Here is a 101,005-nt window from a genome sequence, read left to right on the forward strand (position 1 = left end):
AAAAGCTGAGCCCTCCAGACCGAACGGCGGTGAGAGCGTGGCGACGATGTTGTCGCGCTCGGTGGTGTTGGTGGTGAAGAAGTGCGCGCCGGTGCTGCCGTTGTAGAAGCGGTAGACGGGAATGCGCGTGGCCAGCGCCTTACGCGCCACTGCACCCGAGGTGTAGGCGCTCTTGGCGGCGATCTCGCCGGCGGACAGCTCGTCCAGCGGAGTCGACGAACCCGAGGCATCGACCGCGACAGCCCCCTTCTCAGCGGCGGCCAACTCGGCCGTGTTCTGGGCTGCGTCGCCCGGGGTCGTGGCAGTGGTGCGGCTTTCGGTCACATCCGACGAAGCCCCCCCGCCGCAGGCAGTCAGCATGGCACTCAAGACACACGCTGCCAACGATCGGGTGCGGAACCAACGGGAAAAATGAAGGTGCTGAAGCATTGGTTCTTCCTGTTGTCATGCGCGGACGCAGGGCTCGACGACGGCCTCGTGGTCAGGGGAGGCTTTCGAGCAGGTAACGGTCAAAGGCGGTAGAGCTGAGGCTGTCGCAGGAACTCAAAGGAATGCGGGTGCGGGTGCGGGTGCGGGTGCGGGTGCGGGTGCGGGTGCGGGTGCTGGTGCGGGTGCCGCAGCCGGCGCCGGTGCTGGCGCCGGCGCTTGCGCCACGACCGGGGCCGGAGCTGGAGCCGGCGAGGGAGTGGGAGAAGCTTTTGACTTTGTGCTGGCCGCTCCCAGGCCCAGCTGGACCTGCCCGCTGAGCCAGTCGTAGCCGACAGTCAACGCGCCATGGCGGAAGGTGTAGCCCATGCTGGTATCGAGGCCCCAGGACTGCGCCGCGGCCCCAGGGAAATAGCTGACACCCACGGCAGCGGCGAGCTTGTTGCGGCGGTCTGTCGAGAGCAGTTTGACGGTGATGCCGGTGTCGCCGCCGAAGTTGTGACTGACGCCAACCATGGCACCAGGCTCTGCGTGGGCGGGCAAGACCAGCGCGCTTCCCAGAGATGCAACGACAGTGGCCATCAGGGTCTTATTCATGAACATCTCCGGAAGGATTGGGGTGGAACAGGAGCGCTTTGATGCTATGGACCCACCCGGCACCTCGATACCCCAGAACATGGGTGTCGCCCTCCGCAACGGGGGCGCTAAGATGAATCGACCCAAGACATCCGCCCAGTGAACGACACCACTTCCACCCGCTCCACCGACGACCGCTGGCGCATCGTGCTGCTGGAAGACGACGAGCGCCTGCGGGGGTTCTTCGAGCAGAGCATTCGCCAGCACCCGGCGCTGGAGCTGTGCGCATCGTTCAACCGGTTGCGGGAGGCCCAGGTCTGGCTGGAAGCAAACCCGGTCGATCTGTTGCTCACAGACCTGGCGCTGCCTGACGGCCACGGGCTGGAACTGATCTACCGCCTGCAAAAGATGCAGCCCAACTGCGAAACGCTGGTGATCTCGGTGCTGGGCGATGAAGACACGGTGCTGGCCTGCGTCGAAGCCGGCGCGGTGGGCTACATCCACAAGGACACGCAGCCCGACGACATGGGCCAGATCATCGTGGACGTCAAGCGCGGGGCCTCGCCGATCTCGCCCATGCTGGCGCGCAAGCTGCTCCAGCGGCTGCGCCAGGCCGACAGTGCAGAAGCTTCGCCAGCAGTCCCGGCAGTGGCTTCTGTTGAGGCGGTGAAGCTGACCGCCCGCGAGACCGATGTGCTGCGCCTGATTGCGCGCGGCTACACCTATGCCGAGATCGGCGAGATGGAAGGCATCTCCAAACACACGGTGCAGATGCACATCAAGAACCTCTACGGCAAGCTGGCCGTGAACTCGCGCGGCCAGGCGGTGTACCAGGCCGGTCTGATGGGTCTGGTGGGGCCGCCCGGATCGTGACAGCCACGGCACCAACCGAGCGTCCGCGCTGGCTCGCGCCGCTGGTGGTTCTGGTCCTGCTGCTGTCGCTGCTGTGGCTGCTCACGCCGGGACGGGTAGTGCCAGGTCCGGGCGCGCAGGTGCTGGACCACGCGCAAATCTTCACGCCACCAAACCAGCAAGCCATCGAGCAAGCCCTGCCCCTGCACTGGGACATCACGGCGCCTGGCCAGCAAGCCACCGCCGAGTTGCGGCTGCACTTCGACGCACCGGCCGCCGGTGACAGTCGGGCTCAGCCGTGGTCACTGCTGATCCCGCGCCTGGGCAATGCCTGGGCCATTGAGCTGAACGGCCAGGCGCTGGCCAGCGCCGGCCGCATGGACCAGCCCGGCGACGCCTGGGCCGCCAAGCGGCCGGTCTGGCTGACCCTGCCGTCGGTGCTGCTGCAGCCGCAGAACGAGCTGCGCATCCGCCTGCGCATGGACACCGGGCGGCGAGCGGGCCTGTCGCGCCTGTGGGTTGGGCCCACCGCCGCCCTGCTGCCGATGCGGGACCGCGAGGAGTGGCTGCGCTCCAGCCTGCCGCAGGCGGCTTCCGTGCTCAGCCTGGTCGTGGCCACGCTGTGCGTCCTGCTCTGGCTGCAGCAGCACGATCCGTTGTACGCCTGGGCCGCCCTGGGAGAACTGGCGTGGGCGCTGCGGGTCGCGGACTCCTGGTGGGAAGCCTCGCCCATGGATTGGCCCGCCTGGGGGCTGTTCGTTCTCGGCCTGATCTGGATCTGGTCGGGCGCGCTGTACCAGTTCATTGCCGCATTGCAGTTCAGTCCGAGACCGCGCTGGGAGCGCAACATCATCGTTCTGAGTCTGCTGGGTGGACCGCTGGCCTACGGTCTGAGCTGGGCCCTGCAGACGCTCGGTGGCCGCGATGAAATGGTGCAGCACCTCGGCCCGCTGGCCTACGGCCTGGGCTCCGGCGGGCAGACACCGATGATCCTGGTGGTGTGGATGCTGGGCACGCTGCTGTTCTGGGCGGTGTTGAATGTTCGCCTGGCGCTCGAGGTCTGGCGCAAGCCCGACCTGTCCAGGGCGCTGGTGGTGATGGCGCTGGCGTTGAGCCTGGTTGCCATCGGACGCGACATCTACGCCGGTCGGGCCAGCGCCCTGCACTACGAAGAATCGGCCTGGGCGAAATACGCCGCCGTGACGCTGGCGCTGTCGGTGCTGGTCATCGTCAGCCTGCGCTTCCAGCAGGCGCGCGATGAGCTGCTGCGCCTAAACAGCAGCATCGGCCAGAAACTGGCCCAGCGCGAAGCCGAGCTGACACAGCGGCATGAACAGGTCACGGCGCTCGAACGTGAGCGGGCAGCGGCCGAGGAACGCACCCGCATCCTTCGCGATATGCATGACGGTGCTGGCGCGCACCTGATCGCAGCCATCCACCAGGTGGAGAGCGGACAGGCGACGCGGGACGAGCTGCTTCAGACGCTGCGCGAGTCGCTCGACCAGTTGCGGCTGAACATCGACGCCATGCACCTGCCGCCCGGCGACATCAACGCCCTGCTCTCCAGCCTGCGCTTCCGGCTGGAGCGGCGCATCCAGGCCGCGGGTCTGCGGCTGGTCTGGCGGGCCGACGAACTGCCGCTGATTGCCCACTACCTCGGACCGCAACTGCGGCACGTGCAGTTCATCCTGCTGGAAGTCATTTCCAACGCCATCCAGCACGCCCAAGGCAGCCGGCTGGAGGTCACCGCCACCGCAGATACCACCCATGTGGTGCTGGAACTGCGCGACGATGGTGTCGGCTCGGGCCAGGGTGCGGGCCAAGGATTGCGCAGCATGCAGGAGCGCGCAACCCTCATCGGCGCAACACTGGAAAGGTCTGGAGGCGAACAGGGCACTCGCGTGGTGCTGCGCCTGCCGCTGCAGCAGACGGTTTAGCATCGGCCTCGCCCGGACCCGATCCGGGCGCGACACGGAGCCCCCTGCATGACCTCGCCCAACAAATTCCAGAGCTTTCGCACCTTCGCGCGCAAGGTGCTCGCGCTCGCCGTGCCCTACTTCAACTCGGAGGAAAAGTGGAAGGCGCGTGGCCTGCTGGCGGCGATCATCGTGCTGAATTTGGCCGCGGTGTACATGCTGGTGCTGCTCAACGAGTGGAACCGCGTGTTCTACGACGCGCTGCAGAACAAGGACCAGGTGACGTTCTGGCGCGAACTGGGCCGCTTCACCTACCTGGCCTTCGGCTTCATCATCATCGCGGTCTACCGCTTCTACCTGCGCCAGGTGCTGGAGATGCGCTGGCGCACCTGGATGACCAAGCACTACCTCGACCGCTGGCTGTCCAACAAGGCGTTCTACCAGCTCGAACTGCACCGCTTCGCCAAGGACACCGACGCGCCGCCCGACAACCCGGACCAGCGCATCGCCGAGGACCTGAACCTGTTCACCAGTTCGACGCTGGGCCTGTCCATGGGCCTGCTGAGTTCGGTGATCACGCTCGTGAGCTTCGTCGGCATCCTCTGGACGCTCTCGGGCAGCTTCTCGTTCGACTTCAACGGTGGTTCGTACACCATCCCCGGCTTCATGGTCTGGATGGCGGTGCTGTACTGCGTGGTCGGCAGCGTGCTGGCGCACTACATCGGCCGGCCGCAGATCAAGCTCAACTTCCAGCAGCAGCGGGTGGAGGCCGACTTCCGGGTGCACCTGGTGCGCGTGCGCGAGTACAGCGAGTCGATCGCGCTCGACCGCGGCGAGCCGGTGGAGCGCGGGTACCTGGGCGACCGCTTCGGTGCGGTGCTGGACAACTACTGGAAGCTCATCAAGGCGCAGAAGCGCCTGATCTGGTTCACCAACGGCTTCGGCCAGGCCGCCGTGGTGTTTCCCTTCATCGTGGCTGCGCCCCGCTTTTTCAGTGGGGCGATCCAGCTGGGCGAGCTGATGCAGATTTCCTCGGCTTTCGGCCGGGTGCAGGACTCGCTGTCCTGGTTCGTCGACAACTACGATGCCCTGGCCGCCTGGCGCGCCACCACCGACCGGATCACCAGCTTCGAGGAGAGCTTCCAGGCCCTGCAGGCGGCGCCACTGCAGTCGGTGCCGGCCATCGAGGCCGACACGCTGCAGATCGACGCACTCGATCTGGCGCTGCCGGGTGGTGTCGCGCTGATGTCGGCCGGCGGGCTGAGCCTGAAGGCCGGAGACAGTCTGCTGGTCAAGGGCCCGTCGGGCAGCGGCAAGTCGACCCTGTTCCGGACCCTGGCCGGCATCTGGCCCTGGGCGAAGGGCAAGCTGCAAAAACCGGCCGACTTCGAACAGCGAGTGATGTTCCTGCCGCAGCGGCCCTACTTCCCCGTGGGCAGCCTGCGCAAGGCGCTGGCCTACCCCGAACCGGCCGACCGCTACGGCGACGAGCAGCTGCGGCAGGCGCTGCACGACGCCCTGCTGCCGCACCTGGCCGACCGGCTGGACGAAGAGGACAGCTGGGGCCAGAAGCTCTCGGGTGGCGAGCAGCAGCGGCTGGCCGTCGCGCGCGCCCTGCTCAAGCAGCCGCGCTGGCTGTTCGTGGACGAAGCAACCAGCGCGCTGGACGAGACGGCCGAACACCAGGTGTACGAACGGCTGCAGGCGCTGGTCCGGGCCCAGAACGGTGCCCTGGTGTCCATCGCCCACCGGCCCACGGTCGCGGCCTTCCATACCCGGCGCTGGGAGCTGGAACCCGGCACCGCGGAAGGGGCCCGTTTCGCCCTGACCGCACGCTGAGCGACGCCTGGTAACACTCTCGGCCGGCAAGGCCTTGCGCGGCGGGTTGCGCCGCCGTAGGCTGGGCGTTTTCCGTGGTGGAGACACGCCGTGGGCACACACCTGCCGTCTGCGACCAGGCGCCCGTCGCCGGCCCGTCACCAGGCCCTGCAACAGTACAGGGCCCGGGCCGACCGGTACGACAGCGAACTGGAACCGTTCGAACCCCTGCGCCGGGAGGCGATACAGCGCCTGGACCTGCGGCCCGGCGAGACCGTGCTCGATGTGGGCTGTGGCACCGGCCTGAGCTTCGGGCCGCTGCTCGACCAGCTCGGCCCCACCGGCCACATCGTCGGCATCGAACAATGCCCCGAGATGATGGCCCGGGCACGCCTGCGCTTGATCGACCAGCGGGCACAACAGCTGCGGCTGGTGCAGGCCCCGGTGGAAGAGGCGCAGTGGCCGGGCCAGGCCCACGCCGCCCTGTTCCACTTCACCCACGACATCCTGCGCAACCCGCGCGCGCTTGACAACGTGCTGGCCCACCTCGCGCCCGGCGCGCGCGTGGTCGCCACCGGACTTCAGTGGGCGGCGCCCTGGGTCTGGCCGGTCAACCTCTTCGTGCTCGGCGCGGCGCTGTATTCGGTGAGTTCGCTGGACGGTCTGGCGCAGCCCTGGAGCGAACTGGCCCCGCGGCTCACCCGTTTCGAGGTGCAGCCCACCTGGATGGGCGGCATCTTCATGGCCTCCGGCGTCTGGCCGGGCCAGCAGCCCTGATTCCGTGGCCGCGGGCGAGAGGCCGGGTCAAGGCGCCTCGGGGTCGTGGCAGGCCACGCAGAGCTTGTTGCCCTCGGTGTCGCGGAAGTAGGCACCGTAGTAGTTCGCGTGGTACTCGGGCCGCAGCCCCGGCGGCCCTTCGCAGCGCCCACCATGGGCCAGCGCGGCCGCGTGGGCGCGGTCGACCACAGCGCGGCTGCTGGCCATGAAGGCCGTCATCGCCCCGTTGCCCGGTGTGTGAGGCTGGCCGTCGAATGGGGTGCCGATCAGCAGCAGCGGGCGCGGATCGGGCGACGACTGCCAGCCGGCCCAGGGGCGTTCGGGCTCGCAGAAGCGCTCCTGCACACCGAGCACGGGCATCAAGGCGCGGTAGAACGCCAGGGCCCGCGGGAAGTCCGACACGCCGATGAAGATGTGGGAAAACATGCGGTGCGCCCTCCTTGGAACCGGCCTCAGACCCGTGCCCGCAGTTCCTGCACCGTCGTCACGAGCAGGCGCAGCCCGAAGGCGCCGACCAGGCCGGCCGCCCCGCGGTTGAACACCGTGCGCCCGCGCTGGTAGACGGACTGGACGCGGCCATGCGAGAACGCGAGTGCGAGGAACACGTGCCAGACCACCGCGTTGAACCAGCACAGCAGCACCGCGCCGGCCAGCACGGCCGGCCCCGGCGAGGGCGGCAGCGCGGTGGCGAACACGCTGCCGAAGAACAGCGCCGTCTTGGGGTTGAAGACGTTGGTGATGAAGCCCATGCGGAACGCTGCCGCGCGGCTCGTCGTCACGGCCTTCACCTCGGTAGCCACCGCCGCCGGCGCGCGCCACAGCTTCCACGCGACGTAACACAGGTAGGCGCCACCGGCGATCTGGAACGCCTGGCGCAGCGCCGGGTGGGCAGAGAACGCCGCCCCCATGCCCAGGATCGCCAGCAGGGCCCAGAGAAAGGTCACGGTGGTGATGCCCGCCGCCGCCGACAGCGACACGCTGCGCGGACTGCCCGCCGCCAGCTGCAGGATCAGCACGAAGTTCACGCCCGGCGTGACCAGGGCGACCCAGTGCAGCACGGCGATGGTGAGGAAGGTGGTGAGCATGATGGGAATGTCCGAATTCAGTGGCCAGGAAGCAGGCCCGCCTGGTTTTCAGCCGCCTCGCGAAACAGCACCCAGGGGCACGAGGCGGCGAACGCCAGCAACACCTGAACCGCCTCTTCCGTCTGGCCTGCGAGCATCAGATCGTCGGCCCGGATGATCGCCGACATGGTGGCCCGGTTCCAGTCGCTCTCGTTGGCGCGCAGGTCGAGTACCGTTTCGACAAACTGCGCGGGCGTCCTGATTCCGGGCAGTTCGGCACCGTCCAGACAGAGCGCCACATGGGCCTGAAGCCGGGCCAGGTTTTCTGGCGAGAAATGGGCAGCGATCTGGTCTGATCCGAGTTCGGCCAGCTGGTGAAACCAGTCGATCGACGCCGTGCGAAGGGCATCGCCGTCCTCAGTGCTCACCACACCAGCTCCTCTGCCCCCACCACCCGGTTCCTGCGCCCCGGGTACGACAGCCAGGGCAGCACCGCGTTGAACTCGCGAACGATGGCATCGGCTTCGACCACGGCGCCCTCGCCGGTGTCGAGGCGTTTGGCGATGTGGCCGTCGCCGATCAGCGTGAGGTCGTAGCCGCGCTCCAGCGCGGCGTAGGCGGTGGCGCGGATGCACCAGCCGGTGACGGCCCCGCACAAAACGATGTGGGCGACGCCACGCTCTGCCAGCTCGGCCTCCAGCGTGGTCTGTTCGAACGAGGAGTTGTGCTGCTTGTAGACGCGGATGTCGTCCACCTGCGGCACCAGCGCCGGCACCCACTGCCAGTCGGCGCTGCCCCGGGGCAGCTCCTCGTCGTCGTGCTGCACCCAGATGACGGGCACACCCGCATCGCGGGCCTTGCGCACCGCGAGCGCGATGGCGTCGAGCTGGCCGGAAATGTCGCCCGCGGCGGCGACCACACCGACCTGCACGTCGACGATGAGCAATGCGGACCGGTTGCCTGTTCGGATGGTGGCCATGCGCTGGATCTCCCCAAGGTGGGCCACAGTCTAAAGGCGAACCGGCCCGCAGGCCGTCCGCGCCTCAACCCAGCGGGTTGATCACCCCGGCGGCCGGTATGTTGCCCTGTCCCTTCATGCTCTCGACGAACTTGAACAGGTCGGTCATGGTGAAGTGGGTTCCCGCCTTCGGCAGATCGCGCGGCGTTCCAGCGTTGAGCACGCTTTCCGGATCGTCCTTGATCAGGCCCACGATCACTTCGGCCACGATGGTGCCGCCGATCGGCCCCAGGTGCTGCCCCCCTTCGAGCACCTCGGCTTCCTTGAGGATGTAGAACCACAGCGGCGTCTGGTGGGTCAGATGGTGCTTCTTGACCACGGCCCCCGCGGTGCCGGACTGCAGCTGCGCCGCGGTCAGTGGCGCCAGGCCCATGCGCGCGGCCACCGCCTGGCCCGACGGCAGCTTGTAGTGCCTCGCGCCGCGCAGCAGGTTCAGCTGCGCCAGGAACGGCGAGTCGGGGGCGTTGCCGATGCGCAGCTTGTCGGTGAGCGCGGCGTCGAGGGCAAAGGCGCGCTGGGCGTTGGCGCCCAGGCCGTCGAACATCTGGCGCCAGTCGAGCAGCCAGTTGGTGGGGTAGCGGGTGCCGCCGAGGAAGCCGCCGTCGCCGGTGAAGGTGAAGGCCAGGCGGAAGTCCGAGAACTGCGGGCCCGCCGCGAAGTTGAACACCTTGTTGAAGTTGTAGGCCGGGCGCACCATGCTGTGGCCGAAGCGGTAGGCGGCGCCCGAGAACTCCAGCGGCATGTAGGGCGAGCTGGCAAGGTAGCCGGGACCGATCAGGTAGTACTTCAGCTCCTTGAGCGCGTTCTTCACGTTCTTGGCGCCCGCCACCGCCGGCAGGTATTCGTGCAGCACGATCTGCTGGTAGTGGTGGGTCACCACCTTGCGCACGTCGGCGAACGAGAGCTCGGGAAAGCGCAGGCTGACCGCGTTGTGGAAGTGCAGCATGGTGCGGTGCAGCTGCGCCACGATGAGGTTTTCGTCGTTGCGCTTGTCGCCCAGCACCGCCGTGCGTTCGGGCAGGCCGTCGGCCACGCGCGGCAGGTCGTACAGCGCGCCGTCCAGCGCCTGCACCTGCGCGTCACCCCCTCCTGGCGCGGCCGCGGGCACCGCCTGCGCCGGCCCCACCAACATTTGGGCCGAGGCGGTGGTGGTGTTGCGCTGGTAAAGGTAGGGCTGGTCGCGCGGGCCGGAGCCGTACACGCTGTCCAGGTCGAGCGCGGGTGTCCGGAAGTTGACCAGGTCGTCCACGTCCACCGCGTTCTCGCCCAGGCTGGTGGGGTCGAAGGTCATGTCGTGGTCGACGAACTGGCCGAAGTAGGTGAAGCCGGCGGGAATGACACCGTCCTTGCGTTCGGCCACGTGCATGGCCTCGCCCAGCTCGCGCAGGATGACCTCGTCCTGGGCCGGGTTGCCGGTGGTCCAGGGCACGGCGGCGAGTTCGGGGAAGAGCAGGCCGAAGCGGCCGGGCTTCTGCAGGTTGCTGCGGGTGGGGTTGGCGTTGTCGGTGCTGTACCCGTGGCTGCGGGCGTGGGGTTTCTGATCCATCGTGACACTCCTGAAAGGCGCGGACATGGTCCGCTCAGACATGGATGACAGATTCACGTGGGCGAAGGCTGCTCCCCAGAGCTTGTACTTCTGCAGCGCTGCTCTCGATGATCCGCCGCGGTGCCGGTCAGGCGCCATGGCGCGGCGCGTTTCCAGCGGCGGCGATGCTATGCCCGCCCTCTCGCGGGCGAATCCACCGCCGGAGGGATCAAGGGGCGCGGGTTGTTTCAGGCACGTAACAGCGCGACATGGCCACGTATAGAGACGCCCGCGCATCGGCGGTCAGCACCATTTGGGTGCCGATACAAACACACACAAAAAAGCCGGCCCGCGGGGCGGTGACGCCGGCCGTGGCCGTCACGCCGCGCGGTACCCCGACCACCCCCGCGCCCGCAGCTCGCACGCCGGGCATTGGCCGCAGCCGTAGCCCCAGTCGTGCCGGTGCTCGCGGTCGCCGAGGTAGCAGGTGTGGGTGTGTTCGACGATCAGGTCGACCAACGCGTTGCCGCCGCCCTCCACGCCCGAGTCTTCTCCGAGTTCGTGCGCGAGCTGCCAGGTCTGGGCCTTGTCGATCCACATCAGCGGTGTGTCGATGAGGAAGCGGTGGTCCATGCCGAGGGACAGCGCCACCTGCAGCGCCTTCATGGTGTCGTCGCGGCAGTCGGGGTAGCCGCTGAAGTCGGTTTCGCAGACGCCGGTGACGATGACCTGGATGTCGCGCCGGTAGGCCAGTGCCGCGGCGAGCGTGAGGAACAGCAGGTTGCGGCCGGGCACGAAGGTGTTGGGCAGGCCGCTGGCCTCCATCTTGAAGGCCATGTCGCGGGTCAGCGAGGTTTCGCTGACCTTGCCCAGCACGGCCAGATCGAGCAGGTGGTCTTCGCCCAGGCGCCCGGCCCAGGCCGGAAACTGCTCGCGCAGCTTCTGCAGCACCACGGTGCGCGCCTGCAGTTCCACGCTGTGGCGCTGGCCGTAGTCGAAGCCCAGCGTTTCGACGCGTGGGTAGCGTGCGAGGGCGTGGACGAGGCAGGTGGTGGAGTCCTGCCCACCGGAGAACAGGACGAGGGCGCTGGTGTGGTGGGCGGTGCGGGTCGGGGCGTTCATGCGCCGATGGTAGCGACCCGTGCAGCGTCGGAGCGTGGGGGCTACCCTCTGAGCGGCGCGGCTGGAGCCGGCGCCAGTCCGTGGTCGCGACTGGTGGCCAGCATGCGCAGCAGCCCTCGGTTGGCGTGTTCGAGCGAGACCTCGTGCTGCTCGCAGATGCCCTGCAGCCGGTCGATGCGGTCGGCGTCGCCCTGCGCCCGTGCGATGTCCAGCAGCGGATGGTAGGGCCCCATGTGGCTGAGCAAAGCATCGGCGACGCGCGGCGACAGCGGCAGGTGGCCGATCAGCTGGGCCAGCGGTTCGTGCAGCAGCCGGTCGAGCTGGCCGAAGATGGCGGTGGTGTAGACCTCGGCGCGCAGCGCCTCGTCGGACCCGGGGTCGAGCAGGTGCTGGGCCAGCCGCGCCTGCATCACACGGCCGTAGCGCACCGGGTGCAGGGCCATGTCCTCGTCGGCACCGGCCTGCTGCTCGGCCAGCCAGCGGTCCAGCGCCGAGAAGCCCAGCATCATGATGGCGTGGCGCAGCGCGCCGATCTCGTGGCGGCCGCCGTACAACGCGGAGTTCACGCGCAGCAGCAGGCGGTAGGCCAGCACCGGGTCCTGTCGGACGTAGCGCTCCACCCGTTCGATGGAGGCGTCATTTTCCAGCGCCTGCCGGATCAGGGCGATGGCCACCGGGTCGCAGCCGGGCGCGCGGTGGCGGGTGGCGTGCAGCACGTCGTCGTCGGGCCAGCCCAGCACACCCCAGGCGCCCGCCTCGTCGAGGCAGTGGTCGGCCAGCGCGCGGCTGCAGGCGTTGCGGTAGATCTGCCCCGACCGGATCGGGCTGGGCCGGGGCGGCACGGGCGCCGCCGCGGTGGGACGGCTCTGCAGGGCCTCCAGGGCGTCGGCCGCGTCCAGATGCAGCAGGCTGCGCACGTCCAGCGGCACGTTGTACTGGTGGCGCACCTCGGCGAAGTCCGCGCGGCGGATGAGCTGGTGGCCGTGCTGCACGGCCTGCGACAGCAGGGCCAGGCTTTCCGGGCGGCCGAACAGCGCCGACGGCACTTCCAGGCAGGTGTTGGGCACCGGCGCGCAGCGCAGCGCCTGGTGCAGCAGCGCGGGTGATTCCAGCGCGAGGATGAGCATGGGCGCGGCGACCGGCCAGTCGTCGCCCAGCACCTGCATCAGGTGGGCCGCGTCGACCGAGGTCGGGTCGGTCGGCAGCACCGTCAGGCGCACCGCCGCAAGCAGCCGGTGCCGGTTCCAGACCGGCTGGTAGGCCATCGCGACGCTGTCAAGGACGGTGTGGCTCATGCGGCGGGTCCGGTGTCGGCTACAGGTACTGGAACAGCGAGAGCTTCTGGATCGAAGCGTAGGACTGGAGCGCCGCCTGGGCCCCCACTTCCATGGTCTTGAACTCCGAATAGGCCTTGACCAGATCGATGTCCACGAGCCGGGAGTTCTCGATGGTGTGGTCGGCCTCGCGGTTGCCGAGCATGTTGTCCATCGAGTCGGCGCGGTTGAGCCACTCGCCAGCCTGCGCGCGGGCCATCAGCATGCGCTCGTGCCCGGCGTCGAGTTCGGTCAGGGCGCGGCCGAGGTTGTGGGTGCGCTGGGCGGCGTCGCCGCTGCTGCCGTTGTCCAGGCGCAGGGTGTCGATGGCGTCCTGCATCACCTTGAACATGTCGGTCGGCGCGTTGGACGGGGTGATGTCCAGCTGGTCACCGGCGCGCGGATCGCCAGTGAGCTTGAAGGACATGCCGTCGAACTCGATCTGCGATCCGCTGCTGTAGGGCATGCCGGTCTGGCCGGCCACGGGGGTGCCGGTGGTCACGTCGACCACGCTGTACTGCATGGCGCCGGCGGTGCCGCTGAAGTCGATGCGGTAGTCGTGGCCGGTGAGCGCCGAGGGGTCGCTCACCTGGCCGGTGTCGGCGCGCAGGCTGCCGGTATTGCCGGCGGCCAGGTCGATGGAGAAGGTGCCGTTGCCGGCGGGAATGCGCATCCAGATGGCCTCGCCGTCCATGGCGTTGGGCAGCTGGTTGTCGCCAGCGGCCTTCTGGCCACGCTGACCATCGAAGCGCACCTCGTTGCTGCCGCTGCCGAACTCCTGCACGAAGGGTGTGGGCGAACCGCCGAGACCGCCGAACAGGCTCTGCCCGGTGCTGTTCTGGCGGTTCGCCGCCGCGAACAGCTGCTCGCGCAGCCCTTCGATTTCCTTGGCCAGCGCCTGGCGTTCGGTGGGGCCGTAGCCGGCGTTGCCGCCCGCGATGATCAGTTCGCGCACCCGCTGCACCAGGTCGCCCGCTTCTCCCAGCGCGCTCTCGGCCTGCTGGATGCTGGTGCGCGAGGACTCCAGCGCGCGCTGGTCGGTCTGCACGCGCGAGAGCCGGGTCTGCACCGCTTCGGACAGGGCGGCGGCCACGGGGTCGTCGCTGGCGCGCAGCACCTGTTTGCCGCTGGAAATGCGCTCCTGTTGCGCAGCCATCTCCGCCTGGCGCTTGGTGAGCTGGGCGATGGTGGTGTCGTAGGCGTGGGCGGTGGCGACTCTCATGTCGGTGCTCCGGTGGATCAGCGCATGGTCTGAATCAGCGTGTCGAACGTGCCCTGGGCGATCTGCATGTACTTGGCAGCGGCCTGGTAGGCCTGCTGGTACTGCAGCAGGCGCGCGGCCTCCTCGTCCAGGTTGACGCCCGAGACCGCGGCGCGCGCGGCCTCGTTGCTGGCGGCCACCTGGCCGGAGTAGCTGGCGGCGAACTGCGCGCCCTGCACCCGCGTGCCGATGTCGGAGAGCACCGAGCTGTAGCCGTTGGCGAGCGAGACGCCGTCGAAGGTGGCGAGGTCGCGCAGCGCAAGCATGCCGCCGGCGTTGCCACCGTTCTGCGCGTAGTTGGTCGTGGGCGCTGCGGTGATGGCGAAGCTGTCGCCCGCAGACGGGTTGCCACGCAGCGTGAGACTCCAGCCGTTGAACTGCAGCGGCTGGCCGGGCGTGTAGTTGTAGCTCGGCGGCGGGCCCACGTTGTCGGGCGGCGGGTTGCCGGGGCCCAGGCCGGTGGCGGTGAAGCTGCCGTCGGCCAGGAAGGTCAGGGTCACCGGGTCGGTGAGGTTGGCCGACGGCTCCACGGGGTACAGGCTCACGACGCCCATGCCGCTGGTGTTGCCACTGCCGGGCGTGACCATCACCGGGCTGGCCGCGGCCAGGCGGTCGGCCGCGCTCACGGCCATCTGCATGTTGCGGGCAGCGGCCGCAAACGGCCGCACGAGGAAGCCGTCGCCCGTGGCGGTGGCGCCGCTGTCGATCTGGAAACTCAGGCCGTCGAGCTCGGCCGGCAGGCCGGCGAAGGAGCTGATCTGGCCGTCGGCGAGGCGCACGATGTCGACGCCGGTGGCCGTGAAATTGACCTGGTAGTCGGACGGCTTGAGGGCCGTGGGGTCGCTGACCTCGGCATGCATCGCCGCGTTGCCGGTGTTGGTGGACAAGGGCAGGCCGGCCACATCGGCCGGGGGCACGAAGAAGGGCTCGCCGGTGCCGCCCTGCAGGTTCACACCGAGCGCGTGCTGGGTGTTCACCGTCGTGGCCAGCGCCAGCGCCATGCGGCCGATCTGGTTGGTGACGTCCTTCAGGTCCTCGTCGATGAACTGCATGACGCCGCCCAGCTCGCCGCCCAGGGCGCTGCCGGAGAGTTCCATGGACGAGCCGCCCTGCTGGAACTGGATGCGCTGCTGCGAGCCGTCGGTGCTGTCGGGCACCACGGCCAGGCGGGCAGCGCCGCTGCCCAGCACCAGCGGCTGGCTGCCGGCGACGAACACGTTGATGCGGCCGTCGTCGGCGTTCACCGTGCTCACCTGCACCAGCTTGCTGAGCTCGCCGATGAGCTGGTCGCGCTGGTCCAGCAAGTCGTTGGGTTCTCCGGCGCTGCCCTGGTTCTCCATGATCTTCTGGTTGATCTTGGCGATGTCCTCGGCCAGCCGGTTGATGTTGTTCACCGTGTCGCCCACCTGCTGGCGGGCGCTGGTGGTCAGGATGTCCAGCTGGCCGGCGGTGTCGCGCAGGCGCGAGGCGATCTCCTCGCCGCGCCCGATCACCACCGAACGGGCCGCCATGTTGGTGGGCGACGAGGCCACGTCCGACCAGGCGTTGAGCAGGTCGTTCATTGCCGCACCCAGGCCGCTCTCACCGGTCGGGAAGATGTTTTCCAGCTGCGCCAGCCGCGCCAGGCGCTCGCTGTCGGCGGACGCCACCGAGCTGGAGAGCTGGGCCTCGCGGGTGAGGTAGGCGTCGTGCATGCGTGCCACGGTGCCCAGCTCGACGCCCTTGCCGAGGTAGAAGCCCCCCATCGCCTGATAGCCCGCGCTGCGCATCTCCACCGTCTGGCGCGAATAGCCGGCGGTGTTGACGTTGGCGATGTTGTGCCCGATGACCTGCAGCGCCGCCAGATTGGCGGTGAGGGCCTGGGAGCCGATGTTGAGTGCGGACGACATGGCGGTGTTCCTGCGCTCAGTTCAGGGCAGAGACCTGCGCGCGCTGCAGGTTGAGCGTCATGTTGATCGCCCGGCTGAGCTTGGCCGCGTACTGCGGGTCGGTGGCGTAGCCGGCGCGCTGCAGGCTGCTGGCAAAGCCGTTCACCGAGCCGATCTGGTCCATGGCCTTGTCGTAGCGCGGGCTGCGCGTGATCAGGCGCGCGTAGTCGCGGAAGGAGTCGGCGTAGGAGTCGTAGGCACGGAAGCGCGCCGTGGTCTTGCGCGGCACGCCGTCGACATATTCGGTGGTCGTCACCTCGGCCACCTTGCCCTTCCACGAGGACGTGGCCTTGATGCCGAACAGGTTGTGGGACGGCGTGCCGTCGCGCATGCGGATCTCGCTCTTGCCCCAGCCAGTCTCGTGGCCGGCCTGGCCGATCATGTAGCCGGCCGGAATGCCCGATTCGCGCGCCACGGTGGCCGCCGCCTGCTGATGCTCCTGCACGAAAGCAGCGTGGCGCTGGCTGGGCGACATGGCGCGCCGTGCGGCGGCCGAGGTCTGGTCGGTGGTGGTGGCGGCAGCAGCGGCTGCACCGGTGGCGCCCGCGGCCGGCGCGTACTTGAGCAGGTTGCGCAGGTCCGAGCGCTTGAGCGGCTTGAACTCTGTCGCGCTGCCGGCACCGGCCGTGCTGGCCGACGTGGTGCCGGCCGGGGCATCGCCCGACGCGTCGGTGCCCGTGCCGGCCTTGGCCTGCGCCGCGTTCATCTGGCGGCTGAGCTGGCGCTCGATCGACTCGCTCAGCCCGCCGGGCAGGCCCGAGAGCTGCACCGCCATCTGCTGGTCGAGCAGGTCGGTGCCCAGGTCGCTGCCCTGGCCTTCGAGCAGGCCGGACTTCTGGGTTGCGTCGCGCATGCTCTTGATGAGCTCGCGCATGAACAGCGACTCGAACTGCTTGGCCGCTTCCTTGAGCGCACCCTTGCCACCATCGCCCTCTTTGGCGGCGCTGTACTTCAGCGCATTGAGCGCGCCCGGGTCGGCGGCCAGGCCCTGGGTGGTGGGTTGAAGGGATGACATGGCGTCAGATCACTTCGAGTTCGGCGTTCATGGCGCCGGCGGCCTTGATCGCCTGCAGGATCGCGAGCAGGTCCTGCGGCGTGGCGCCCAGGCCGTTGAGCATGCGCACCAGGTCGGCCAGCTGCGGCGCGGCGTCCATCTTGATGAGCGCACCGCTGTCCTGGCTGATCTTGATGTCGGTCTTCTCGCCCACCACGGTCTGGCCCTGCGACAGCGGGTTGGGCTGGCTGACCACCGGGGTCGAGCTGATGCTGACCGAGAGGTTGCCGTGCGCGACCGCGCAGGGGCCGAGCGTGACGGCCTGGTTCATGACGATGGAGCCGGTGCGGGTGTTGATGATCACCTTCGCCACCGGGATCGTGGCCTCCAGCGGGATCTCCTCGATCTCGGCCATGAAGCTCACGCGCGAATCGGGGTTGGCCGGCGCGCGCAGGCGCACCAGGCGGCCGTCCAGCGCACTGGCCACGCCGGTGCCCATGCGGTCATTGATGGCCTGCGCCACGCGGCGCGCGGTCTGGAAGTCGGCCGAGTTCAGGCCCAGGTCGATGGTGTCGCCGAAGGCGAAAGCCGTCGGCACGGCGCGTTCGACCTGCGCCCCGGAAGGGATGCGGCCGGCGCTGAGGTGGTTGATCTGCACCTTGCTGCCGCCGCCCGAGGCGCCGGCACCGCCGACCAGCAGGTTGCCCTGGGCCAGCGCATAGATTTCGCCGTCCGCGCCCTTGAGCGGCGTGGTGATGAGCGTGCCGCCGCGCAGCGACTTGGCGCTGCCCATGGACGAGACGGTCACGTCGATCATCTGTCCCGGCTGGGCGAACGCGGGCAGTTGCGCAGTCACCAGCACCGCCGCCACGTTCTTCATCTGTACCTTGGCGTCGGCCGGCAGGGTCAGGCCCAGCTGCTGCAGGTAGTTGTTCATGCCCTGCGAGGTGTAGGGCATCTGGGTGGTCTGGTCGCCTGTGCCGTCCAGGCCCACCACCAGGCCGAAACCGGTGAGCTGGTTGGTGCGCACGCCCTGCACCGCCGCGATCTCCTTGATGCGCATGGCGCTGGCCGGCAGCGGCCAGCCCGTCCCGATCAGCAGGCCGATGGCCAGTGCGGACCAGGCCAGCAGGCGGCGCAGGCTGGCGTCGGAGGAAAGGGTGCGGTGCTGCGGGTTCATGAGGGCAATGCTAGGCAGGCTCAGAACGGGAAAACATTCAAAAAGAACCGTCCCAACCAGCCTATTGAGAGCGCTTCGTCCACGGCGCCTCGTCCTCGCGACTCGATGCGGGCGTTGGCGACCTGGGTCGAGGCGACCGTGTTGCCCGGGCGGATGTGGCGCGGATCGATGGTGCCGGAGAACTTGAGCACGTCGACGTTGCTGTTGATGCCGATCTGCTTCTCGCCGGCCACCAGCAGGTGGCCGTTGGGCAGCACCTCCTGCACGGTGACGGTGATGAAGCCCGAGAAGTCGTTTTCGTTGGCGTTGTCGCCCTTGCCGGCGAACTCGTTGCCCGACTCGCCGCCGAGGTTGAAGTTGCGGTCGCGCGTCAGCTCCTTGGCGACGATGCCCGGGATCGCCGAGACCGAGCCCGAGGCGCTGCCGGTGCGGTTGATGTTGGCCGAGGACGACTGGCTGGCGCTGACCTTCTCGGTGATCTGGATCGTCAGCGTGTCGCCGGGCATCCGCGCGCGCGGGTCCTCGAACGCGGGCCGGTAGCGGGCGGCCGAGAACAGGCTGCCGCCGGTCTGCGCAGGGGCGGCGGTTTGTGCGTAGTTGATGGGCCGCACCGGCACCACGTCGACCGGTTTGGTCATGCAGCCGGTGAGCGCGACCGCGGCGAGCAGCAGGAGGTGTTTCATGGTCTTGCTCAGAGTTGTCCCAGGCGCTGCAGCATCTGGTCGGACGTCTGGATCGCCTTGGAATTCATCTCGTAGGCGCGCTGGGTCTGGATCATGGTCACCAGTTCCTGCACCACGTTGACGTTGGAGGTCTCGACATAGCCCTGCATCAGCGTGCCCATGCCGGCGGTGCCGGGCGCGCCGGTCACCGGGTTGCCCGAGGCCACGGTCTCGGTGTAGAGGTTCTGGCCCCGCGGCTCCAGGCCGGCCGGGTTGATGAAGGTGGCCAGCTCGATGTTGCCCAGCTGCTGCGGCTGCGCGTTGCCCGGCACCTTGGCGGTGACGACGCCGTCGCTGCCGATGGTCACGCTCTGCGCTTCGGCGGGCACGGTGATGTCGCCCGCGATCGCCATGCCGTTGGACGTCACCAGCCGGCCCTGCGAATCGACCTGCAGGCTGCCGTCGCGGGTGTAGCCGGTGGTGCCGTCGGGCAGCGCCACCTGCAGGAAACCCTGGCCGTTGACGGCGATGTCCAACTGGTTGCCCGACTGCTGCAGGCTGCCCTGGCTGAACTGGCGCGACGTGGCCACGGTGCGCACGCCCAGGCCGACCTGCAGGCCGGTAGGCAGGTTGTTCTGCTCGGTGTCGGCCGCGCCGACCTGGCGCAGGTTCTGGTACATCAGGTCCTCGAACACGGCGCTGGCGCGCTTGAAGCCGTTCGTGGACACGTTGGCCATGTTGTTCGAGATCACGTCCAGCTGCGTCTGCTGGGCCTGCATGCCGGTCTTGGAAATCCAGAGGGAGTTGATCATGGTGTGCTCCTATCAGCCGTTCATGTTGAGCAGACGCGAAGCGGTCTGGTCGTTCTTTTCACCGTTCTGCAGCATGCGCATCTGCTGCTCGAACTGGCGCGAGACCGCGATCATTCCGACCATGGCCTCGATGGGGTTCACGTTGCTGCCTTCCAGCGCCCCGCCCTGCACGCGGGCGTTGGCGTCGGCGTCCAGCGCCTCGCCCACCACCGGACGGAACAGGCCGTCCTCGCTGCGCTTGAGGCGGTTGTCGTCGTTCGGCGTGACGAGCTTGAGCTTGGCCACGCGCTGCGGGGCCTGGTCGCCGACGCGCGCGGTCAGCGTGCCGTCGGCACCGAACGAAAGCTGGGCGTTGGCCGGCACGCTGATGGGCGAGCCGCCGTCGTCGAGCACCGGCAGGCCGTGGGCGTTGACCAGGGCGCCGTCGGCGCTGACTTCAAACGCGCCACCGCGGGTGTAGGCCTCGGTGCCGTCCAGGCCCTGCACCGCGAACCAGGCGTTGCCGCGCGCGGCCACGTCCAGGTTGCGGCCGGTCGGGTTGATCGGGCCGGACACCTCGGAATGGCCGGCGCTGGCTTCCAGCGCGAACACGCGCGAGCTGGTGCCGTCGCCGCGCACCGGCACCGCGCGGAAGGTGGCCAGCTCGGCGCGGAAGCCCGGCGTGGACGCATTGGCCAGGTTGTTCGCCAGCAGCTGCTGCCGGTGGGCAGCTGCGTTGGCGCCGGTCATGGCGGTGTAGATCATGCGGTCCATGCAGGGCTCCTAGAGAGGTCGCGTCAGACGATCAGCGCATGTTCAGCAGGGTCGACAGGACCTGGTCCTGCGTCTTGATGGTCTGCGCGTTGGCCTGGTAGGCGCGCTGCGCGGTCATCATGTTCACCAGTTCGGCGGTCAGGTCGACGTTGGAGTCTTCCACCGCGCCGGAGCGCAGCAGGCCCATGTTGCCTTCGCCCGGAGCGCCGCGCACCGGTTCGCCCGAGGCGAAGGTCTGCGTCCAGTTGCCGCCGCCGTTGGGCTGCAGGCCCTGCACGTTGCGGAAGTTGACCAGCGCGATCTGACCGGCCGCCTGCGACTGGCCGTTGGAATACTGGGCCATGATCACACCGGCGTCGCTGATGTTCAGGCTGGTGAGTTCGCCGGGGCGGTAGCCGTCCTGCGTGAGCTCGTTGACCGCGAAGTCGACACCGAACTGGGTGGTCTCGCCAAAACCGAGATCGACCATGAAGGTCTGCGCCGGGTCATTGGGCGAGGCCAGCTGCAGCTGCGGAATCACCGTGGCGGGGTCCAGGGTGCCATCGGCCATGAAGTTCAGCGCAAACGGCACCGACGCCGCCGGGTCGGCACCGTTGACACCGGTGTAGACGTTCCACTGGTTGTTGCCGATCTTTTCGAACACCAGGCTGACCGGAATCTCCAGGCCCTGCTGGTCATAGGCAATGACGGAGGTGCCGTAGGTGCCGAAGGGCGTGGGGGGCACGACGGCGGCTGCGATCGGCGCGCGGGCATCCAGGTTCACCTGGGTGTCGATGGCCGTGGTCGCCTGGGCCGGGATCGGGCCGCCCGTGGGCAGGGTCAGCGGTTGCGACTCGAAGCCCTGGCGCACGCCGTCGACATCGGTCGGATAGCCCATCAGCTGGCCACCGAGGTTGTTGATGATGTCGCCGTCGCGGTTGAGCTTGAACATGCCGGCGCGCGAGTAGGCCAGCGAACCGTCGGGCATGGTCAGCTCGAAGAAGCCGTTGCCGTTGATGGCCACGTCCAGCGAGTTGCCGGTGACGGAAATGTTGCCCTGCGTGAACTGCTGCGCCACGGCGGACACCTGCACGCCGATGCCGGCGTTGGCGCTGCCGGCGGCGTTGATCGAGCTGGCATAGATCTCGCCGAATTCGGCGCGGGAGGCCTTCATGCCGACGGTGTTGGCGTTGGCGATGTTGTGACCGATCACGTCCAGGTTGCGGCTGGCGGAGTTCAGGCCGGAGAGTCCTTGCTGGAATGCCATGGTGGTGTCCTTCGGGGGGTGGAAATCGGATGCGGATGGGTTACATGAAGCCGCGCACCTGGTCGTACGCCAGGGTGCGGCCGTTGCTCAGCTGGATGCTCATGGCGCCGTTGGACAGGCCCACGGAGGCGATGCGCACGCGCTGCAGTTCGGTGTCGGTGACGGGGGTGCTGCCGTTGTTGGCGCGCACAGTGAACTTGGCCACCTGGTTCGGGTCGATCGCGCCGGCGGGCCATTCGAAGCCGTGCTGGCCGGCTTCGCGCGCGCCCAGGTCGAGGGTCTGCAGGGTCTCGCCGTTCTTGCCGATGATGTCGACCTTGACGCTGGTGGCGGCGCCGTCGAGCGTGAAGGCGCCCTTGCCGGTGCTGCCGTCGAAGGCCAGTGCGTCGCCTTCGACCAGCGCGTCCTTGCCGATCAGCGTGGTGCCCTGCATCGCCTGCGAGGAGGCCATCTGGTCGGCCATGCCCTTGAGGGTCTGGTTGAGCTGCTGGATGCCGCTGACCGTGTTGATCTGCGCCATCTGCGTGGTCATCTGCGCGTTGTCCATCGGGTTCAGCGGGTCCTGGTTGTTGATCTGCGCGACCAGCAACTTGAGGAAACGGTCCTGCATGGCCTGCGGATCGTTGGTGGTGTTGCCACCGGCGCCGGTGGTGCTGCCCACGGTGGTGCCGAGGTTGCTCAGGTCCAGGGGGCTCATGAGGCTCATGGTGGGGTTCCCTTTATGACTGACCCATCTGCAGCGTCTTGAGCAGCAGCGACTTGGCCGTGTTCATGACCTCGACGTTGTTCTGGTAGGCGCGCGAGGCCGCGATCATGTTGACCATCTCCTCCACCGGGTTGACGTTGGAGTGGGTGACGTAGCCATCGGCGTCGGCGCTGGGGTGGTGCGGGTTGTGCACGCGGCGGCCCGGGGCCTCGCTCTCGGTGATGTTCTGCACCTTGACGCCGGCCGTGGCCTGGTCGCCCATGGGTACGGTCTGGAACACCACTTGGCGCGCCTTGTAGCTCTGGCCGTCGGGACCGGCCACGGCGTCGGCGTTGGCCAGGTTGCTGGCCACCACGTTGAGGCGCTGGGCCTGCGAGCTGATCGCACTGCCACTGACGCCGAAGATCGAGAACATGGACATGAGGCTCTCCTTACTGGCCGGTGATAGCGGACAGCATGGTCTTCACGTTGGAGTTGATGAAGCGCAGCGTCGACTCGTAGCGGATGCTGTTGTCGACGAAGTTGGCGCGCTCGCGGTCGAGATCGACCGAGTTGCCGTCCTGGCTGGGCTGGGTCTGCACGGCGTAGCCCATCTTGGGGTCACCGGGCTGCGGGCCCGACAGGCGCATGTGGCCCGCCGCGGTCTGGGCCAGGCCCTGGCGGTTCGAGCCACCGCTGGCGTCCTTGAGCGCGGCAGCGAAATCGAAATCGCGCGCGACGTAGCCCGGGGTGTCGGCGTTGGCAATGTTGCTGGCGATCACCTGCTGGCGGTGCGAACGCAGCATCAGCGACTGGCCGTAGGCGTCGAGCCGGGCGGTCATCTGTTCGAGCATGTCGTTCTCCTGCAGGGTTGAAGAAGGGCGGCGCCACAGGGGAAGGCACCGGGTTGCGGACAAGTGTGCGAAAACTTGAGGGTCGGCAGCGCCGAAAGAAAGCGCGGGTTTGACCCGCATTTCGGTCCTTTGCGGACATCTCTCCCGACCTACAGTGGCCCTATGCGAAATTGCCTTCAATCCCTTTCACGCGCCCTGGGCTGGCTGCTGGCCGGTCTGATGGTCACCGGCGTGGCGCGCGCGCAGGCGGTGGCCTCGCAAAGCGAATTTGCGCAGCTCGAACAGATGGCGCGCGAGTGGGTGCAGCCCGCGCTGGCCTCGGTCACCGGGCCGGACGGCGGCGGCGCGCTGCGCCCCGAGATCCTGTTCGGCTCGCTGGACTCGCGCCTGAAGCTGACGCCCTGCACCCATATAGAGCCCTACCTGCCGCCGGGCACCCGGCTCTGGGGGCGCAGCCGGATCGGCTTGCGCTGCCTGGATGGCCCGGTGCGCTGGAACGTCTTCATGCCGGTCACCGTCAAGGCCTGGGGCCCGGGCTGGGTGCTCAAGCGCCCGGTGCCGGCCGGCTCGGTGCTGGCTCAGGAAGACGCGGAAATGGCCGATATGGACTGGGCGGAACAGCCCTACGCGGTGCTGGCCAACCCGGAGCGCTGGGTCGGCCAGCAGGCGGCCTACGCGCTGCAGCCCGGCCAGGCCATCCGCCAGAACATGGTGCGGCCGGTGGCCGCCTTCGGGCCGGGCGCCCAGGTGCGGGTCAGCAGCATCGGCGCCGGCTTTCAGGTGGTGGTCAGCGGCGAGGCCCTGACCGCCGGGGTGCCGGGGCAGAGCGTGCGGGTCCGCCTGGCCGGCGGCCGCATCGTCACAGGCACCGTGCGCGACGGCCAGACGGTCGACGTGCGCTTGTGAAACCTTTTTTATCCAGATTTCGCGGGACTTTTGTGATGTACTCCACGAAAAAGGGCTCAAGTCCCCCCGCTTTTGAGCCGATAGTCATTCCACAACGCCCCAAATGCGGGGTCTGGAGAGTGAAATGAAAGTCGAATCTTCTGCACCGGATTCCTATATTGGCTCCGTGGCCGGCGGCCCCCAGAAGGCCGCCGAAAAGCCGAACGCAGGCGCTGAAGCCGCTGCGGCCGGCGGCCTCGCAGCGGCGCCGGCCCAGCCCCAGGCCGGCGTGACCGTGACCCTGTCCTCCTCCGCCTCGCAGGCCCTGTCCAGCGGCGGTGGCAGCGATGTGTTCAACACCGAGAAGGTGGAGGCCATGAAACAGGCCATCGCCGACGGCAGCTTCAAGGTCAACGCCGAGGCCATCGCCGACAAGATGTTGTCCAACGCCGCCGAAATGCTCAGCGCCAACACCGGCGCACCGCGCGGCTGATCCACCTCCCCCAGTAGCACGCCATGACCCAGCGCACCTCGCCCCACCCCTGGATCGCCGCCCTGCAGGTCGGTCTGGACGGGCTTGAGAAAGCGCTGCTGCAGGGCGACGCCCCGGCCGTCGAGCGTGCCAGCCAGCACGTGCAGACGGTGCTGAAAAAGGCCCCGCGCACCGCCGATTTCGCCGTGCCCGGCAGCCACCTGCGAGAAGACATGCTGCAGGCCGCCCACCGCTTCGGCCTGCTGCGCCAGGCCGTGCTGCGCGCCCAGGCCCAGAGCCAGCGCGCGGTGCAGAGCCTGCTGCCCCAGCAGGCCACCGGCACCTACGGCCGCCTCGCCGGCCAGAACTCCTCCACTGGTGGCGCAGGTCGCGCCTACCTGTCGGCCTGAAGTTCTTCGTCTCCAATGACACGACGGTCATCTCCGACCGTTAGCAGACTCGGCCAGATCACCGCATCGTCAACGCCCGTCAACAGCCGATAGATTGGCAGGTCATCGGGGGGGCCGTCTGGTCGTGTTGGAGCGATCTGCGTCGTTCACGGCGACTTGCAAGGGGAGATCGCCGTCACAAGATGGACAGACCCGCTCGACGATGGCTTCGATTTCGACCGCAAACCCCTTGCGCAAAGACCCTCCCCCCACAGCGGAGCGCGCATGTGCCCCCCTGTCCGCGCCCAGCACCTCCATGTCATGTCGCCGACCGCCCCTCGCCCGTTTCACGGTCAACGAAGTCGAGGCCATGAACCGTGCCCAGCCATCCGCCATCCCGCCGTTCAGCCACCACCAGGCAATCGCCAGAAACCGGTGCCTCTGCGAGCAACTTCCCGTCCGGCCCCCAGAGCGCACTTCGCCCGGCCGAAGCAAAACCGCCCGAGGGAGCACCATGGTTCGCGACCAGTGCCGCCATGCCATGCCCGCGGGCCCAACCCTGCACGATGGCGGCATCGGAGGCGTAGCCTGCGCCACTCCAGAGCACGCTCGCTGCGTAGACCGTCGCACCGGGGCCCCTGGCACGCTGTGGGTGTTCGGCGTGAACGGTGTCGGCGCAGATCGCCAGCGCCACCCGCTCATCGTCGAAGTCGAGACAGTGGGCACACCGCTCCCCGGGTGACGCGAACCGCTCCTCGCCTGCATGCAGGAACGCTTTTCGATAGACAGCACTGGAGCCATCGGAGCCAAGGCAGATGGCGCCGATCGCGGGCAGTGCGCCCGACATCACACCCGGCACCGGAGCTCCCACGACGACCGTGATACGGCGCAGCCGCGCCAGCCTGCGCAGCGGCTCTAGCACCGGAGCGTCCGCCGGCAGGACATGGCGGTTCAGAAGCGGCAACTCGTAGCCGGTGAGCGACAGCTCGGGAAACAGGATGAGCGACGCACCTTCTGCCGCAGCGGCTTCGACGAACGGCAGGTGTCGGCACAGGTTCCCACGCACATCACCGGGGAGGGACGAGGACTGCGCGGCGGCGATTCGGAGTGGGAGACTAGCGGCCATGGGCTGTGACGGGGTCGATGGGTCGGTTGATGGGTGTCAAGCCCGTTCGCCGAGGTTGAGCAGCGCAACACCCACCACGACACACACAAGGCCCATGGCCTTCGTGGCACCCATGGGCTCCTCGAAGACCAGGTATCCCAGGAGTGCCGTGGCCGCCGTTCCGCTGGCCGCCCAGACCGCGTAGGTGATGCCCATGTCGAGCTGCCGCATGGCCACCGCCATCAACCAGATGGCCAGCCCGTAACAGGCTGCGGCAGCGCCCGCTGCGAGAGGACGGGTCATCCCGTCCGAGTGCTTGAGCGCCACTGTTCCGGCCACCTCTGCGACGACGCTGACCGCGACGAACCACCACCCCGTGAGACTTACATTCATGAAATACCCCTGTCGAACCCACCCGCTGGTCACTTGTACCGAGTGACCAGCGGGCAGTGCGAAGAGCGGTACCTGCATGCCAGACAGTCTATCCGTCTGGTGTCTTCAGGAAGCCGCGATTCACCCCGGACCGCGACGCGCTTCTGCAGCCACGGGCGGCTCCCACCCGCCGCCCCCGGGCGTGCGCACAACAAACACATCCCCCGGCTGCATGGCCACCTCGCCAATGTGTGAGAGGTCGACCACCTTGCCATCGGCCCGCTCCACCCAGTTGGCCCCGGGCTTGCCCGCCTGACCACCCGCGCCGCCGAAAGCGCCGTAGCGCCGGCCGTTGCTGAGGATCGAGGCCGTCATCGGCGCGAGGAAGCGGATGCGCCGCTCGCCACCGTCGCCCCCCTTCCATCGCCCGGCCCCACCGGTGCCCCGGGCGATTGCGTATTCATCGACCCGCACCGGGAAGCGCCACTCCAGCACTTCGGGGTCGGTCATGCGCGAGTTGGTCATGTGGGTCTGCACGACCGAGGTGCCGTCGAACCCCGGGCCGGCGCCAGAGCCCCCGGCGATGGTCTCGTAGTACTGGCGCTCGTGGTCGCCGAAGGTGAAGTTGTTCATGGTGCACTGGCTGGCCGCCATCACCCCCAGGGCGCCGTAGAGCGCATTGGTCACGCAGGACGACACCTCGACGTTGCCGGCCACCACCGCTGCGGGGTGGCGCGGGTTGAGCAGGCAGCCCTCGGGCACGATGACCTCGATCGGCTTGAGGCAGCCGGCGTTGAGCGGAATCGCGTCGTCGACCAGGGTGCGGAACACGTAGAGCACGGCCGCCATGGTGATCGAGCGCGGCGCGTTGAAGTTGCTCGGCTGCTGTTCGCTGGTGCCGCTGAAGTCGATCACCGCCGACCGGCGGGCGCTGTCCACACGCACCGCCACCCGGATGCGGGCGCCGTTGTCCATCGGCAGTTCGAACTGGCCGTCGCGCAGGGCGGTGATGGCCCGGCGCACACACTCCTCAGCGTTGTCCTGCACGTGCTGCATGTAGGCCAGGACGGTTTCTTTTCCGTACTGCGCCACCATCGCTAGCAGCTCCTCCTGCCCCTTGCGGTTGGCCGCGATCTGCGCGCGCAGGTCGGCGATGTTCTGCTCGGGGTTGCGGCTGGGGTGCGGCCCCGAGCGCAGCAGCGCCAGCAGGGCCCCTTCCTGCAGACGGCCGGCGCGCACCAGCTTCATGTTGTCGATCAGCACCCCTTCGTCCTCGATCGAGGCCGAGAACGGCGGCATCGACCCGGGCGTGATGCCGCCGATGTCGGCGTGGTGCCCACGGCTGGCCACATAGAAGGCGGGGCTGCGCTCCCCGCTCGACAGGAACACCGGCGTCACCACCGTGATGTCGGGCAGGTGGGTGCCGCCGTGGTAGGGGTCGTTGAGCACGAACACGTCGTCGTGCCGCATGTCCGGGTTGCGCTCGATCACCGAGCGGATGGACTCGCTCATGGAGCCCAGGTGCACCGGCACGTGCGGCGCGTTGGCGATCAGCTGGCCCTGGCCGTCGAAGATCGCGCAGGAGAAATCCAGCCGTTCCTTGATGTTCACCGACTGCGCCGTGTTCTGCAGCCGCAGGCCCATCTGCTCGGCGATGTTCATGAACAGGTTGTTGAACACCTCCAGCATCACCGGGTCCACCTGCGTGCCCACCGCCACCGCCTGCACGCGCGGCCGTGTGCGCTGCAGCAGCAGGTTGCCGCGCCCGGTCATCACCGCCTGCCAGCCGGCGTCGACCACGGTGGTGGCGTTGCGCTCGGCCACCACGGCCGGCCCGTCGATGGTCGCCCCCACCCGCAGCGCCTCGCGCTGGAACAGCTGCGCATCGCGCCAGCCGGCGGGTTGTTCGTCGGCCAGGCAGTACATGCGGATGGTGGCCACAGGGTCGGGCCGGTGCGCGGAGCCCGCGGCCGTGGCGCCGCCGCCCTGCACCGCTTCCCCGGCGAGGCTGGCCTCCACGCTGACCGATTCGATCACCAGCGCGCGGTCCGCCATCAGGAAGGAAAAGCGCTGGCGGTAGGCGGTCTCGAACGCATCGCGCAAGGCCGCCATCTCATGGGCCGGCGCTTCGTTCAGACCCAGCGCGCAGGGCAGCGCTGTGTCGGTGCCCTCGTAGCGGACCAGGGCCTTGAAGCCGGTGGTCACCGCCTGCGTGTCGATGCCCTGGGAGCGCATCTCGTCCAGCGCATCTTCGCGCAGCGCGAGTGCGCGCCCGCGCGCCGCGGCCAGGCCGGCCTCGTCCAGCGTGCGCTCCACCGAGCCCTCCCGCATCACCGTGCGGTCGGCCAGGCCCATGCCGTAGGCGCTGAGCACACCGGCCAGCGGGTGGGCCAGGATGCGCCCCATGCCCAGCGCGTCCGCCACCAGGCAGGCGGCCTGGCCGCCGGCGCCGCCGAAGCACTGCAGCGCGTAGTCGGCCAGGTCGTAACCCCGCGCGACGGAGATCTTCTTGACCGCGTTGGCCATGCTGGCGACCGCGATCTGCAGCGCCCCGGCGGCCACCTCTTCGGCGGTCACGGCGAGCGTGGCGGGGTCGGTCCGCGCGGCGTTGATCGCCAGGGCCAGCTCCGCAAAGCGGTCCACCACCACCTCCCGGTCCAGCGGCTGGTCGGCACCGGGGCCGAACACCTTCGGGAAGTGCGCCGGCTGGATGCGGCCCAGCATCACGTTGGCGTCGGTGGTGGCGAGCGGGCCGCCTCGGCGGTAGCTGGCCGGCCCCGGGTTGGCGCCGGCCGATTCGGGGCCGACGCGCAGCCGGTGCCCGTCGAAGCGGATGACCGATCCGCCGCCGGCGGCCACGGTGTGGATGCTCATCATCGGCGCGCGCATGCGCACCCCCGCCACCTCGGTGTCGAAGGCGCGTTCGAACTCGCCCGCGAAGTGGCTCACGTCGGTCGACGTGCCGCCCATGTCGAAGCCGATCACCTTGTGCAGACCGGCGGCCTCGGCGGTGCGCACCATGCCGACGATGCCGCCCGCGGGGCCGCTGAGGATGGCGTCCTTGCCCTGGAAGTGGTCGGCCTGGGTGAGGCCGCCCGAGCTCTGCATGAACAGCAGCGGCACGCCGGGCATCTGCTCGGCCACCTGCTGCACATAGCGCCGCAGGATCGGGCTGAGGTAGGCGTCGACCACCGTCGTGTCGCCGCGCGGCACGAACTTCATCAGCGGGCTGACCTCGTGCGAGACCGAGACCTGGGTGAAACCGATCGCCCGCGCCAGGACCTGGGTCGCCATCTCGTGGTCGGGCGAACGCCAGCCGTGCAGGAAGACGATGGCGCAGGCGCGGATGCCTTCGTCGTAGGCCTTCTGCAGGTCCACGCGCAGCGCGGCCTCGTTGAGCGGGGTCACGCAGACGCCGTCGGCGCCCACCCGCTCCTCGGCCTCGATGACGCGCTCGTACAGCAGCTCGGGCAGCACGATGTGGCGGTCGAACAGGCGCGGCCGGGCCTGGGTCGCGATGCGCAGCGCGTCGCGGAAGCCGCGCGTGGTCACCAGCACGGTGCGGTCGCCCTTGCGTTCGAGCAGCGCGTTGGTGGCCACGGTGGTGCCCATCTTCACGCACTCCACCCAGTCGGGCGTGATGCGGGCGCCGGGCGCCAGGCCGAGCAGGCGGCGGATGCCTTCGACCGCCGCGTCCTTGTACTGCTCCGGGTTCTCGGACAGCAGCTTGAGCGTGTGCAGGCCGCCGTCGGGCGCGCGGCCGACGAGGTCGGTGAAGGTGCCGCCCCGGTCGATCCAGAACTGCCAGCGGAGCGAAGGGGGAACGTGTGTCGGGTTCATGTCGGTCATGTCGGAATTCACTGTTGACTGAAATATGGAATGAAGATCTGGTTGGCCTGGGGGCCCACCTCGCGCACCCATTCGCGCGCGAAGCGCTCGCCCATGCGGACCAGAGTGCCGCGCAGCTGCGTGGGTGTGGGTTCGACCTGGATGCCGTTGCCCGCCAGCGTCTCGGCGGACTGCAGGGCCGCTTTCTCGGCGGCGGCCCAGCCGCGCTGCTCGGCCTGCAGCGCCAGCTCGGCCAGCGCCTTGCGGACCGCGGGATCGAGCGCCTGGTGGGCGCCGTGGTGGACCATGACCAGGTTCTTGGGCATCCAGGCGTTGAGGTCGTAGAAGTGGCGCATCCAGCGCCAGACCTGCTGTTCCACACCGGTCACGGACGAGGTGATCATGCTGTCGATGCGCCCGCTCTCCAGCGCCTTGCCGACCTCGGCCATGGGCACGTCGACGGGCACCGCCTCCAGCATCTCGGCGATGCGCCGCGTGGTGGCGTTGTAGGTGCGCATGCGCCGGCCGCGGAAGTCCGAGGCGCTGCGCACGGGCTCGGTGCAGTACAGGCCCTGCCCCGGCCAGGGGGCGGTGTACAGGGGCACGAGCCCCGCCGGTGCGAGCGCCTTTTCAACCACCGGCCGCTGCACCTTCCACAGGCGGCGTGCGTCGTTCATGTGCCGGGTCATGAACGGGATGGCGTCGGCACCGCACACCGGCCAGGTGCCGGCCATGGTGGTCATGATGCATTCGCCCGCCTCGGGCTGGCCCGCCGCCACGGCCTCCGGAATCTTGGCCAGCGGCACCCGCCTGCCCTCGGCCGCCACGGTCCAGCGCAGAGCCCCAGCGGTGGCCTGCTCGACCGCAGCGCCCAGCCAGGCCAGCGTGGTGGCGTGGTAGCCGTCGGCCTTGTAACCGGTGGCCACGGTCCACGCCGCGGGCGTTGCGGCCAGGGCATGGCGGGCGGTGCTCCACCCTGCCAGGGCGGCCGCGAGGGCCACCGGCATGTTGCGTCGGCGCATGGGGGTCTCCTGGGTCGGGACGGACGGGAGGGTGGCGGGCAGCCGGGAGCTACTGCATCAGGCCGGGCAGCCAGGTCACGGTGCCGGGCACGAGGTACACGAAGAGCACGAAGGCACACATCAGCCAGAACAGCGGCATGGACACCCGGGCGATCCAGGTGATCTCGCGCTTGGTCAACCCCTGGATCACGAACAGGTTGAAGCCGACCGGTGGCGTGATCTGCGCCATCTCGACCACCAGCACGATGAAGATGCCGAACCAGATCAGGTCGAAGCCGGCGGCCTCCACGGTGGGCAGCAGCACCGCCATGGTCAGCACCACCATGGAGATGCCGTCGAGGAAGCAGCCCAGCACGATGAAGAACATCACCAGCATCACCATCAGCGCGAACGGCGAGAGCCCGAGACCACCGATGAACTCGGCCAGGTGCCGCGGCAGGCCGATGAAGCCCATCGAGAGCGTGAGGAACGAGGCGCCCGCCAGGATCAGGCCGATCATGCAGTAGACCCGCGCCGCCGAGGACAGACCGTCCAGCAGGCTCTGGCGCGAGAGCGACCCCTCGATGGCCGACAGCGCCAGCGAGCCCGCCACGCCCAGTGCGGCCGCTTCGGTGGCGGTGGCCAGGCCCGAATAGATCGAGCCCAGGACCAGCGCAATCAGGGCCACCACGGGCAGCAGGTGCCGCCCCTCGTAGAGCTTCTGCCGGAACGTCAGCTCCGCGTCGCCGGCCGGGATCTGTTCGGGGTTTCGCAGCGCCCAGAACACGATGTAGCCCATGAACAGCAGCGCCAGCAGGATGCCCGGGATCACGCCCGCCATGAACAGCTTGGCGATCGAGACATTGGCCGCGACCCCGTAGACGATCATGATGATGGACGGCGGAATCAGCAGGCCCAGGGTGGCCGCGCCCGAGAGCGTGCCCACGGACAGCCGCTCGGGGTAGCCGCGCTTGTCCAGCTCGGGCAGGGTGATCTTGCCGATGGTGGCGCAGGTGGCGGCCGACGAGCCCGAGACGGCCGCGAAGATGGTGCAGCCGATCACGTTGACGTGGAGCAGGCGCCCGGGCAGCCGGTTGAGCCAGGGGGCCAGGCCCCGGAACATGCCCTCGGCCAGCTTGGAGCGGAACAGGATCTCGCCCATCCACAGGAACAGCGGCAGGGCGGTCAGCGTCCAGCTGGTGGTGCTGCCCCAGATGGTCAGCACCATGGCGTCGCCCACCGGGCGTTCGGTGAAGAACTGCATCGCGACCACCGCGACACCGAGCAGGGACAGGCCGATCCACAGGCCGGAGCCCAGGACCACCAGCATGAAGACGATCAGGAGCAGCGCAATCAAGGCATCCATGGCGGCCTCCTCATTCGACCCGGGCCGCTTCGCCGGCCGGGCCCTGTTTGAAGAAAGAGCGCCCGGCCAGATGGCTGGCGGTGGCGTCGATGCAGGCCAGGGCCAGCCCCGCGGCACCGATGGCCATGCTCAGCTGCGGCAGCCACAGGGGCGTGGCGTCCATGGTCTGGGCGATGTCGTGCGTGGTGCGGGACATCCACACCAGCCGCACACAGGCCCAGGCCAGGAACAGGCTGAGCACGCTGGCCGCGACCAGGCTCCAGACCTGCAGCACACCCCGCCAGCGCTCGGAGACCTTCTCCATCAGCAGCGTGACGCGGATGTGCTCGTTGCGCTGGAAGGTGGCCGGCAGGGCCAGGAACAGCGCGGCGGCGATGGCGTACCCGGCGTAGCCGTCCAGCCCCTGCACGTCCCAGTGCAGCTGGCGCGCCAGCACCCCGAGCGCGATGATGCCGAAGGTGGCGGCCAGCCCGAGCATGGCCAGCCAGGCCAGCGCGGCGTAGACCGAATCCAGAAGGCGTCTCATGGCGGTTCAGGGCTTCTGGAAGCCGTCGATGATGGCCTTGCCGTCGGCACCCGCCGTGGCCAGCCAGTCGGCCGTCAGCTTGTCGCCGATGGCCTTGAAATCTTTCTTCAGCGCCGGGCTCGGATCGGCCACCTTCATGCCCTTGGCGGTCAGCGCCTTCTGGTACTCGGTGTCCTTGGCCTCGCTGAGTTTCCAGCCGCGCTCCTGGGCCTCGGCGGCGGCCTTGAGCAGCACCTCCTGCGTGGGCTTGTCCAGCGCGTCGAAGGACTTCTGCGACACCACCACCGCGTTCTTGGGCAGCCAGGCGTTGACCCGGTAGAAGTACTTGACGCTCTCGTAGAGTTTGCTTTCCACGCCGCTGGCGCTGCTGGTGAGGAAGTTCTCGACCGTGCCGGTGGCCAGCGCCTGCCCGAGTTCGGCGAGCTGGATGGTGGTGGGCTGGGCGCCGGCCAGCTGCGCGATGCGCGAGGTGGCCGGGTTGTAGGCACGCATCTTCGTGCCCTTGAGGTCGGCCACCGACTCCACCGGCTTGGTGCTGTAGAGGCTCTGGCCCGGCCATGGCACGGCGTACAGCAGCTTCAGGCCCTGGCTGGCCAGCAGCTTCTCCAGGTGGGGGCGCTCGATCTGCGCGAGCTTGCGGGCCTCGGCGTAGCTGTCGGCCAGGAAGGGCAGCGAGTCGGTGCCGAACAGCGGGTTCTCGTTGCTGTGGCCCGAGAGGATGAACTCGCCCGCCTGCGCCTGGCCGGTCTGCACCGCGCGCTTGATTTCGTTGGCCTTGTAGAGCGAGGCCCCCGGGTGCAGGGTGATCTTGAGCTTGCCGCCGGTGGCCTTGTCCACGTCGTTGACGAAGGTCTGCAGGTTCTCGGTCTGGAAGCTGCCCACCCCGTAGGCGGTGGGCAGGTCCCATTTCATCGGGGACTGGGCCAGGGCGTTCGGGCCCGAGGCCAGCAGCACCAGGGCGGCGCTGGCGCCGAGCAGGTTTCGTTTGGAGATGGTCATGTCGGTTCCTCGTGGGGGTGGGTTGAAAAGTGGCCCGGTCATCCCAGGCCGAGTTGGTCGTTGAGTCGGTCGGTCACCAACATGCAGCCAGGCGCATGGGTGATGCAGAACGCGGGCTTGGACGCCGCGATGGCGGCCTGGGGCGTGACACCGCAGGCCCAGAACACCGGCAGCTCGTCGGGCATCACCTCGACGGCGTCGCCGTAGTCCGGACGGGACAGGTCGCTGATGCCGATCAGGGCCGGGTCGCCGATGTGCACCGGCGCGCCGTGCACCTCCGGCACGCGGGAGGTGATCTGCACCGCGCGGATCGCGTCGGCCGCCTTGAGCGGGCGCATGGTCACCACCATCGGCCCCTGGAACGGGCCGGCGCGGCGGGTCGGGATGTTGGTCTTGAACATCGCCACGTTGCGCCCCTGTTCGACGTGGCGCAGGCGGATGCCGGCGGCCAGCAGGCCGTGCTCGAACGAGAACGAGCAGCCCAGGGCGAACACCACCATGTCGTCGCGCCACACGGCAGCGAGATCGGTGGGCTCGTCGACCAGCTCGCCGGCCTGCCACACGCGGTAGCAGGGCAGGTCGGTGCGGATGTCCAGGTCGTGGCCCAGCTCGGTCAGGCGGTACTGGCCCGGCTCGCCCACGGCCAGCAGCGGACAGGGCTTGGGGTTGCGCTGGCAGTAGCGCAGGAAAGTCGTCGGCCAGGGCCTTGGGCAGGATGGCGAGGTTGGCCTGCACGTGGTGGCGGGCGAGGCCGCTGGTGTGCCCGGTCAGTTGGCCGGACCGGGCGGCGAGGCGAACCTCCAGCGCGCTGGAGCTTTCATGCAGGTGATTCGGAACGGTGCTGTTCATGTTGGATGGTGTCGGCCATGGGTGAATGGCGCGGATTCTGGGCATTGCGCCCGGATTCATCCAACGAGAAATTTGCGCGCATCCTCATCGAAAAAATCGATGACCTGATCGAGTGCGCGTTAACCCTATCAAGGTTAACCCTAGGCACCGGCGCGGTGCACTCAGGGCTTCGATCGGGTGCGCGAGGACCTCAGCTGTGCGGTGGCCGAGGCCAGCAGCGACTCCGTCAGCGTGCTGGTGGGGTCTTCGCGGTAGCTGGCGTGGATGGGCAGCGGCGCCAGCGCCGGCGCGCCCGGCAGGGCCCGCAGGGGCGAGCGGTGGGCCAGCGCGGACACCACCTCGGAGGGCAGCGTGGCGACCCCGAAACCCGCCTCGACCAGCTGCACCATGGCGGAGATCGAGGAGATCGTGTGGATGCGGGGGGTGGGCGTTTCATCGCCCTGGAACAGCTCCAGCAGCGCCTGGTGCGGCTGCGATCCGCGCTGGAAGGTCAGCAGCTCCAGGCAGGCCAGGTCGTTGAGCCGGTAGCGCCGCGCCAGGTGCATGTCCTGGTGGCCGACAAAGGACATCTGCATGGCCGGCAGGGCCACCGAGCGCAGGCCCGCGTCGTTGGCGGGGATGGCGGCAAACACCAGGTCGAGCGCGCCACGGCGCACCTGGTCGACCAGCACCGGCGAGGTTTCCACCGTGAGCTCGAAGGCGAAGTCGGGCTGGTCGGCCCGCATCTGCACCAGCCAGCGCGGCAGCCAGCTGTGCACCACCGACTCGATGGCACCGATGCGCACCGTGACCATGTCGCCGCTGTTGTGGCCCATGGCCTCCTTGATCTGGCGCTGCATCGACAGCAGCTGCTGCGCCAGGGTGTGGAAGCGCTGTCCCGCAATCGTGAGGCGGAACTGTTTGTCCCGCCGGTCGACGAGCACCGTGCCCAGCTCCTCCTCCAGCGCGGAGATGCGGGCCGAGAGCGCGGACTGGGTGATGTGCAGCTTCTGGGCGGCCCGGGTCACACTGCCCAGGGAGACGGCCCAGTGAAAGGCTTCGACGAATCGCAGGTTCATGGCTGGGGCCTAAGTGGATGCAGGCTTCATCTCGTCCAGAAGCCACTGAAGAAACTGCCGGGTCTGTGGCGACGCGTTCGGAGCCACTCCGATGCAATGGCCGCTCAAAGGCATCCGCACATCGGGCAAGGGGCAGACCAGACGCCCCGACGCCACGTCGTGTGCGATCAGGGAGGTTGGCGCCAGGGCGAAGCCCAGCCCGTCCACGGCCGCCTGCAGCACAAAGTGCAGGTGCTCGAACTGCAGGCAGCCGGAGGGCATCAACCCGGGCGCGCGCACCAGCCGCTTCCAGTGCTCCCAGTCCTCGCTGCGCGATCGGGACAGCAGCAGCACATGGAACGCCAGGGCCGCCGGTTCGTGCACAGGGCATCGGGCGAACAGCGCGGGCGATCCCACCACAAGCGCCTCGTCGTCCAGGCACGGATGGATCTCCATCGCTGCCGGCCACCCCTGGGTGCCGCGCCGGATGGCCAGGTCGTAGGCGTCGAGCGCCTTGTCGGGCGGCAAGGTGGTGGTCATCACCTGCGGCTCGATGTCCGGATGCCGGGCCACGAACCCCGGCAGCCTCGGGATCAGCCACCGCACCGCGAACGAGGGCCTGACGTTGATCTTCACCGGGCGCAGCGGCGCAGTGCCCCTGAGCGACTCGGCGGCGGCGCCTATCTGCTCCAGGGCCGGTCCCACCTGGGCATGGAACTGGTGACCGGCGGCCGTGAGCAGCACCTGCCGGGTCCTGCGTTCGAACAGGACCACGCCCAGATGGGCCTCCAGCGCCTGGACCTGGCGACTGATCGCGCTGTGCGTCACGTGCAGTTCCAGTGCGGCCAGCGTGAAGCTCTGGTGGCGCGCAGCGGCCGCGAAAGCTCGGACAGCGTTCAACGGAGGCAGGCGGGGCGGCATGCGTGCAATTTTCTCACGCATGCCGCGCAGCAAAACCGTTTGTCGCGCGTGGCGGCGTTGCGCACCATGACCCCATGCCGACACCCGACACCACCCTCCTCACCGACCGCCACTCGCGCCGCGCCGCCTGGGTGCTGGGGCTGTCCCTGCCCGGGGACACAGCGCTCTACCTGCTCCTGCCCATGTTTGCACCGGCCTTTGGGGTTAGCCTGCCCGAGACCGGGATGCTGCTGGCGGCGAACCGACTGGTGCGCATCGCCGGGTACGGCGCGGTGGCGCGGTTCTACGCCCGACATGGCGAGCGGCGCACCTGCACGCTGGCCGCGCTGGCGGCGGCGGTGTGTGCGCTGGGCTACGCCACCCTCACCGGCTTCGTCGCCCTGTTGTGCCTTCGGCTGGTGTGGGGGCTGGCCTTCGCTGCTTTGAATCTGGCCACACAGGCCCTGGCCACGGCGGAACCGGCCGGCGCTGCGCGCCGGGCCGGCCGCTCGCGCGCGGTGACGGCCCTGGGGCCCATGCTGGCGCTGCCACTGGGGGGCGCGTCTGCGCTGTGGGCCGGTCCCAAAGCCATCTTCTTCCTGTTCGCGATCGCCGCGCTGGTGGTCGTGGCAGTGGCCCGCCAGTTGCCCGACGCGCCCCACGCCGAGCCACCGCCAGAAGAAAAGCCGTCAAGGCTCCCGGGCAGCCTCGACCGCTTTTCCTTTGTTGAAGGCCTGGTGCTGGACGGCCTGTTCATCATCGGCCTGTCCTACCTGGGTCGAGACCTGCTGCCGGGTCAACCGGTGCTCGTGGCGGGCCTGCTGCTGTCGGTCCGCTACCTGGCGGAAATCGTGCTGGCTTCCTCGGGCGGGCACCTGGCGGACAAGCACGACCCGGCCGTGCTGCTGGTGGTCTTCGCGGTGCTGACGTCGGTCGCCGTGGCGGGCTTCGGCTTCGGATGGTTGTGGAGCTGCGCACTGGCCATCGTGATCCTGCGCGCCCTGCTGCTGCCGCTGCTGCCCACACTGGTCGCGCTTCGCACACCGGGGCCAGGGCGCATACAAGCCCTGGTCACGCGGTCCGTCTGGCGCGACATGGGCGCCGGCGGCGGCCCGGTGCTGGCCGGGCTGTTGTTGCCCGCCGTGCCGGCCGCGTGGATCTATGGCGGCGCGGCGCTGCTGCTGGCCACCACGGCGATGGCCTGCCTCAAGCCGCACAAGCGCTGACTGCACGCTGCGCGGATTCCCTTCTTCCCCTGCTTTCTGGAGACATCGAAATGAACCTGCATCGCACCCTCGTGGTTTGCGCGGGCGGCACCGTGGATCTGCCTGCGCGGCCGATGAACCACCGCTGCGACGGCGGGCACCTGCTGGTCCACCCGCCGCGGCCGGTCTGGGAAAGAAGCGAGCTCACGCCCGATGAGCTGGCGCGGTGGGCCTGCCTGGTGGCTGCCACCGGGAAGGCCATGCTGGACACATTGCCGCCGCTCGACGGGGGATGCCTCAACTACTGGGAGGCCGGCAACAACGCGCTCAACGACAAGGCCCATCCGATGGGCCCCAAAACCCCCCGGCTACACCGCAGGATGCACCTGCATGTGTTTGGGCGAAGCCCGAAGGCGACGCATCCCGATTGGCAATGGGGCGAGCCGCCGCGGTTCCCGGCGTTCGCCGATTCGGACGCCTGGACTGCGCAGTTCAGCCCGCTGAATCCTGGCGAATGCGACGCCATCGCGGCAGCCATACGGATGCTGCTGAACACCCGCTATGGCATGAACGCCGGGGCTGCAGACCTGCCGACCTCAGGCCCCTGAGCCGCTCACGCCTTCTCGGAGGGCGCGTGCATGTGCGTGCCGAAGTAGTTGCTCATGCGGAACAGGGTCTCGGTGCGCTTGTAGAAGATGATGTACTTCTTGCGCGGGCCGCCCCGCGTGAGGCCGATTTCGGGCGTGCGGAAGTCGACGAAGCAGCCGTGGTCGGCCGCCACCTTGATCAGCGACAGCGGCGTCCAGTAGGCCACGTGACCCGGCACGAAGGGGTACTGGTGCGTGGCGATGTTGGTGCCGTCGTAGATGTTGGAGCTGCAGATCAGGACGCCATCGTCCTTGAGCAGGCGCAGCAGCGACTCGAAGTGCGCCACCGGCTCGGTGAAGTGCTCGATCACCTCGGAGGCGATTACCACGTCCGACGGCGTGGCCTCGGCGATGGTCTCGAAGTTCTCGGCCTCCTGCATGTTCTCCAGGTCGACCAGCTTGGTCTGCACCTCGGGGTAGGCGCGCTTGAGCCAGAGGTGGTCGGTGTTCAGGCCCGAGCCGAAGAAGCTCACGCTGGCGTTGTGCTTGCTCACGATCTCCATGCCCATCTCGGCCATGTAGAACTCGCGGCCCGGGCGCTCGTCGTTGGCGTTGCGCAGTTCGCGCAGTGCGGCCTCGGACGACTGGCGGGCAATGATCTTGACGTAGTTGCCCAGGTTCTCGGGGTAGCGGATCAGGCCGCAGGAGCGGCACTGGTGGCCGCGCATGGTCTTGCCCTGGTACGGCTTGACGCGGCAGGTGTGGGCGACGATGTCTTCTTCACCGCCACAGACGGGGCATTGGCTCATGGGGTTCTCCTCGGTACGGAATGAATGGTTGCGGTGTCAGACGCGGGCGATCACGCCCGTGTCGCTGGAACTGAGCAGCTTGGCCGAGGCCAGCGCCACTTCATAGGGGCTGAGCAGGGTGCGCTGGTCTTCGCCGGCGAAGTTGCTGCGGCGCATGCCGGTGTCGGTGCGGCCGGGCACGATGCAGTTGACGCGGATGCCATCGTCCTTCCACTCGTCCGACAGCGCCTGCGTCAGGTTGACGATGGCCGCCTTGCAGGCCGAATAGGCCGAGTAGTCGGCACGGCCACGGGTGAAAGAGGACGAGGAGAACTGCAGCAGCATGCCGTGCGACTCCTTGAGCGGCGCGTGCGCGCACTGCGCCACATTGAGCGAGCCCAGCAGGTTCACCGACACCTGCTGCGCCACGTCGGCGGGCGACTGCTGTTCCAGCGGGCTCTTGATCAGCAGGCCGGCGGCGTTGACCACGTGGTCGATGCGGCCCCATTCCTTCATCAGGCGCCCGAAGGTGTCCTCGACCTGGTCGTGGTCGGCGATGTCGCAGCCGGTGCGGCGCGAGACGCTGTGCACCGTGCTGCCGGCCTCTTCGAGGATCTGCACGATGGCCTTGCCGATGCCGGCGCTGCCGCCGAACACCACCGAGTGCTTGCCCTTGAGGTCCAGGCCGTTGAGGTTGGGCGCCAGCTGCTGCTGGCGGATGCGAAACAGCTCATCGGCCAGCACCAGGTCCACCGAGTCGGTGATCTTGATGTTCTCGGAGCTGCCCTTGACGATGCGCACCTGGCCCATCGGGTGGCAGGCCATGTAGATGCCGCAGTCGTCGGTGAACTCACCCATCTTCTCGGGGCCGATCTCTTCGTAGCTCTTGACGAGCGCGCCGTAGCGGAAGCCCTGCGGTGTCTGGCCGCGGTAGATGTGGTCGCGCTTGGGGATGCTCTGGATGAAGCCGTCGCGCTCGACGATGATGGTGTCGCTGGTCTTGATGGCCACGTCCACCGCCTCGTGCGACTGCAGCGCGTCGACCACGTCGTGGATGATCTGGTGGCTCAGGAAGGGCCGCGCCGAGTCGTGCAGGATGACGTTCCTCGGCGGGTCGGCGCGCAGGTACTTCAGCGCCGCCCAGGCCGAGGCCTGGCGCGAGGAACCGCCGACGATCACCTCGGCCTTCGTGTCCCGAAACAGCTTGCGCGCCATTTCCAGCGCGTCGGCCGGCACGGTGATCACGATGCGCGCGTCGGGCGCGTAGCTGTGCAGGGCGTCGAAGCTGTGCTCCACGATGGTCTTGCCGGCCACGCGGATGAACTGCTTGGGAATCGGGGAGTCGAGCCGGGTGCCGCTGCCACCGGCCAGCAGGACAAAAGCGAAATCGTTCATCACGCCACCTCTGCAACGGTTCGTTGGTCGTAGGCCGTCTGGAGCAGCTCCAGGATGTGCGGCGACATGCCGCCGGGGTGGTGCTGGTGCTCGGTCATGATCTGGATGACGCGCGAGAGCTTCTCAAGCTTGCCCGCGTTGATCGCCTCCAGCGCGCGGATGCGGCCGACGATCTGGAACACCTTGCCACCGACATCCACGGTCGAGGGCGACTGCAGGTGCGAGATGTAGTCGGGGTCCGACTGGCGCCAGTTGCCGAAGTTCTCGGCCAGGTTGCGCTCGATGTCGTCGGGCACGTAGAACTCGATGCCCAGGAAGCCGGTCTTCTCCAGGCCAAAGGGCGTGAAGGCGAACTTCTGCAGGTAGCCGAATTCGGACTGGACACCCGTCACCAGCTTGCCGCCCTCCTCGTGGTAGACGAAGATGTCGATGCTCACGCCGGTCCCGATGTGGCGCACCGGAACGTGGTACGTCTTGTGGCCATGCAGGCGCCGCAGGTCCATGCCGAAGCGGCCGCTCTGCAGCAGCGCGTTGACCACCTCGTACTGGTCTTCCCAGCCGATGATGCCGACGTCGATGTCCTTGTCGTGCGCCAGCAGACCGCCTTCGCGGTGGAAGCCCAGCAGCGTGCCCGAGACCAGGAAGGCCTTCTTGCCGATGGGCTCCAGCGCGTTCTGCAGGTCCAGCAAGGCCCCGGAGGCCTGCACCGGGTCGAAGATCTTCTTGGGCGGCCCCTTGTCCTGTTTGGGCGCCTGGCCAGCGTGGGCCTCGGTCGCTGGCTGCGGCGTCTGGACCGGACCGCGCGCGCACTGGAGTTCGAGCACCTGGTCCATCCACACCAGGGCCTGGTCCAGGTCGCCCGAGAAGCAGTGCGCGCGCGCCGTATCGAAGGCGGCGTGGATGCGGTGGTCCGCCGAGGTGGCGTGCCGCGCAGCCTCGATGGCGCCCGCGTAGTCGCCCGCCCTGAAGTGGCATTGGCTGATGTACAGCGCCAGACGGCTGCGCACCTTATCGACCGCGGGCAGGCGAGCGATCAGGTGGTCGCGGATGCAGCTGTAGGCGCGGCCCAGGGCGACGGTGTCGGCGGTCTGGGGAATGTGGTTGTGCCGTGCGATGAGCGCCTGGGTGAAGCGCAGCCAGTCCTGCACGCCGGGCTTGCGGCGCACCAGCTCGCGCACGATCTGTTCCAGCAGATCAAAGCGCTGCTGGTCGATGGCCAGTTCGGCGGCGTGGCACCAGTCGTCCAGCGGACCGTGGCCGTTCTTCAGCACGGCGGCATCGACCGCGGTCTTGCGGACCACGGCCTCGGCGATCAGGCGCAGCGGGTGGCGGCCGGGCAGCGCGCCGAGTTCGGCGGTGGGTGCACCGTTCGCGATGGACTGGTACACCGCCAGCCAGGCCTTGAAGCGGAAGGGCTTGGGCAGGTTCTCGGCCGCCAGCGAGGCCAGGAAAACGACGGTGGCGTTCTGGCGCAGCAGGCGGGCAGCGTCCAGCGTCTCCTCGCTCAGCAGCTGCCGGGGCATTTCCTTGACGACCAGGGTCTCCAGCGCGGCGTAGTCCTGGCGCTGGAGCAAGCGCTCGATGCGGACCAGGCGGGGGAATTCGGCTTCGAACATGGGGTTCCTTGGCGTGGGGGACCGGTCGGCTCAGTGCTCGCGCAGCTTGGTGCGCAGGCGGGCAATCGACTGGCTGTGCAGCTGGCAGATGCGCGACTCGGTCACGCCCAGCACGGCCGCGATCTCCTTGAGGTTCATGTCGTGCTCGTAGTACATGGACATGATGTGCTGCTCGCGCTCGGGCAGGTTCTTGATCGCCTCCACCAGGGCCATGCGCATGCGCTGGTCCTGCAGCAGGCTCGAAGGGTCGGCCTCGTCGTCGCCCATGTGGCGGTCCAGGAAGCCTTCTTCGTCGTCGTCGCGGCCGCTGATGTCTTCCAGGTAGACCAGCTGGGTGCCGCGCACCTTGGCCAGCATGTGCTGGTAGTCGGCCAGGCTCATGCCCAGCTCCGCGGCGATCTCGCTCTCCATCGGCGCGCGGTGCAGCTTCTGCTGCAGGCGGTGCACGGCCTGCTCGATGTCCTTCTGGCTCTTGCGCGAGCCGCGGCTCATCCAGTCGCCCTCGCGCAGCTCGTCGAGCATGGCGCCGCGGATGCGCTGGCTGGCAAAGGTCTCGAACTGCACGCCCTGCGAAGGCTCGAAGCGCGCGATGGCTTCGGTCAGGCCGATCATGCCGACCTGGATCAGGTCGTCGACCTCCACGCTCGGCGGCAGCTTGGCGATCATGTGGTGGGCCAGGCGGCGCACCAGCGGGCTGTACTTGCGCAACTGGTCGTCCCGGTTGAGGGTGCCTTTGGCGGTGTACATGTCGTTCAACTCCAGAGTGAGGGCATCGCGCCCACAGGGGACGGTCCGGTGGCGGCAAACCGGTTGTCGCGCAGACCGTGGAAGGTGTCCGGCCGCTGGGGCCGGGTCAGGGCGTGTTCCTGCGCGCAGGCGGCCCACACGGGCTCGCTCCAGCGCTCCAGGTCCAGGCCGAGGTGCCGGTCCGCGCAGTCACAGACCGTGGCCAGCACGGTGTCCAGCGACTGCTCGGGGTCGGCGCTGGTCACGGGCGCGAGCACCGGGCGGGCGCCGGCCATGTGCAGCAGCTTGACCGCGCCGTAGGCGTCGATGGCCGCCTGGGAATGGGGCAGCACCGGCACCACCACGCGCGCCTGCAGCTCGCTGCACAGCGGCGAGAGCTCGTGGGCAGGGGCGAAGAACAGCAGCAGGGTGCCGCTGGTGAAGGGGGCCAGCAGGCGCGAGAGAGCCACCGTCCCGCCGGCGGTCAGCGCGGTGCGCTGCAGCGCGCGCAGGCCCTGGGCCGCGGGCATCACCAGCCACTCGTGACCGTCGGCCGGATGGCCCAGACCGCAGATCGCGGAGTCGTTCAGGGCGTGCAGCAGGCCCAGGTGGTGGCCGTCACCGCTGCGGCGTTCGGCGGCTTCGGTGGCGGTGCCGTCCAGGATCACCGGCAGTCGGCCCTGGGCCTTGAGCTGCGCCGACAGGTGGCACAGCAGCTCGTAGGCACTGGCGGGCTGGGCCGGGCTGGCCACCGCCAGCAGGGCCGGGCCCTCGCGCAGCGGGTGGGCGCGCAGGCCGGCGGCCTGGTCGCAACCGGCTTCAAACATGGCCAGCCCCCAGCTGGATGCCGCGCGAGGAGGCCTGGGAGAAGTAGAAGCCCATGTCGGTGGCGACCGGGTCGTAGGCCGACTTGCCCTCGGTGCCCATGGCCACCCGCACCAGCGTGGCTGCGTCGGGGTTCTGCCAGTCTTCGGGCACGCGCTGGCCGTTGGCCACACCGCGCAGCACCACCTGGTGGCGCACCAGGGCGTCGATGGCGGGGCCGAGCTTGACGGCCTCGTCGACCTTGGAGAGCACCACACCGTGCAGCCCGCTGGACTTGAACGAGGTCAGCACATCGTCCAGCGTGTCGCCGTGGGAGCCGGCGTTGAGCACCAGCACCCTCTTGACCGAGGGCATGTCCAGCACGTCCAGCATCTCCTGGATGCGCTGGTCGCGCTGGCCCAGGCCGGCGGTGTCGATGATGACCATGCGCTTGCTCGACAGCAGGTCCAGCAGGTCCTTGAGCGCGGCGCGGTCGTGCGCCAGGTGGGCGACGACGCCGAGCATGCGGCCGTAGGCGCGCAGCTGTTCGTAGCCCGAGACGCGGTAGGTGTCCAGGGTGATCAGGCCGACGCTGGCGGCGCCGTGCTGGCGCACGCACTGGGCGGCGAGCTTGGCGGCGGTGGTGGTCTTGCCGACGCCGGTGGCGCCGATCAGGGCGACCACACCGCCCTCGTCGCACAGGCCGCTGCCCGGGGTGGCGGTGCGCAGGTTGCGGGTCAGCGTGTCCATCACCCAGCGAACGGCCTGGCTGGCACCGGTGTCCGCCGGCATGCGTTCGAGCACGGCGCGGGCGATGGCGGGCGAGTAGCCGGCGCGGATCAGCTTGAGCATCATCGTGGACTGGATCGGGTTCTGCTTGGAGGAACCGAGCCAGGCCAGGGTGTTGAAGCGCTCCTCGATCATGTCCTTGAGCGCCGAGAGTTCCACCGCCATGCGGCCTTCGCTGGCGGAGGCGGCGCGCGGGTCCAGGGCCTCGCTGTCGGACCAGGCCGGGGCCGGTGCGGCGGGACGGGTGCGGATCGGGGCCGGCTCGGGCGATGCCATCGGGGCCGGCGGCATGGCCAGGCGGACCGGTGCGGGGCGCTCGACCGGGGCCTGTGCGCGGGCGGAGGCGCGGGGCGCGGCGGTCTCGCGGGCGGGCGGTGCGTTGTCCTCGGCGCCCTCGCCTTCCATGGCGGCGCGGCGCTTGCGCAGCATGCGCTCACGCACGTACTCCTGGAACGAGAGCGTGCTCATGGCCATCTGCTCGGTGTCTTCCTGCACCGAGTCGCGGAAGGCGGGCGGATCGGCGCGGCGGGTGCGGATGGTCGGCATGCGCTCCTCGGCGCGGCTGGCCAGCGAGCTGGGCTGCTGGGCCACGGGCGCCAGGGTTTCCTCGGCGGCGGCCATCACTTCAAACCCCCCGTCGGTGGCGCGGCTGGAGAGGATGACGGCGCTGTCGCCAAAGGCCTGACGGGCCTTGGCCATGGCTTCGCGCGAGGTCGGGGCGGTGAATCGTTGGATGTTCATGCTGCAAGCTCCCCAAGAATCGGGCCGATACGGATAAGGTGGGTTTCAGGAATCTCGCTGTGGGCGAGCACCTGCAGGCGCGGCGCGGCGCGGCGCAGCAGGCGGGCCATCGCGGTGCGGATGGCATCGGGCACCAGCAGGCAGGCAGGCACGCCCCGCTCTTCCTGCCGGTTGGCGATTTCGGCGGCGGACTTCGAGAGCGTCTCGGCCACACCGGGGTCCAGCGCGCCGGCGCCGTTGCCGGTCAGGGCCTGCATAAGCAGGCGCTCCAGGCCGGGTTCGATCGCAATGACCTCAAGTTCCTTGACCGAACCGCCGTAAATCTGCTGGACGATGGCCGGCGACAGCGCGGTGCGCACACGGCGGGCCAGCTCGACCGGGTCGGAGGTGCTGCCGGCGTGTTCGGCCAGGGATTCGATGATGGTGCGGATGTCGCGCACGTGCACCGACTCTTCCAGCAGCAGCTGCAGCACTTTCTGGAAGGTGGCGACGGGGACCATTTTCGGCACGACCTCTTCGATCAGTTTCGGGGCCAGGCGGGTCACGTGTTCGACCAGGTCCTGGGTCTCTGTCCGGCTCAGCAACTTGGCGGCCTGGACTTGCATCAAGTGTGAAAGATGGGTCGCCAGCACGGTCTCGGAATCAACCACCGTAAAACCGGCCATTTGCGCGTTCTCTTTCTGCTTCTCGTCGATCCAGTGCGCGGGCAGGCCAAAAGCAGGGTCCTTGGTGGGGGTGCCGATCAGCGGTGTGCCCACGCCGCCCGGGTCGATGGCCAGGAACATGCCGGGGAAGACCTCGCCCTCGCCCACCACCACGCCGCGCAGGGTGATGCGGTAGCCGCTGGGCCGCAGCTCGAGGTTGTCGCGCACGTGCACGGCCGGCGGCAGGAAGCCCACCTCCTGTGCGAACTTCTTGCGCACACCCTTGATGCGGGTGAGCAGGTCGCCCTGGCGGTTCTTGTCGACCATGGCGATCAGGCGGTAGCCCAGCTCCAGGCCCAGCAGGTCGACCGGCTGCAGGTCGTCCCAGGTGGCCTCGCCGTCGCTGGGCGGCGCGGCCGGCTGCTCGGGGGCCTTGGGCTTGCGCTCTTCCTGCAGGCGCCACCAGGCCAGGCCACCGATGGCCGCGGCGAAGGCCAGAAACACCAGGTGCGGCATGCCGGGGATGACGCCCAGCAGGAACAGCACGCCGGCGGTGATGCCCAGCACGCGCGAGGACATGAACATCTGGTCGACGATCTGCACGCCCAGGTCCTGTTCCTTGCCCACGCGCGAGACCACCATGGCGGCGGCCACCGAGATCAGCAGGCCCGGGATCTGCGCCACCAGCGCGTCACCGACGGCCAGCAGGATGTAGCTGTCGGCGGCCTCGCCGGCCGACAGGCCGTGCTGGACCATGCCGATGATCAGGCCGCCGATGATGTTGATGAACAGGATCAGGATGCCGGCGATGGCGTCGCCGCGCACGAACTTGGAGGCACCGTCCATGGAGCCGAAGAACTCGGCCTCTTCGCCCACTTCGGCGCGGCGGCGCTTGGCTTCCTGCTCGTTGATCAGGCCGGCGCCCAGGTCGGCGTCGATGGCCATCTGCTTGCCGGGCATGGCGTCCAGGGTGAAGCGGGCCGAGACCTCGGCAATGCGCTCCGAGCCCTTGGTGATCACCACGAAGTTGATCACCACCAGGATGGCGAACACGATGAAACCGACCGCGAAGTTGCCGCCGATCAGGAAGTGGCCGAAGGCCTCGATCACCGCACCCGCGGCGCCTGGGCCGGTGTGGCCTTCCATCAGCACCACGCGGGTGGAGGCCACGTTCAGCGACAGGCGCAGCAGCGTGGTCAGCAGCAGCACGGTGGGGAAGACCGAGAAGTCCAGCGGCGCGCGCATGTAGGCCGCCACCATCATCACCACCAGCGCGATCGCGATGTTCAGGGTGAAGAAGGTGTCCAGCACCCAGGGCGCCAGCGGCAGCACCATCATGGCCAGCACCAGCACCACCAGCAGCGGCGCGGCCATTCCCTGGGCCAGCGCGGCGTGGCGGCCGAACCATTGCTGCAGGAATTTCAGTTGGGCGTTCATTCAGCGGCTCCCGGGGTCGGCGTGGGTTTCCAGTGCGGATCGAGTTCGGGCGGCACCTGCGGATCGGGCGCGGCGCCGGGCATGGCGCCACGACCGGCCAGCGCGGCCTTGAGCTGGTAGACATAGGCCAGCACCTGGGCCACCGCGGTGTAGAGGGCGGAAGGGATTTCCTGGTCGAGCTCGGCGTGGGCGTAGAGCGCACGCGCCAGCATGGGCGACTGCAGCACCGGCACCTTGTGTTCCTTGGCCACGTCGCGGATGCGCAGGGCCAGCAGGTCGGCACCCTTGGCGATCACGCGCGGCGCGCTCATGGTGGCGTCGTCGTACTGGATGGCCACGGCGTAGTGGGTCGGGTTCATCACCACCAGGTCGGCCTTGGGCACGGCACCGATGCTGATGCGGTGCGCCAGCTCGCGCTGGCGGCGGCGGCGCTGGCCCTTGACGTGCGGGTCGCCTTCGTTCTGCTTGTGTTCCTGCTTGACCTCCTCGCGCGACATGCGCAGGCGCTGGGCGTGCAGGAACTTCTGCATCGGGAAGTCGATGAGCGCGAACAGCATCACCACCCCCAGCAGGATGCCCACGCCGGTGCGCATCCACAGCGCCAGCTGTCCCAGCCCGCCTTCCAGCGGCTGCATCAGCAGGCTGGCGAAACCAGCGATGTGAGAAGAGAGGAACTTCCAGCCGACGAAGCCGACGATGGCGGTCATCACCGCCAGCTTGACGGTCTCGAACAGCTGCTGTTTGGAGAACATGCGCCCCAGCCCGGCGAGGGGACTGAGCCGGGTCAGGTCCGGGGCCATGGTGTGGGTGGTGATGGTCCAGCTGCCCGAGGCGAAGGCGGCGAACACGGCCAGCGCCAGGGTGGCCAGACCCAGGGGCATGAACACCACCAGACCCAGGCCCAGGCTGGCGTGCAGGCGTTCGATCAGCAGCTGGGGCTGCAGCAGCGCGCTGTGGTCAAAGCGCAGCTGCGAGGCCAGTGAGGTCTGCAGATGCGCAAACCCCATCGGCAGCAGCAGCATCAGCAGCACCGCGCCACCGCCCAGCACTGCGAGGTTGGACAGCTCCTTCGAACGCGGCAGCTGGCCCTCTTCGCGCGCCTTCTTCAGGCGGTGCGCAGTGGCCGGCAGGTTCTTGTCTTGGGAGGAGGACATCGGTCTGACTCAGGAAAACTTGAGTCAGATTGTGGAAGTCGGCCCCCGAAATGAAGGCGAGAAAAGGCGGGCACGAGGCCCGCTTTTCCCGAAGCGAAATGCCCGGATCTAGAAACCGAGACTGGCGAGCAGATCGTCCACGTCCTTCTGGTCGGCCACCACGTCGGTGCGGCCTTCGGTGTCGACCACCGGCCCTTCCAGGGCGTTCATGTCGTAGGCCTTGTCCTGGCCCGGGGCGCCGGTGGGCGCCGACTGCAGCAGCAGGGCCAGCAGCTGTTCCTCGATGGTGGCGGCCAGCTGCACCACCCGGTTGATCACCTGGCCGGTGAGGTCGTGGAAGTCCTGCGCCATCATGATCTCGGTCAGGCGCGAATTGCTCTTCTCGCTGAGCTCGACCACGTCCTTCGCCCAGTTCAGCAGCTCGGGCATGGCCTTGGCCAGACCCGGCACCGCGGCGATGGTGGAGGTCAGCTGGCGACCGCGCTCGGTGATGAGCTCCTGCTCGGGCTTGGCACCGTCCACGTGGTTGAGCACCTTCTCGGCCGCCTCACCGGTGAGGCGTGCGATGTAGGAGAGCCGGCTCTGCGCGTCGGGCAGCTGGTCGACCGTGCCCTTGAGTTTGTCGGCGTACCCCAGTTCCTTCAGGGCGTCGTGCAGCTGGCGCGTGATGGAGCCCAGTTGCTGGAACATTTCTGGATTGCCCGGGCTGTTGCTCTTTGACATGTGAACTCCCGCTGGGCTCAGAGGCCGAGTTTCTTGAAGATGTTGGCGAGCTTGTCTTCCAGCGTGGCCTTGGTGAACGGCTTGACGATGTAGCCTGCTGCGCCGCCCTGTGCGGCCATCACGATGTCTTCCTTGCGCGCCTCGGCCGTCACCATCAGGACCGGCAGGTGCTTGAGCGCCTCGTCCTTCTTGATCTCGGCCAGCAGCTGGAAGCCGTTCATGTTGGGCATGTTGATGTCGCTGACGACAAAGTTGAAGTTGCCGTTCTTGAGCTTGTTGAGCGCGATCACCCCGTCTTCCGCCTCATCGGCGTCGGCGTGACCGATCTCCTTGAGCAGGTTGCGCACGATGCGGCGCATGGTGGAGAAGTCGTCAACGATCAGGAATTTCATCGGGGTGGACATGGTGGGGTCTCCTGTCAGGAAACAGTGGCGGTTAGCGGGGCTTGACAGGCCCAGCCTCTTCTCGGGGTTTCGGCACTTCTGCCAGTTTCTGAAGATCGGGCAGGCCCATCGGCAGCTTGCGCACCGGCTCAACGGGCGATTCGACCTGGGGAACGGCCGTTTCTGCGCCGGCTTGCGGTGCCGGCATGGCCCCGGCAGCGGGCTCGGCGGGTTGGGTGGGCCCGGCGGGCACCTCGGGCGGGCGCAGCGCCGTGCCGTCGCCGGTGGGCGCCATGCGCTCCTCGGCCTCGCGGGTCATGACCAGGATGCTGATGCGCCGGTTCATCGGCGCGTCGGGCTGGTTCGCGTCCAGCAGCCGGCTGGAGGCCAGGCCCTCGACGCGCGCCAGCTTGTTGTCGGGCAGGCCGCCGGCCACCAGTTCGCGGCGCGAGGCGTTGGCGCGGTCGGACGAGAGCTCCCAGTTGCTGTAGCCGCGGTCGCCGCTGCCGTAGGGCGTGGCGTCGGTGTGGCCCGAGAGCGCAAGCCGGTTCTCCATGTCGCCGATGGCCCCGCCGATCTCGCGCAGGATCTGGCGCATATAGGGTTTGACCATCGCGCTGCCGACGTCGAACATGGGGCGGTTCTGGTCGTCGACGATCTGGATCTGCAAGCCGTCGGCGGTCTTCTCCATCCGGATCTGCGACTTGAACTCGGACAGCGCCGGGTTGCTTTCGATCAGATCGTTGAGCTTGACCTGCAGCGCGTCGATGCGCGCGGCGTCCCTGCGCGCGAGCTCGGCCCGCGCCATCTGCGCACCCATGAGCTTGGCCGCGCGTTCGGCGTCGCCGGTGTCGACCTGGCCTTGCCGGCGCGAGAGGTCCTGTCCGCCACCGGGCAGCACGGAGTCGCTGTTGCCGGTGCCGTTGCCCCCCATCAGCGTGACCTTGACCGGGTTGGAGAAATAGTCGGCGATGCCCTTGAGGTCGCCCGACGAGGTCGAGCCCAGCAGCCACATGAGCAGGAAGAAGGCCATCATGGCCGTCACGAAGTCGGCGTAGGCGATCTTCCACGCGCCGCCGTGCGCCGCATGCCCGCCCTTCTTGACGCGCTTGACGATGATGGGCTGGAGCTTCTTGCCGTCGGCCATCACTTCTTCCCTTTGACGTGGCCTTCCAGCTCGGAGAAGCTCGGGCGCACATCGGAGAACAGCACCTTGCGGCCAAACTCGATGGCGGTGGAGGGCGCGTAGCCCTGCATCGAGGCCAGCAGCGTGGTCTTGATGCAGAGGAATTCCTTGGACGCCTCTTCGGTCTTCTGTTCCAGCAGGCCACCCAGCGGTTCGAACACACCGTAGGCCAGCAGGATGCCCAGGAAGGTGCCGACCAGGGCCGATCCGATCATGCCGCCCAGCACCGCCGGCGGCTGGCCCACCGAGCCCATGGTGTTCACCACGCCGAGCACGGCGGCCACGATGCCGAACGCCGGCAGCGCGCCGGCCAGGCGGCCGATAGCCGCCACCGGGGCGTGTGCCTCCTGGTGGTGGGTCTCGATCTCGGCGTCCATCAGCGACTCGATCTCGTGGGCGTTGAGGTTGCCCGAGACCATCATGCGCAGGTAGTCGGTGATGAACTCCACCACGTGGTGGTCGGCCGAGATCACGGGGTACTTCTTGAACAGCGCCGACTGCTCGGGGTTCTCCACGTCCTGCTCGATGGCCATCAGGCCTTCCTTGCGCGCCTTCTGCAGGATGTCGAACTGCAGCGCCAGCAGCTCCATGTAGCGCGCCTTGGTGAAGCGGCTGCCCTTGAAGCACTGGCCGAATCCTGCGAGCGTGGCCTTGACCACCTTCATCTGGTTGTTGATGAGGAAGGCGCCAATGGCGGCGCCGAAGATGGTGGTCATCTCGAACGGCAGCGCCTTGAGGATCACGCCGATGTTGCCGCCGTGAAAGATGTAGACCCCGAAGATGCAGGCCATCGATATCAGGAAGCCGACGATGACAAACATGAAGTGAACCTTGAGTTGAAACGGAACCCGGAGCGCAATGCCCCAACGACTGTCTTTCCTATCGGTCCAACTCTAGGGGTGATTGAGGTCCGCCAGAAACGCAAAAAGGACCCTCGCAAGGGTCCTTTTCAGGGTTTGAACGGAGCAGGCGTTCAGTGCAGACGGAGGCCGCCGCTGGCGCTGCCCTTGCCGGCGCGGGCCGGCGGCTCACACAGGCCGCAGACGAAGCTCTTGGCGTTCTCGTAGGGCTCGGTGACGAAGTGGCCACCGCAGCAGGAGCACTTGGTCAGGGTCAGCATGCCGCTGTCGACGAACTTCACCAGGCGCCAGGCGCGGGTCACGGACAGCAGGGGCTCGATGGAGCTGGCGGTCATCTGTTCGCTGTACAGGCGGAAGGCCTTGATCACGGTGTCGATCTCTTCCAGCTCGCTGGTCTTGGAGAGGTACTCGTGGATGTTCAGGAACAGCGAGGCGTGGATGTTGGGCTGCCAGGTCAGGAACCAGTCGGTCGAGAAAGGCAGCTGACCCTTGGACGGGCTCTTGCCGGCCACTTCCTTGTACAGGCGCAGCAGGCGCTCATACGACAGGCTGGTTTCGTACTCCAGCACCTGCAGGCGGGCACCGAGCTGGATCAGGGCCACGGCACGGGCGATGTCGCGCGACTCGTTGAGGATGCTTTTTGCGGTGGCCATGGTGCGTGCTCCGTGCGGGGGTGGTGATCAGTGGGCCGTCGTGGTCATCGACTCGGCGAACTTGCCGGCCATCAGGATCGACGCGTGCAGCTGGGTCGTGGTGGCGTTGTCGACCTTCTTCACGTTGCGGCTGGTCAGCAGGTTCCACACCAGGTCGTCGTCCACACGGAAGCGGCACAGCAGCATGTTGGTCGAAGCGATCTTGAGCAGCTGGGCGGTCGAGAGCATGCCCAGCAGGTCGGCGGCCTCTTCGGTCAGACCCAGGCGGAACAGCGCTTCGGCGCGGTCCTTGCGGATCAGGTTCTGGGCCAGCATCAGGTAGGTCAGGTTGGCTTCGCGGATTTCGGCCAAGAGTTGTTCGCTGTCCATGGTGTTTCTCCTTCAGATCGGTCGGCGGTGCTGGCGGGTTGCTACATCTGCTGACTTGATGTGAGTAATTGTGTCGGGCCGTAAAAAATCTTGAATCGGGAAACGGCTGTTCGCACTGTCGGCGCGCACCCGACACCGTGTCAGATTTTTTCCTACAACCAAGGTACTCATCCGGGTGTCCACCGAGCACCCGACGGCGCGCACCCCTGTGGGCGGGGTGGCGGCACTAAGACCGGAACAGGGACGTGCATCCCTTGCTTATTTCACCGATCCGGTATAGGGCGGGGCTAAAGAATATGTCAGGGCCACCGAAAAGCATCTCAACGAACTTCTAAAAGGTTCGTCGTCCGGCAAGCAACGCGGCGAGACGGTCACCGGCCCGAGGGCCAACCGGCTTGCAGCGACGAGCACCGGTCATGGCGGTCCGTCGAAAGACGGACGTTGAGATTGGCAGCGATGCCGGATTACTTTGTCCAACTTTAGGAGTTAACGATGAGCACCATCAACACCAACGTACAGTCCCTCAATGCACAACGCAACCTGGCCCAGTCCACTGGCTCTCTGTCCACCTCGATGCAGCGCCTGTCTTCCGGCCTGCGTGTGAACACGGCCAAGGACGACGCCGCCGGCCTGGCCATTGCCGAGCGCATGAACGCGCAGGTCAAGGGCATGAACGTCGCGATCCGCAACGCCAACGACGGCATCTCCCTGGCGCAGACCGCTGAAGGCGCACTGGGCCGCGTCGGCGACGCGCTGCAGCGCATGCGCGAACTGGCCGTGCAGTCGGCCAACGGTTCGAACTCCGACGACGACCGCGCCAACCTCGACGAGGAATACCAGGAACTGGCACTGGAAGTGACCCGCGTGCTGGACGGCACCAAGTTCAACGGCACCAACCTGCTGAACACCTCGGCCTCCCTGACCTTCCAGGTCGGCGCCGACAACGTGACCACCGACCAGATCGACATCGACACGACCGATCTGACCGCCGGCTCGGGCGTGACGGCCGTCGTGGCCGGCGCCATCGCCACCAGCTCGGGTGCCCTGGCCGCCATGGACGACCTGGACGCCGCCATCGACGAGATCACGACCGCCCGCGCCACCTACGGTGCCAAGCAGAACCGCTTCGACTCGGTGATCGCCAACCTGCAGGTCGCGTCCGAGAACCTGGCTGCGTCCCGTGGTCGCATCGTGGACGCGAACTTCGCGGTGGAAACCTCGAACCTGTCGCGCGGCCAGATCCTGCAACAGGCCGGCACCGCCATGGTGGCCCAGGCCAACCAGCTGCCCCAGGGCGTGCTGTCCCTGCTGCGCTGATTCACGACACCGTTTCGTCACACCTTCGGGTGTGGCGACCGGCGACGGCGGCACCCCGGTGCCCCGTCGCGTCGTCTTTCGGGGCATGCACCGATCGCATGCAGCCCGCGTGCGATGGGTACATCCCGTCGGGGATGACAAGGAGCGCCCATGGCCACCATCTCGTCACCAGGCATCGCCAGCGGCCTGGACATCCAGAGCATCGTCTCGCAACTCGTCGCCCTGGAAAAGGCGCCCCTGACCCAGCTGAAGTCGCAGGCCTCCTCCCTGCAGACCAAGCTCTCGACCATGGGCACCATCAAGTCCCAGGTGTCGGCGCTCGGCGATGCCGCGGCCAAACTGTCCAAGGACACAGGCTGGAATGGGGTCAAGGCCACCTCGTCCAACCCGTCCGCCATCGGCGTGACGGTCAAGGCCGGCGCGCCCGCCACCTCGATCACCATGGAGGTGCAGAACCTGGCCAAGGCCCAGTCCACCGCCTCCGCCGCCGTGACCACGGGCACCGCCATGGGCACCGGCAGCATGACCATCGAACTCGGCCAGTGGAGCGGCAGCAGCTTCACCGCCGGCAGCGGCACACCGGTCACCATCGACATCGAAGCAGGTGACGACTCCTTGTCGGACATCGCCGCCAAGATCAACGAGTCCGACGCCGGCGTGAGCGCCACCGTGCTGCGCGACGCCTCGGGCGAGCGCCTGCTGGTGCGCTCCAAGGCCACGGGTGAAGAGAACGCCTTCCGCATCACGGTCGCCGACGACGACGGCGACGACACCGACGCCACCGGCCTCTCGCGCCTGGCCTTCAGCGTCGGCAATGCCAACGGCATGTCGCGCTCGCAGAGCGCCGAGAACGCGCAGGCCACCATCAACGGTGTGCCCGTCACCTCGGCCAGCAACACGCTCAGCGGCACCCTCACGGGCATGACGATCCAGCTCAGCCAGGAGACCACGGCGCCGGTGAACATCGATGTGACCAACGACACCGAGGCCATCCGCAGCAACGTCAAGGCCTTTGTCGATGCGTACAACACGCTCAACACGACGCTGACCAGCGCCCTGCGCTACGACGAGGCCACCAAGATCGCTGGCCCCTTGCAAGGCGACGCCACCACGGTGGGCCTGCAGAACGCCCTGCGCGGCATGATGCGATCGGTGTCCGCCAGCACGCCCTACAGCCGCCTCTCCGACGTCGGCATCGCGCTGAAGTCCGGCGGCAAGCTGGAGATCGACGCGACCAAGATGGACGCCGCGATGGAAAACCTGGACGACCTCAAGGCCCTGTTCACGTCCACCAGCAGCGACCCCACGGCGACCGGCTTCGGCTGGAAGATCAAGAAGTTCGCGGAGGGCCTCATCGACGCCGACGGCACGGTTTCCAACAAGACCGATGCCCTGAAGGCCTCGATCAAGCGCAACTCCCTGGACCAGGACCGCGTCAACGAAAAAGCCGCGCGCTCCGAGAAGCGCCTGCTGGCCCAGTACAACGCCATGGACGCTGCCGTGGGCTCGCTCAATGGCCTGAGCGCTTTCGTCAGCCAGCAGATCATCATGTGGAACAAGAGCTGACGCAAATGAACACTTCCGTGACTACAGTCCCTCTCGCGGATGCCGATAAAAAAAGGCATCAGCAACAAGGAACCGACACCATGTTCACTTCTGCCAGCCACCGCGCCGCCTCTGCCTACAAACGCGTTGCCGCCGAAACCAGCGTGCAGGGCGCCGACCCTCACACCCTGGTGGGTCTGCTGTTCGACGCACTGCTGCAGTCGATCTCCGAAGCCCGCGGCGCCATGGTGCGCGGCGACATCGCCGCCAAGGGTGCCGCGCTCGGCAAGGCCGTGCGCATCCTGGAGGAAGGACTCAAGGCCGGCCTGAACCTGCGCGAAGGGGGCGAGATCGCCGCCAACCTGCGCGATCTCTATGCCTACAGCACGCTGCGGCTGACCCAGGGCAACCTGCGCAACGATCCCGCGGCGCTGGAAGAGGTGAGCAAGCTCATCGAGCCCGTGGCGGCGTCGTGGAAGCTCATCGGGGGCCCGGGCCCCGCCTACCTGCAGCCCGTTGCGGGCCGTGGAGCCTGATCATGGAGCACAGCTTGCTGGACTACTACAAAGCCATCGAATCCGCCAGCCAGCGCATGCTGGAGGCCGCCCGCGTGGAAGACTGGGACCAGATCGTGCATCTGGAGGGCACCTGCGCAGTGCTGATCGCCCAGCTGCGCCACAAGTCGCGCAACATGAAGCTGGCGCCCGACGAGCGCAAGGAAAAGGCCAAGATCATGCAGCGCATCCTGCGCGCCGACGCCGAGATCCGCTGCCTGGCCGAACCCTGGCTGGGCGACCTCGAACAGCTGATGGACGCCAAGCAGGTGCACTGAACAAAGCCCGCCACGCGGGCTTTGTTCAAACAGACATATTCATGATGTCGGTGTAGGCCTGGACCATGCGGTTGCGCACATGCATGGTGGCCTGAAAGCCGATCTGGGCCTTCTGCATTGCGAGCATGGTCTCTTCCAGGCTCACGTTGGGGTTGCCCTTCTGCACTTCGTTCTGCAGCTGGGAGGCCTCGTTCTGGGCCTTGCTCACCGATTGAAGGGCGGTCTTGAAGTTGTCGGCAAAGCCGCTGCCGACACCGCCCACGCCGGCCGACGCGCCACCGCGCGCAGCCGCAGGGCGGCCGATGCCGTTGACGGCCTGGCTGTTCAGGGCATTGATTCGCAGGTCCATGGCGGTGTCCTTTCACTCTGACGGGTGCTGGACTCGATGCTAGTGAGAGGCCCCCTTCCGCGCGCCGGGAATAGGGGGTCAAAGGCGGCCTTTTTCATGGCTATGCCGGGGTGAGCGGGACCGGATACTCGGTCGCAACAGGGGAGATTCCCCCACTTGCCGACCCACTTCGAAGCCCCCGCCATGAGCACTGCCGTCGCCGAAATGGACCTTGCACCCGAGAACCGCAACGCGCTGAGCGCCGGACTCTCACGTCTGGACCGCGCGCAGAAGATCAAGATGGGCCTGGGCGCCTTCGGCCTGCTGGCGATCGCCATCGCCCTGTTCTTCATGGGCCGCCAGCCCGACTGGAAGGTGCTCTACAACAACCTGGGCGACAAGGACGGCGGGGCCATCATCGCGCAGCTGACGACGATGAACGTGCCCTACAAGTACACCGAGGGCGGCGGCGCCATCATGGTGCCGGCCGACAAGGTGCACGACACCCGCCTGCGCCTGGCCTCCCAGGGCCTGCCCAAGGGTTCGGTCAGCGGTTTCGAGCTGATGGAGGCCAACCGCTTCGGCATGACCCAGTTCCAGGAGCGCCTGACCTTCCAGCGCGGCCTCGAAGGCGAGCTCACCCGCTCGATCCAGTCGCTCTCCTCGGTGCAGGCCGCGCGCGTGCACCTGGCCCTGCCGAACCAGAACGGCTTCTTCCGTGAACAGCAGAAGCCCAGCGCCTCGGTGCTGCTGACCCTGCACCCCGGCCACACGCTGGACAAGGCGCAGATCGCCGGCATCGTGCACCTGGTCGCCTCCAGCGTGCCCGAACTCAACCCCAAGGCCGTCAGCGTCGTCGACGACGCCGGCACCCTGCTCTCGGCCACGCCCGACGGCATGGCCCAGGGCGCCGACACCCAGAAGCTGCAGTACACCCAGCAAATGGAGCAGCTCTACACCCGCCGCATCCTGGACATGATCGAGCCCCTGGTGGGCGCCGGCAACGTCAAGGCCCAGGTCAGCGCCGACATCGACTTCTCGCAGGCCGAGTCCACCTCCGAGCAGCACCGGCCCAACCAGGGCGGTGAGCCCGGCGCGGTGCGCAGCCAGCAGCTCGTCGAGGACGGCACCCCCGCCCAGGCCCAGCCCGCGGGCGTGCCCGGTGCCACCACCAACCAGCCCCCGGCCACCGGCACCGCCCCCATCAACGGCGCCGCCGCACCGCTGGGCGTGGCCAGCAACGCCGACAAGGCCGGCACGATGCGCAAGGAATCGGTCATCAACTACGAGATCGACAAGACCGTTCGTACCGTGCGCGAGGCCAGCGGCACCGTCAAGCGCCTGACCGCAGCCGTGGTGGTGAACCACCGCAGCGTCACCGACAAGACGGGCAAGGTCGTCACCACCGCCATCCCGCCCGAACAGCTGGAGCAGATGACCGCCCTGGTGCGCGAGACCATCGGCTTCAACAAGGATCGGGGCGACTCGGTCAACGTGGTCAACGCCGTGTTCAACGTGCCCGCGCCGGTCGAGGAAGTGCCCGTGGCCTGGTGGAAGCAGCCCGAGAACATGGAACTGGCCCGCAGCCTGGCCTGGCCGGTCGGCGCCCTGGGCGTGGCCCTGCTGATCCTCATGGGCATGGTGCGCCCGGGCATGAAGATGATGCGCCAGCCCGTGGTCACCAAGACCGAGGAAAAGGCCAAGGTGCAGCAGCTCGACGCCGTGCTCGACGAGGCGCCCGAGCGCCCGGGCCTGCCGATGCCGGAGGAAAACCAGCGCCTAGTCGACGCCAAGCGGCTGGCGCTGGAGAACCCGATGGCGGTGGCGAACATCGTCAAGAGCTGGGTCAACGGCGAAGCGCCCGCGTAAGCGAGCCAAGGAAAGACGATCATGGAAGAACAGGGAATCCAGGACGCCGCGATCTTCCTCATGACGCTGGGCGAGGAAGAGGCGGCCGAGGTCTTCAAGCACCTGAGCCCCAAGGAAGTGCAGAAGCTGGGCGAGGCCATCGCCAAGACCCGCGCCGTGTCCCACGAGCGGGTCGAGCAGGTGATGCAGAAGTTCACCTCCGTGGCCTCCTCGCAGAGCCTGCTGGTGTCCGACACCGACAACTACGTGCGTTCGGTGCTGCGCCGCGCCCTGGGCGACGACAAGGCCGCACTGCTGATCGACCGCATCCTGCAGGGCGGCGATGTATCGGGCATCGAGAGCCTGAAGTGGATGGACCCGCTCTCCATCGCCGAACTGCTGCGCAACGAGCATCCGCAGATCGTCGCAGCCATCCTGGTGCACCTCGAATCGGACCAGACCGCCGACGTGCTGAAGAACTTCACCGAGCGCACCCGCAACGACGTGATGCTGCGCATCGCCACGCTCGAAGGCATCCAGCCCACCGCGCTCAAGGACCTCAACGAGGTGCTCTACAAGGTGCTGGCTGGTGGCGACAAGATCCGCAAGACCTCGATGGGCGGCGTCAAGACCGCGGCCGAGATCATCAACATGATGGGCAACCAGATCGAGACCTCGGTGATCGAGTCGATCCGCAACTTCGACGCCGATCTGGCCCAGAAGATCATGGACAAGATGTTCACCTTCGAAGACCTGCTCAAACTCGACGGCAAGTCGATCCAGCTGGTGCTCAAGGAAGTGGCGTCCGAGTCGCTGGTGATCGCGCTCAAGGGTGCTTCCACGGAGCTGCGCGAACTGGTCTTCGCCAACATGTCGACGCGTGCCGCCGAAGGCCTGCGCGACGACCTCGAATCGCGCGGACCGGTCCGCCTGTCCGAGGTGGAAGCCCAGCAGAAAGAGATCCTGAAGATAGTCCGGCGCCTGTCCGAAGAAGGACAGATCGCGATCGGCGGAGGCGACGATGAAGGCTTCGTCTAAGCCCAGCGCGCACACCCGCTTCATCCCGCGGGAGGAAATCGACGGCGTTTCGGCCTGGCACTTCTCGTCCATGGACGGCAGCGACACGCTGCCGGTCTCGGCGGTGGCGGTGGCGGCCGAGTCCGAACCCGACAGGGCCCTGGAGGAAGCGCTGCACGAGGCCCGCCAGCAGGCCTATGCCGACGGCTTCGCCCACGGCCACGACACCGGCAGCAAAGAGGTGCGCGACGCGCTTGAAGCCGCGATGCGCCGCACCATCGAAGAGACCGGCGTGCGCATGGGCCAGATGCTGCACGGCATGGCCGAACAGCTGATCGCCGCCGAGCAGAAGATCGGCCGCCAGATCCTGGACCTGGCCTGCGACGTCGCGCGCCAGGTCGTGCGGCAGGAGCTGCAGGGCAACACCGGCCACCTGCGCGCCGTGATCGGCGAGGCGCTGGAGCAGATCGTCGAGGACGGCCTGCCCGCCACCGTGCGCATGCACCCCGACGACCTCGCGCTGATGCGCGGTGCGCTGGTGGAGACCCTTGGAGAGAACGCCCCCGATTTCGTGGCGGACGTGACCATCACCCCCGGCGGCTGCCTGCTGCAGACCCCGGGCGCGACGGTGGACGCCACCATCGAGAAGCGCTGGTCACGGGCCCTGGGCAACCTGGGCATGGACGAACCCTGGAACCCGGAGGCGGGCGATGTCTGAACCCGACGGCCGCTGGGCCCAGTACATGGACGACCTGCGCATCGGCGCCAACGTGCACACCCCGCTGGAGGTGCGCGGCACGCTGACCCGCCTGGCCGGTCTGGTGCTTGAGGCCGTGGGCCTGCGCGTGCCGGTCGGTTCGCAGTGCCTGATCGCCAATGGCAAACGCGAACCCGTGCTGGCCGAGGTGGTGGGCTTTGCCGGCAACCGCGCCTTCCTGATGCCCGCGGGCGACACCCGCGGCCTGGCCAGCGGCGCCAGCGTGACCCCGCTGGCACCCTACCGCCCGGTCCCGCGCATGGGCCAGGTCAACAAGCCGCCATCGGCCGGCGACCGCGGGCTGCTGCGCCTGCCGCTGGGCCGGGGCCTGCTGGGCCGCGTGGTCGACTCGCACGGCAACCCGATGGACCACATGGGGCCGATCACCGAGGTCGACATCGAGCCCATGAACCAGGCGCCGCTGAACGCGATGGACCGCGACCCGGTGCGCGAATCGCTGGACACCGGCGTGCGCGCCATCAACGCCCTGCTCACCGTCGGCCGCGGCCAGCGCCTGGGCCTGTTCGCCGGCTCCGGCGTCGGCAAGTCGGTGCTGCTGGGCATGATGGCCCGCTACACCAAGGCCGACGTGATCGTGGTGGGCCTGATCGGCGAGCGTGGCCGCGAGGTGAAGGAATTCATCGAGGACATCCTGGGCGAGGACGGCCGCAAGCGCTCCGTCGTCGTCGCCGCGCCGGCCGACGCGCCGCCGCTGGTGCGCATGCAGGGCGCCGCCTACGCCACCGCGATTGCCGAGCGCTTCCGCGACGACGGCCTGCACGTGCTGCTGCTGATGGATTCGCTCACCCGCTACGCGATGGCGCAGCGCGAGATCGCGCTGGCCATCGGCGAGCCGCCGGCCACCAAGGGCTACCCGCCGTCCTGCTTTGCCAAGCTGCCGCAGCTGGTGGAGCGCAGCGGCAACGGCCTCAACGGCGTGGGCTCGATCACCGCCTTCTACACCGTGCTGTCCGAAGGCGACGACCAGCAGGACCCGATCGCCGACGCGGCGCGCGCCATCCTGGACGGCCACATCGTGCTCTCGCGCGCGCTGGCCGAGTCGGGCCACTACCCCGCCATCGACGTCGAGGCCTCGGCCTCGCGCGTGATGCACAGCGTGGCCAGCCCGCAGCACCTGGAGCTGGCGCGCAAGTTCCGCAACTACTACTCGCGCTACATGAAGAGCCGCGACCTGATCCAGCTGGGTGCCTACGCCGCCGGCAGCGACCCGGAGACGGACCGCGCCATCGTGCTCTACCCAGCGCTGCAGCGCTTCCTGATGCAGGACATGCGCGAGGCCGCGACCATGGAACACAGCCTGCAGCAGCTGGCTGTGGCGCTGCAGGAAGACAAGCCCGCCCGCGACGGCCGCGGTGCGCGCGGGCACGCCAACCACAACCTGTATGAAGGAACCCACGCATGAGCAACCTGCAGACACTGCACAAGGTGGTGGACCTGGCCACCCGGCGCCGCGACGACGCGCTCACCGCGCTCGGCCAAGCCCAGCGTGAACTGCAGGCGGCGCAGGCCCAGATGAACCAGCTGCGCAACTACGCCGACGAGGCGCTGCAGCGCTGGGCGCAGCGCAGCACCACGGGCGGCGTGGACGCCAACCTGCTGCACCACCACCGCCAGTTCATGGAGAAGATCACCCACGCCATCGAGTTCCAGCAGGCCGTGCAGCGCAGCCGGGAGGAGGTGGTCGAACGCGTCCAGGCCCAGGTGTATGCCGCCGAGCGCGATGTCGCCGGCCTGCGCAAGTACGCCGAGCGCAAGCAGCAGGCGATCGAACACCGCGCCATGCGCCAGGAACAGAAGGCCACCGACGAGATGGCGCTGACCATCCACCTGCGCCAGGCCCTGTCGGCCGCCCACGGAGCCCGTTCATGAGCAGCACCGCCCCCTCCGCCTCGCACAGCCCGTCCACAGGCCAGACCCAGGCGGCCCATGCCGCCGCCCGCAACGGCGCCCAGGGTGCCCGCAAACCCGGCGGCCAGGAGACCGGCGCCGACCTGTTCGCCAACCTGCTGTCGCTGCTGAGCGCCAGCGACGCGCTGCCCGCAGACGGCGGCGTGCCGGGCGAGCTGATGCAGGACACGGCCGAGACCCCGCCCGCAGCGGACGGGTCTGGCGAAGCCCAGCTGGAGGCCATGATGGCCTGGGCCGCCCTGCCCTCCGCAAGCGTCCCCGGCGCACCGGGCGCACCAGGTGCAGCGGGCGCAGCGGGCGCCGCGGCTGCAGCAGACACCCTGGCCAGCGGCACCGCGCCCGGCCAGCGCGTTCTGACGGGCCCCGCCCCGGACGCAGGAACGCCCCTCCAGGCGGCGGCGAGCGAGGCCGCGCCCGCAGACACGCTGCAGGGCCTGCAGGTGCTCGACCAACCCGAGGCGCTGGACGAACAGACCCAGGCCCAGCTCTCGGCCGCCAACGCCAGCCCCCCGGCCGCAGGCAACAGCGCCCCGGCGCCAGCCGCCGCCAGGCCGGCGGCCTGGCGCAGCACCGCGCAGATGGCGGGCACCAGCGCGCTCCAGCAGTGGCACCACACCCAGGCCCAGTCGGGCCCGGCCGCCGAGCGCGCTGCGGTGCGGATCGACACCGGACCATCGCTGCCGCTGCACAGCACGGTGGCGCTTGACCAGCGCTTTGCGCAGACCATCAACGACGAGACCACGCCCGACACCCCGCTGGCGGCCGCGGCGCTGCCCAGCGCGGTGCCCATGGCCGGCGGCGCCGACCACACCGGCCAGCCGGGCACCGGCGGCGAGGCGGGCGCCGACAGCGGCGACCCCACCGACACCCGCGACGGGCTGCGCAGCGACGCACGCGACGAGACCTACGAAGAGACGCTGGCACAGGCCGATGCCGAGGCCGAAGAGCGCCTGGACAGCTTCGCCTCACCGCACCTGCGCCAGGCCAGCCTGCGCATCGGCGAGGACGGCGAGAACGCCATCGACGTGCGGCTTTCGCTCACCGGCCAGGAGCTGGACCTGAGCTTCCGCACCGACAGCGCCGAGGCGCGCGCCGAGCTGCGCCAGAACGCCGAGGGCACGCTGGCCGACCTGCTGCAGCGCGGCGGCATCCAGCTGGGCGACGTGAACGTCAGCGACCAGCGCGGCCAGCAGGGACAGGGCGGCCCGTCCGCGTCACCCGTCCGTCCCGGCGCGCCATCGGCCCGCGCCGACACCGCGGCGGCACCGGCCGGCAGCGCCTTGCCAGCCACGCCACGGCCCCGCAGCGACGGCAACCGGCCGCTGGACCTGTTCGTCTGAGAACGCCAACCCGGCCGCGCGGAGCCGGCGAATAGCGGGGTTTTCCGGCGCTATTCAGGGCTACGCCCGGGGGGGGTGGCTCCAATAATTCCTCCACAGCCCGCCGATCCTTTCGGCGGGCACCGCCCCCCACGGGGCGCCCTTCCGGAGGATGTCCATGTCTGCTGCCGCTGCTGCCGCCCCCGCCAATGGCGAGGCCCCAGCCAAACCCAAGAGCAAGAAACTGCTGTTCATCATCATCGGCGTGGTGGTGCTGGCGCTGGTCGGCGCGGGTGCGGCCTTCTTCCTGCTGAAGAAGTCCCACAGCGAAGACGAGGAGGACGGCACCGAGGTGACGGCCGAGGACGATGGCCACGCCGCCCCCCTGCGCGACCCCAAGACCCCGCCGACTTTTCTGCCCCTGGACAGCATGGTGGTCAACCTGGCCGACCCGGGCGGCAACCGCTTCGCCCAGCTGGGCATCACGCTGCAGCTGGCCGATGCCAAGACCGGCGAAGAGATGAAGACCTACATGCCCAGCATCCGCAACGGCATCCTGATCCTGGTTTCGCAGCGCACCGCCGAACAGATGCTGCGGGCCGACGGCAAGCAGGCCCTGACGCAGGACATCATGGCCGAGATCTCCAATGTCATGGGCTACGACTACGAGCACCCGGACGCCGAACCGGAGCCTTCCTCGAAGGGCAAGAAAAAGAAGAAGAAGGCCGCGCCCAACCCGATCGAGGGTGTGCTCTTCTCCAGTTTCATCGTGCAGTGACCCAGGGGACCTGACGCCATGGCCGATTCGTTTCTTTCCCAGGAAGAAGTCGACGCCCTTCTGGAAGGGGTCACGGGCGAGAGCCAGAAGCTCGAAAAGGACGACGTCCCCACCGACGGCGTCCGGGTCTACAACCTCTCCAGCCAGGAGCGCATCGTCCGTGGGCGCATGCCCACGATGGAGATCGTCAACGAACGCTTCTCGCGCAACCTGCGCCTGGGGCTGTTCAACTTCATCCGGCGCAGCCCGGAGGTCTCGGTCGGTGGCGTGCAGGTTCAGAAATACAGCGCCTTCCTGCGCGAGCTGGCGGTGCCCACCAACTTCAACATCATGGCCGTGCGCCCACTGCGCGGCAACGGCCTGGTGGTGTGCGAACCCAACCTGCTGTTCGGCGTGATCGACAGCCTCTACGGCGGCAACGGCAAGTTCCACACCCGCATCGAGGGGCGCGACTTCTCGCCCACCGAGCAGCGCGTGATCGACCGCCTGGTCGAGGTGGTGGCCGAGGAATACAAGAAGGCCTGGCGCGGCGTGTACCCGATCGAGCTGGCCTACCAGCGTTCGGAGATGCAGCCCCAGTTCGCCACCATCGCCACCCCCAGCGAGATCGTGGTGTCCACCAGCTTCACGCTGGAGATCGGCGACATCACCGGCTCGCTGCACATCTGCATTCCCTACGCCACGCTCGAACCCATCCGCGACGTGCTGTATTCCAGCGTACAGGGCGACGCCATCGAGGTCGACCGTCGCTGGGTCAAGCTGCTGGGCCAGGAGATCCAGGCGGCCGAGGTGACCATGGTCGCCGAGCTGGCCCAGACCGACGCCACGGTGGAACAGCTGCTGGCGATGCAGGTCGGCGACTTCATCGAGCTGGACCGCAACCCCGCCATCAAAGCCCATGTCGACGGTGTGCCGCTGTTCGAGTGCCAGTACGGCACGCACAAGGGCAAATACGCGCTGCGCATCGACCGCAAGCTGAGCAACAGCACCGACAAGACCTGGCAAGGAGATCCGTATGTCCACTGAGAACACCGACACCATGAACGATTCCGTTGCCGACGACTGGGCCCAGGCCCTCGAAGAACAGGCCGTGGCCAGCGCCCACGACAGCGCGCCCGCGTTCGACGACCACCCCTCGGCACCCGCCACCAGCGCGGGCAACGTCGTGCAGGACATCCAGATGGTGCTGGACATCCCGGTGCAGCTGACGGTGGAACTGGGCCGGGTGAAAGTGCCGATCAAGTACATCCTGCAGCTGGCGCAGGGCTCCATCGTCGAGCTCGACGCCCTGGCCGGCGAACCCATGGACGTGCTGGTCAACGGCTACCTCATCGCCCAGGGCGAGGTGGTGGTGGTGAACGACAAGTTCGGCATCCGCCTGACCGACATCGTCACGCCGTCCGAGCGCATGCGCCGTCTCTCCAAAGGTTGAAGGCTGCCCATGCTCCAGAACGCCGCCCCGGCCATCGTGCTGCTCATCGTCATGGTGGGCATCGCCTGGCTGCTGCAACGCTACCGCCGCCACCTGCCCGGCGCCGCGAACCGCGCCGGCCCGCACCTGCAAGTGCTGGGCTGTGTCGCGCTCGGCCCGCAGCAGCGCGTGGTCACGCTGCAGGTCGGCCAGGGCGAGCAGGCGGTCTGCCTGGTGCTCGGCGTCTCGCCGGGCAGCATCACCGCGCTGCACCAGATGCCGCTGCCGCCCGAGGCCACCGCAGCACCCTCCGCCCCGGGCCACACCCCTGCCCCCGCCGGCTTCGCCGCGCGGCTGGCCCTGTTCCGCAAGGACGGTGATGCGAACCGCTGAACACCCCCGCCGCGCCCGCCTGCTCGGCCTGGCCTTCCTGCTGCTGACCGCCGCACCCGCCTGGGCGCAGCAGGCCGGCAACGCCGCGCTGCCCATCGTGGTGGGCCAGGGCGCGGGCGGCACCAGCTACTCGGTGCCGATCCAGACCCTGCTGTTCTTCACCGCGCTGAGCTTCCTGCCCGCGGTGCTGCTGCTGATGACGGGGTTCACCCGCATCGTCATCGTGCTCTCGCTGCTGCGCCAGGCCCTGGGCACGCAGTCCGCGCCGCCCAACCAGGTGATCATCGGCCTCTCGCTGTTCCTCACCCTGTTCGTCATGGGGCCGACGCTGGACAAGGTCTACAACGAGGCCTACCAGCCCTACACCAGCAACCAGATTCCGTTCGACCAGGCGCTGGACCGCGCGCAGGGCCCGATGCGCGAGTTCATGCTCAAGCAGACCCGCCAGAGCGACTTCGAACTCTTCGCCCGCCTGGCCAAGCTGCCCGAAGACGTGAAGGCCGAGACCGCGCCCTTCCGCGTCATCGTGCCGGCCTTCGTCACCAGCGAGCTCAAGACCGCGTTCCAGATCGGCTTCATGATCTTCATCCCCTTCCTGGTGATCGACATGGTGGTCGCCAGCGTGCTGATGTCGCTGGGGATGATGATGCTCTCGCCGGTGCTGGTCGCCCTGCCCTTCAAGCTGATGCTGTTCGTGCTGGCCGACGGCTGGAACCTGCTGCTCGGCTCGCTCGCCGCATCCTTTGCCACCTAGACAGGACCCAACCATGGACCCCCAAGCCGCCCTCACGATGGGCCAGAACGCCCTCTTCATGGTGCTCATGGTGGCCGCGCCCGTGCTGGCCGTGGTGCTCGGCGTGGGCCTGCTGGTCAGCCTGTTCCAGGCCATCACGCAGATCCACGAAGCCACCCTCTCCTTCGTGCCCAAGCTGATCGCCGCCATCGCCGTGTTCGCGATCGCCGGGCCGTGGATGATGACCACCCTGGTCGAGTTCATCCGCAACACGATTCTGGCCATCCCCAACCACGCGATCTGAACGCTCGCGCGGCCGGCGCCATGTTCTCGTTCACTGAAGCCGACATCATGTCGCTGGTGGCGCCGGTGTTCTGGCCCTTCCTGCGCATCCTCGCGGTGTTCTCCAGCGCGCCCATCTTCTCGGCGCGCTCGGTGCCCATGCGCTCCCGCGTGGCGCTGGCCATGCTGGTGGCCATCTGCGCCCAGGCCGCGCTGGCCGACCAGCCCGTGGTCGGCCTGACCGACCCGCAGGCCATGGGCGTGGTGCTGCAGCAGGTGGTGATCGGCCTGGCGATCGGCCTGGCGGTGCGCATCGTATTCGCCGCGGTGGAGCTGGCGGGCGAAATCATCGGCCTGCAGATGGGCCTGAACTTCGCTGGCTTCTTCGACCCCAGCACCAACCAGCAGACCAGCGCCGTAGGCCGCTTCTACGGCAACAGCACCATGCTGCTGTTCGTGGTGCTCAACGGCCACCTCATGGTGCTGCAGGCCGTGGTGGCCAGCTTCGAGACCTTCCCCGTGGGCACCGGCGCGTTCGAGGCCATCGAGCGCATGCGCCTGCACGAGCTGGGTTCGGTCGTGTTCCGCTATGGCCTGTGGATCGCGCTGCCCATGGTCGGCATGCTGCTGTTCGTCAACATCGTGCTGGGTTTCATCTCGCGCGTGGCGCCGCAGATGAACGCCTTCGCCATCGGCTTCCCGCTCACCCTCACCACCGGCCTGCTGGGCATCGCCGTCACCCTGCCCATGCTCGAAGGCCCGGTGGTGGCGCTGATGAAGCTCGCCACCGGCATGTTCACGGGCGGGTGAGCCGCACGCTCACTCCCAGCGCAGGTCGCGCAGTTTCCAGTCCGACCCGTCCAGCGCCCACTGCAGCTGCACCGAATAAGGCGAGGCGCGTTCGGGAATCAGGCCCTGCGCGCCGGTCACCAGCACCTGCGCCTCGGTGATGCCGATGCTCGACCCCGGCGGGTCGATGCGGCTGCTGCGCGTGACCGCGATCACTTTCACGTTCGCATAGCGCAGGAACATCAGCGCCATGGTCTTGCGCGCCCACTCGGCGTCGTACTCGTCCTGTGCGCGAAAGCGCGTGTCCAGCATCGCCAGCACGGCCTTGCTGTCCCGGGCTTCGAGGCGGTCCTGCAGCTGCTGCACGGCGGCTTCGAGCGCGGTCTGTGGGTCGGGTTTGCTGCAGGCGGTGAGCAGGCCGGCGGCGGTGGCGAGCAGGGTGAGGGAGGCGGTGCGGCGGTGCATGGGGTGAAAACAGAAGGAATGTCCAATCGAGGATTCGCTCCGAGGCTTGTCGAGCGTCAACGCGGTACCCGCCTGCGCAACCACCAAATCGCCAACGGAAGCGCACAGGCCACAGAGATGAACGCAAACGGTGCCCAGAGCACAGGTTCATCCCGGAGACCCATGCGCGAGCCCCAGCCGGACGGACCGGCCATGAGCAGCAGCAAGGCAAGCGAGGCGGACACCGACAGCAAGATCAATACCGCTGCGCCCGTTCTGGCCAGAGAAGACGTACCGCTGCTGACATGCAGCGCTGCCAACACAGCGGTGGCCAATACCCAGGGTGGCAGCAGCACCCACCCCATCAACAATGCCAGCTCCAGGGGGCTCACCAGCTACACCAGACTGTTCCGTATCGCATACACCGTCAACTCCGCGTTGTTCGACAAGTGCAGCTTTTCCAGCACCCGCGCGCGGTAGACGCTCACGGTCTTGGGGCTGAGCATCAGCTCGTCGGCGATCTCGGAGAGCTTCTTGCCCGAGGCGATCTTCTGCAGGGTCTGCAGCTCGCGTTCTGAAAGGCTGGCGTGCAGCTCTTCGGTCTCGGGGGCGTTCAGGTTGTCCACCAGCATCTGCGCCACCTCGGGTGTGACGTACTTGCGGCCCTGGTTCACGGTGCGGATGGCAGCGATCATCTCGGCCGGCTCGCCCGCCTTGTTCAGGTAGCCCCGCGCGCCGGCGCGCAGGCAGCGGATGGCGTACTGGTCTTCCGGGTACATCGAGACCACCAGGGTCTTGACGGGTGAACCCTCCTCGCGCAGCGCGGCCAGCACCTCCAGTCCGCCGCGGCCGGGCATGTTGAGGTCCAGCACCAGCACGTCGCACTCGGTCTTGCGCATCTGCTCGCGCAGCTCGGGGTAGCTGCCGGCTTCGCCGACGACCTGGATGTCGACGGCTTCGGAGATGGTGTCGCGGATGCCGCGCCGGACGACGGCGTGGTCGTCGCACAAGATGACCTTGATCATTGTTCTTCGTCCCTGTGGTGGTGGTTGTCGTCCTCGCCATCGAGCGGCACCGAGAGGATCACGGACGTGCCCCGCGGTGAGCTGCTGATGTCCAGCCAGCCGCCGACCTTGGCGGCGCGTTCCTTGAGCCCGAGCAGGCCGAAGGACTTGGCCTTGCGCAGGGCCTCGGCGCTCAGACCCCGTCCGTTGTCGCTGACTTCGAGCGTGAGCACGCCTTCGCGGTCGCTCAGGTCGATGTCGACCGCGGTCGCGTGGGCGTGCTTGGCCACGTTGGTCAGCGCCTCCTGCGCGGTGCGGTAGGCCACGAGCTGGACGGCGCGCGGCACGTCGATGTGTTCGGACGAACGGCGAACGGTGACACGGGTGCCGTTGCGTTTCTCGAAGCCGGTGGCCATCCACTGCACCGCCGCCACCAGCCCCTGGTCGAGGATGGGTGGGCGCAGGTTCATCATGATGCGCTGGCTGGCGCCCAGGGCGTGCTGCAGCATTTCCAGCGCGGTGTCCATGTGCTGGCGCACCTCGGGGTCGAGCGCCGGGCGGCGGGAGATCCAGGCCAGGTCGAGCTTGACCGCGGCCAGCGAGCCGCCGATGTCGTCGTGGATTTCGCGTGCGATGTCGGCACGTTCCTGCTCGATGCTGGTCTGCAGGTGCTCGGCCAGCTCGGCCAGGCGGCGCTGGGATTCGGCCAGCTCGGCGTCGGCCCGGGCCTTGGCGCGGCGGGTTTCGGACACCTCGATGGCGCGCTGGATGACGTGCGCCACCCGGTTCATGCTGTCCTTGAGCAGGTAGTCGCTGACACCGCGGTGCATGGCCTCGACGGCCGCGGCCTCGCCGATGGCGCCCGAGAGGATGACGAACGGCAGGTCCATCCCGATCTCCCGCAGCCGTTCCCAGGCGTCCAGCCCGGAAAACCCGGGCAGGTGGTAGTCGGCCAGCACGATGTCGTAGCGGTTCTCGCGCAGCTCGCGCTCGAAGTCGTCGAGGGTGTCGACCAGCTGGATGTCGTGGTTCAGACCGCTTTTCTGCAGCGCGAACTTGACCAGGGCGTGGTCGACGCGGGAATCCTCGAGGTGGAGGATGCGGACAGGACGGGATTCAGTGGTATCGGGCATGCGGCTCGCAGTGTTCGAAATGGCGCTGAATTCGGGCCGTTTTCTGCCGATACAGCCTGTCACAGATCCCGAAAATTGTACTGCCCCAACACCCTGGAGCGGTCTCGAAAACGACCCTCATGCCCGACCACAAGGACCCGCCGATGACGCCCCAGACCTCGCCATCTGTCAACTTGCCAGTGAATCTGGTCGCCGATGTCCAGGACTCCCTGCTCATGGCCATGACCGACCTCAAGCGCCTGGAAGGTCTGCTAGACCACGCCACCGGCAACCTGATGGAACGCTTTTCCACCGCCAACCACGCCCTGGCCCACCTGGCCGGCAACGAGAACGACGACCTGCTGAACATCCGGCGCAGCCTGCACCAGGCCGTGACGGAGTTGCAGTTCCACGACATGGCGACCCAGCTGATCGCACACACCGGCAAGGTGTTGCAGGGCTGCGCCTGGAAGCTGGCCGAGGAGGCCATGGAGCCGGAGGAGGACGAACTGCCGGTGAGCCTGGACCCGACCCCCGACCGCCCCAGCCCGGTCACCCAGAACGAGATGGACGCTGGTTCCATCGACCTGTTCTAAAGAGCCCCATCTGTTTGCCGATATCCGAACGAACCACGGAGAACCCACATGCAATCCATTCTTGCCGTCGACGACTCGGCCTCCATGCGAAAGATGGTGTCCTTCACCCTCACAGGGGCAGGCTTTCATGTCGTGGAGGCTGTCGATGGACAGGACGCGCTTGAAAAGGCGCAGTCCCACCACATCGACCTGGTGCTGACCGACCAGAACATGCCCCGCCTGGACGGGCTGGGCCTGACCAAGAAGCTGCGCGAGAACGCCAAGTTCAAGGCCACCCCCATCCTGATCCTGACCACCGAGTCCAGCGACCAGATGAAACAGGCCGGCCGCGCCGCAGGCGCCACTGGCTGGCTGGTCAAACCCTTCGATCCGGGTCGTCTGATCGAAGTCATCCAGAAAGTGATCCGCTGAGGAGCGCCCCATGGCAGAAGCAACCCACGAAAACTCCTCCGCCGGTGGCAACATCGACCTGAGCCAGTTCTATCAGATCTTCTTCGAGGAAGCCGGCGAAAACCTGGACCAGATGGAGCAGATGCTGCTCGCGCTGGACCTGGAAAAGGCCGACGACGAGGAACTCAACGCGATCTTCCGCTGCGCCCACTCCATCAAGGGCGGCGCCGCCACCTTCGGCTTTGCCGACGTGGCCGAGCTGACGCACCAGATGGAGTCGCTGCTGGACAAGCTGCGCCGCCACGAGCTGCAGCCCACACCGCCCATGGTGGATGTGCTGCTGGAATCGTCCGACGCGCTCAAGCTGCTGCTGGCCCGCCACCAGGGCCAGGGCGTGGAGCCGCCGCCCACGGGCGAGCTGGTGGCGCGCATCAGCGCGCTGGCCCACGGCACCGCTGCGGTGTTGCCCCCTGTTGTTGCCCCTGTTGCGGCCCCTGTCGCTGCGCCGGTGGCTGCCGCGCCAGCCCCTGTGCAGGCGCCTGCGCCCGCAGTGGCCGCAGTGGCGCTGGCCAGCGGCGAACGCAAGCTGACCATACGCATCGGCCCGCTGGACCAGCTGGCCCAGGCGGACGGCATCGGCGAGCTGTTCCGCGACATCGCCGGCCTGGGCCGCATCGAAGCGACGAGCGACGAAGGCCAGTTCCGCTCGCTCGAGGTGTTCACCCGCTCCAGCGACAGCGACCTGATGGACCTGTTCACCTTCCACGTGAGCAAGGAACAGATCCAGATCTCCGAGGCCAGCGCACCGCCGGCCCCCGTTCTCGCCCCGATCGCCGGCGAGGGCAAGGACTTCGGTTTCTTCGACGACGCGCCGGGCACGCCTGTGGCCCCTGCGGCGGTCGCACCGGAGGCGCCGGTGGTTGAAGCCGCCCCGGTGGCACCGGCCGTGCCAGTCCCTGCGGCCAAGCCGGCAGCGCGCGCCGAGGCCCGCCCGGCCGCGACCGGTGGCCTGGAATCGAGCACTCTGCGCGTGTCCGTGAGCAAGGTCGACCAGCTGATCAACCTGGTGGGCGAGCTCGTCATCACCCAGGCCATGCTGGCGCAGAAAAGCCGCGAACTCGACAGCACCGCCAACCAGCAGCTGCTGGCCGGCCTGGTCGACCTGGACCGCAACACCCGCGACCTGCAGGAAGCGGTGATGTCGATCCGCATGATCCCGATGTCGGTGGTGTTCAACCGCTTCCCGCGCATGCTGCGCGACCTGGCCTCCAAGCTGGGCAAGAAGGTCGAACTGATCACGCACGGTGAGGCCACCGAACTCGACAAGGGCCTGATCGAGAAGATCACCGACCCGCTGACCCACCTGATCCGCAACAGCTGCGACCACGGCATCGAGATGCCGGAGGAGCGCCTTGCCAAGGGCAAGACCGAGCACGGCACGATCACGCTCTCGGCCTCGCACCAGGGTGGCAGCATCCTGATCGAGGTGCGCGACGACGGCAAGGGCCTCTCGCGCGAGAAGCTGCTCCGGAAGGCCCGCGAAAAGGGCATGGACGCACCCGATTCGATGACCGACGCCGAGGTGTGGAACCTGATCATGGCGCCGGGCTTCTCCACCGCAGAGGTGGTGACCGACGTGTCCGGCCGCGGTGTCGGCATGGACGTGGTCAAGAAGAACATTCTCTCGCTGGGTGGCACGGTGGAGATCGACTCCGCCGAGGGCTACGGCATGAGCGTCAAGGTCCGCCTGCCGCTGACCCTGGCCATCATGGACGGCATGAGCGTGCGCGTCAGCGACGAGGTCTACATCCTGCCGCTGTCCTCGGTGATCGAGTCCTTCCAGATCAACCCCAGCGACATCAACACCGTGGCGCAGGGTGCGCAGCTGGTGAAGGTGCGCGAGGAGTACATGCCGGTGATCGAGCTGGAGAAGATCTTCTGCGTGCCGCGCTTCGAGTTCCACGGCGGCAGCCCGATCATGGTTGTGGTGGAGGCCGAGGGGTCGCGCGTGGCCCTGATGGTGGACGAGCTGCTGGGGCAGCAGCAGGTGGTGATCAAGAACCTGGAGTCCAACTACCGCAAGGTCCCCAACGTCTCGGGCGCCACCATCCTGGGCGACGGCAAGGTCGCCCTGATCCTGGACACCTCGGGTCTGGTGCGCCGCTCGCGCCACTGAACGGACCGGTCCCCAAGGACAACCGATGCTGCAGCACACACGCACCCCTTCCCGTCCCTCGGCGTCCACGCTGGATCTGCCGGTGTTCGACGACGGTCCGCTGGCCCAGGGGCGCGAGTTCGTCTGGTCCGACGCCGACTTCTCGCGCATCAAGGCGCTGATCTACAAGAAGGCGGGCATCAGCCTGCACGACGGCAAGCACGCCATGGTCTACAGCCGCGTCTCGCGCCGCCTGCGCGAGACCGGCCACACCAGCTTCAAGAGCTACCTGGACGCGCTGGAGCAGCACGACGGCCCGGAGTGGCAGGAGTTCATCAACGCCCTGACCACCAACCTGACCGCCTTCTTCCGCGAGCAGCACCACTTCGGCGTGCTAGAAGAGATGCTGGCGGCCAGGCGTTCGCACAACTGGAAGATCTGGTGCTCGGCCGCCTCGACCGGCGAGGAGCCCTATTCGATCGCGATGACCGCGGCGGAGACGCTGGGTGCCTCGGGCAGCTTCCACATCGTCAACAGCGACATCGACACCAAGGTGCTGGCCACCGCGGCGCGCGGTGTCTACAAGGCCGACGGTGTCAAGGGACTGAGCCCCGAGCGCCTGCAGCGCCACTTCATGCGCGGCAAGGGTGCCAACGCCGGGCTGATGCGCGTCAAGCCCGAACTCCAGAAGCACATGGAGTTCATGACCATCAACCTGATCCACGACCTGCCGTTCCGCGAGCCGTTCGACGTGGTGTTCTGCCGCAACGTGATGATCTATTTCGATACGGCCACACAGCGCCAGGTGCTTGAGCGCATCCACCGCGTGATGAAGCCCGGCGGCATGCTGTTCGTCGGTCACGCCGAAAACTTCAGCGACGCGCGCAGCCTGTTCACGCTGCGGGGAAAGACGGTCTATGAGCGCATTTGACGCCGCCCCCCGGGTCCGCAGCACGCCGACGCCGCCACTGGCCGGCGCCGCGCTGAAAGCCATGGCCGCCCCTGCGGGCCGCGGCAGCCTGGAGATCCTCAAGGCCCGCACGCCCAAGCCGGGCGAGGCCTCGTTCTTCTACCGCGACCACCACTTCAACATCGACACCGTCAAGGTGCTGCCCGGCGAGTACTACGTGACCACCGACGACATGATGGTCATGACGGTGCTGGGCTCGTGCATCGCCGCCTGCATCTGGGACCCCAAGGTGCGCGTGGGCGGCATAAACCACTTCATGCTGCCCGAGGGCGCAGGCGACACCTCCGGCCGCTACGGCTCTTACGCGATGGAACTGCTGATCAACGAGATGATCAAGCTCGGCGCCCGGCGCGAGAGCATGCAGGCCAAGGTGTTCGGCGGCGGCCAGGTGATGCACAGCTTCACCACCATGAACGTGGGTGAGCGCAACACCGCCTTCGTGCTCGACTATCTGCAGACCGAACGCATCGCCGTCATCTCCAAGGACGTGCTGGACATCTATCCGCGCAAGGTCTGCTACTTCCCGGCGACGGGCAAGGCCATGGTCAAACGACTGGCCCACTCGCACCCGGAGACGCTGGAAACGCAGGAACGCAAGGGCAATGCCGCAACGGTCGCCAAGACCAACGCCGGCGGCTCGGTGGACCTGTTCTGAAGGGAGAACAAGAATGGCCAAGATCCGGGTGGTGGTGGTGGACGATTCGGCGCTGGTGCGCAGCCTGCTGACCGAAATCATCAACCGCCAGCACGACATGCAGTGCGTGGGCGCTGCCAGCGACCCGCTGGTGGCGCGCGAGATGATCCGCGAGCTCAACCCCGACGTCATCACGCTGGACGTGGAGATGCCGCGCATGGACGGGCTGGAGTTCCTCTCGCGCCTCATGCGCCTGCGGCCGATGCCGGTGGTGATGGTGTCCACGCTGACCGAACAGGGCGCCGACATCACGCTGCGCGCGCTGGAGATGGGCGCGGTGGACTACGTGGCCAAACCCCGCATAGGCATCACCAGCGGCCTGAACGAACTGGCCGGCGACATCGTCGACAAGATCCGCATCGCCGCGGCTGCGCATGTGCGGCGCCTGGCCCCGACGCCGGCCGCGCCCGGCGCCACCACCCAGGCCACCTCGGCCGGGGCAGCGGCCGAGGCGCCGCGGGCGCCGCTGCCGCGGCTGTCGACCACCGAGAAAGTCATCTGCATTGGCGCCTCCACCGGCGGCACCGAGGCCATCCGCGAGGTGCTCACGCCACTGCCGGCGGACTCCCCCGCGATCGTGATCACCCAGCACATGCCGCCGGGCTTCACCACCAGCTTCGCAGCCCGGCTGGACTCGCTGTGCAAGATCCGCGTCGAAGAGGCGCGCGACGGCCAGCGCATCCTGCCCGGCCACGCCTACATCGCCCCTGGCGGACACCACCTGCGCATCGACCGCAGCGGCTCGAACTACGTCGCCGTGGTCGAGGACACCGAGCCGGTCAACCGCCACCGCCCCTCGGTGGAGGTGCTCTTCAAGTCGGCCGCGCGCGTGCTCGGCCCCAACGCGCTGGGCATCATGCTCACCGGCATGGGGGCCGACGGCGCCCTGGCCATGCGCGAGATGAAGGACGCCGGCAGCTACAACTATGTGCAGGACGAGGCCAGCTGCGTGGTCTTCGGCATGCCGCGCATGGCCATCCAGGCCGGCGCCGCCCACGAGGTGCTGCCCCTCAAACAGATCGCCCCGGCGCTGCTCAACCGCCTGGCCAGCAACCCCGCCCTGGTGCGGCACCGCATCTGAGCCCCCACCCACCACACACGCGCTGATCCGAGGAATCCCTCCATGAACAACCGCCGCCTCTTCACAGCCAGCGCCCTGCTCTGCGCGCTGACCCTCTCCGGCGCCGCCCTGGCACTGGAGGCCCCCAAGGAGCGCCCCATCCTCGCCATCAGCGGCAAGATCGCCGAGAAGAACGCTGGCGACGTGGCGCGTTTCGACATGAAGATGATCGAGGCCCTGCCCCAGCACACATTCACCACCAGCACGCCCTGGTTCGACAAGCCGGTGAAGTTCACCGGCCCGCTGCTGGCCGACGTGCTGGCCGCCGTCAAGGCCAGCGGCACCAGCGTGAGCGCGGTGGCGATCAACGACTACAAGGTCACCATTCCCGCGGCCGACGCCGCGAAGTTCAAGGTGATCGTCGCCCGCCTGATCGACGACAAGCCGATCCCGGTGCGCGAGAAGGGCCCGCTGTTCGTGGTCTATCCGTTCGACAGCAGCGTCGAGCTGCGCACCTCGACCTACTACGAGCGCTCCATCTGGCAGCTCAAGGCACTGGACATCCAATGACAATCGCACCGCCGAATCTGGCCCGCTGGCAAGGTCGGCAGTGGGCCCTGGCCATCTCGCTGATGCTGGCCATCACCCTGACGCCGCTGGGCTGGATCCAGTGGCGCCAGTACCGCATGCTCGACGATGTGTCGACCAACCAGGTCGACTCCATCATGTGGCAGGCCTACCAGCTCGAACGCGAGCTGGGCCGGCTCGAACACGCGATCATGGACGCCCTGCAGTCGCCTGGCACCGTCGACCGCTACGAGCTGCTGGAACGCTACGAGGTCTACCTCAGCCGCATCGATCTGCTGACCAAGATACCGCGCCGCGACCTGCTAGAAGCGTCCTTCGAATACACCGCGACCATGGCCAAGGTCAAGGACTTCAACAAGATCGCCGACCCGCTGTTCGCCGATCCGCAGGCGCTGGTGGCCAGCCCCGACAAACTGAGGCAGCTGGACCGTGCCATCGAGGACCTCAAACCGCTGATGGGCGAGCTCACGCGCGAGGCCAACCGCGCCGTGGCCCGTTTCGTCGACGAGCGCAACACCCAGCTGCGCCAGCAGGGCCTGCTGGTGATCGGCCTGGCCGCTGCGCAGATCGCAGTGATGCTGCTCTTCGTCGGCCTGCTGGTGCAGCACATCCGCAAGCAGCAGCGCCAGTACGCCACGCTGCAGAAGCTGAGCCAGGAGCTGGAGGTGGCCCGTGACCAGGCCGAGGCCGCCAACCACGGCAAGAGCGTCTTCCTGGCCAACATGAGCCACGAGATCCGCACCCCGTTCCAGGGGCTGCTGGGCATGCTCAACCTGCTGGACAACGCCTCGCTGACCAGCCAGCAGCGCGACTACCTGGGCACTGCACGCGATTCCGCGATGCACCTGCTGGGCGTGCTCAACGACATCCTGGACGTCTCGACCATGGAGTCGGGCACGCTCAAGCTGACGGTGGCGCCGATCCACCTGCCCAGCGTGGTGCATGAGGTCGATGGTTTGATGCAGGTGGCCGCCCGCGAGAAGGGGCTGGAGCTGAACATCTACGCCGCGGCCGACCTGCCCGACTGGGTCGAAGCCGATGCCACACGCCTGCGCCAGATCATGTTCAACCTGATCAACAACGCCATCAAGTTCACCAGCGAAGGCAGCGTGATCGCCGAGCTGACCCGTGCCCCCGCGGGCAAGACCGGTGTGCGACTCACCGTGCGAGACACTGGCATGGGCATGGACGAAGAGACGGTCAGCCGCCTGTTCACCCGCTTCTACCAGGCCGACAACTCGCTGCGCCGCCGCATCGGCGGCACCGGGCTGGGTCTGGAAATTTCGCGCAACCTGGCCCGCATGATGGGCGGCGACATCGAGGTCAGCAGCCAGCTGGGCATGGGCTCGGTGTTCACCGTGCACCTGGACCTGCCGGAGACCAAGGCCCCGGTCGAAGAAGAGCCAACCTCGGTGATCGGCAGCATCCAGCGCAAGCTCAAGGTGCTGGTGGCCGAAGATCACCCCATCAACCTGAAGTACATGAGCATCCTGCTGGAGAAGATGGGCCACGAGGCCACCTTCTGCGAAAACGGGCAGGAGGCGCTGCAACTGCTGGCGCGCGAACCCTTCGACGTGGTGCTGCTGGACTACCACATGCCGGTGCTCGACGGCCTGGCGACCACCGAAGCAATCCGCCGGATCGACGGCCCGGTGTCAGAGATCAAAGTGATCCTGGTGACCGCCGACGTCGTCAACGACACGCGCAAGCGGGCGCTGGAAGTCGGTGTGAGCGAATTCACCAGCAAGCCCCTGCAGGCCGAAGACCTCAAACGGGCACTGCGCCGCTGCGGTTTGCAGGACGACCTCGGCATGACCGTGGAAGAACTGGACTCGTCCGCGCTGCGTGCGTTCAGCCCATTCCCGCTGTCGTCCTACGAGACGCCGGTGCGCCTGCCCAACCTGAGCCACACGGCGGCGGGTCTGATCGACCCCGAGTCCTACCGCGAGATCCAGGACATGATGCTGGAAGAGTCACTGGAGGAGTTGCTCAAGACCGTCTTCGAACCGCCCGAAGGCACGGTGCATGTGCTGGGCCAGTCCCTGCTCGATGGCGACCGCCAGTCGATCGGCTACAACGCCCACAAGCTCAAGGGCACGGCCATGTTGATGGGCTTCCGCGCTCTGGTGAGGACATCGGCCCAGATCGAGCACATCGCCACCCAGACCGATGACCCGGTACCGGCCGAACTGGGACAGCAGTTGCTGCGCGAAGCCGACCTCACCCGCCAGGCCCTGCGCGACTTCGAGGCGGCGCAGACGGCCTGAGCGGCGCCCTTCCTTCCAGCAACAAAAAAGCAGGTCATCGACCTGCTTTTTTTGTTGGAGACAAGGAAAACGCTGTGGGTCGAGCCCCTGCGGGCGTTCACACCCGGCGGCTGAGCAGGCTGCCGGTTTCCAGAGGTGGCCAGGTGCTGGCGCCCTGCTCGGTGTAGGCCACCGGCTCCTGCTCCCGGCGCAGCGCGGCGGGGACGGCCTCGATGCCGGGCAGATCCACCTGGGCGTCGTTGGCGACGGGTGGCTGGTTCGTGGCCCCCGCGTCCCGCACCCCGCTGGCTGCCGCGGCGTCGACGGCGGCCGCCTCCTGCTCGCGGCCCAGCACCACATCGACCACGGCGGCGCTGGCCTTCCACACCGTGGTCAGCACCTCCTGCAACTGGAGCTTCTGCTCGGACTGCTCACGGGCCTTCTGCTCTTCTTCTTGGCGCTGCTCGGCGCGCAGCCTGGCATCGGCCAGGTAGTCGGCGGGTGAACCGCGCTCGCTGTCCTTGCGCGCGTTGGGCAGGATGGGGGCCGGTTGAACAGTGGGCGCACCAGCGCCCGGTTCCTGGTCGTTGCGGACCGGGGACGGAACGCCGCTGCGCGTGCCCTGGCCACCGCGACCCGAATCGGCCTGCGGATCGCGGGCGGACGGCTGTGCAGCGCCGGCCGAGGAAATGGCAGCGACCGGCGCCACGGTCACGGGCGCCGCAGTCGGCCAGCTCACCGGCTGGCTGGTACTGATGTTCAACATGGAAAACCCCTCTTCAACGGGTCAGCGGCCATGACAATTCCGCTGGTCCTCCGGGTTTTCGACCACCTAAACCGGAACTTGAGGGGTTTTCACCCCCCAATTCAGCTGGCGGCCAGTTCTTTTTCGTGCATCCAGGCGGCGTGCTTGGGTGCGCGCTTCGTCTGGGACCATTCATTGAGCATGTCCCACTTCACATCGTCGAGCTTCTTCATCATCTCGGGCGTGGCGGTGTTGGCCGCCAGTTCCAGGCGGTGGCCGTTGGGGTCGAAGAAGTAGATCGACTTGAAGATGGTGTGGTCGGTCAGGCCCACCACCGGGATGCCGGCCGCTTCCAGCCGCGCCTTGGTGGCTTCCAGCTCCGCCACGGTGTCGACCTCCAGCGCGATGTGCTGCACCCAGTCGGGGGTGTTGGGGTCCTTGCCCATCTCGGGCGAGTTCGGCAGTTCAAAGAACGCCAGGATGTTGCCACCGCCCGCGTCCATGAACAGGTGCATGTAAGGGTCGGGCGCGTGTGTCGACGGCACCTGGTCTTCAGCGATGGCGAGCACGAAGTTCATGCCCAGGTGCTTCTGGTACCACTCGACCGTGGTCTTGGCGTCCTTGCAGCGGTAGGCGACATGGTGGATCTTGCGGATGTTCATGGGGGTCTCCTTCGGAATGAGGGGTTCAGACGCCTTCACGGGCAATCGCGAGCGCCTGTTTCAGCGCCGAGATGTCGCCGACCTGGTTGGCCAGCAGCAGGATCAGCTTGGCATTGAGCATCTGGCTCTGTGCGTCGCTGAGGTCGCGATGGGTCTCGATCAGGGCTTCGTAGAAGTCGTCGCCGGGCGTGAAGTCGCGGAAGTAGCGCTGGCCGGGCTCGGCGAGGTTGGGTTGCAGTTGCAGGCTCATGGAGGTCTCCTCGGGTTCAGGCCGCGACGGGTTCAGGCCGCGACGGCTTCAGGCATTGCGGCCACGGCTCCCTGGGTGTGGCCGGCGGCTCGGGCCAGTGCGGCGCGCACGGCGGCCAGGTCGGCGCGGCGCCAGCGGGCGGCCACGTGCTGGTCGGGGCGGACCAGATAGGTCGTGCCCGGGCGGGCGTCGTAGCGCTGGGCGCACAGGCCGTCGCGGTCCTGCAGCACGGTAAAGCCGACGGCGCTGCCGCCGTGCGGCGTCACCAGCACCGTCTCGACCGGCACCGGCTCGGCGGCCAGCGCCGTGGCCTGGGCGCGCAGCGACGGCTCCAGCTGGCCCGGATCGTCGACGAAGGCCAGCAGCACGAAGCGGTTGCCCAGCTGGTCGAGCAGCCAGGCGTCCTGCCCGGCCACGCGCACCGGCGCATCGTCCATCGGCGCACCAGGGACCATGTTGCCCTCGAAGGCATCCACGTCGGCCGTGTTCAGCGCCGAGTGCACCAGGAAGGCGGGCACCGACAGGCGGCCGGAGTTCACCAGCTTGCGCGCGAAGGGCTGGGTGCGCGCCAGCTCCAGCGCCGCGTTGCGGAACAGCTTGCTGACCGCGCTCTTGGGCGTGATGAAGTCGGTCGAACGGGTGGAGTTGCGGATGTTCTCGTCGGCCGCGTAGGTGCGGTCGGCGTCGTAGCTGTCGAGCAGGGCCTCGGGCGCCTGGCCCTTGATCACCAGCGCCAGCTTCCACAGCAGGTCGTCGGTGTCCTGGAAGCCGGAGTTGGCGCCGCGCGCGCCGAAGGGCGAAACCTGGTGCGCCGCGTCGCCCGCGAACAGCAGGCGGCCGTGGCGGAAGTTCTTCATGCGACGGCACTGGAAGGTGTAGATGCTGGCCCACTCCAGTTCGAACTCGCGCTCGTCGCCCAGCATGGCCTTGACGCGCGGAATGATCTTCTCGGGCTTCTTCTCTTTCTCGGGGTCGGCGTCCCAGCCGAGCTGGAAGTCGATGCGCCAGACGTTGTCGCTCTGCTTGTGCAGCAGCACGCTCTGGTTGGGGTGGAAGGGCGGGTCGAACCAGAACCAGCGCTCGGCCGGGAAGTCGGCCTTCATCACCACGTCGGCGATCAGGAAGCGGTCCTTGAACACATGGCCTTCAATGTCCAGGCCCAGCTGGCGCCGCACGTTGGAGCGCGCGCCGTCGGCCACGATCAGCCAGTCGGCATCGATCTCGAAGTTGCCATCCGGGGTCTCGACGCTGACGCGGGCGCCGTCTTCCAACGGCGTCACGCCCACCACCTTGTACTTCCAGCGCAGGTCGGCGCCCAGTTCGGTGGCGCGGTGCGCCAGCGCCTCTTCGAGGTGGTACTGCTGCAGGTTGATCATGCCCGGGCGCTTGTGGCCGGCGTCGGGCACGAGGTTGAAGCGGTAGACCTCTTCCTCGCGCAGGAAGGTGCGGCCGACGTTCCAGCTCACGCCCTTGTCGACGACGGCATCGCCCACGCCCAGCCGGTCGAGGATTTCGAGCGCGCGCTTGGCGTAGCAGACAGCCCGCGAGCCGAAGGAAACGCTGTCTTCTTCGTCGAACAGCAGCACGTCCAGGCCGTGCAGCCGAGCGTCGATGGCGGCGGCGAGGCCAACCGGGCCGGCGCCGATGACGATGAGGGGTTTGCGCTGGGGTTCGCCGGCGATGAGGTCGGCGGGGGCGCGGTACGGAAAGGTGGGGTAGGTGTAGGTGCCCATCGAGGTCTGTCTCCTGCGGGGTGTGCACCGGCTTCAGGGTCGGCCGGCCGGGGTTTGGTCCGGGGCGTACTGTAGCTCAGAATTTCGTATTGGTAAATACGTTTCTCTAAACGTAATTTTCATACTGCTAGCCAAATCAGTCTCGCGGCGTTTCTCGGCGACACCTCTCAGGCCCTAAAGCTTTGCTGGCGCGCCCACATTGGTTCGCCAACATGTGTGCAAGCGCCAACGGCGTGGGGTGACCACGCAGCGAAGTAAAGGAGGAGGACCGGCGCAGCCGGTCCGGGGGACATGAGCGGAGTGGTCACCCCACGCCGTTGGCGCAGAGAGGGGGAGTCAAAAACGCAACGGCCACCAACCAGACGCCGGAGAAAAAGAGGTCACAGGTCTTCTTCAGAAGGCGCCACAGGTTCCCGCACCACCGTCACCGGCACCGGCGAGTGGTCCACCAGGTGCTGCGTCACCGACCCCAGCAAGGCCGCCCGCAGCCCCCCGCCCGTGCCCGCCGTCATGATCACCGCGTGGCAGCCAAAGCGCTCGACGATCTCGATCAGCATGTGCGCCGGATCGCCCGTGGCCACTTCCTTCTCCACCTTCTGCCCGGCCGCCTCCAGCAGCGCCACCGCCGGTCGCATCAGGTCCAACCCGGCACCCTCGCTCACCTTCTCCAGCACCTCGGGGTCGTGCGCCACCACCATCTCGTACAGCGTGGCGCTCTCCTGCACGTTCGCCACCACGAAGCGTGCCCGCAACCCCGCGTGCACCAGCCGCACCGCGTGGTGCACCGCCAGCAGCGCGTGGGAAGAACCATCGACCGGAATCAGGATGTTCAGCATGGCGATCACCTCCAGCGAATGGCCCCGCCCCTTGCAGGACCGTCGGGCCATGATGCCATGCGAGTGCCACGATGACCATGCCGGACACCGCTGATGCCACAGGGTCACACCGTGTGCGGAAAGTCTCGCAGCGGTGCGGGCTTTGCCGGCCACCTGTCAGTCCTGACAGTCGTCCGCGACAGCAACCGGGGCAAGATCCCTGCAGCAACCGCTCCCGTCCGGTCAGACTGTCTTTCACCACACCATGTGCCCCCAAACCCGCGAGCTGTTTACCGAGTCCGCCTACGGCGCCCTGCCCCAGCCGGACCCAAGGCTGGTCGCCGCACAGGCCGCCCAGCCCGCCATCGAACCGCCGACCTTCGTCGAAACCCTGGGCTTTCCCAAGGGCACGCCTGCGCTGCCCCTCGCCCAGGTGCTCGAAGACATCCGTGCCACCGCCCCCGGCACCCGGGTCAACCGCCTGCTGGCGCCCGGCACCCTCAGCCGCCTGTTCAGCCAGGAGGCCGCCGAGGCTTCCTACGCGCTCGCCATCCTGTCCATCGTCGAATCCCCCGACTTCGAATCGACGCTGGCACGCCTGCGCGCGTGCTGAGTTTCTGCACCTTGCCGCAGGTGCGCGCTTAAGATCTTGGCTCCCCACAGCCGCCGAGGCCCACGTGAACACGGACCCTTCGACCCACCTGACGCTGCAGGCCGAACCCGGCCACCTGATCCGCCGCGCGCACCAGCTCGCGGTGTCGACCTTTCACGACACCCACGGCCGGCAGGTCACGCCGGTGCAGTACGCGGTGCTGCGCGCGCTCAAGGCCGAGCCCGGCATCGACCAGGTGACACTCGCCGACCGGGTGGCGCTGGACACCTCCACCACCGCTGACATCGCCACCCGGCTCGATGCCAAGGGCTGGATCGTGCGCGAGCTGCTGCCGCGGCGCCAGCGCGCCTTGCGCCTGACCGCCGACGGCGAGTCGGTGCTGGCCGACATGCTGCCGCGCGTGCACCCGATGTACTCGCGCCTGCTGGAACCGCTGGAACCCCAGGAACGCGACGAGTTCCTGCGCCTGCTGCGCAAGTTCGTGCAGCTCAACGAACAGCCAGCCCTCCCACCCGATCAGGGTTAACCCGAAGCTGCGGGGGCTTTTTTTCCTCGCGCGCTGTTCGTACAATGGCTTTCATTCAGCACACTGAATGACTATTCCACCCACGAAGGAGACCCGCATGTTCCCTACCAACACCTGGTACGTGGCCTGCACGGCCGACGAGATCGACGAAAAGCCCCTGGGCCGCACCATCTGCAACCAGGCCATCGTGTTCTACCGGGCCCACGAGGGCAAGGTGGCAGCGGTGGAGGACTTCTGCCCGCACCGCGGTGCACCGCTGTCCCTGGGTTACGTGTGCGAAGGCAAGCTGGTCTGCGGCTACCACGGGCTGGAGATGGGTTGCGACGGCAAGACGATCGCCATGCCTGGCCAGCGCGTCGGCGGCTTCCCGGCCATCCGCAGCTTCCCGGTGGAGGAGCGCTACGGCTTTGTCTGGGTCTGGCCGGGCGAGAAGGACAAGGCCGACCCGGCGCTGATCCCGCACATGGAGTGGCACGACAACCCCGAGTGGGCCTACGGCGGCGGGCTCTACCACGTCAAGGCCGACTACCGGCTGATGATCGACAACCTGATGGACCTGACGCACGAAACCTACGTGCACGCCACCAGCATCGGCCAGCCGGAGATCGACGAAACGCCCTGCAAGACCACGGTCAACGGCGACGAGGTGGTCACCAGCCGCTTCATGAGCGACATTCCCGCGCCGCCGTTCTGGAAGGCCGCACTGCGCGCCAAGGGCCTGGCCGACGACGTGCCGGTGGACCGCTGGCAGATCTGCCGCTTCACACCGCCCAGCCACGTGATCATCGAGGTGGGTGTGGCCCACGCTGGCCACGGTGGCTACGACGCGCCGGCCGAACACAAGGTGTACAGCAAGGTGATCGACTTCATCACACCCGAGACCAACACCTCGATGCACTACTTCTGGGGCATGGCGCGCAAGTTCAACCCGGGCGACAAGGCGCTGACCGCGCAGATCCGCGAGGGCCAGGGCAAGATCTTCTCGGAAGACCTGGACATGCTGGAACGCCAGCAGCGCAACCTCAGCGCCTTCCCGGACCGCGCCCTGCTCAAGCTCAACATCGACACCGGCGGCGTGCAGTCGCGCAAGGTGATCGAGCGCGTGATCGCGGCTGAACAAGGGGCCGCCACATGACTGCCCTGATCCGTATGCGCGTGGCCGCCCGCCAGGACGAGGCGCTGGACATCTGCAGCCTCGACCTGGTGGCCGTCGACGGCAGTGCCCTGCCCGCCTTCAGCGCCGGTGCCCACATCGATGTGCACCTGCCCGGCGGCCTGGTGCGCCAGTACTCGCTGTGCAACGCGCCCGGCGAAACCCACCGCTACCGCATCGCCGTGCTGCGCGATGCCGCCTCGCGCGGCGGTTCGGCCACGGTGCACGACCAGCTGCAGGTGGGCACGGTGCTGGACATCGGCACGCCGCGCAACCTGTTCGAACTTGCCCCATCGGCACCCCACCACCTGCTGCTGGCCGGCGGCATCGGCATCACGCCGCTGCTGGCCATGGCCGAGCAGCTGGCCGCGCAGGGGGCCGCGTTCACGCTGCACCACGCCACGCGTTCGCGCGAGCGCACGCCCTTCGTGGCGCAACTGGCCGCGGCGCCGTTTGCGGCGCAGGTGCACCACCACTTCGACGACGGTGCAGCAAACCAGAAGCTGGACCTGGCCGCCACGCTGCGCAGCGCGCCCGCAGGCAGTCACCTCTACGTCTGCGGCCCCACCGGCTTCATGGAGGCGGTGCTGGCCGAAGGTCGCGCCCAGGGCTGGGACGAGGCCCGCCTGCACCGCGAGTACTTCGCGGCCGCGCCCATGGGCACGGCGGGCGACGGCGGCTTCGAGCTGGAGCTGGCGAGCAGCGGCCGCGTGATCCCGGTGGCGGCCGACCAGACCGCACTCGCCGCGCTGCTGGCGGCGGGCCTGGACATTCCGATGTCCTGCGAGCAGGGCGTCTGCGGCACCTGCCTGACAGGTGTGAAAAGCGGCGTGCCGGACCACCGCGACCAGTACCTCACGCCCGAGGAGCGCGCCGCGAACAACCAGTTCCTGCCCTGCTGCTCGCGCGCCAGCAGCGCGCGCCTGGTGCTGGACCTCTGATCAGACCCGGCCGGGCCGCTCGTTGAGCACGCACCAGTAGAGCTCGATCTGCTCGGCCACTTCCATGAACTTGCTGAAGCTCACCGGCTTCTCGATGTAGGAGTTCACGCCCAGGTCGTAGGCGGCGGTGAGGTCGCGGTCTTCGCGTGAGGAGGTGAGGATTACCACCGGGATGCGGCGGAAGCGCTCGTGCGCCTTGAGCTGGCGCAGCACCTCCAGGCCGTTGACCTTGGGCAGGTTGATGTCCAGCAGGATCACCGCCGGCAGCTGCTCGCCCGCGTCCCAGCGCGCCATGAAGGCCAGCGCCTCCTCGCCATCGCGCGCCACCTGCACATGGTTGGTGAGCCGCTTCTTCGTGAATGCCCGGAGCGTCAGGTCCAGGTCCATGGGGTTGTCCTCGACCAGGAGAATCGGGGGCGGCTGCAGGGCTGTGTTCATTGCGGGAACTCCAGATAGAAGGTGGCGCCGGCGCCCAGGGCACTCTCGGCCCACACGCGTCCGCCCATGCGCTGCACGGCCTTGGCCACCAGCGCCAGACCGACGCCGGTGCCCGGAAACTCTTCCGCCCGGTGCAGGCGCTGGAAGATGCCGAACATGCGATCGTGGTATTTCATGTCAAAACCCACCCCGTTGTCACGCACCCAGAGGACACGGCGTCCATTTTCCACGCGGCTGCCGATCTCGACCACGGGCGGACTGCTGTCCCGGCTGAACTTCAGCGCATTGCCGACCAGGTTGCGCAGCACCACCGAAATGCCCTCGCGGTCCAGCGCCAGGGTGAAGTCGTCCAGCCCGTTCCGCAGCTGCGCTCCCTCGCGCTCGATGTCGTCGTGGAAACTCTCCAGGATCGACTCGACCAGCGGCCGGATCGCCACCGGCCCGGCCGCCATGTCGCGCCGCTCCATGCGCGAGTATTCCAGCAGGTCGGCGATCAGCGCGCCCATCTGCTGCACCCCGTGGCGGATGCGGCGCACGAAATGCTGCCCCTCTTCGTCGAGCTTGTCGCCGTACTCCTCCACCAGCAGCTGGCTGTAGCCGTCGATGCCGCGCAGCGGCGCCTTGAGGTCGTGCGACACGGTGTAGGAAAACGCCTCCAGCTCCTGGTTGGCCTGGCTCAGCTGCGCGGTGCGCTCGGCCACCCGCTGCTCCAGCGCCTGGTTGATGTGCCGCAGCCGTTCCTCGGCGTGCACCGACTCGGTGATGTCCAGCAAGGTGCCGATGTAGCGCGGTTGCAGCCCTTCGGCGCTCCGGTCGATGCGGCGCGCGGTCCGGCGCATCCAGCGAACGGGGCCGTGGGCGGGGTTGGTGCGGAACACGAAATCCTCGGGCGGGCCACCCGCACGGATGCTCTGCATGTCGTCCATCACCAAGGGACGGTCCTCGGGATGGATGCGGTCCAGGTATTGGGCATCCGTCGGCGGCCGGTCCGCCGGTTCCAGCCCCAGGTTGCGGAACAGCTGGGCGGAGACATTGAGCCGCTGCGTTTCGGCGTCGCCTGCCCAGCTGCCCAGCAGCGACACCGTCTCCGCCTGCTCCAGCATGTCCTTGAGATCGGTCACCACCTGCGAGGCCAACACCCGATCGGTGACATCCATGGTGGTGCCGAAGAGCCGCAGGGGGAGCCCCTGCCCGTCGCACGACAGGCGCGCCCGCGTTTCCAGGTACCGGATACCCGCCGGCGTCACCACCCGGTGCTCAATCACCCGTGTGTCGCCGTCCTTGCCGCCGAGGTGCTCCTGCACGGTCCGCTGCATGCGCGGGCGGTCGTCCGGGTGCATGTTGGCCAGGAAGTTCTCCTGCGAGGCCTGGTCCTTGTCAGGGTCGCACCCCAGCAGCGGAAACAGGGCCCGCGACCAGGTCACCTGGCGCGACGGCAGGTCGATGCGCCAGTTGCCCATGCGCGCGAGTTCCTGCGCCTCGGCCAGCACCCGTCCCTGTTCGCGCAGCGCGGCCTCGGCCGCCTTGCGCTCGGAGATGTCGCGCAGGATGGTCGACAGGTACATCAGCTGACCATCGGGCCCGTGGTGCGAGAGGATCATCTGCGACATCGGGATCTCGCGGCTGTCCGCGCCATTCACCGCCGTCTCGCCCAGCCAGCGGCCCTGTGCAATCGCCGCCGGAATGCCCTCTTCCTTGATCAGCCTTGCGGCCCACTGGGGATGCACGTGGGCAATCGCATCGGCCAGCGGCGCGTCCTGGGGCAGCCCGAGCACCTCGTAGCCGGCCCGGTTGAAATAGAACACCTGCCCCTGCGGATTGGCCATGCTCACGATGTCCGGGGTCGCCTCCAGCACCGAGACCAGGCGGTCCCGGTCGCGCTGCGCCTGGACCAAGTCGGTCTCGTCGACCACCATACCGACGCAGCGCACGAACTGCCCGTCCTCGCGCTCGAACTCGGCCCGCACATGCAGGTGGCGCACACCGCGCACCTGGTTCAGGACGCGGCAGCGCAGGTCGCAGGGCTCACCGGTGCTGGCGCCGCGCAGGACGGCCTCACGCACCAGTGCCTGGTCTTCCGGCACCACAAGGGCATCGGCTTCCTCCAGCGTCATTTCCGGGCGTGCGGGGTCGGTGCCATAGATCACCAGCGCCTGCGGCGACGCCACAAAGGTACGCCTGCGCAGGTCGATGGTCCAACTGCCCATGTTGCCGATGCGCTGAGCCTTGAGCATCTGGTCCTGCATCTGCTGCAGCGCCTGCTCGTAGCGCTGACGTTCGGTGATGTCCTGCACCGTCGTGAACACTTGCTGGATCTGACCACCCGCTTTGCGCTGGGCCCGCACGTCGATCTCCACGTAGATCGGGTTCCCTTTCTTGCCCAAGTACCGTTTTGCAACACGGTACCCGTCCCGCCGATTCGCCATGAGTTCTTCGAACAGGCCTGCATTTCGCTGGATATCCTCCGGCATGGTCAGTTCCGCCCAGCTCTTGCCGAGCAACTCTTCGCGCGAATACCCCAGCATGTCACAGAGCCGGTCGTTGACCTGCAGCCATCGCTTGTCGGTCGGCGAGGAAATCGCCATGCCCAGGAAGGGCAGCTCGTAGAACAGGCGCAGCAACTCGCCCTGCTCCCGCTGGGCCTGCTGGGCTTCCTTCTGGGCACTGATGTCCAGCAGGATGCCGCTGATCCGCACCACTTGGCCGAGTGTGTTGCGCTCGTAGCGGGTGTGGTCGTGCACCCAGGCGGTGGAGCCGTCGGCCCGGAGGATCCGGTATTCCTGGTGGTACTCGTCCGGCCCGTGCTCCAGGAAGCGGTCCACCTCGGCCCCGACCCACCCGGCATCGTCCGGGTGCAGCAGCGAGACAAACGGCACGCCGCCCGCCACCAGCGCCTGCGGGTCGTAGCCCCACTGGCGGACGTTGTCGTTGACGTAGTGCACCGGCCAGCCAGGCGCCAGGCGCCACTCGATCACCACCAGCGGCGACCGGTTGACCAGCTCGCTCAGGTGCAGGGCCACGGCCCGGTCGGCCTCCAGCTGGCGGGCCATGTGGTCGGTGGCGCGGCCGATCAGCGCCAGTTCGTCCTGCCCGGTCAGCCCCGCGCGCGCCGAGAGGTCACCAGCGCCCATGTGTTCCAGGGCGGTGACCAGCTTCTGGGCCCGCCGGAACCAGATCAGGTGCAGCAGCAGCGCCAGCAGGGTCGCCACCCCCAGCGCGGCCAGCGCCTCCGCGGCCAGTTCCTGCAGCGCCTGCTGCCGGCGCTGCGCCAGGGGGACGGCGATGTCCACCATCACACCCAGGCGATGTCCGTCCAGCAGAGGCACCCAGCCGGTCACCAGCGAGGCCTCACGGATCACCGAGATGTCGATGCCGGTGCGCACCGGCCCATTGAAGAGCGCCCGCAGGCGCTCGCGCTCGTCCACCCGGGACAGCGCCTCGTCCAGCGTCCGTCCGATGTCGGCCCGCGAGAGCGAGGCCAGCACCGCGTTCTGGGGACTGACGAGATAGGCGTGGTCCAGGCCATCGTGCAGGCCCAGCGAGCTCACGATCCGGCGCAGCATCAGCGGGTCGGACAGGCCCATGCGCACGTCGAGACGGTTCTGGTCGATGCCCAGACGATCCCGCAGCCGCTGGGTTTCGATCGCCTCCACTTCGGCCGCGATGCGCCCCATCTGGTGCTGGTACCGGATGCCGATCGCCAGCAGGGCCACCAGAAAGATCAGCAGGGGCACCAGCCGGCGGGCGGACATGCCCAGCAGACCGTGGCGCAGCGCCGGCATCACGGCTGAGCGCCTTCCAGGGTCTGCAGGCGGCCGGCCCAGTCCTCGTCCAGCAGCCGCCCCCAGTCCGGGGTCTCCCGGAGCAGTCCCATCAGGCCCAGGGTGATGGCCAGACCTTCCGACTGCTGCCCCAGCGCGCGCGGCCGACCCGACATGAGCGCCAGGCCCTCCCCGTCGGCATAGAACTTGAGCCCCTTGAGGGTGGTGAGGTAGTCAGCAGGCGTGAGGTCGACCCCCGCCGCCAGCAACTCGGCGCTCGCTTGCGGATCGCGCTCCAGGGCATGGAGCCCGCGGCGCCAGCCGAGCACGGCGGCCTCAACCTGCGGCTGGCGCCGGGTCAGCGTCTCCGCCCGGACCACGAGCACGTCCACGATGTCGCCCGGCATCTGGCGGCTGTCGAACAGCGGTCGCAACCCTTCGGCCTGCAGGGGGCCAGCCAGGGGCTCGAACGTCACGACCGCATCGACCAGTCTGTTGCGCAGCGCGGACAGGTGCTGGGAGGCCTCCAGGTTGCGGACCTGCACCTCGTGTGGCTGCAGGCCCCCGGCCTGCAGCAGGCGCTGCAGCATCAGGGCGCCCACCGTGGTCCGCTCGACGGCGATCGAGCGGCCGCGCAGGTCGGTCAGGGTGCGGATGTCCGGGCGCGCCATCACCACATCGGCACCGGCCGAGGTCGACAGCAGGAGCACGATGCGCAGGTCGACCCCGTCATCCGCGAGGCGCAGGGTCTCGTCCAGGGTCAGCGCGGCGCCGTCCAGCAAGCCGTTGCGCAGGTAGCGCATGGTTTCCGAGCTGGAAGCGAGCTCCACCACCTTGACCTGCGCCGCGTCCAGCAGACCCCTGTCGCGCGCCAGCACCATCGGGTCGTAGCCGACCCAGGGGTTCAGACCCAGCTTCAGCGGTGCCTGGGGCGGCGGCTGACAGCCGGCCAGCGCCGCCGCGCCCAGGGCCAGACAGGACAGCAGGCCCCTGCGGTTCAGGGTCCTCCCGGTTTCCTGTCCTGCACCTGTCTGTGGTTCCTGTGGCATGCAATGGGCCGCTGGCTGCTGGTGTGGAACATTCTGTCACCGAAGCTGACAAGCCGGGCCAACGAACCCCGCCGAACCCCCAAGAAAGCCTCACTCCACCGTCACGCTCTTGGCCAGGTTGCGGGGTTTGTCGACATCGGTGCCCCGGGCCAGCGCCGTGTGGTAGGCCAGCAGTTGCAGCGGCACCACGTGCAGGATGGGCGAGAGCGCGCCGTAGTGCTCGGGCATGCGGATGACGTGGATGCCCTCCCCGCTGCCGATGCGGGTGTCGGCATCGGCCAGCACGTAGAGCACGCCGCCGCGGGCCCGCACCTCCTGCATGTTGCTCTTGAGCTTTTCCAGCAGCGCGTCGTTGGGCGCCACCGTCACCACCGGCATGGCGCTGGTCACCAGGGCCAGCGGGCCGTGCTTGAGTTCGCCGGCCGGGTAGGCCTCGGCGTGGATGTAGCTGATTTCCTTGAGCTTGAGCGCGCCTTCAAGCGCAATCGGGTAGTGCAGGCCGCGGCCCAGGAACAGCGCGTTGTCCATGCGCGCGAAGTCCTCGGCCCAGCTGATGACCTGGGGCTCGAGCGCCAGCACCGCCTGCAGGGCCACCGGCAGGTGGCGCATGGCCTTGAGGTGCGCCGCCTCCTGCTCGACCGACAGGCGCCCGCGCACCTGGGCCAGCGCCAGCGTCAGCAGGAACAGGCCGGCCAGCTGGGTGGTGAAGGCCTTGGTCGAGGCCACGCCGATCTCCACCCCGGCGCGGGTGATGTAGGCCAGGCGGCACTCGCGCACCATGGCGCTGGTGGCCACGTTGCAGATGGTCAGTGTGTGCTTCATGCCCAGGCCCTGCGCATGGCGCAGCGCGGCCAGGGTGTCGGCGGTCTCGCCGCTCTGGCTGATGGTGACCACCAGCGTCTTCGGGTCGGGCACGCTGGTGCGGTAGCGGTACTCGCTGGCCACCTCCACCTGGGTCGGGATCTGCGCGATCTCCTCCAGCCAGTACTTGGCCGCGCAGCCGCTGTAGTAGCTGGTGCCGCAGGCCAGGATCAGCACCCGGTCGATCTGTTTGAAGATGCTGTAGGCACCGTCACCGAACAGCTCGGGGGTGATGCCGTTGACGCCTTCGAGCGTGTCGCCAATGGCGCGCGGCTGCTCGAAGATCTCCTTCTGCATGTAGTGGCGGTAGGGGCCGAGCTCGGCGGCGCCGCTGTGCGCCTGGACCGTCTTCACCGGGCGCTGCGCGGCGTCGAAGCTGCGCCCCTGGCCGTCGGTCACCCAGTAGCGGCCCAGCTGCAGGTCCACCAGATCGCCCTCTTCCAGATACACGATCTGATCGGTCACGCCGGCCAGGGCCATGGCATCGCTGGCCAGGAAATGCTCCTGGCCGCCGTCGCCCACACCCAGGATCAGCGGCGAACCGGCGCGCGCGCCCACCACGCGGTGCGGCTCGTCCTTGTGAAACACCGCCAGCGCGTAGGCGCCGTGCAGCTGCGCCACCGCCGCCTGCAGCGCCACGAACACATCGCCCTCGTAGAGCGAATCGATCAGGTGCGCGATGACCTCGGTGTCGGCCTGGCTCTCGAACACATAGCCCTTGGCCTGCAAGGCGGCGCGCAGCTCGTCGTGGTTTTCGATGATGCCGTTGTGCACCAGGGCCACGCGGCCGGCCGCACCGCTGGCGCTGGTGTGGGTAGGGCCATGGCTGAAATGGGGGTGGGCGTTGTGCACCGCCGGCGCTCCGTGCGTGGCCCAGCGGGTGTGGGCAATGCCGGTGCCGCTGGCAATCTGCTCGGCCTTCACCTGCTCGACCAGCTCGGCCACCCGGGCGGTGCTGCGCGCCCGCCGCAGCCCCTCGCTGTGCACCGCCACACCACAGGAGTCGTAGCCGCGGTACTCCAGCCGCTGCAAACCCTGGACCAGAACGGGCACCACGTCGCGCCCCGAAACCCCTGCCACGATGCCGCACATATTGGTTCACTCCATTGGTTGGTATGGGGGCATGGTAGGCACGACAAAAAGAAATAGGCATTCACATGAACAACATTCAGCACCTGATAATTTCATGACTCTTCAGGTTTTTGTTTTTATTTCATTTGTGATCAAACCATGGAATCAGAATTCCTCGACGCCACCGATCTGAGGCTGCTGGAACTGCTGCAGACCGACGCCAGCCGGCACAACCAGACCCTGGCCGCACTGGCCCATGTGTCGCCCCCCACCAGCCTGCGGCGCATCAAGCGCCTGCGGGAAACCGGCGTGATCGAGCGCGAGGTGGCGCTGCTCCACCCCGACCGCCTGGCGCCACTGATCGGCCATGGCCTGACAACCCTGGTGGAGGTGACGCTGGAGCGCCAGGGCGCCGAACACCTGGACGCCTTCGAGACCCATGTGCTGCCCGACCCCGCCGTGCAGCAGTGCTACCGCGTCAGCCCGGGCCCCGATTTCATGCTGGTGGTGCACACCCGGGACATGCCGGCCTACCTCGCGCTGGCACAGAGGCTGTTCACCTCCAGTGCCAACGTGCGCAACGTCAAGGCCTTTTTCAGTGTGAAGCGGGCCAAGTTCGACCCCCGGATCCCGCTGTCCGGCGGCCTACAGACCAGTCCAGCCGACTAGTAACAAGGGGTTATTTGCGTCCGGACTGCGTAACACCCCACCTAGAATCCGTGCATCAAAAAGTTGCCATTTGCCAACAGTCAGGAGGTTGCATGTTTCCGTTGTGGATCGCGTTCTTGGTCGCCATCGCCCTGGTGGCCGCTGGCGTCTGGGCCTATCGCCGCTACTTCCGCAAGGTCTCGGGGCGCGAGGACCGCTACACCCCCGAGCGCATCCTGGCGCCTGAACAGGTCGCCATGCTGGACTACCTGCGCGAAACCTTCCCGGACCAGGTGGTGCTGCCCAATGTCCCGCTCCAGAACATGCTGTCGGTGCGGCGCTCGGCCGACATCCAGCGAGCCAAGGAACGGCTGAAGACCCAGAAGGTCGACTTTGTGGTCTGCGACGCCGAAGGGCGCGCGGTGTTCGCGTTCGATGTCGAGCAATACCACCTCAGCGACGCCAAGGCCAAGGCCCACCAGGTCAAGATCAAGAACCGCATCCTCAAGACCGCCGGCGTGCGCTTCCTGTTCCTCAAGAACAGCATCCACCGCATGCCCACGCCCAACGACTTCCGCCGCCAGCTCGATCTGGCCGCCCTGCCCCGGCCCAAGGCCCAGGACGGCGAAAGCAACAACGGTGAAAGCGTCCGCCAGCAGCTGGAGTCGAAGTTCTCGGAATTCGACACCCTGGTCTATCCCAGCACCGGCTTCAAGGAGTCCGAGGTGATGGGCCTGAGCGGCCTGATGGAACTTGGGGAGGCGAGGACAGACCGCAAGTCCCAGCACGAGCGGCAGATCGAAGCGGTGCGCCGCCGCGCCTGATCCTGCCCGGCAGCGCTCCCTTTTCCCCGGTCAGCTCTTTTTCTTCGCGGGCCGCTGCCAGTTCGGAATCACCGTCTGGCGCCCGCGCGCCACGCTCAGCGCGCCCGGCGGCGTGTCGCGGGTGATGGTTGAGCCGCCCCCTACTGTCCCGCCCGCGCCGATCGTGACCGGCGCCACCAGCACGCAGTTGCTGCCCACATGCACGTCGGCTTCGATCACCGTGCGGTGCTTGTTGGCGCCGTCGTAGTTGGCGGTGATGCTGCCCGCGCCGTAGTTCACCCGCTCGCCCACGGTGGCGTCGCCCAGATAGGCCAGGTGGTTGGCCTTGGCGCTGTCGGCCAGCGTGGAGTTCTTGACCTCCACAAAGTTGCCGATGTGCACCTCGCGCCCCAGCCGGGCGCCCGGCCGCAGGCGGGCGAACGGCCCGATCAGCGCACCCTCGCCGACCGACACGCCGGCTTTCTCGCCCTCGATGTGGGTGAACGGGTGGATCACCGCCCCCGCGCCGATCACCGCGTTGGCGATCACGCAGTTCGCACCGATGCGCACGCCGGCACCCAGTTCGACCCGGCCTTCAAACACGCAGTTGACGTCGATCTCGACGTCCTGCCCGCAGACCAGCGCGCCGCGCACGTCCAGCCGCGCCGGGTCGGCCAGGCGCACGCCCTGCTCCATCAGCGCCTCGGCCACGCGCCGCTGGTGCGCCCGCTCCAGCTCGGCCAGTTGCAGCGGGCTGTTCACGCCGGCCACCTGCAGCGCGTCGGTGATACGGTGAGCCTGCACGGCCACGCCATCGGCCACGGCGAACTTCACCACATCGGTCAGGTAGTACTCGCCCTGGGCGTTCTGGTTGTCCAGACGGGCCAGCCAGCCGCGCAGCAGCTTCGTGGGCACGGCCATGATGCCGCTGTAGATCTCGGTGATGGCGCGCTGGGCGTCGCTTGCGTCCTTGTGTTCGACGATCGCGGCCACCGAAGCGTCGGCCGCCCGCACGATGCGGCCGTACCCCGTGGGGTCGGGCATGTCGAGCGTCAGCAGCGCCAGCCGCTGCCCGCCGCACAGGTCGAGCAGCGCCTGCAGGGTTTCGGGCCGGGTCAGCGGCACGTCGCCCGAGAGCGCCAGGGTCACGCCGTCGTCGGGCAGCACCGGCACCGCCTGCTGCACCGCATGACCGGTGCCCAGCTGCGGCTCCTGGCGCACGAACTGCAACTTCAGCGCCCCACCCGACTCCAAGGCCGGAGCGACCAGGCCAGCTTCCACCTGTTCGGCGCCGTGGCCGGTGATCACCACCACCGCGCGCGCCGATACCCGGGCGGCCGTGTCGATCACATGCTGGGCCAGTGCACGACCGCCCAGACGGTGCAACACTTTGGGCTTGCTGCTCTTCATGCGCGTGCCTTTGCCGGCCGCCATCACCACCACATCCACAGGGAACGACATGAACACCTTTCCTGAGGCCGACAAGGGCACCTCTTCGATGGCGCGGATTATCGCGCGCGCCCTGGTGCTGGGCCTGCTTTCGCTCGTGCTCGTGGGCTGCAGCGCGCTGCGCCTTGCCTACAACCAGGCGCCCAGCCTGAGCTACTGGTGGATCGACGGCTATGCCGACCTGAACGAAGCGCAGACAGGCCAGCTGCGGCGCGACATCGATGCCTTCTTCGCCTGGCACCGCACAGCGGAACTACCCGGCTACATCCCGCGCCTGCAACAGTGGCAGCAGATGGCCCAGACCGACAGCAGCGCCGATCTTGCCTGCACTCAGTTCGATGCCCTGCGCGGCGCCTACCTGCGCATGGTCGACCGCAGCCTGGAGCCGATGGCGCGGCTGGCCCTCACCCTGACCCCTGCGCAGCTGCAGCATCTGCAGAAGAAATACGACAAGAACAACCGGGAGTTCGAGCAGAAGTACATCCGTGTCAGCGACGAGGAGCGGCTGGACAACCTGATGGATCGTGCCCTGGACCGCTACGAACCCCTGTACGGCGACCTGAGCAATGCCCAGCTGGCCCTGCTGCGCGAGCGCATCCGCAGTTCCCCGTTCGACGCCCAGCGGGTGAACACCGAGCGCCTGCGCCGCCAGACCGATCTGATCCGCACCCTGCGCGAACTGCAGGCCGAACGGGGTGCCACCGTGGCCACGGCTACCACCGCGCTGCGCCGCTGGCACGACCGCGTGATGCAGTCGCCCCTGCCCGGCTTCGCGGCTTACAGCGACAGCCTGGTGCGCAACGCCTGCGAGCAGTTCGCTGCCCTGCACAACACCACCACGGCGGAGCAGCGTCAGCACGCCGTGCGCGTGCTCAAGGACTACGAGAGCGACCTGCGTTCGCTCGTCGCTCCCCACTGAGCCTCAGGCCAGCAGACAGACCACGGCGAGCGACATCAGGGCCACGGGCAGGCCCGTGACCACGTGCCGCTTCCAGTCGAGCACGATGCCCTCCCGGGCCGCGAGGTCGGCCACGATCAGGTTGGCGATCGAGCCCACCAGCAGCAGGTTGCCCGCAAAGGTGCTCACCAGCGCCAGCTGGGCGCCGGCCTGCTGGGGGTCGGCCTCCAGGTGCGGCAGCAGCAGCATCACCGCCGGCACGTTGGACACCAGGTTGGACAGCACCGTGCCCAGCACCAGCAGGGTGCCCGGGTCGGTCAGGTGCACGCCCTGGGTGGCCAGCCAGGCGACCGCCTGGGCCGCCAGCCCGGTCTGCTCGAACGCGTGGTTGACGATGAACAGCCCGATGAACAGCAGCAGCAGCTGCCAGTCGACCGAGCCCATCACATCCGCGGAATGGAAGCGGCGGCTGAGCAGCAGCACGGCCGCCCCCACCAGCGCGGCCACGTCGCGGTGCCAGCCGGTGAACAGGAACACCACCATCAGCACCAGCGCCACGGCCAGCCCTTTGGCCGTCTGCCAGCGGTCGAACGGCGCTTCGTCTTCGGCTCGCACCGTGTCGCCAGCCACCTGAACCGCCGCCGCAACCCCGACGCGGGCCCCGGGACCGTAGGCCAGCCAGACCCAGAGCAGCGCCAGGCTGATGCCCACGGGCAGCAGGGCGTGCCGCATGTAGCCGTCGAACGGCAGGCGCAGCACCGAACCGATCAGCATGTTCTGCGGGTTGCCTATCAGCGTGGCGGCCGAACCGATGTTGGCGGCGCAGGCCAGACCGATCAGGAAGGGCACCGGGTGGAGGCCGCGCTGCAGGCACAGGCGCGCGACCACAGGGGTCATGGCCAGGCAGACGATGTCGTTGGAAAACACCGCCGACAGCCCGCCAGCGACCACGATCAGCGCGGCCAGCAGCCCGGCCCGCGACAGCGGCAGGCCGCCCACCCGGCGCGTGACCTCGGTATAGAAACCGCCCAGCCGCATCTGGGCCGACACCACCATGAAGGCGAACAGCAGCACGATGGTCGGCAGGTCCACCGACCGGGCCGCGTCCTCCACCGCCATGCCGGAAATGGCGATCACGGCGATCGCGCCCAGCAGCGCCACACCGGACCGGTCCAGCTTCAGGCGCGGCAGACCGCCAAGAAACATGCCCAGGTAGACGGTGGCGAAGACCAGAACCACCCCCCATTCCGAGGGCGAAGAGACAAAGGAAGACAGCGCAGGTGACATGAAGAGGCTACAGATCGATACACGATTGTCGGCCCTTGTGCGGTAGCTCCCGGACCCCGAATGGGATTACCATCGTTGGCCAACGATCCGGGAGCCACACATGACAACGTTCAGAAACCTGACCTTTTCGAAATTCCTGCTGGCCAGCTTTGCGGCGCTGGCGCTCACCGGCTGCCTGCCAGTGCCGATTTACGAGGTCACCCCCAGCACCGCGCGGGCCGGCACCGAGCTGACCTTCGACGCCTCCGGATCGGTGGTGTCCAACATGCCCGAGGACAACGTGGCCGTGGGCTGGTCGTGGAGTTTCGGCGACGGCAGCACCGCCAAAGGCGAAACCGTGACCCACACCTACGACAAGGCCGGCACCTACACCATCAAGCTCACCGTGACCGACAGCGCGGGCCGCGAGGCCTCCGTCGAGGACCAGTTGGAGGTGAAAGAGGCCCTGGTGATCGAGGACACGACCAGCGACACCGAGGACACCAGCTCGACCGCCACATCCACCACCAGCACGGCGACGCAGTAGCGCTCTTGCTTCATCAACAAAAAAGCCGCTGTGTCCACACTAGCCGTTCGGCTAAGGAGTTGATGGCTTAGGGCTGCGGTTCTGTCTGATTTGAAGCCCCGTTCTGCGACTGCAGGGCGGGGCTTTCTTCCTTCACGGGGCCGAGCCCGACTGCTCCCTCGGACGGAAGTAGAGGATGTCCTCCGGAGCTACCGGACCTCTGGCGAGTCCAAGGCGCATGGCCGGCGTTCTCTTGTCCTGGCCAACTTCGCAGTAGTTGAAGTAAACCCGGAATACTTCAAGAAGCATGACGAGATTGCGAGGGTTGTAGGCGTTCTTGCCGAACCAGATTCTCCGGTCTGCTGATGCGCTAGCGATTCCGCGCTCCGCAACTGTGATTGCGCGACGTACCTGCATGAAGAATCTGTCGACCGCCGTAAGCGTCGCCCTCATGTAGAGGTCCAACACCCCCTCTAACTCCGCTGTTCGGATTTCAGGGTCATCGGGGATGGGCTTTCGATTTGTCAACCAGCAAATCTGCTTTTCAGGTTCTCGGGGGTCTGCCAGCGGATGCGCGAACCAATAGTCATTCCATGCGCCGTGCTTGGTCATGAGCTTGAGCTGTTGTCTGCCCAATTCCAGTGCGGCCTCCCGCTCCGACATTCCGGGGTTCTCGGCAATCACGTCCTGCAACTGTTTCTTGCTTTTTGCAATAGCAGCATGCTTTGCGTCGATGGGTAAATCCGTGTGATTGACGTAGAAGCCCTCTGCGGCACCGCGCTTCACCCGTTCACCCATGGCAGCCATAAACGCGCCTCGCAGCCCTGAGTCCTGGTCCATGAAGCAAATCAATCGCTCTGCCTTGTTGAGCATTCGGCTCACGAATTGCATGTGGGCGAACATGACCACCTGCTCGTGCAATAGCATGCCTTGCGCTGGCGTTCGAATATGTGGTGAGGGGGTATCTGCTTCAACATCCTCGCGAGCCTGCACTTGGGTGTACAGGGCAACGATGGTGGCTGAGAGGCCCTGGAGGGCGAGAGACGGAGACCCCTCACTCATAGAGGCTCGGAGCTTCGTCACTTGGATGCTCGATGCCCTTCCATCTGCGGACTCGTAATCCTCGGGCAGCCAAACACGTGCGTATCTGCGATACGGCCTCGTTAGCTTGTCGTCCCCGACATTCTTGTAATCCTCGTACACGTGGTCGACGTTCAGGTCGGGGTCGTAATTGACATGAACGCCAAGCACATAACCGGTCTCTAAATCGGCAGTCGCCATGGACAGAAGAATCGTATTTCGGCGGTCTTTTCTGGAGGACCAATTGACCACCAGCTTCTGCCTGTCGGTGGTGAGAAACCTCTCGCCCAAATCAGCCTTGGTCGGCAACTGCCCCTCGCGTGCACTAACGAAGGCTTGGCACTGTTGGTGGATGAATTCGAGCTTGTTGTACAGCGTCGAAGGGCTGATTCTATTCATCTTGATGATTCGGCGCAAAGGCACCGAGTTCATCAGCTGCTGGAATACATCTCGATTGATGTGCGTCTTGCGCTGCCGCTTGGTGGACTTGCCGCCGTGGGCAAACACCTTCTTGCATCCTTTGCATTGATACCTTGGAGTTCCATGGCGATTGACTCCGTATTTGACGATACCCGCTCCCTTGCCGGAGCAATCTTCGTTAGGGATGGC

At 67.9% G+C, this 101,005-nt stretch carries 101 protein-coding genes and 2 pseudogenes; 42 read left to right on the forward strand and 61 right to left on the reverse strand.

Features of this window, described 5'->3' with window-relative positions; all coding sequences use genetic code 11:
* Both HFL01S_RS18050 and HFL01S_RS25430 read right to left on the reverse strand, forming a co-directional pair.
* Positions 1–360, reverse strand: a pseudogene (locus HFL01S_RS18050) (hypothetical protein); the annotation flags it as partial.
* A 183-nt stretch (positions 361–543) separates the two neighbouring features.
* Positions 544–1,023: a hypothetical protein gene (locus HFL01S_RS25430; RefSeq protein ID WP_169802353.1), complete on the reverse strand. Its 480-nt coding sequence runs from the start codon at positions 1,021–1,023 to the stop codon at positions 544–546.
* A gap of 138 nt (positions 1,024–1,161) precedes the next feature.
* Between HFL01S_RS25430 and HFL01S_RS18055 the strand changes: the two genes are divergently transcribed.
* The 4 genes from HFL01S_RS18055 (at position 1,162) to HFL01S_RS18070 (ending at position 6,365) form a co-directional block, all read left to right on the forward strand.
* Complete coding sequence (locus HFL01S_RS18055; RefSeq protein WP_245644854.1) at positions 1,162–1,875, forward strand: response regulator; 714 nt, start codon at positions 1,162–1,164, stop codon at positions 1,873–1,875.
* On the forward strand, positions 1,872–3,791 hold the full coding sequence (locus HFL01S_RS18060; protein ID WP_066261124.1) for a sensor histidine kinase: 1,920 nt from the start codon (positions 1,872–1,874) through the stop codon (positions 3,789–3,791). Before HFL01S_RS18055 ends, HFL01S_RS18060 begins: the two co-directional genes overlap by 4 nt.
* Positions 3,792–3,839: 48 nt before the next feature.
* Positions 3,840–5,609, forward strand: coding sequence for an ABC transporter ATP-binding protein/permease (locus HFL01S_RS18065; RefSeq protein ID WP_066261127.1), 1,770 nt, complete (start codon positions 3,840–3,842; stop codon positions 5,607–5,609).
* A gap of 90 nt (positions 5,610–5,699) precedes the next feature.
* Complete coding sequence (locus HFL01S_RS18070) at positions 5,700–6,365, forward strand: class I SAM-dependent DNA methyltransferase (RefSeq protein WP_245644855.1); 666 nt, start codon at positions 5,700–5,702, stop codon at positions 6,363–6,365.
* Between the two features lie 27 nt (positions 6,366–6,392).
* Here the strand turns inward: HFL01S_RS18070 and HFL01S_RS18075 are convergent, their stop codons facing one another.
* The 18 genes from HFL01S_RS18075 to flgB all read right to left on the reverse strand — a co-directional run bounded on the left by HFL01S_RS18075 (position 6,393) and on the right by flgB (position 22,782).
* Complete coding sequence (locus tag HFL01S_RS18075) at positions 6,393–6,791, reverse strand: VOC family protein (protein WP_066261129.1); 399 nt, start codon at positions 6,789–6,791, stop codon at positions 6,393–6,395.
* 26 nt (positions 6,792–6,817) lie between these two features.
* Positions 6,818–7,450 (reverse strand): LysE family translocator, encoded by a 633-nt coding sequence (locus HFL01S_RS18080; RefSeq protein ID WP_066261130.1) that lies wholly within the window; start codon positions 7,448–7,450, stop codon positions 6,818–6,820.
* Positions 7,451–7,467: 17 nt separating this feature from the next.
* The gene (locus tag HFL01S_RS18085; RefSeq protein ID WP_157538942.1) at positions 7,468–7,857 is read right to left on the reverse strand and encodes a hypothetical protein; all 390 of its coding nucleotides are present in this window, start codon (positions 7,855–7,857) and stop codon (positions 7,468–7,470) included.
* Positions 7,854–8,408 (reverse strand): isochorismatase family protein, encoded by a 555-nt coding sequence (locus HFL01S_RS18090; protein WP_084383472.1) that lies wholly within the window; start codon positions 8,406–8,408, stop codon positions 7,854–7,856. Before HFL01S_RS18090 ends, HFL01S_RS18085 begins: the two co-directional genes overlap by 4 nt.
* A gap of 64 nt (positions 8,409–8,472) precedes the next feature.
* Positions 8,473–9,993 carry a peroxidase family protein gene (locus HFL01S_RS18095; RefSeq protein WP_066261135.1) on the reverse strand — a complete coding sequence of 507 codons (1,521 nt, stop codon included), beginning with the start codon at positions 9,991–9,993 and terminating at the stop codon, positions 8,473–8,475.
* A gap of 357 nt (positions 9,994–10,350) precedes the next feature.
* The gene (gene queC / locus HFL01S_RS18100) at positions 10,351–11,094 is read right to left on the reverse strand and encodes a 7-cyano-7-deazaguanine synthase QueC (RefSeq protein ID WP_066261136.1); all 744 of its coding nucleotides are present in this window, start codon (positions 11,092–11,094) and stop codon (positions 10,351–10,353) included.
* 41 nt (positions 11,095–11,135) lie between these two features.
* The gene (locus HFL01S_RS18105) at positions 11,136–12,389 is read right to left on the reverse strand and encodes an HDOD domain-containing protein (protein ID WP_084383474.1); all 1,254 of its coding nucleotides are present in this window, start codon (positions 12,387–12,389) and stop codon (positions 11,136–11,138) included.
* 19 nt (positions 12,390–12,408) lie between these two features.
* Entirely contained in the window at positions 12,409–13,629 is a 1,221-nt protein-coding gene (flgL, locus tag HFL01S_RS18110; RefSeq protein ID WP_066261138.1) for a flagellar hook-associated protein FlgL, read from the reverse strand.
* 17 nt (positions 13,630–13,646) lie between these two features.
* A complete protein-coding gene (flgK, locus tag HFL01S_RS18115; protein WP_066261140.1) occupies positions 13,647–15,557 on the reverse strand; it encodes a flagellar hook-associated protein FlgK in 1,911 nt (636 codons plus the stop codon).
* A gap of 16 nt (positions 15,558–15,573) precedes the next feature.
* Complete coding sequence (flgJ, locus tag HFL01S_RS18120; protein WP_066261141.1) at positions 15,574–16,611, reverse strand: flagellar assembly peptidoglycan hydrolase FlgJ; 1,038 nt, start codon at positions 16,609–16,611, stop codon at positions 15,574–15,576.
* Positions 16,612–16,615: 4 nt separating this feature from the next.
* Entirely contained in the window at positions 16,616–17,770 is a 1,155-nt protein-coding gene (locus HFL01S_RS18125; RefSeq protein WP_066261142.1) for a flagellar basal body P-ring protein FlgI, read from the reverse strand.
* Positions 17,771–17,790: 20 nt separating this feature from the next.
* Positions 17,791–18,453, reverse strand: a complete 663-nt coding sequence (locus tag HFL01S_RS18130; protein ID WP_174525257.1) for a flagellar basal body L-ring protein FlgH — start codon at positions 18,451–18,453, stop codon at positions 17,791–17,793.
* Between the two features lie 8 nt (positions 18,454–18,461).
* Entirely contained in the window at positions 18,462–19,244 is a 783-nt protein-coding gene (gene flgG / locus HFL01S_RS18135) for a flagellar basal-body rod protein FlgG (RefSeq protein ID WP_066261145.1), read from the reverse strand.
* Positions 19,245–19,256: 12 nt separating this feature from the next.
* Positions 19,257–19,997, reverse strand: a complete 741-nt coding sequence (gene flgF, locus HFL01S_RS18140) for a flagellar basal-body rod protein FlgF (RefSeq protein ID WP_066261147.1) — start codon at positions 19,995–19,997, stop codon at positions 19,257–19,259.
* Between the two features lie 31 nt (positions 19,998–20,028).
* Complete coding sequence (gene flgE / locus HFL01S_RS18145) at positions 20,029–21,243, reverse strand: flagellar hook protein FlgE (RefSeq protein ID WP_066261149.1); 1,215 nt, start codon at positions 21,241–21,243, stop codon at positions 20,029–20,031.
* A gap of 40 nt (positions 21,244–21,283) precedes the next feature.
* The gene (locus HFL01S_RS18150) at positions 21,284–21,940 is read right to left on the reverse strand and encodes a flagellar hook assembly protein FlgD (protein ID WP_157538943.1); all 657 of its coding nucleotides are present in this window, start codon (positions 21,938–21,940) and stop codon (positions 21,284–21,286) included.
* A gap of 22 nt (positions 21,941–21,962) precedes the next feature.
* A complete protein-coding gene (flgC, locus tag HFL01S_RS18155) occupies positions 21,963–22,370 on the reverse strand; it encodes a flagellar basal body rod protein FlgC (RefSeq protein ID WP_066261150.1) in 408 nt (135 codons plus the stop codon).
* 10 nt (positions 22,371–22,380) lie between these two features.
* On the reverse strand, positions 22,381–22,782 hold the full coding sequence (flgB, locus tag HFL01S_RS18160; protein ID WP_066261153.1) for a flagellar basal body rod protein FlgB: 402 nt from the start codon (positions 22,780–22,782) through the stop codon (positions 22,381–22,383).
* A 162-nt stretch (positions 22,783–22,944) separates the two neighbouring features.
* Here flgB and flgA point away from each other — a divergent pair, with 162 nt between their 5' ends.
* The 3 genes from flgA (at position 22,945) to HFL01S_RS18175 (ending at position 24,549) form a co-directional block, all read left to right on the forward strand.
* On the forward strand, positions 22,945–23,688 hold the full coding sequence (gene flgA, locus HFL01S_RS18165) for a flagellar basal body P-ring formation chaperone FlgA (protein ID WP_066261155.1): 744 nt from the start codon (positions 22,945–22,947) through the stop codon (positions 23,686–23,688).
* A gap of 124 nt (positions 23,689–23,812) precedes the next feature.
* Complete coding sequence (flgM, locus tag HFL01S_RS18170; RefSeq protein WP_066261157.1) at positions 23,813–24,160, forward strand: flagellar biosynthesis anti-sigma factor FlgM; 348 nt, start codon at positions 23,813–23,815, stop codon at positions 24,158–24,160.
* Between the two features lie 23 nt (positions 24,161–24,183).
* Positions 24,184–24,549: a hypothetical protein gene (locus tag HFL01S_RS18175; RefSeq protein ID WP_066261159.1), complete on the forward strand. Its 366-nt coding sequence runs from the start codon at positions 24,184–24,186 to the stop codon at positions 24,547–24,549.
* A 298-nt stretch (positions 24,550–24,847) separates the two neighbouring features.
* Here the strand turns inward: HFL01S_RS18175 and HFL01S_RS18180 are convergent, their stop codons facing one another.
* The 10 genes and pseudogenes from HFL01S_RS18180 to HFL01S_RS18225 form a co-directional block, all read right to left on the reverse strand.
* On the reverse strand, positions 24,848–25,654 hold the full coding sequence (locus tag HFL01S_RS18180) for a carbon-nitrogen hydrolase family protein (protein WP_066261160.1): 807 nt from the start codon (positions 25,652–25,654) through the stop codon (positions 24,848–24,850).
* Positions 25,655–25,690: 36 nt separating this feature from the next.
* Positions 25,691–26,026: a DMT family transporter gene (locus HFL01S_RS18185; protein WP_066261273.1), complete on the reverse strand. Its 336-nt coding sequence runs from the start codon at positions 26,024–26,026 to the stop codon at positions 25,691–25,693.
* A 120-nt stretch (positions 26,027–26,146) separates the two neighbouring features.
* Entirely contained in the window at positions 26,147–29,845 is a 3,699-nt protein-coding gene (locus tag HFL01S_RS18190) for a hydantoinase B/oxoprolinase family protein (RefSeq protein ID WP_066261274.1), read from the reverse strand.
* Between the two features lie 17 nt (positions 29,846–29,862).
* Positions 29,863–30,855: a TRAP transporter substrate-binding protein gene (locus HFL01S_RS18195; protein WP_245644856.1), complete on the reverse strand. Its 993-nt coding sequence runs from the start codon at positions 30,853–30,855 to the stop codon at positions 29,863–29,865.
* Between the two features lie 49 nt (positions 30,856–30,904).
* A complete protein-coding gene (locus HFL01S_RS18200) occupies positions 30,905–32,200 on the reverse strand; it encodes a TRAP transporter large permease (RefSeq protein WP_066261162.1) in 1,296 nt (431 codons plus the stop codon).
* A gap of 10 nt (positions 32,201–32,210) precedes the next feature.
* Entirely contained in the window at positions 32,211–32,726 is a 516-nt protein-coding gene (locus HFL01S_RS18205; protein ID WP_066261163.1) for a TRAP transporter small permease, read from the reverse strand.
* Between the two features lie 6 nt (positions 32,727–32,732).
* Positions 32,733–33,725: a TRAP transporter substrate-binding protein gene (locus HFL01S_RS18210; RefSeq protein WP_066261164.1), complete on the reverse strand. Its 993-nt coding sequence runs from the start codon at positions 33,723–33,725 to the stop codon at positions 32,733–32,735.
* Between the two features lie 38 nt (positions 33,726–33,763).
* A pseudogene (locus HFL01S_RS18215) lies at positions 33,764–34,574 on the reverse strand (putative hydro-lyase).
* Between the two features lie 161 nt (positions 34,575–34,735).
* Positions 34,736–35,632 carry a LysR family transcriptional regulator gene (locus HFL01S_RS18220; RefSeq protein WP_066261165.1) on the reverse strand — a complete coding sequence of 299 codons (897 nt, stop codon included), beginning with the start codon at positions 35,630–35,632 and terminating at the stop codon, positions 34,736–34,738.
* 9 nt (positions 35,633–35,641) lie between these two features.
* A complete protein-coding gene (locus HFL01S_RS18225) occupies positions 35,642–36,532 on the reverse strand; it encodes a LysR substrate-binding domain-containing protein (protein ID WP_066261166.1) in 891 nt (296 codons plus the stop codon).
* A gap of 74 nt (positions 36,533–36,606) precedes the next feature.
* On the opposite strand from HFL01S_RS18225, the gene HFL01S_RS18230 reads away from it, so the two are divergent.
* Positions 36,607–37,737 (forward strand): MFS transporter, encoded by a 1,131-nt coding sequence (locus tag HFL01S_RS18230; protein WP_066261167.1) that lies wholly within the window; start codon positions 36,607–36,609, stop codon positions 37,735–37,737.
* Positions 37,738–37,787: 50 nt separating this feature from the next.
* Complete coding sequence (locus tag HFL01S_RS18235) at positions 37,788–38,324, forward strand: hypothetical protein (RefSeq protein ID WP_066261169.1); 537 nt, start codon at positions 37,788–37,790, stop codon at positions 38,322–38,324.
* 5 nt (positions 38,325–38,329) lie between these two features.
* Here the strand turns inward: HFL01S_RS18235 and HFL01S_RS18240 are convergent, their stop codons facing one another.
* The 14 genes from HFL01S_RS18240 to flhD form a co-directional block, all read right to left on the reverse strand.
* Positions 38,330–39,112, reverse strand: a complete 783-nt coding sequence (locus HFL01S_RS18240; protein ID WP_066261171.1) for a class I SAM-dependent methyltransferase — start codon at positions 39,110–39,112, stop codon at positions 38,330–38,332.
* Between the two features lie 36 nt (positions 39,113–39,148).
* Positions 39,149–40,486: a bifunctional cytidylyltransferase/SDR family oxidoreductase gene (locus tag HFL01S_RS18245; protein WP_066261172.1), complete on the reverse strand. Its 1,338-nt coding sequence runs from the start codon at positions 40,484–40,486 to the stop codon at positions 39,149–39,151.
* Entirely contained in the window at positions 40,486–42,102 is a 1,617-nt protein-coding gene (locus HFL01S_RS18250) for a LicD family protein (protein WP_066261175.1), read from the reverse strand. The genes HFL01S_RS18245 and HFL01S_RS18250 overlap by 1 nt, the downstream gene beginning before the upstream one ends.
* Positions 42,103–42,132: 30 nt before the next feature.
* The gene (locus HFL01S_RS18255) at positions 42,133–42,849 is read right to left on the reverse strand and encodes an RNA polymerase sigma factor FliA (protein ID WP_066261177.1); all 717 of its coding nucleotides are present in this window, start codon (positions 42,847–42,849) and stop codon (positions 42,133–42,135) included.
* Between the two features lie 5 nt (positions 42,850–42,854).
* On the reverse strand, positions 42,855–43,655 hold the full coding sequence (locus HFL01S_RS18260) for a hypothetical protein (protein WP_066261179.1): 801 nt from the start codon (positions 43,653–43,655) through the stop codon (positions 42,855–42,857).
* Positions 43,648–45,162 carry a flagellar biosynthesis GTPase FlhF gene (gene flhF, locus HFL01S_RS18265; protein WP_066261180.1) on the reverse strand — a complete coding sequence of 505 codons (1,515 nt, stop codon included), beginning with the start codon at positions 45,160–45,162 and terminating at the stop codon, positions 43,648–43,650. The genes HFL01S_RS18260 and flhF overlap by 8 nt, the downstream gene beginning before the upstream one ends.
* Positions 45,159–47,243: a flagellar biosynthesis protein FlhA gene (flhA, locus tag HFL01S_RS18270; RefSeq protein ID WP_066261181.1), complete on the reverse strand. Its 2,085-nt coding sequence runs from the start codon at positions 47,241–47,243 to the stop codon at positions 45,159–45,161. Before flhA ends, flhF begins: the two co-directional genes overlap by 4 nt.
* A complete protein-coding gene (locus tag HFL01S_RS18275; protein WP_066261182.1) occupies positions 47,240–48,397 on the reverse strand; it encodes an EscU/YscU/HrcU family type III secretion system export apparatus switch protein in 1,158 nt (385 codons plus the stop codon). The genes flhA and HFL01S_RS18275 overlap by 4 nt, the downstream gene beginning before the upstream one ends.
* Positions 48,398–48,505: 108 nt before the next feature.
* A complete protein-coding gene (locus HFL01S_RS18280) occupies positions 48,506–49,120 on the reverse strand; it encodes a protein phosphatase CheZ (protein WP_066261186.1) in 615 nt (204 codons plus the stop codon).
* 17 nt (positions 49,121–49,137) lie between these two features.
* Positions 49,138–49,524: a chemotaxis response regulator CheY gene (cheY, locus tag HFL01S_RS18285; protein WP_066261192.1), complete on the reverse strand. Its 387-nt coding sequence runs from the start codon at positions 49,522–49,524 to the stop codon at positions 49,138–49,140.
* 31 nt (positions 49,525–49,555) lie between these two features.
* The gene (motB, locus tag HFL01S_RS18290) at positions 49,556–50,650 is read right to left on the reverse strand and encodes a flagellar motor protein MotB (RefSeq protein WP_084383476.1); all 1,095 of its coding nucleotides are present in this window, start codon (positions 50,648–50,650) and stop codon (positions 49,556–49,558) included.
* Positions 50,650–51,510, reverse strand: a complete 861-nt coding sequence (gene motA, locus HFL01S_RS18295; RefSeq protein ID WP_066261194.1) for a flagellar motor stator protein MotA — start codon at positions 51,508–51,510, stop codon at positions 50,650–50,652. Before motA ends, motB begins: the two co-directional genes overlap by 1 nt.
* A gap of 152 nt (positions 51,511–51,662) precedes the next feature.
* On the reverse strand, positions 51,663–52,202 hold the full coding sequence (gene flhC, locus HFL01S_RS18300) for a flagellar transcriptional regulator FlhC (RefSeq protein ID WP_066261196.1): 540 nt from the start codon (positions 52,200–52,202) through the stop codon (positions 51,663–51,665).
* Positions 52,203–52,229: 27 nt separating this feature from the next.
* Positions 52,230–52,571, reverse strand: a complete 342-nt coding sequence (gene flhD, locus HFL01S_RS18305; RefSeq protein WP_066261198.1) for a flagellar transcriptional regulator FlhD — start codon at positions 52,569–52,571, stop codon at positions 52,230–52,232.
* Between the two features lie 492 nt (positions 52,572–53,063).
* On the opposite strand from flhD, the gene HFL01S_RS18310 reads away from it, so the two are divergent.
* The 4 genes from HFL01S_RS18310 (at position 53,064) to HFL01S_RS18325 (ending at position 56,265) form a co-directional block, all read left to right on the forward strand.
* The gene (locus HFL01S_RS18310) at positions 53,064–53,888 is read left to right on the forward strand and encodes a flagellin N-terminal helical domain-containing protein (protein ID WP_066261199.1); all 825 of its coding nucleotides are present in this window, start codon (positions 53,064–53,066) and stop codon (positions 53,886–53,888) included.
* Positions 53,889–54,038: 150 nt separating this feature from the next.
* Positions 54,039–55,454, forward strand: coding sequence for a flagellar filament capping protein FliD (gene fliD / locus HFL01S_RS18315; RefSeq protein ID WP_066261200.1), 1,416 nt, complete (start codon positions 54,039–54,041; stop codon positions 55,452–55,454).
* Positions 55,455–55,534: 80 nt separating this feature from the next.
* Entirely contained in the window at positions 55,535–55,969 is a 435-nt protein-coding gene (gene fliS / locus HFL01S_RS18320) for a flagellar export chaperone FliS (RefSeq protein ID WP_066261202.1), read from the forward strand.
* A 2-nt stretch (positions 55,970–55,971) separates the two neighbouring features.
* A complete protein-coding gene (locus tag HFL01S_RS18325; RefSeq protein ID WP_066261203.1) occupies positions 55,972–56,265 on the forward strand; it encodes a flagellar protein FliT in 294 nt (97 codons plus the stop codon).
* 25 nt (positions 56,266–56,290) lie between these two features.
* Here HFL01S_RS18325 and fliE read toward each other — a convergent pair whose 3' ends face one another.
* Positions 56,291–56,614, reverse strand: coding sequence for a flagellar hook-basal body complex protein FliE (fliE, locus tag HFL01S_RS18330; protein WP_066261204.1), 324 nt, complete (start codon positions 56,612–56,614; stop codon positions 56,291–56,293).
* A 183-nt stretch (positions 56,615–56,797) separates the two neighbouring features.
* Here fliE and fliF point away from each other — a divergent pair, with 183 nt between their 5' ends.
* The 13 genes from fliF to fliR all read left to right on the forward strand — a co-directional run bounded on the left by fliF (position 56,798) and on the right by fliR (position 67,870).
* A complete protein-coding gene (gene fliF, locus HFL01S_RS18335; protein WP_066261277.1) occupies positions 56,798–58,462 on the forward strand; it encodes a flagellar basal-body MS-ring/collar protein FliF in 1,665 nt (554 codons plus the stop codon).
* 21 nt (positions 58,463–58,483) lie between these two features.
* A complete protein-coding gene (gene fliG, locus HFL01S_RS18340; RefSeq protein WP_066261206.1) occupies positions 58,484–59,479 on the forward strand; it encodes a flagellar motor switch protein FliG in 996 nt (331 codons plus the stop codon).
* Positions 59,463–60,176: a FliH/SctL family protein gene (locus HFL01S_RS18345; protein WP_066261207.1), complete on the forward strand. Its 714-nt coding sequence runs from the start codon at positions 59,463–59,465 to the stop codon at positions 60,174–60,176. Before fliG ends, HFL01S_RS18345 begins: the two co-directional genes overlap by 17 nt.
* Positions 60,169–61,638, forward strand: a complete 1,470-nt coding sequence (gene fliI / locus HFL01S_RS18350; protein ID WP_084383477.1) for a flagellar protein export ATPase FliI — start codon at positions 60,169–60,171, stop codon at positions 61,636–61,638. Before HFL01S_RS18345 ends, fliI begins: the two co-directional genes overlap by 8 nt.
* On the forward strand, positions 61,635–62,105 hold the full coding sequence (fliJ, locus tag HFL01S_RS18355) for a flagellar export protein FliJ (RefSeq protein ID WP_066261208.1): 471 nt from the start codon (positions 61,635–61,637) through the stop codon (positions 62,103–62,105). The genes fliI and fliJ overlap by 4 nt, the downstream gene beginning before the upstream one ends.
* Positions 62,102–63,484, forward strand: a complete 1,383-nt coding sequence (gene fliK, locus HFL01S_RS18360) for a flagellar hook-length control protein FliK (RefSeq protein ID WP_066261209.1) — start codon at positions 62,102–62,104, stop codon at positions 63,482–63,484. The genes fliJ and fliK overlap by 4 nt, the downstream gene beginning before the upstream one ends.
* Positions 63,485–63,641: 157 nt before the next feature.
* Positions 63,642–64,241 (forward strand): flagellar basal body-associated FliL family protein, encoded by a 600-nt coding sequence (locus HFL01S_RS18365; RefSeq protein ID WP_084383478.1) that lies wholly within the window; start codon positions 63,642–63,644, stop codon positions 64,239–64,241.
* 18 nt (positions 64,242–64,259) lie between these two features.
* Complete coding sequence (gene fliM, locus HFL01S_RS18370; RefSeq protein WP_066261213.1) at positions 64,260–65,267, forward strand: flagellar motor switch protein FliM; 1,008 nt, start codon at positions 64,260–64,262, stop codon at positions 65,265–65,267.
* On the forward strand, positions 65,257–65,673 hold the full coding sequence (fliN, locus tag HFL01S_RS18375; RefSeq protein WP_066261215.1) for a flagellar motor switch protein FliN: 417 nt from the start codon (positions 65,257–65,259) through the stop codon (positions 65,671–65,673). Before fliM ends, fliN begins: the two co-directional genes overlap by 11 nt.
* Before the next feature lie 9 nt (positions 65,674–65,682).
* Complete coding sequence (locus HFL01S_RS18380; RefSeq protein ID WP_066261216.1) at positions 65,683–66,045, forward strand: FliO/MopB family protein; 363 nt, start codon at positions 65,683–65,685, stop codon at positions 66,043–66,045.
* Complete coding sequence (fliP, locus tag HFL01S_RS18385) at positions 66,032–66,799, forward strand: flagellar type III secretion system pore protein FliP (RefSeq protein ID WP_066261218.1); 768 nt, start codon at positions 66,032–66,034, stop codon at positions 66,797–66,799. The genes HFL01S_RS18380 and fliP overlap by 14 nt, the downstream gene beginning before the upstream one ends.
* A gap of 13 nt (positions 66,800–66,812) precedes the next feature.
* Positions 66,813–67,082, forward strand: a complete 270-nt coding sequence (gene fliQ, locus HFL01S_RS18390; RefSeq protein ID WP_066154898.1) for a flagellar biosynthesis protein FliQ — start codon at positions 66,813–66,815, stop codon at positions 67,080–67,082.
* A gap of 20 nt (positions 67,083–67,102) precedes the next feature.
* A complete protein-coding gene (gene fliR / locus HFL01S_RS18395; RefSeq protein ID WP_066261219.1) occupies positions 67,103–67,870 on the forward strand; it encodes a flagellar biosynthetic protein FliR in 768 nt (255 codons plus the stop codon).
* 9 nt (positions 67,871–67,879) lie between these two features.
* Here the strand turns inward: fliR and HFL01S_RS18400 are convergent, their stop codons facing one another.
* Genes HFL01S_RS18400 through HFL01S_RS18415 form a run of 4 tightly spaced genes read right to left on the reverse strand, consistent with a single transcriptional unit; the run spans position 67,880 to position 70,430 of the window.
* Entirely contained in the window at positions 67,880–68,314 is a 435-nt protein-coding gene (locus tag HFL01S_RS18400) for a hypothetical protein (protein ID WP_066261221.1), read from the reverse strand.
* Positions 68,315–68,370: 56 nt separating this feature from the next.
* On the reverse strand, positions 68,371–68,685 hold the full coding sequence (locus HFL01S_RS18405) for a hypothetical protein (RefSeq protein WP_066261223.1): 315 nt from the start codon (positions 68,683–68,685) through the stop codon (positions 68,371–68,373).
* 3 nt (positions 68,686–68,688) lie between these two features.
* Complete coding sequence (locus HFL01S_RS18410; RefSeq protein ID WP_066261224.1) at positions 68,689–69,318, reverse strand: response regulator; 630 nt, start codon at positions 69,316–69,318, stop codon at positions 68,689–68,691.
* Positions 69,315–70,430, reverse strand: a complete 1,116-nt coding sequence (locus HFL01S_RS18415; RefSeq protein WP_066261226.1) for a hybrid sensor histidine kinase/response regulator — start codon at positions 70,428–70,430, stop codon at positions 69,315–69,317. Before HFL01S_RS18415 ends, HFL01S_RS18410 begins: the two co-directional genes overlap by 4 nt.
* A 119-nt stretch (positions 70,431–70,549) precedes the next feature.
* Here HFL01S_RS18415 and HFL01S_RS18420 point away from each other — a divergent pair, with 119 nt between their 5' ends.
* From HFL01S_RS18420 to HFL01S_RS18455, 8 genes are read left to right on the forward strand one after another with little or no spacing between them, the layout of a single operon-like run.
* Positions 70,550–71,005 carry a hypothetical protein gene (locus HFL01S_RS18420; RefSeq protein WP_245644857.1) on the forward strand — a complete coding sequence of 152 codons (456 nt, stop codon included), beginning with the start codon at positions 70,550–70,552 and terminating at the stop codon, positions 71,003–71,005.
* 48 nt (positions 71,006–71,053) lie between these two features.
* Positions 71,054–71,416: a response regulator gene (locus tag HFL01S_RS18425; protein ID WP_066261228.1), complete on the forward strand. Its 363-nt coding sequence runs from the start codon at positions 71,054–71,056 to the stop codon at positions 71,414–71,416.
* A gap of 10 nt (positions 71,417–71,426) precedes the next feature.
* Entirely contained in the window at positions 71,427–73,571 is a 2,145-nt protein-coding gene (locus HFL01S_RS18430; protein WP_066261230.1) for a chemotaxis protein CheA, read from the forward strand.
* 25 nt (positions 73,572–73,596) lie between these two features.
* On the forward strand, positions 73,597–74,481 hold the full coding sequence (locus tag HFL01S_RS18435; RefSeq protein ID WP_066261231.1) for a CheR family methyltransferase: 885 nt from the start codon (positions 73,597–73,599) through the stop codon (positions 74,479–74,481).
* A complete protein-coding gene (gene cheD, locus HFL01S_RS18440) occupies positions 74,468–75,175 on the forward strand; it encodes a chemoreceptor glutamine deamidase CheD (RefSeq protein WP_084383479.1) in 708 nt (235 codons plus the stop codon). The genes HFL01S_RS18435 and cheD overlap by 14 nt, the downstream gene beginning before the upstream one ends.
* A gap of 13 nt (positions 75,176–75,188) precedes the next feature.
* A complete protein-coding gene (locus HFL01S_RS18445; protein ID WP_066261234.1) occupies positions 75,189–76,295 on the forward strand; it encodes a protein-glutamate methylesterase/protein-glutamine glutaminase in 1,107 nt (368 codons plus the stop codon).
* A gap of 42 nt (positions 76,296–76,337) precedes the next feature.
* The gene (locus HFL01S_RS18450; protein ID WP_066261235.1) at positions 76,338–76,844 is read left to right on the forward strand and encodes a putative pterin-binding protein; all 507 of its coding nucleotides are present in this window, start codon (positions 76,338–76,340) and stop codon (positions 76,842–76,844) included.
* Positions 76,841–79,129, forward strand: coding sequence for an ATP-binding protein (locus HFL01S_RS18455; protein ID WP_066261237.1), 2,289 nt, complete (start codon positions 76,841–76,843; stop codon positions 79,127–79,129). Before HFL01S_RS18450 ends, HFL01S_RS18455 begins: the two co-directional genes overlap by 4 nt.
* 97 nt (positions 79,130–79,226) lie before the next feature.
* On the opposite strand, the gene HFL01S_RS18460 is transcribed toward HFL01S_RS18455, so the two are convergent.
* The 5 genes from HFL01S_RS18460 to HFL01S_RS18480 form a co-directional block, all read right to left on the reverse strand.
* Positions 79,227–79,874 carry a hypothetical protein gene (locus HFL01S_RS18460; protein ID WP_066261238.1) on the reverse strand — a complete coding sequence of 216 codons (648 nt, stop codon included), beginning with the start codon at positions 79,872–79,874 and terminating at the stop codon, positions 79,227–79,229.
* Between the two features lie 101 nt (positions 79,875–79,975).
* Positions 79,976–80,515, reverse strand: coding sequence for a VOC family protein (locus HFL01S_RS18465; RefSeq protein ID WP_066261239.1), 540 nt, complete (start codon positions 80,513–80,515; stop codon positions 79,976–79,978).
* A 25-nt stretch (positions 80,516–80,540) separates the two neighbouring features.
* Positions 80,541–80,765, reverse strand: coding sequence for a DUF2783 domain-containing protein (locus HFL01S_RS18470; RefSeq protein ID WP_066261241.1), 225 nt, complete (start codon positions 80,763–80,765; stop codon positions 80,541–80,543).
* Positions 80,766–80,797: 32 nt separating this feature from the next.
* Positions 80,798–82,498 (reverse strand): FAD-dependent oxidoreductase, encoded by a 1,701-nt coding sequence (locus tag HFL01S_RS18475; protein ID WP_066261243.1) that lies wholly within the window; start codon positions 82,496–82,498, stop codon positions 80,798–80,800.
* Between the two features lie 380 nt (positions 82,499–82,878).
* Positions 82,879–83,385, reverse strand: coding sequence for a universal stress protein (locus HFL01S_RS18480; protein WP_245644858.1), 507 nt, complete (start codon positions 83,383–83,385; stop codon positions 82,879–82,881).
* A 193-nt stretch (positions 83,386–83,578) separates the two neighbouring features.
* Here HFL01S_RS18480 and HFL01S_RS25770 point away from each other — a divergent pair, with 193 nt between their 5' ends.
* The 4 genes from HFL01S_RS25770 to HFL01S_RS18500 all read left to right on the forward strand — a co-directional run bounded on the left by HFL01S_RS25770 (position 83,579) and on the right by HFL01S_RS18500 (position 86,546).
* Positions 83,579–83,926 carry a hypothetical protein gene (locus HFL01S_RS25770; protein WP_066261246.1) on the forward strand — a complete coding sequence of 116 codons (348 nt, stop codon included), beginning with the start codon at positions 83,579–83,581 and terminating at the stop codon, positions 83,924–83,926.
* Positions 83,927–83,990: 64 nt separating this feature from the next.
* Complete coding sequence (locus tag HFL01S_RS25775; RefSeq protein ID WP_066261247.1) at positions 83,991–84,452, forward strand: MarR family winged helix-turn-helix transcriptional regulator; 462 nt, start codon at positions 83,991–83,993, stop codon at positions 84,450–84,452.
* 97 nt (positions 84,453–84,549) lie between these two features.
* Positions 84,550–85,587, forward strand: coding sequence for a Rieske 2Fe-2S domain-containing protein (locus HFL01S_RS18495; RefSeq protein ID WP_066261248.1), 1,038 nt, complete (start codon positions 84,550–84,552; stop codon positions 85,585–85,587).
* Complete coding sequence (locus tag HFL01S_RS18500) at positions 85,584–86,546, forward strand: PDR/VanB family oxidoreductase (RefSeq protein ID WP_066261249.1); 963 nt, start codon at positions 85,584–85,586, stop codon at positions 86,544–86,546. The genes HFL01S_RS18495 and HFL01S_RS18500 overlap by 4 nt, the downstream gene beginning before the upstream one ends.
* Here HFL01S_RS18500 and HFL01S_RS18505 read toward each other — a convergent pair whose 3' ends face one another.
* The 4 genes from HFL01S_RS18505 to glmS form a co-directional block, all read right to left on the reverse strand.
* A complete protein-coding gene (locus HFL01S_RS18505) occupies positions 86,547–86,984 on the reverse strand; it encodes a response regulator (protein WP_066261250.1) in 438 nt (145 codons plus the stop codon).
* Positions 86,981–90,766 carry a PAS domain-containing protein gene (locus HFL01S_RS18510; protein WP_066261251.1) on the reverse strand — a complete coding sequence of 1,262 codons (3,786 nt, stop codon included), beginning with the start codon at positions 90,764–90,766 and terminating at the stop codon, positions 86,981–86,983. The genes HFL01S_RS18505 and HFL01S_RS18510 overlap by 4 nt, the downstream gene beginning before the upstream one ends.
* On the reverse strand, positions 90,766–91,794 hold the full coding sequence (locus tag HFL01S_RS18515) for an ABC transporter substrate-binding protein (RefSeq protein ID WP_084383480.1): 1,029 nt from the start codon (positions 91,792–91,794) through the stop codon (positions 90,766–90,768). Before HFL01S_RS18515 ends, HFL01S_RS18510 begins: the two co-directional genes overlap by 1 nt.
* A 90-nt stretch (positions 91,795–91,884) precedes the next feature.
* Positions 91,885–93,747, reverse strand: a complete 1,863-nt coding sequence (gene glmS / locus HFL01S_RS18520; RefSeq protein WP_066261253.1) for a glutamine--fructose-6-phosphate transaminase (isomerizing) — start codon at positions 93,745–93,747, stop codon at positions 91,885–91,887.
* Positions 93,748–93,885: 138 nt separating this feature from the next.
* Between glmS and HFL01S_RS18525 the strand changes: the two genes are divergently transcribed.
* Together HFL01S_RS18525 and HFL01S_RS18530 are read left to right on the forward strand one after the other, a co-directional pair.
* On the forward strand, positions 93,886–94,395 hold the full coding sequence (locus tag HFL01S_RS18525; RefSeq protein WP_066261255.1) for an Lrp/AsnC family transcriptional regulator: 510 nt from the start codon (positions 93,886–93,888) through the stop codon (positions 94,393–94,395).
* 92 nt (positions 94,396–94,487) lie between these two features.
* Positions 94,488–95,198 carry a DUF2726 domain-containing protein gene (locus tag HFL01S_RS18530; protein WP_066261257.1) on the forward strand — a complete coding sequence of 237 codons (711 nt, stop codon included), beginning with the start codon at positions 94,488–94,490 and terminating at the stop codon, positions 95,196–95,198.
* A gap of 30 nt (positions 95,199–95,228) precedes the next feature.
* On the opposite strand, the gene glmU is transcribed toward HFL01S_RS18530, so the two are convergent.
* Positions 95,229–96,638 carry a bifunctional UDP-N-acetylglucosamine diphosphorylase/glucosamine-1-phosphate N-acetyltransferase GlmU gene (gene glmU / locus HFL01S_RS18535; RefSeq protein WP_066261258.1) on the reverse strand — a complete coding sequence of 470 codons (1,410 nt, stop codon included), beginning with the start codon at positions 96,636–96,638 and terminating at the stop codon, positions 95,229–95,231.
* Here glmU and HFL01S_RS18540 point away from each other — a divergent pair.
* A complete protein-coding gene (locus HFL01S_RS18540) occupies positions 96,637–97,545 on the forward strand; it encodes a DUF6279 family lipoprotein (RefSeq protein WP_066261259.1) in 909 nt (302 codons plus the stop codon). The two genes, glmU and HFL01S_RS18540, sit on opposite strands and share 2 nt — an antisense overlap.
* Before the next feature lie 3 nt (positions 97,546–97,548).
* On the opposite strand, the gene HFL01S_RS18545 is transcribed toward HFL01S_RS18540, so the two are convergent.
* Positions 97,549–98,763 carry an SLC13 family permease gene (locus tag HFL01S_RS18545; RefSeq protein ID WP_245644859.1) on the reverse strand — a complete coding sequence of 405 codons (1,215 nt, stop codon included), beginning with the start codon at positions 98,761–98,763 and terminating at the stop codon, positions 97,549–97,551.
* Between the two features lie 148 nt (positions 98,764–98,911).
* Between HFL01S_RS18545 and HFL01S_RS18550 the strand changes: the two genes are divergently transcribed.
* Entirely contained in the window at positions 98,912–99,337 is a 426-nt protein-coding gene (locus HFL01S_RS18550; RefSeq protein ID WP_066261265.1) for a PKD domain-containing protein, read from the forward strand.
* A 132-nt stretch (positions 99,338–99,469) separates the two neighbouring features.
* Here the strand turns inward: HFL01S_RS18550 and HFL01S_RS18555 are convergent.
* Positions 99,470–101,005: hypothetical protein (locus tag HFL01S_RS18555; protein WP_218008644.1), on the reverse strand; the 1,536-nt coding region annotated here is incomplete at its 5' end.

This window comes from Hydrogenophaga flava NBRC 102514, from assembly GCF_001571145.1.
Classification (GTDB): domain Bacteria; phylum Pseudomonadota; class Gammaproteobacteria; order Burkholderiales; family Burkholderiaceae_C; genus Hydrogenophaga; species Hydrogenophaga flava.

Coding starts and splice junctions, on each gene's coding strand:
- HFL01S_RS25430 (WP_169802353.1), bottom strand. CDS start 1,023: ATGAATAAGACCCTGATGGCCACTGTCGTTGCATCTCTGGGAAGCGCG.
- HFL01S_RS18065 (WP_066261127.1), top strand. CDS start 3,840: ATGACCTCGCCCAACAAATTCCAGAGCTTTCGCACCTTCGCGCGCAAG.
- HFL01S_RS18075 (WP_066261129.1), bottom strand. CDS start 6,791: ATGTTTTCCCACATCTTCATCGGCGTGTCGGACTTCCCGCGGGCCCTG.
- HFL01S_RS18080 (WP_066261130.1), bottom strand. CDS start 7,450: ATGCTCACCACCTTCCTCACCATCGCCGTGCTGCACTGGGTCGCCCTG.
- HFL01S_RS18090 (WP_084383472.1), bottom strand. CDS start 8,408: ATGGCCACCATCCGAACAGGCAACCGGTCCGCATTGCTCATCGTCGAC.
- HFL01S_RS18095 (WP_066261135.1), bottom strand. CDS start 9,993: ATGGATCAGAAACCCCACGCCCGCAGCCACGGGTACAGCACCGACAAC.
- queC (WP_066261136.1), bottom strand. CDS start 11,094: ATGAACGCCCCGACCCGCACCGCCCACCACACCAGCGCCCTCGTCCTG.
- HFL01S_RS18105 (WP_084383474.1), bottom strand. CDS start 12,389: ATGAGCCACACCGTCCTTGACAGCGTCGCGATGGCCTACCAGCCGGTC.
- flgL (WP_066261138.1), bottom strand. CDS start 13,629: ATGAGAGTCGCCACCGCCCACGCCTACGACACCACCATCGCCCAGCTC.
- flgK (WP_066261140.1), bottom strand. CDS start 15,557: ATGTCGTCCGCACTCAACATCGGCTCCCAGGCCCTCACCGCCAATCTG.
- flgJ (WP_066261141.1), bottom strand. CDS start 16,611: ATGTCATCCCTTCAACCCACCACCCAGGGCCTGGCCGCCGACCCGGGC.
- HFL01S_RS18125 (WP_066261142.1), bottom strand. CDS start 17,770: ATGAACCCGCAGCACCGCACCCTTTCCTCCGACGCCAGCCTGCGCCGC.
- HFL01S_RS18130 (WP_174525257.1), bottom strand. CDS start 18,453: ATGAAACACCTCCTGCTGCTCGCCGCGGTCGCGCTCACCGGCTGCATG.
- flgG (WP_066261145.1), bottom strand. CDS start 19,244: ATGATCAACTCCCTCTGGATTTCCAAGACCGGCATGCAGGCCCAGCAG.
- flgF (WP_066261147.1), bottom strand. CDS start 19,997: ATGGACCGCATGATCTACACCGCCATGACCGGCGCCAACGCAGCTGCC.
- flgE (WP_066261149.1), bottom strand. CDS start 21,243: ATGGCATTCCAGCAAGGACTCTCCGGCCTGAACTCCGCCAGCCGCAAC.
- HFL01S_RS18150 (WP_157538943.1), bottom strand. CDS start 21,940: ATGAGCCCCCTGGACCTGAGCAACCTCGGCACCACCGTGGGCAGCACC.
- flgC (WP_066261150.1), bottom strand. CDS start 22,370: ATGTCCATGTTCTCGATCTTCGGCGTCAGTGGCAGTGCGATCAGCTCG.
- flgB (WP_066261153.1), bottom strand. CDS start 22,782: ATGCTCGAACAGATGACCGCCCGGCTCGACGCCTACGGCCAGTCGCTG.
- flgA (WP_066261155.1), top strand. CDS start 22,945: ATGCGAAATTGCCTTCAATCCCTTTCACGCGCCCTGGGCTGGCTGCTG.
- flgM (WP_066261157.1), top strand. CDS start 23,813: ATGAAAGTCGAATCTTCTGCACCGGATTCCTATATTGGCTCCGTGGCC.
- HFL01S_RS18175 (WP_066261159.1), top strand. CDS start 24,184: ATGACCCAGCGCACCTCGCCCCACCCCTGGATCGCCGCCCTGCAGGTC.
- HFL01S_RS18180 (WP_066261160.1), bottom strand. CDS start 25,654: ATGGCCGCTAGTCTCCCACTCCGAATCGCCGCCGCGCAGTCCTCGTCC.
- HFL01S_RS18185 (WP_066261273.1), bottom strand. CDS start 26,026: ATGAATGTAAGTCTCACGGGGTGGTGGTTCGTCGCGGTCAGCGTCGTC.
- HFL01S_RS18190 (WP_066261274.1), bottom strand. CDS start 29,845: ATGAACCCGACACACGTTCCCCCTTCGCTCCGCTGGCAGTTCTGGATC.
- HFL01S_RS18195 (WP_245644856.1), bottom strand. CDS start 30,855: ATGCGCCGACGCAACATGCCGGTGGCCCTCGCGGCCGCCCTGGCAGGG.
- HFL01S_RS18200 (WP_066261162.1), bottom strand. CDS start 32,200: ATGGATGCCTTGATTGCGCTGCTCCTGATCGTCTTCATGCTGGTGGTC.
- HFL01S_RS18205 (WP_066261163.1), bottom strand. CDS start 32,726: ATGAGACGCCTTCTGGATTCGGTCTACGCCGCGCTGGCCTGGCTGGCC.
- HFL01S_RS18210 (WP_066261164.1), bottom strand. CDS start 33,725: ATGACCATCTCCAAACGAAACCTGCTCGGCGCCAGCGCCGCCCTGGTG.
- HFL01S_RS18220 (WP_066261165.1), bottom strand. CDS start 35,632: ATGAACCTGCGATTCGTCGAAGCCTTTCACTGGGCCGTCTCCCTGGGC.
- HFL01S_RS18225 (WP_066261166.1), bottom strand. CDS start 36,532: ATGCCGCCCCGCCTGCCTCCGTTGAACGCTGTCCGAGCTTTCGCGGCC.
- HFL01S_RS18230 (WP_066261167.1), top strand. CDS start 36,607: ATGCCGACACCCGACACCACCCTCCTCACCGACCGCCACTCGCGCCGC.
- HFL01S_RS18235 (WP_066261169.1), top strand. CDS start 37,788: ATGAACCTGCATCGCACCCTCGTGGTTTGCGCGGGCGGCACCGTGGAT.
- HFL01S_RS18240 (WP_066261171.1), bottom strand. CDS start 39,112: ATGAGCCAATGCCCCGTCTGTGGCGGTGAAGAAGACATCGTCGCCCAC.
- HFL01S_RS18245 (WP_066261172.1), bottom strand. CDS start 40,486: ATGAACGATTTCGCTTTTGTCCTGCTGGCCGGTGGCAGCGGCACCCGG.
- HFL01S_RS18250 (WP_066261175.1), bottom strand. CDS start 42,102: ATGTTCGAAGCCGAATTCCCCCGCCTGGTCCGCATCGAGCGCTTGCTC.
- HFL01S_RS18255 (WP_066261177.1), bottom strand. CDS start 42,849: ATGTACACCGCCAAAGGCACCCTCAACCGGGACGACCAGTTGCGCAAG.
- HFL01S_RS18260 (WP_066261179.1), bottom strand. CDS start 43,655: ATGTTTGAAGCCGGTTGCGACCAGGCCGCCGGCCTGCGCGCCCACCCG.
- flhF (WP_066261180.1), bottom strand. CDS start 45,162: ATGAACATCCAACGATTCACCGCCCCGACCTCGCGCGAAGCCATGGCC.
- flhA (WP_066261181.1), bottom strand. CDS start 47,243: ATGAACGCCCAACTGAAATTCCTGCAGCAATGGTTCGGCCGCCACGCC.
- HFL01S_RS18275 (WP_066261182.1), bottom strand. CDS start 48,397: ATGTCCTCCTCCCAAGACAAGAACCTGCCGGCCACTGCGCACCGCCTG.
- HFL01S_RS18280 (WP_066261186.1), bottom strand. CDS start 49,120: ATGTCAAAGAGCAACAGCCCGGGCAATCCAGAAATGTTCCAGCAACTG.
- cheY (WP_066261192.1), bottom strand. CDS start 49,524: ATGTCCACCCCGATGAAATTCCTGATCGTTGACGACTTCTCCACCATG.
- motB (WP_084383476.1), bottom strand. CDS start 50,650: ATGGCCGACGGCAAGAAGCTCCAGCCCATCATCGTCAAGCGCGTCAAG.
- motA (WP_066261194.1), bottom strand. CDS start 51,510: ATGTTTGTCATCGTCGGCTTCCTGATATCGATGGCCTGCATCTTCGGG.
- flhC (WP_066261196.1), bottom strand. CDS start 52,202: ATGGCCACCGCAAAAAGCATCCTCAACGAGTCGCGCGACATCGCCCGT.
- flhD (WP_066261198.1), bottom strand. CDS start 52,571: ATGGACAGCGAACAACTCTTGGCCGAAATCCGCGAAGCCAACCTGACC.
- HFL01S_RS18310 (WP_066261199.1), top strand. CDS start 53,064: ATGAGCACCATCAACACCAACGTACAGTCCCTCAATGCACAACGCAAC.
- fliD (WP_066261200.1), top strand. CDS start 54,039: ATGGCCACCATCTCGTCACCAGGCATCGCCAGCGGCCTGGACATCCAG.
- fliS (WP_066261202.1), top strand. CDS start 55,535: ATGTTCACTTCTGCCAGCCACCGCGCCGCCTCTGCCTACAAACGCGTT.
- HFL01S_RS18325 (WP_066261203.1), top strand. CDS start 55,972: ATGGAGCACAGCTTGCTGGACTACTACAAAGCCATCGAATCCGCCAGC.
- fliE (WP_066261204.1), bottom strand. CDS start 56,614: ATGGACCTGCGAATCAATGCCCTGAACAGCCAGGCCGTCAACGGCATC.
- fliF (WP_066261277.1), top strand. CDS start 56,798: ATGAGCACTGCCGTCGCCGAAATGGACCTTGCACCCGAGAACCGCAAC.
- fliG (WP_066261206.1), top strand. CDS start 58,484: ATGGAAGAACAGGGAATCCAGGACGCCGCGATCTTCCTCATGACGCTG.
- HFL01S_RS18345 (WP_066261207.1), top strand. CDS start 59,463: ATGAAGGCTTCGTCTAAGCCCAGCGCGCACACCCGCTTCATCCCGCGG.
- fliI (WP_084383477.1), top strand. CDS start 60,169: ATGTCTGAACCCGACGGCCGCTGGGCCCAGTACATGGACGACCTGCGC.
- fliJ (WP_066261208.1), top strand. CDS start 61,635: ATGAGCAACCTGCAGACACTGCACAAGGTGGTGGACCTGGCCACCCGG.
- fliK (WP_066261209.1), top strand. CDS start 62,102: ATGAGCAGCACCGCCCCCTCCGCCTCGCACAGCCCGTCCACAGGCCAG.
- HFL01S_RS18365 (WP_084383478.1), top strand. CDS start 63,642: ATGTCTGCTGCCGCTGCTGCCGCCCCCGCCAATGGCGAGGCCCCAGCC.
- fliM (WP_066261213.1), top strand. CDS start 64,260: ATGGCCGATTCGTTTCTTTCCCAGGAAGAAGTCGACGCCCTTCTGGAA.
- fliN (WP_066261215.1), top strand. CDS start 65,257: ATGTCCACTGAGAACACCGACACCATGAACGATTCCGTTGCCGACGAC.
- HFL01S_RS18380 (WP_066261216.1), top strand. CDS start 65,683: ATGCTCCAGAACGCCGCCCCGGCCATCGTGCTGCTCATCGTCATGGTG.
- fliP (WP_066261218.1), top strand. CDS start 66,032: ATGCGAACCGCTGAACACCCCCGCCGCGCCCGCCTGCTCGGCCTGGCC.
- fliQ (WP_066154898.1), top strand. CDS start 66,813: ATGGACCCCCAAGCCGCCCTCACGATGGGCCAGAACGCCCTCTTCATG.
- fliR (WP_066261219.1), top strand. CDS start 67,103: ATGTTCTCGTTCACTGAAGCCGACATCATGTCGCTGGTGGCGCCGGTG.
- HFL01S_RS18400 (WP_066261221.1), bottom strand. CDS start 68,314: ATGCACCGCCGCACCGCCTCCCTCACCCTGCTCGCCACCGCCGCCGGC.
- HFL01S_RS18410 (WP_066261224.1), bottom strand. CDS start 69,318: ATGATCAAGGTCATCTTGTGCGACGACCACGCCGTCGTCCGGCGCGGC.
- HFL01S_RS18415 (WP_066261226.1), bottom strand. CDS start 70,430: ATGCCCGATACCACTGAATCCCGTCCTGTCCGCATCCTCCACCTCGAG.
- HFL01S_RS18420 (WP_245644857.1), top strand. CDS start 70,550: ATGCCCGACCACAAGGACCCGCCGATGACGCCCCAGACCTCGCCATCT.
- HFL01S_RS18425 (WP_066261228.1), top strand. CDS start 71,054: ATGCAATCCATTCTTGCCGTCGACGACTCGGCCTCCATGCGAAAGATG.
- HFL01S_RS18430 (WP_066261230.1), top strand. CDS start 71,427: ATGGCAGAAGCAACCCACGAAAACTCCTCCGCCGGTGGCAACATCGAC.
- HFL01S_RS18435 (WP_066261231.1), top strand. CDS start 73,597: ATGCTGCAGCACACACGCACCCCTTCCCGTCCCTCGGCGTCCACGCTG.
- cheD (WP_084383479.1), top strand. CDS start 74,468: ATGAGCGCATTTGACGCCGCCCCCCGGGTCCGCAGCACGCCGACGCCG.
- HFL01S_RS18445 (WP_066261234.1), top strand. CDS start 75,189: ATGGCCAAGATCCGGGTGGTGGTGGTGGACGATTCGGCGCTGGTGCGC.
- HFL01S_RS18450 (WP_066261235.1), top strand. CDS start 76,338: ATGAACAACCGCCGCCTCTTCACAGCCAGCGCCCTGCTCTGCGCGCTG.
- HFL01S_RS18455 (WP_066261237.1), top strand. CDS start 76,841: ATGACAATCGCACCGCCGAATCTGGCCCGCTGGCAAGGTCGGCAGTGG.
- HFL01S_RS18460 (WP_066261238.1), bottom strand. CDS start 79,874: ATGTTGAACATCAGTACCAGCCAGCCGGTGAGCTGGCCGACTGCGGCG.
- HFL01S_RS18465 (WP_066261239.1), bottom strand. CDS start 80,515: ATGAACATCCGCAAGATCCACCATGTCGCCTACCGCTGCAAGGACGCC.
- HFL01S_RS18470 (WP_066261241.1), bottom strand. CDS start 80,765: ATGAGCCTGCAACTGCAACCCAACCTCGCCGAGCCCGGCCAGCGCTAC.
- HFL01S_RS18475 (WP_066261243.1), bottom strand. CDS start 82,498: ATGGGCACCTACACCTACCCCACCTTTCCGTACCGCGCCCCCGCCGAC.
- HFL01S_RS18480 (WP_245644858.1), bottom strand. CDS start 83,385: ATGGCCCGACGGTCCTGCAAGGGGCGGGGCCATTCGCTGGAGGTGATC.
- HFL01S_RS25770 (WP_066261246.1), top strand. CDS start 83,579: ATGTGCCCCCAAACCCGCGAGCTGTTTACCGAGTCCGCCTACGGCGCC.
- HFL01S_RS18495 (WP_066261248.1), top strand. CDS start 84,550: ATGTTCCCTACCAACACCTGGTACGTGGCCTGCACGGCCGACGAGATC.
- HFL01S_RS18500 (WP_066261249.1), top strand. CDS start 85,584: ATGACTGCCCTGATCCGTATGCGCGTGGCCGCCCGCCAGGACGAGGCG.
- HFL01S_RS18505 (WP_066261250.1), bottom strand. CDS start 86,984: ATGAACACAGCCCTGCAGCCGCCCCCGATTCTCCTGGTCGAGGACAAC.
- HFL01S_RS18510 (WP_066261251.1), bottom strand. CDS start 90,766: ATGCCGGCGCTGCGCCACGGTCTGCTGGGCATGTCCGCCCGCCGGCTG.
- HFL01S_RS18515 (WP_084383480.1), bottom strand. CDS start 91,794: ATGCCACAGGAACCACAGACAGGTGCAGGACAGGAAACCGGGAGGACC.
- glmS (WP_066261253.1), bottom strand. CDS start 93,747: ATGTGCGGCATCGTGGCAGGGGTTTCGGGGCGCGACGTGGTGCCCGTT.
- HFL01S_RS18525 (WP_066261255.1), top strand. CDS start 93,886: ATGGAATCAGAATTCCTCGACGCCACCGATCTGAGGCTGCTGGAACTG.
- HFL01S_RS18530 (WP_066261257.1), top strand. CDS start 94,488: ATGTTTCCGTTGTGGATCGCGTTCTTGGTCGCCATCGCCCTGGTGGCC.
- HFL01S_RS18540 (WP_066261259.1), top strand. CDS start 96,637: ATGAACACCTTTCCTGAGGCCGACAAGGGCACCTCTTCGATGGCGCGG.
- glmU (WP_066261258.1), bottom strand. CDS start 96,638: ATGTCGTTCCCTGTGGATGTGGTGGTGATGGCGGCCGGCAAAGGCACG.
- HFL01S_RS18550 (WP_066261265.1), top strand. CDS start 98,912: ATGACAACGTTCAGAAACCTGACCTTTTCGAAATTCCTGCTGGCCAGC.